Source organism: Streptomyces sp. NPDC002181 (assembly GCF_042890485.1).
In the GTDB taxonomy this organism is placed as follows: domain Bacteria; phylum Actinomycetota; class Actinomycetes; order Streptomycetales; family Streptomycetaceae; genus Streptomyces.
Genome location: NZ_JBIASC010000018.1, coordinates 1 through 114767 on the forward strand (window position 1 = coordinate 1; position 114767 = coordinate 114767).

General features: G+C 73.1%; 93 protein-coding genes, 1 pseudogene and 1 riboswitch (1 of these 95 running past the window's edge). Of the genes and pseudogenes, 56 read left to right on the forward strand and 38 right to left on the reverse strand.

Annotated elements, in window-relative coordinates; all coding sequences use genetic code 11:
- A pseudogene (locus tag ACFYXV_RS31510) lies at window positions 1–100 on the forward strand (ABC transporter permease); the annotation flags it as partial.
- Window positions 101–238: 138 nt separating this feature from the next.
- Here ACFYXV_RS31510 and ACFYXV_RS31515 read toward each other — a convergent pair.
- Together ACFYXV_RS31515 and ACFYXV_RS31520 are read right to left on the reverse strand one after the other, a co-directional pair.
- Entirely contained in the window at window positions 239–1597 is a 1359-nt protein-coding gene (locus ACFYXV_RS31515; protein ID WP_385463330.1) for a lipase family protein, read from the reverse strand.
- Between the two features lie 345 nt (window positions 1598–1942).
- Window positions 1943–2449, reverse strand: a complete 507-nt coding sequence (locus ACFYXV_RS31520) for a MarR family winged helix-turn-helix transcriptional regulator (RefSeq protein WP_389384734.1) — start codon at window positions 2447–2449, stop codon at window positions 1943–1945.
- Between the two features lie 148 nt (window positions 2450–2597).
- Here ACFYXV_RS31520 and ACFYXV_RS31525 point away from each other — a divergent pair, with 148 nt between their 5' ends.
- Window positions 2598–3872: an MFS transporter gene (locus ACFYXV_RS31525; protein WP_389384735.1), complete on the forward strand. Its 1275-nt coding sequence runs from the start codon at window positions 2598–2600 to the stop codon at window positions 3870–3872.
- A 194-nt stretch (window positions 3873–4066) separates the two neighbouring features.
- Here the strand turns inward: ACFYXV_RS31525 and ACFYXV_RS31530 are convergent, their stop codons facing one another.
- A complete protein-coding gene (locus ACFYXV_RS31530; protein ID WP_383346320.1) occupies window positions 4067–4438 on the reverse strand; it encodes a winged helix-turn-helix transcriptional regulator in 372 nt (123 codons plus the stop codon).
- Between the two features lie 91 nt (window positions 4439–4529).
- Here ACFYXV_RS31530 and ACFYXV_RS31535 point away from each other — a divergent pair, with 91 nt between their 5' ends.
- Window positions 4530–5369, forward strand: a complete 840-nt coding sequence (locus tag ACFYXV_RS31535) for an SDR family oxidoreductase (RefSeq protein ID WP_389384736.1) — start codon at window positions 4530–4532, stop codon at window positions 5367–5369.
- Between the two features lie 57 nt (window positions 5370–5426).
- Here the strand turns inward: ACFYXV_RS31535 and ACFYXV_RS31540 are convergent, their stop codons facing one another.
- The 5 genes from ACFYXV_RS31540 to ACFYXV_RS31560 all read right to left on the reverse strand — a co-directional run bounded on the left by ACFYXV_RS31540 (window position 5427) and on the right by ACFYXV_RS31560 (window position 15459).
- Window positions 5427–6662, reverse strand: a complete 1236-nt coding sequence (locus ACFYXV_RS31540; protein WP_389384737.1) for an MFS transporter — start codon at window positions 6660–6662, stop codon at window positions 5427–5429.
- A complete protein-coding gene (locus ACFYXV_RS31545) occupies window positions 6659–7933 on the reverse strand; it encodes a cytochrome P450 (RefSeq protein ID WP_385463349.1) in 1275 nt (424 codons plus the stop codon). Before ACFYXV_RS31545 ends, ACFYXV_RS31540 begins: the two co-directional genes overlap by 4 nt.
- Window positions 7930–8166, reverse strand: a complete 237-nt coding sequence (locus ACFYXV_RS31550; RefSeq protein ID WP_385463352.1) for an MbtH family protein — start codon at window positions 8164–8166, stop codon at window positions 7930–7932. The genes ACFYXV_RS31545 and ACFYXV_RS31550 overlap by 4 nt, the downstream gene beginning before the upstream one ends.
- Window positions 8167–8254: 88 nt before the next feature.
- On the reverse strand, window positions 8255–14590 hold the full coding sequence (locus tag ACFYXV_RS31555; protein ID WP_389384738.1) for an amino acid adenylation domain-containing protein: 6336 nt from the start codon (window positions 14588–14590) through the stop codon (window positions 8255–8257).
- A 122-nt stretch (window positions 14591–14712) separates the two neighbouring features.
- The gene (locus tag ACFYXV_RS31560; protein ID WP_389384739.1) at window positions 14713–15459 is read right to left on the reverse strand and encodes a thioesterase II family protein; all 747 of its coding nucleotides are present in this window, start codon (window positions 15457–15459) and stop codon (window positions 14713–14715) included.
- 477 nt (window positions 15460–15936) lie between these two features.
- On the opposite strand from ACFYXV_RS31560, the gene ACFYXV_RS31565 reads away from it, so the two are divergent.
- From ACFYXV_RS31565 to ACFYXV_RS31600, 8 genes are all read left to right on the forward strand, one after another.
- Entirely contained in the window at window positions 15937–25563 is a 9627-nt protein-coding gene (locus ACFYXV_RS31565) for an amino acid adenylation domain-containing protein (RefSeq protein ID WP_389384740.1), read from the forward strand.
- A 90-nt stretch (window positions 25564–25653) separates the two neighbouring features.
- Window positions 25654–26985: an enoyl-CoA hydratase/isomerase family protein gene (locus ACFYXV_RS31570; protein WP_385463364.1), complete on the forward strand. Its 1332-nt coding sequence runs from the start codon at window positions 25654–25656 to the stop codon at window positions 26983–26985.
- A 111-nt stretch (window positions 26986–27096) separates the two neighbouring features.
- Window positions 27097–28293 (forward strand): pyruvate dehydrogenase (acetyl-transferring) E1 component subunit alpha, encoded by a 1197-nt coding sequence (pdhA, locus tag ACFYXV_RS31575; protein ID WP_389384741.1) that lies wholly within the window; start codon window positions 27097–27099, stop codon window positions 28291–28293.
- Window position 28294: 1 nt separating this feature from the next.
- Entirely contained in the window at window positions 28295–29314 is a 1020-nt protein-coding gene (locus ACFYXV_RS31580) for an alpha-ketoacid dehydrogenase subunit beta (protein ID WP_385463370.1), read from the forward strand.
- A complete protein-coding gene (locus ACFYXV_RS31585; RefSeq protein WP_389384742.1) occupies window positions 29311–30693 on the forward strand; it encodes a dihydrolipoamide acetyltransferase family protein in 1383 nt (460 codons plus the stop codon). Before ACFYXV_RS31580 ends, ACFYXV_RS31585 begins: the two co-directional genes overlap by 4 nt.
- A gap of 103 nt (window positions 30694–30796) precedes the next feature.
- A complete protein-coding gene (locus ACFYXV_RS31590) occupies window positions 30797–31888 on the forward strand; it encodes a branched-chain amino acid aminotransferase (protein WP_389384793.1) in 1092 nt (363 codons plus the stop codon).
- 143 nt (window positions 31889–32031) lie between these two features.
- Window positions 32032–33108 (forward strand): anthranilate phosphoribosyltransferase, encoded by a 1077-nt coding sequence (trpD, locus tag ACFYXV_RS31595; protein ID WP_389384743.1) that lies wholly within the window; start codon window positions 32032–32034, stop codon window positions 33106–33108.
- A 132-nt stretch (window positions 33109–33240) separates the two neighbouring features.
- A complete protein-coding gene (locus tag ACFYXV_RS31600) occupies window positions 33241–33432 on the forward strand; it encodes a hypothetical protein (RefSeq protein ID WP_383346313.1) in 192 nt (63 codons plus the stop codon).
- 68 nt (window positions 33433–33500) lie between these two features.
- Here the strand turns inward: ACFYXV_RS31600 and ACFYXV_RS31605 are convergent, their stop codons facing one another.
- Together ACFYXV_RS31605 and ACFYXV_RS31610 are read right to left on the reverse strand one after the other, a co-directional pair.
- A complete protein-coding gene (locus tag ACFYXV_RS31605; RefSeq protein WP_389384744.1) occupies window positions 33501–34346 on the reverse strand; it encodes an SDR family oxidoreductase in 846 nt (281 codons plus the stop codon).
- Window positions 34347–34570: 224 nt separating this feature from the next.
- Window positions 34571–34786 (reverse strand): hypothetical protein, encoded by a 216-nt coding sequence (locus ACFYXV_RS31610; RefSeq protein ID WP_383346347.1) that lies wholly within the window; start codon window positions 34784–34786, stop codon window positions 34571–34573.
- A gap of 123 nt (window positions 34787–34909) precedes the next feature.
- Window positions 34910–34972, forward strand: a riboswitch (guanidine-III (ykkC-III) riboswitch).
- Between the two features lie 76 nt (window positions 34973–35048).
- Here ACFYXV_RS31610 and ACFYXV_RS31615 point away from each other — a divergent pair.
- The 4 genes from ACFYXV_RS31615 (at window position 35049) to ACFYXV_RS31630 (ending at window position 38289) form a co-directional block, all read left to right on the forward strand.
- Complete coding sequence (locus tag ACFYXV_RS31615) at window positions 35049–35501, forward strand: Ohr family peroxiredoxin (protein ID WP_383494233.1); 453 nt, start codon at window positions 35049–35051, stop codon at window positions 35499–35501.
- Window positions 35488–35991, forward strand: coding sequence for a hypothetical protein (locus tag ACFYXV_RS31620; protein ID WP_389384745.1), 504 nt, complete (start codon window positions 35488–35490; stop codon window positions 35989–35991). Before ACFYXV_RS31615 ends, ACFYXV_RS31620 begins: the two co-directional genes overlap by 14 nt.
- Before the next feature lie 375 nt (window positions 35992–36366).
- Window positions 36367–37278, forward strand: coding sequence for a DUF3626 domain-containing protein (locus ACFYXV_RS31625; protein WP_389384746.1), 912 nt, complete (start codon window positions 36367–36369; stop codon window positions 37276–37278).
- Between the two features lie 93 nt (window positions 37279–37371).
- Entirely contained in the window at window positions 37372–38289 is a 918-nt protein-coding gene (locus tag ACFYXV_RS31630; protein ID WP_389384747.1) for a DUF6891 domain-containing protein, read from the forward strand.
- Here the strand turns inward: ACFYXV_RS31630 and ACFYXV_RS31635 are convergent.
- Window positions 38286–38831 carry a hypothetical protein gene (locus tag ACFYXV_RS31635; protein WP_389384748.1) on the reverse strand — a complete coding sequence of 182 codons (546 nt, stop codon included), beginning with the start codon at window positions 38829–38831 and terminating at the stop codon, window positions 38286–38288. The genes ACFYXV_RS31630 and ACFYXV_RS31635 overlap by 4 nt on opposite strands.
- Before the next feature lie 159 nt (window positions 38832–38990).
- Here ACFYXV_RS31635 and ACFYXV_RS31640 point away from each other — a divergent pair, with 159 nt between their 5' ends.
- Window positions 38991–40499, forward strand: a complete 1509-nt coding sequence (locus ACFYXV_RS31640; protein WP_389384749.1) for a DUF4246 domain-containing protein — start codon at window positions 38991–38993, stop codon at window positions 40497–40499.
- A 73-nt stretch (window positions 40500–40572) separates the two neighbouring features.
- Here ACFYXV_RS31640 and ACFYXV_RS31645 read toward each other — a convergent pair whose 3' ends face one another.
- Window positions 40573–41274, reverse strand: a complete 702-nt coding sequence (locus ACFYXV_RS31645; protein WP_389384750.1) for a response regulator — start codon at window positions 41272–41274, stop codon at window positions 40573–40575.
- On the reverse strand, window positions 41271–42470 hold the full coding sequence (locus tag ACFYXV_RS31650) for a sensor histidine kinase (protein WP_389384751.1): 1200 nt from the start codon (window positions 42468–42470) through the stop codon (window positions 41271–41273). The genes ACFYXV_RS31645 and ACFYXV_RS31650 overlap by 4 nt, the downstream gene beginning before the upstream one ends.
- Window positions 42471–42731: 261 nt before the next feature.
- Between ACFYXV_RS31650 and ACFYXV_RS31655 the strand changes: the two genes are divergently transcribed.
- Window positions 42732–43103 (forward strand): peptidoglycan-binding protein, encoded by a 372-nt coding sequence (locus ACFYXV_RS31655; RefSeq protein ID WP_383346289.1) that lies wholly within the window; start codon window positions 42732–42734, stop codon window positions 43101–43103.
- Window positions 43104–43263: 160 nt separating this feature from the next.
- On the opposite strand, the gene ACFYXV_RS31660 is transcribed toward ACFYXV_RS31655, so the two are convergent.
- Both ACFYXV_RS31660 and ACFYXV_RS31665 read right to left on the reverse strand, forming a co-directional pair.
- A complete protein-coding gene (locus tag ACFYXV_RS31660; protein WP_389384752.1) occupies window positions 43264–44361 on the reverse strand; it encodes a hypothetical protein in 1098 nt (365 codons plus the stop codon).
- 56 nt (window positions 44362–44417) lie between these two features.
- Window positions 44418–45122, reverse strand: a complete 705-nt coding sequence (locus ACFYXV_RS31665) for an SDR family oxidoreductase (protein ID WP_389384753.1) — start codon at window positions 45120–45122, stop codon at window positions 44418–44420.
- Window positions 45123–45247: 125 nt separating this feature from the next.
- Between ACFYXV_RS31665 and ACFYXV_RS31670 the strand changes: the two genes are divergently transcribed.
- The 4 genes from ACFYXV_RS31670 to ACFYXV_RS31685 all read left to right on the forward strand — a co-directional run bounded on the left by ACFYXV_RS31670 (window position 45248) and on the right by ACFYXV_RS31685 (window position 49785).
- On the forward strand, window positions 45248–45820 hold the full coding sequence (locus ACFYXV_RS31670; protein WP_385463410.1) for a TetR/AcrR family transcriptional regulator: 573 nt from the start codon (window positions 45248–45250) through the stop codon (window positions 45818–45820).
- Window positions 45821–46035: 215 nt separating this feature from the next.
- Entirely contained in the window at window positions 46036–47349 is a 1314-nt protein-coding gene (locus ACFYXV_RS31675; protein WP_389384794.1) for a YhgE/Pip domain-containing protein, read from the forward strand.
- A gap of 58 nt (window positions 47350–47407) precedes the next feature.
- On the forward strand, window positions 47408–47782 hold the full coding sequence (locus ACFYXV_RS31680; RefSeq protein WP_383346275.1) for a VOC family protein: 375 nt from the start codon (window positions 47408–47410) through the stop codon (window positions 47780–47782).
- A gap of 368 nt (window positions 47783–48150) precedes the next feature.
- Window positions 48151–49785: a sigma-70 family RNA polymerase sigma factor gene (locus ACFYXV_RS31685; RefSeq protein WP_385463417.1), complete on the forward strand. Its 1635-nt coding sequence runs from the start codon at window positions 48151–48153 to the stop codon at window positions 49783–49785.
- A 62-nt stretch (window positions 49786–49847) separates the two neighbouring features.
- Here the strand turns inward: ACFYXV_RS31685 and ACFYXV_RS31690 are convergent, their stop codons facing one another.
- The 8 genes from ACFYXV_RS31690 to ACFYXV_RS31725 form a co-directional block, all read right to left on the reverse strand.
- Window positions 49848–50459: a TetR/AcrR family transcriptional regulator gene (locus ACFYXV_RS31690; RefSeq protein WP_385463420.1), complete on the reverse strand. Its 612-nt coding sequence runs from the start codon at window positions 50457–50459 to the stop codon at window positions 49848–49850.
- A 120-nt stretch (window positions 50460–50579) separates the two neighbouring features.
- The gene (locus ACFYXV_RS31695) at window positions 50580–51440 is read right to left on the reverse strand and encodes a 3-hydroxybutyryl-CoA dehydrogenase (RefSeq protein ID WP_389384754.1); all 861 of its coding nucleotides are present in this window, start codon (window positions 51438–51440) and stop codon (window positions 50580–50582) included.
- A gap of 95 nt (window positions 51441–51535) precedes the next feature.
- The gene (locus ACFYXV_RS31700; protein WP_385463426.1) at window positions 51536–52708 is read right to left on the reverse strand and encodes an acyl-CoA dehydrogenase family protein; all 1173 of its coding nucleotides are present in this window, start codon (window positions 52706–52708) and stop codon (window positions 51536–51538) included.
- A 106-nt stretch (window positions 52709–52814) separates the two neighbouring features.
- A complete protein-coding gene (locus ACFYXV_RS31705; RefSeq protein WP_383346261.1) occupies window positions 52815–53987 on the reverse strand; it encodes an acyl-CoA dehydrogenase family protein in 1173 nt (390 codons plus the stop codon).
- Window positions 53988–54033: 46 nt separating this feature from the next.
- Window positions 54034–56175 (reverse strand): acetate--CoA ligase family protein, encoded by a 2142-nt coding sequence (locus ACFYXV_RS31710; RefSeq protein ID WP_389384755.1) that lies wholly within the window; start codon window positions 56173–56175, stop codon window positions 54034–54036.
- A gap of 1 nt (window position 56176) precedes the next feature.
- A complete protein-coding gene (locus tag ACFYXV_RS31715; protein WP_383346255.1) occupies window positions 56177–56368 on the reverse strand; it encodes a ferredoxin in 192 nt (63 codons plus the stop codon).
- Window positions 56365–57660 carry an NADH-ubiquinone oxidoreductase-F iron-sulfur binding region domain-containing protein gene (locus ACFYXV_RS31720; protein WP_389384756.1) on the reverse strand — a complete coding sequence of 432 codons (1296 nt, stop codon included), beginning with the start codon at window positions 57658–57660 and terminating at the stop codon, window positions 56365–56367. The genes ACFYXV_RS31715 and ACFYXV_RS31720 overlap by 4 nt, the downstream gene beginning before the upstream one ends.
- Window positions 57657–58175: a hypothetical protein gene (locus tag ACFYXV_RS31725; RefSeq protein WP_389384757.1), complete on the reverse strand. Its 519-nt coding sequence runs from the start codon at window positions 58173–58175 to the stop codon at window positions 57657–57659. Before ACFYXV_RS31725 ends, ACFYXV_RS31720 begins: the two co-directional genes overlap by 4 nt.
- A 452-nt stretch (window positions 58176–58627) precedes the next feature.
- Here ACFYXV_RS31725 and ACFYXV_RS31730 point away from each other — a divergent pair, with 452 nt between their 5' ends.
- The 7 genes from ACFYXV_RS31730 to ACFYXV_RS31760 all read left to right on the forward strand — a co-directional run bounded on the left by ACFYXV_RS31730 (window position 58628) and on the right by ACFYXV_RS31760 (window position 66730).
- Window positions 58628–59791, forward strand: a complete 1164-nt coding sequence (locus ACFYXV_RS31730) for an aromatic ring-hydroxylating dioxygenase subunit alpha (RefSeq protein ID WP_385463440.1) — start codon at window positions 58628–58630, stop codon at window positions 59789–59791.
- A 173-nt stretch (window positions 59792–59964) separates the two neighbouring features.
- Window positions 59965–61095, forward strand: a complete 1131-nt coding sequence (locus tag ACFYXV_RS31735; protein WP_389384758.1) for a spermidine/putrescine ABC transporter substrate-binding protein — start codon at window positions 59965–59967, stop codon at window positions 61093–61095.
- 1 nt (window position 61096) lies between these two features.
- Entirely contained in the window at window positions 61097–61999 is a 903-nt protein-coding gene (locus tag ACFYXV_RS31740; protein WP_385463446.1) for an ABC transporter permease, read from the forward strand.
- Window positions 61996–62814, forward strand: coding sequence for an ABC transporter permease (locus ACFYXV_RS31745; protein ID WP_385463449.1), 819 nt, complete (start codon window positions 61996–61998; stop codon window positions 62812–62814). Before ACFYXV_RS31740 ends, ACFYXV_RS31745 begins: the two co-directional genes overlap by 4 nt.
- 4 nt (window positions 62815–62818) lie before the next feature.
- Window positions 62819–63925: an ABC transporter ATP-binding protein gene (locus ACFYXV_RS31750; RefSeq protein WP_385463453.1), complete on the forward strand. Its 1107-nt coding sequence runs from the start codon at window positions 62819–62821 to the stop codon at window positions 63923–63925.
- Between the two features lie 56 nt (window positions 63926–63981).
- Window positions 63982–65295 (forward strand): flavin monoamine oxidase family protein, encoded by a 1314-nt coding sequence (locus ACFYXV_RS31755; RefSeq protein ID WP_389384759.1) that lies wholly within the window; start codon window positions 63982–63984, stop codon window positions 65293–65295.
- A 79-nt stretch (window positions 65296–65374) separates the two neighbouring features.
- A complete protein-coding gene (locus ACFYXV_RS31760) occupies window positions 65375–66730 on the forward strand; it encodes an aminobutyraldehyde dehydrogenase (protein ID WP_385463615.1) in 1356 nt (451 codons plus the stop codon).
- Here ACFYXV_RS31760 and ACFYXV_RS31765 read toward each other — a convergent pair.
- Window positions 66720–67424 (reverse strand): rhomboid-like protein, encoded by a 705-nt coding sequence (locus ACFYXV_RS31765; protein ID WP_389384760.1) that lies wholly within the window; start codon window positions 67422–67424, stop codon window positions 66720–66722. The two genes, ACFYXV_RS31760 and ACFYXV_RS31765, sit on opposite strands and share 11 nt — an antisense overlap.
- Before the next feature lie 187 nt (window positions 67425–67611).
- Here ACFYXV_RS31765 and ACFYXV_RS31770 point away from each other — a divergent pair, with 187 nt between their 5' ends.
- The 4 genes from ACFYXV_RS31770 (at window position 67612) to ACFYXV_RS31785 (ending at window position 73618) form a co-directional block, all read left to right on the forward strand.
- A complete protein-coding gene (locus ACFYXV_RS31770; RefSeq protein WP_389384761.1) occupies window positions 67612–69189 on the forward strand; it encodes a purple acid phosphatase family protein in 1578 nt (525 codons plus the stop codon).
- 187 nt (window positions 69190–69376) lie between these two features.
- Window positions 69377–70114, forward strand: a complete 738-nt coding sequence (locus tag ACFYXV_RS31775; RefSeq protein ID WP_389384762.1) for an SAVMC3_10250 family protein — start codon at window positions 69377–69379, stop codon at window positions 70112–70114.
- The gene (locus ACFYXV_RS31780; protein ID WP_389384763.1) at window positions 70111–72246 is read left to right on the forward strand and encodes an AIPR family protein; all 2136 of its coding nucleotides are present in this window, start codon (window positions 70111–70113) and stop codon (window positions 72244–72246) included. Before ACFYXV_RS31775 ends, ACFYXV_RS31780 begins: the two co-directional genes overlap by 4 nt.
- Window positions 72236–73618, forward strand: coding sequence for a serine/threonine-protein kinase (locus tag ACFYXV_RS31785; protein WP_389384764.1), 1383 nt, complete (start codon window positions 72236–72238; stop codon window positions 73616–73618). Before ACFYXV_RS31780 ends, ACFYXV_RS31785 begins: the two co-directional genes overlap by 11 nt.
- Window positions 73619–73741: 123 nt before the next feature.
- Here ACFYXV_RS31785 and ACFYXV_RS31790 read toward each other — a convergent pair whose 3' ends face one another.
- Window positions 73742–74467, reverse strand: a complete 726-nt coding sequence (locus tag ACFYXV_RS31790) for a dienelactone hydrolase family protein (protein ID WP_389384765.1) — start codon at window positions 74465–74467, stop codon at window positions 73742–73744.
- Between the two features lie 304 nt (window positions 74468–74771).
- Between ACFYXV_RS31790 and ACFYXV_RS31795 the strand changes: the two genes are divergently transcribed.
- Together ACFYXV_RS31795 and ACFYXV_RS31800 are read left to right on the forward strand one after the other, a co-directional pair.
- Complete coding sequence (locus tag ACFYXV_RS31795) at window positions 74772–75977, forward strand: cytochrome P450 (RefSeq protein WP_389384766.1); 1206 nt, start codon at window positions 74772–74774, stop codon at window positions 75975–75977.
- Window positions 75978–76122: 145 nt separating this feature from the next.
- On the forward strand, window positions 76123–76794 hold the full coding sequence (locus ACFYXV_RS31800; protein WP_389384767.1) for a TetR/AcrR family transcriptional regulator: 672 nt from the start codon (window positions 76123–76125) through the stop codon (window positions 76792–76794).
- 46 nt (window positions 76795–76840) lie between these two features.
- Here ACFYXV_RS31800 and ACFYXV_RS31805 read toward each other — a convergent pair whose 3' ends face one another.
- Window positions 76841–77011, reverse strand: coding sequence for a hypothetical protein (locus ACFYXV_RS31805; RefSeq protein WP_385463484.1), 171 nt, complete (start codon window positions 77009–77011; stop codon window positions 76841–76843).
- A gap of 209 nt (window positions 77012–77220) precedes the next feature.
- On the opposite strand from ACFYXV_RS31805, the gene ACFYXV_RS31810 reads away from it, so the two are divergent.
- Both ACFYXV_RS31810 and ACFYXV_RS31815 read left to right on the forward strand, forming a co-directional pair.
- The gene (locus ACFYXV_RS31810; RefSeq protein ID WP_385463487.1) at window positions 77221–77514 is read left to right on the forward strand and encodes a trypco2 family protein; all 294 of its coding nucleotides are present in this window, start codon (window positions 77221–77223) and stop codon (window positions 77512–77514) included.
- Window positions 77504–80506 carry a tetratricopeptide repeat protein gene (locus ACFYXV_RS31815; protein WP_389384768.1) on the forward strand — a complete coding sequence of 1001 codons (3003 nt, stop codon included), beginning with the start codon at window positions 77504–77506 and terminating at the stop codon, window positions 80504–80506. The genes ACFYXV_RS31810 and ACFYXV_RS31815 overlap by 11 nt, the downstream gene beginning before the upstream one ends.
- A gap of 10 nt (window positions 80507–80516) precedes the next feature.
- On the opposite strand, the gene ACFYXV_RS31820 is transcribed toward ACFYXV_RS31815, so the two are convergent.
- Window positions 80517–80915, reverse strand: a complete 399-nt coding sequence (locus tag ACFYXV_RS31820) for a VOC family protein (RefSeq protein WP_383346188.1) — start codon at window positions 80913–80915, stop codon at window positions 80517–80519.
- A gap of 89 nt (window positions 80916–81004) precedes the next feature.
- On the opposite strand from ACFYXV_RS31820, the gene ACFYXV_RS31825 reads away from it, so the two are divergent.
- Window positions 81005–81994: a helix-turn-helix transcriptional regulator gene (locus ACFYXV_RS31825; protein WP_389384769.1), complete on the forward strand. Its 990-nt coding sequence runs from the start codon at window positions 81005–81007 to the stop codon at window positions 81992–81994.
- A 42-nt stretch (window positions 81995–82036) separates the two neighbouring features.
- Here the strand turns inward: ACFYXV_RS31825 and ACFYXV_RS31830 are convergent, their stop codons facing one another.
- Window positions 82037–83509, reverse strand: a complete 1473-nt coding sequence (locus ACFYXV_RS31830) for a neuraminidase (sialidase) (protein ID WP_389384770.1) — start codon at window positions 83507–83509, stop codon at window positions 82037–82039.
- A 462-nt stretch (window positions 83510–83971) separates the two neighbouring features.
- On the opposite strand from ACFYXV_RS31830, the gene ACFYXV_RS31835 reads away from it, so the two are divergent.
- From ACFYXV_RS31835 to ACFYXV_RS31845, 3 genes are all read left to right on the forward strand, one after another.
- A complete protein-coding gene (locus tag ACFYXV_RS31835) occupies window positions 83972–84928 on the forward strand; it encodes a heme A synthase (protein WP_385463502.1) in 957 nt (318 codons plus the stop codon).
- A gap of 340 nt (window positions 84929–85268) precedes the next feature.
- Window positions 85269–86525 (forward strand): SLC13 family permease, encoded by a 1257-nt coding sequence (locus ACFYXV_RS31840; RefSeq protein WP_389384795.1) that lies wholly within the window; start codon window positions 85269–85271, stop codon window positions 86523–86525.
- Between the two features lie 11 nt (window positions 86526–86536).
- Window positions 86537–87043, forward strand: a complete 507-nt coding sequence (locus ACFYXV_RS31845) for a universal stress protein (protein WP_389384796.1) — start codon at window positions 86537–86539, stop codon at window positions 87041–87043.
- Window positions 87044–87101: 58 nt separating this feature from the next.
- On the opposite strand, the gene ACFYXV_RS31850 is transcribed toward ACFYXV_RS31845, so the two are convergent.
- The gene (locus ACFYXV_RS31850) at window positions 87102–87449 is read right to left on the reverse strand and encodes a beta/gamma crystallin domain-containing protein (protein WP_385463505.1); all 348 of its coding nucleotides are present in this window, start codon (window positions 87447–87449) and stop codon (window positions 87102–87104) included.
- A gap of 496 nt (window positions 87450–87945) precedes the next feature.
- Here ACFYXV_RS31850 and ACFYXV_RS31855 point away from each other — a divergent pair, with 496 nt between their 5' ends.
- Entirely contained in the window at window positions 87946–88824 is an 879-nt protein-coding gene (locus ACFYXV_RS31855) for a DUF4436 family protein (RefSeq protein ID WP_385463508.1), read from the forward strand.
- Here ACFYXV_RS31855 and ACFYXV_RS31860 read toward each other — a convergent pair.
- On the reverse strand, window positions 88821–89612 hold the full coding sequence (locus ACFYXV_RS31860) for an SDR family NAD(P)-dependent oxidoreductase (RefSeq protein WP_389384771.1): 792 nt from the start codon (window positions 89610–89612) through the stop codon (window positions 88821–88823). The two genes, ACFYXV_RS31855 and ACFYXV_RS31860, sit on opposite strands and share 4 nt — an antisense overlap.
- A 141-nt stretch (window positions 89613–89753) precedes the next feature.
- On the opposite strand from ACFYXV_RS31860, the gene ACFYXV_RS31865 reads away from it, so the two are divergent.
- From ACFYXV_RS31865 to ACFYXV_RS31880, 4 genes are all read left to right on the forward strand, one after another.
- Window positions 89754–90326: a TetR/AcrR family transcriptional regulator gene (locus ACFYXV_RS31865; RefSeq protein ID WP_385463514.1), complete on the forward strand. Its 573-nt coding sequence runs from the start codon at window positions 89754–89756 to the stop codon at window positions 90324–90326.
- 209 nt (window positions 90327–90535) lie between these two features.
- Window positions 90536–91738 carry an LLM class flavin-dependent oxidoreductase gene (locus ACFYXV_RS31870; protein ID WP_389384772.1) on the forward strand — a complete coding sequence of 401 codons (1203 nt, stop codon included), beginning with the start codon at window positions 90536–90538 and terminating at the stop codon, window positions 91736–91738.
- A gap of 68 nt (window positions 91739–91806) precedes the next feature.
- The gene (locus ACFYXV_RS31875; RefSeq protein ID WP_389384773.1) at window positions 91807–93198 is read left to right on the forward strand and encodes an NtaA/DmoA family FMN-dependent monooxygenase; all 1392 of its coding nucleotides are present in this window, start codon (window positions 91807–91809) and stop codon (window positions 93196–93198) included.
- Between the two features lie 11 nt (window positions 93199–93209).
- On the forward strand, window positions 93210–94412 hold the full coding sequence (locus tag ACFYXV_RS31880; RefSeq protein ID WP_389384774.1) for an LLM class flavin-dependent oxidoreductase: 1203 nt from the start codon (window positions 93210–93212) through the stop codon (window positions 94410–94412).
- 70 nt (window positions 94413–94482) lie between these two features.
- On the opposite strand, the gene ACFYXV_RS31885 is transcribed toward ACFYXV_RS31880, so the two are convergent.
- A complete protein-coding gene (locus ACFYXV_RS31885; protein ID WP_385463527.1) occupies window positions 94483–94890 on the reverse strand; it encodes a DUF3224 domain-containing protein in 408 nt (135 codons plus the stop codon).
- Window positions 94887–95864 carry a LysR family transcriptional regulator gene (locus ACFYXV_RS31890; RefSeq protein ID WP_389384775.1) on the reverse strand — a complete coding sequence of 326 codons (978 nt, stop codon included), beginning with the start codon at window positions 95862–95864 and terminating at the stop codon, window positions 94887–94889. The genes ACFYXV_RS31885 and ACFYXV_RS31890 overlap by 4 nt, the downstream gene beginning before the upstream one ends.
- Window positions 95865–95936: 72 nt before the next feature.
- On the opposite strand from ACFYXV_RS31890, the gene ACFYXV_RS31895 reads away from it, so the two are divergent.
- Window positions 95937–97478 (forward strand): aminotransferase class I/II-fold pyridoxal phosphate-dependent enzyme, encoded by a 1542-nt coding sequence (locus ACFYXV_RS31895; RefSeq protein ID WP_389384776.1) that lies wholly within the window; start codon window positions 95937–95939, stop codon window positions 97476–97478.
- Window positions 97479–97521: 43 nt separating this feature from the next.
- Here the strand turns inward: ACFYXV_RS31895 and ACFYXV_RS31900 are convergent, their stop codons facing one another.
- Entirely contained in the window at window positions 97522–98472 is a 951-nt protein-coding gene (locus ACFYXV_RS31900) for an ion transporter (protein WP_389384777.1), read from the reverse strand.
- Between the two features lie 194 nt (window positions 98473–98666).
- Window positions 98667–99854, reverse strand: coding sequence for an MFS transporter (locus ACFYXV_RS31905; protein ID WP_385463539.1), 1188 nt, complete (start codon window positions 99852–99854; stop codon window positions 98667–98669).
- Window positions 99855–100039: 185 nt separating this feature from the next.
- On the opposite strand from ACFYXV_RS31905, the gene ACFYXV_RS31910 reads away from it, so the two are divergent.
- On the forward strand, window positions 100040–101266 hold the full coding sequence (locus ACFYXV_RS31910) for a PP2C family protein-serine/threonine phosphatase (protein ID WP_389384778.1): 1227 nt from the start codon (window positions 100040–100042) through the stop codon (window positions 101264–101266).
- A 66-nt stretch (window positions 101267–101332) separates the two neighbouring features.
- Here the strand turns inward: ACFYXV_RS31910 and ACFYXV_RS31915 are convergent, their stop codons facing one another.
- A complete protein-coding gene (locus ACFYXV_RS31915; protein WP_385463545.1) occupies window positions 101333–102667 on the reverse strand; it encodes a YhgE/Pip domain-containing protein in 1335 nt (444 codons plus the stop codon).
- Window positions 102668–102829: 162 nt separating this feature from the next.
- Between ACFYXV_RS31915 and ACFYXV_RS31920 the strand changes: the two genes are divergently transcribed.
- The 3 genes from ACFYXV_RS31920 to ACFYXV_RS31930 all read left to right on the forward strand — a co-directional run bounded on the left by ACFYXV_RS31920 (window position 102830) and on the right by ACFYXV_RS31930 (window position 105804).
- On the forward strand, window positions 102830–103564 hold the full coding sequence (locus tag ACFYXV_RS31920) for a MerR family transcriptional regulator (RefSeq protein WP_385463548.1): 735 nt from the start codon (window positions 102830–102832) through the stop codon (window positions 103562–103564).
- A gap of 9 nt (window positions 103565–103573) precedes the next feature.
- Entirely contained in the window at window positions 103574–104035 is a 462-nt protein-coding gene (locus ACFYXV_RS31925; RefSeq protein ID WP_389384779.1) for a VOC family protein, read from the forward strand.
- A gap of 236 nt (window positions 104036–104271) precedes the next feature.
- On the forward strand, window positions 104272–105804 hold the full coding sequence (locus tag ACFYXV_RS31930) for a serine/threonine-protein kinase (RefSeq protein ID WP_389384780.1): 1533 nt from the start codon (window positions 104272–104274) through the stop codon (window positions 105802–105804).
- A 60-nt stretch (window positions 105805–105864) separates the two neighbouring features.
- Here ACFYXV_RS31930 and ACFYXV_RS31935 read toward each other — a convergent pair whose 3' ends face one another.
- On the reverse strand, window positions 105865–106803 hold the full coding sequence (locus ACFYXV_RS31935; RefSeq protein ID WP_389384781.1) for a DMT family transporter: 939 nt from the start codon (window positions 106801–106803) through the stop codon (window positions 105865–105867).
- An 81-nt stretch (window positions 106804–106884) separates the two neighbouring features.
- Between ACFYXV_RS31935 and ACFYXV_RS31940 the strand changes: the two genes are divergently transcribed.
- A complete protein-coding gene (locus tag ACFYXV_RS31940) occupies window positions 106885–107796 on the forward strand; it encodes a LysR family transcriptional regulator (RefSeq protein ID WP_389384782.1) in 912 nt (303 codons plus the stop codon).
- 72 nt (window positions 107797–107868) lie between these two features.
- Entirely contained in the window at window positions 107869–108369 is a 501-nt protein-coding gene (locus ACFYXV_RS31945) for a VOC family protein (RefSeq protein ID WP_385463563.1), read from the forward strand.
- Between the two features lie 27 nt (window positions 108370–108396).
- On the opposite strand, the gene ACFYXV_RS31950 is transcribed toward ACFYXV_RS31945, so the two are convergent.
- Entirely contained in the window at window positions 108397–109473 is a 1077-nt protein-coding gene (locus ACFYXV_RS31950) for an AraC family transcriptional regulator (protein ID WP_389384783.1), read from the reverse strand.
- Between the two features lie 216 nt (window positions 109474–109689).
- Here ACFYXV_RS31950 and ACFYXV_RS31955 point away from each other — a divergent pair, with 216 nt between their 5' ends.
- The gene (locus tag ACFYXV_RS31955) at window positions 109690–110481 is read left to right on the forward strand and encodes a type 1 glutamine amidotransferase domain-containing protein (protein ID WP_385463571.1); all 792 of its coding nucleotides are present in this window, start codon (window positions 109690–109692) and stop codon (window positions 110479–110481) included.
- 236 nt (window positions 110482–110717) lie between these two features.
- Window positions 110718–111380, forward strand: coding sequence for a deoxynucleoside kinase (locus tag ACFYXV_RS31960; RefSeq protein ID WP_385463574.1), 663 nt, complete (start codon window positions 110718–110720; stop codon window positions 111378–111380).
- Between the two features lie 22 nt (window positions 111381–111402).
- On the opposite strand, the gene ACFYXV_RS31965 is transcribed toward ACFYXV_RS31960, so the two are convergent.
- Window positions 111403–112167, reverse strand: coding sequence for an SDR family oxidoreductase (locus ACFYXV_RS31965; RefSeq protein WP_383346332.1), 765 nt, complete (start codon window positions 112165–112167; stop codon window positions 111403–111405).
- A gap of 114 nt (window positions 112168–112281) precedes the next feature.
- Between ACFYXV_RS31965 and ACFYXV_RS31970 the strand changes: the two genes are divergently transcribed.
- Together ACFYXV_RS31970 and ACFYXV_RS31975 are read left to right on the forward strand one after the other, a co-directional pair.
- Window positions 112282–113094, forward strand: a complete 813-nt coding sequence (locus tag ACFYXV_RS31970) for a helix-turn-helix transcriptional regulator (RefSeq protein WP_389384784.1) — start codon at window positions 112282–112284, stop codon at window positions 113092–113094.
- Between the two features lie 166 nt (window positions 113095–113260).
- A protein-coding gene (locus tag ACFYXV_RS31975) for an MFS transporter (protein ID WP_389384785.1) crosses the window boundary here: on the forward strand, window positions 113261–114767 show its 5' portion. It continues 32 nt past the right edge of the window; only the first 1507 of its 1539 coding nucleotides appear in the window; it begins with the start codon at window positions 113261–113263; its stop codon lies beyond the right edge, outside the window.

Consider the following 114767-nt stretch of genomic DNA (forward strand, 5'->3'; position numbering starts at 1 on the left):
CATCCTCATCCTCGTCGTCGGCATCGCCATCGACCTCCTCATCTTCAGCCCGGCCGAACGATGGGTCCTGCGCACCCGCGGCCTCCTGGTCAAGAACTGACGGGCCGGCCAACGCGACGTCGGTCCGCCGACGTTGCTCCTTTCACGCGCCGCACATGAGGCACTCCGCCACTGGCTCCCACGCGGTGTTGGGCTGATCGTCACTGACGATCAGCCCAAGCACGGTCCGGCTGCCGCCTCACGGCGTGGCGGTCGGCTTCTGCGGCTCCAGTGAGTTGCCCGCGGGGATCCTGCCGCAGCTGGTGGGTGCGGTCCGGCCCGCGAAGCGGTCGTCCAGCCAGGCCATGGCGCGCGGCGTCCAGTACGGCATGGCGCCGACATGGCTCAGCAGGCCGTACTCCTCGTACTTGATGGAGCCGTTGCCGTTGGCGCAGTACTGCCGGGCCAGCGCCCGTACGTCCCCGGCGACCATGACGCCGTCGCCGGTGCCGATGCCCGGCGGGGTGTTGAACGTTCCCTCCAGCCAGCCCGCGTTGCCTTGCCCGATGAACCCCGGGATGGTCGGAGTGGCGGCCTGGCCCAGATTGATCTTGTTGACCGCCTCGACGAAGACCGGGATGGAGTTCGGGTCCTTGTACTCCGGCTTCGCCATGTCCTTCCAGGTCATCCCCGGGTGGCGCCCCAGCGCGTCGACGATCGAGCCGTGTTCGAGCTCGTTGACGATCGCCAGGCCCTTGGCGCTCAGGTACGGAGTGAGGTCGATGCCGTACGAGCGCGAGACGCCGATGACGGCCATCGGGATGACTCCGTTCCAGGCCAGCGCGCCGTCGACGTACTTGAGGTTGTGCGCGGGGGCGACGAGCAGTCCGCCCTCGGCGAAGCCGACCAGCTGCCTGTTCACCTCGGGCGCGTACGCGGGGGCCAGGGCCGACGTCCAGTTGGTGGCGATGGCTCCGCCCGAGTAGCCGAACAGGCCGATCCTCGTACCCGCGTGCAGGCCGGTCTCCTGGGTGCGGCCGGCGGCGCGGATCGAGTCCAGCGTGTTCGTTCCGTACTCCGGACCGGCGGCGAAGTCGGCGTTCTGGCCTTCCGTGTCCGGGATGATCAGGTCGTAGCCCTTGAGCAACAGCGGTGCCAGGATGACGGATTCGGCGTTGGCGATGACGCCGCCGAGGGAGACGTCACCCGCGATGGCCCGGGAGGGGCCGTCCTCCGGGCTGAGGGAGTCGTAGAACGACTGGTACGACACCGCCTTGCCGCCGTCGCCGTGGGGGCTGCGGACCACGGTGGTCACGTTCGCCGAGGGCCGGCCCTGGGCGTCGGTCGTGCGGTAGAGCAGTTGGACGGCCTTCAGCGGCGTCGGGATCCCGAACACGTGGTAGTTCAGGGTGCGCTTCTTCAGAACGTCACCCGGCCGGTACGAGGCCAGCGGCTTGCCGCCTTCGTAGCGGTAGAACGGGTCGGACGCCGCTCCGGCCCCCCGCGCACCGCCCGCGTTGGGCGCGGCCGCCGCCGTCGGTGCCGTGACGGCGCCGACGCCGGCGGCGACGGCGGTCACGATGGCGGTGGACAACAGAGCAGTGGTTCTCCGGTTCATTACTCCCCCGTACGTCGAGCCGCAGTGGCTTTACCTGGCGGTAACTTACTGGAGGTAACGCCGTTTCACATAGGCGCGTCACGCCGGTTTTCGGAGTCCGCCCCACCGTGAGCCGAACGGCCGCGCAGAAGGCGTCACGGCAGCATCGCCGGGCGTCCGCGGAAGGGGCGAAACCGGCCACATCGGGTGGAAGGGACCGAGGGGACCAGCGGCCCGCGCACGCCGGCCGCACGGAGGCCGGAACTCCAACTCCCCCACCCGTAGCGGCTCGTCACAGATCAGAGGTGGTGCGGGCGCGGCGTGGCCGAATGTGTCGGGCGGACCTGACACAGCACCCCCGGCGCCCTAGCCGGTCGAGGTGTCCCCGTGGGATTCCAGGAGGGTACGCAGCGCCGCGGCCACCGCGTCACAGGTGTCGCGGTCCAGGGGAGCGAGGAGGGAGGCGAAGTGCTGCAGATGCTCCGCCATCACCTTCTCGGCGACCTCGCGGCCCTGGCCGGTCAGGCGGACGCGGACCGAGCGGCGGTCCTGGCCGTCGCGGACCCGCTCGACCAGGCCCTTGGCCTCCATCCGGTCGATGCGGTTGGTAATGGCCCCCGAGGTGACCATCGCGGCCGGGATGAGCGCTCCGGCGGTGAGCGTGTACGGCGGCCCCGAACGCCGGAGCGTCGTCAGGATGTCCAGCTCGCCGACCTCCAGATCGCGTTCGGCGACGAAGGCCTTGAGCTGCTTCTCGATGATCCGGTTCATCCTCTGGATCCGGGCCAGGACCTCGATGGGCCACAGCTCGTCCGTCAGATCGGGCCGCTGCGCCGCCCACTGACCGACGATCACATCCACCGCGTCACTCATCGGACCTCCGCCCGTGTCGATCACTCGCTCGTGCCGGATCCAGCATAACCCGAATACCTCAACGTTAAGAGACTTGACGTTCAGGGGCTTCCGGTGATTTTATTTCAACGTTGAGATTGTTAACCTTCAGATGGATTGGAGCGGCGCCATGACCACCGCGCCCGCAGGCACAGACACCGGCATCCGTGCCGGGACCGGCACGTCCGCCACCCGCACACCGGTAGTCCCGGCGACCCCCGGCAGCCCAGCGGCCCGCGGACCCGTCCCCGCCTTCTGGCTCGCGCTGCTCGCCACCCCCATCGCCGCCGGGGCCAACGCCCCGGTCCTGATCCTGCCGGACATGGCCCGCTCGCTCGGGGTGTCCACCTCCACCGCGTCCTGGCTCGTCTCCGCCTTCGCCTGGGCCATGGCCGTCGGCACCCCCCTGCTCGCCGGACTCCTGCGCCGCACCGGCCTGCGGCCCGTGCTGCGCCTCGCCTCCGTGCTCGTCCTCGGGGGCACCCTCCTCGTCGCGGCCTCCCCCTGGCTCCCGCTCACCCTGGCCGGCCGGGCCGCCCAGGCCGCGGGCGGCGCGGGACTGGTCGCGGCGGCGATGAGCCTGGCGGGAACGGCCCGCCGGATGGGAGTCATCAGCGCCGGGTTCGGCATGCTCGGGGCGGCCGGACCGCTCCTCGGCGAACAGCTCGCACACGCCGCCTCGTGGCGGCTGTCCCTCTCCGTGTCGGTGGTCGCGGTGCTCGCCGTGCCCGCGGTACTCCGGTACGCCGGGGCCATCACGCCCTCGTCCGACCGCTTCGACGGCCGTGGCGCCGCCCTGCTGACGGTGCTGGCCACCGCCCTGGTCACCTTCCCCCACGCCCCGTTGGCCGCACTGGGGGCCGCCCTCGTCGCCGCGGTCCTGCTCGCCCTGCACATCCGCCGCCGCCCCGAGGGGTTCGTCCCGGCCGCCCTGCTGCGCACGCCGGTCTTCCTGACCTCGGGACTGCTGGCGCTCGTACTGTCGGGCTCGTACTTCACGCTGCTCTTCGCGGTACCGCGGCTGCTCGGTGACCGGGCCGGCTGGGACACCGGCGCCGCGGGCGCCGGCCAACTGGTCGCGCTGCTCGTCGGATCGGCACTGTCCTGGCTGCTCGCCGCGGCCTCGGCCCGGATGGGCCGCCCGGCCGTACTGGCCGTCCTGATCGGCGTCGGGGCGCTGGCCGCCGCCACCGCGGCCTTCTCCGACTGGGGCCCGCTCCTGCTGGCCGCCACCGTCGGCGGGGTCTTCGCCGCCACCGGCGCCAACGCCTGCCTCTCGATGCACGCCGCGTCCGGCGCCCCCGAGCACCAGCGCCCCACCGCCATCGGCCTGTTCGCCCTCTGCTACCAGCTCGGCGGCGCCTTCGGCCCGGCGGTCGCCACGGCTCTCGTGCTCGGCTCCTGACCCGGGGCCGGCCACGCCCCCCGGCCCCCGGCCCGTCCCGCCCCACGGCGGCGGCGGGCCGGCCCCCGTTCTCCCCCGGGCACCGACGGTTGCCGCGGATCATCCGCCGGGGCACGGGGTCGGTGGTGAGCCGGCGACGCCGGACCCAAGTCGCCGGCCCTGTACGTCAGGGGCGGACTCTGGCTGGACCTGCCCTAGTTCGGGCTGCGCGGCGACAGTTGCCGTGTGATCCGATCGAACAGCTCCGTCAGCGGCTCGCCGACGTCCCGGCCGAACTCGGTCAGCCCGTAGGTGACCTGAGGCGGCGTCGTCGGCTCGACCTTCCGCCAGACGAGGCCGTCCTGCACGAGCGCGCGCAGGGTCTGGGAGAGCATCTTCTCGCTGATGCCCTGGATGCTTTCGCGCAGTTCGTAGAACCGAAGGTCGTTACCCCGCAGGGAGATCAGCACCCAGATGCCCCACCTGCTGGTCACGTGGTCGACCATGTTGCGCGCGGGGCAGTCGGTGTGAAACACGTCATACCGCCCGCCCGGCTCGGTCCGTGTGAACTGCGCGCCTTCCAGCATGTGAGGAGCTTACCTTCAGGTACGTCCTTACTGAAAGTAAGCCCGGCTCCTAGCGTGATCGTCGTCGAGAACAACGAACGAGGAGCTGAACATGATCGTGGTGACCGGGGCTACCGGGAATGTGGGACGGCCGCTGACGCGGGTGCTGGCCGAGGCGGGCCGGCAGGTGACCGCAGTGTCGCGGCACGCGGCAGCGGCACCGGACGGTGTCCGCCACGTGGTGGCCGACCTGAGCGAGCCGGCCGGCGTCGAGCCCGCGCTGGCCGGGGCGAAGTCGCTGTTCCTGCTGCTGTCCGGCGAACTGCACGCCGACGGGGCCAAGCCGATCGAGGTGATCGACCGGGCCGCGGCGAGCGGAGTCCGCCGGATCGTCCTGCTCTCCTCGCAGGGCGTGGCGACAAGGCCCTTCGGTACGACACGGATCACGGTGCGGGCGGTGGAGGACGCGCTGCGGGAGTCCGGTCTGGAGTGGGCCATCCTGCGGCCGGGCGGCTTCGCCTCCAACGCCCTGTGGTGGGCCGAGTCCGTCCGCACGCGCAGGGTCGTCGCCGCGCCCTTCGGCGATGTCGGGGTGCCGGTCATCGACCCTGCGGACATCGCCGAAGTCGCGGCGGCCTGCCTGCTGGAGGACCGGCACGCCGGAGGCGTGTACGAACTGACCGGCCCCGAGGTGATCACGCCGCGCCGGCAGACGGAGGCCATCGCCGACGCCCTGGGGTCGCCGGTCCGGTTCGACGAACTCACCCGCGACGAGGCCAAGACCGCGATGACCCGGAGCCTGCCGGCGGAACTCGCCGACGACACCCTGGACATCCTCGGTTCTCCGAGCCCGGCCGAACTGCGCGTCTCCCCGGACGTGCGGCGGATCCTCGGTCGCGCTCCGCGCCCGTTCGCCGACTGGGCCGCCCGCAACGTCGCCGCGTTCCGCTGAGGGCCGCCCACCGCGGATGACGACGGCGGCCCGGCCCGGTGCCCTTCCCGGGCCGCCTCAGGACACGCTCGCCTCCGCCTCCACCCTGTTGTTCGTGATCCGCCAGACGCCTGACGGCGCCAGGCTGGCCGTGGCGCAGAGGAACAGGACCGCCGCCAGGGCGACGAGCATGGGCGAGGCGGAGTCGGCGGCGAAGAGGCCCGCGGCGGCGAGGCCGACCGGGCGCAGCACCTGGGAGCCCATCCAGTCGTACGAGCTGACGCGCGAGATCACGTCCTTGTCGAGGTTGACCTGGAGCGTGGCCAGCCAGACCGTGTCGGCGAGCGTCGAGGCGGTACCGCCGAGGGCGGCGGCCGCGACCAGGACCCAGACGGGTGGGTCGAGGACGATGAGGAGCGGAAGGGGCACGAAGAGGAGGGAGAGGACGCGCACGGCGATCATCGGGCGGGCGGGACGCCAACGCGTGGCCGCGACGTCGCCGACGACCGCTCCGGCGCCCATCGCCGCCACGATCGCGCTCCAGGCCATGACCCCGTGGTGGTCTTGGCCCAGCGTGGACGGCCCCAGCACCTGGAGGCTCGCCTGGAGGACGTTCGCGGCGCAGAACAGCACGATGGTCTGCCAGATCCAGCCGCGGCTGCGGACGCTGTCGAAGCCGTCGACGAAGTCGCGCCAGACGGAGTTCGCGGGGACCGTGCGCGTGAAGCCGGTGCGCATCCGGCCGAGCAGGACGGCCGCCGCCACGTAGCTGAAGGCGTCGAACACCAGCGCCCAGCCGCCGCCGACGGTCAGCAGCAGGCCGCCGGCGACCAGCGGGCCCAGCGAGCGCGAAAGACTGCGGGTCATCGACATGTAGGCGACGGCGGACTGGAGCTGGTGCTCTTCGACGGTCTCCTGGGTCATGCCGGTGGAGGCCGGGAAGTAGAACCCCCGCGCCATGCCGAACGCCACCTGGAGGAGGACCGCGCCGTAGAGGTCGAACTTCCCGCTGATGAGCATGTACCCGGTGCCCGCCTGAGCCGCCGCGCTCACGAGGTGGCAGGTGACCACGATGCGCCGGCGCGGCAGCCGGTCCGCCCAGACCCCTCCGAGCAGCAGCAGGGCGAGCGTCGGTACGGTCTGGGCGATGAGCAGAGCGCTCAGGGTCGAGGGCGATCCCGACTGCTCCATGATCCCGAGGGCGAGGGCGACCGGCGCGATCGCGGTGCCCGCCATGGAGATGGCCTGCCCGGCGAACAGGTACCGAAACGACGTGCTGGCGAAGGGGCCGGCGGCGGTGCGCGCGGCCGTCATGCCCGCTCCCCCGGGCCCGCGCCTTCCCGCCAGGACAGGCCGACGTCCAACCGCCGGTACCCCTGTACCAGGTTGGATCGGAGCCACCGCGGTTCCGCGGCCAGTTCGACCGAGGCGAAGGTCTCGGCCATCACGCGCAGCAGGATGGCGAGTTCCACACGGGCCAAGGCGGCGCCGAGGCAGTGGTGGGTGCCGACGCCGAAGCCGAGGTGGCGGTTGGGCCGGCGGGCGGGGTCGAAGACCCCGGGGCGGTCGAACACGCGGGGGTCGCGGTTGGCGGCGGGCAGCCAGGCGGCGACCGCGGCGCCCTTCTCGATCGTGTGGCTCCCGATCGTCACCTCTTCGGTGGCGACCCGCAGGACGTGCATCGCGGGCGAGGTCCACCGTATGACCTCCTCGACGGCCACCGCTATGAGGTCCGGGTCGGCGGCGAGCGCCGGCAGGAAGCCCGGCGCGTTCGCGGCGGCGTGGAAGGCTCCGCTGATCGCGTGCCGGGTGGTCTCGTTCCCTCCGATCAGCACGTTGTCGCAGTTCATGAGCACGTCGTCAGGGCTGAGTTCCGGGTCGGCGAGCAGGGCGCTGATGAGGTCCTCGCCCGGGTCGTCGCGGCGCTCGGTGATGAGCTCGTCGAAGTAGAGGAGGATCTCCGCGTGCGCCTCCGACGGTGTCATGTCCGCGAAGCTGTCGTCGGCCCCGCCGAAGGCGTGGTTGGTGAGCTCGACGAGGTATTCGCGGTCCTCGGGCGGGACGCCGAGGATCTCGCACACGGCGGCGGCGGGGATGCGCGGGCCGATCGCGGCCGCCACGTCGACGACCGGGTTGTCGCGTTCGAGCGCGATCAGGGCCCGGGTCTCGGTCTCGATGAACGAGGACAGCGAGGCCGAGTGCGAGCGGGACATGAACGGCGCTATGACGCGGCGCAGTTGGGTGTGGCGGGCGCCGTCGGAGACCACGATCATGCGGCCGCCGGCCCGGTCGGGGTGTGCCGCGTCGAACCCGATCATCATCCCGTACTCGGACGTGAAGGGCGCCTGCGGGCCGAGCACCTTGCCGCACGCCGCGTGCGAGAAGACGGACCAGAAGCCGCTCGGCGAGGATCCCGGGCCGGTCCACACCACGCGGTCCTCCGCCGCGAGCGTGCCCCACATGGCGTGCCGGTCCGTGGTCGCGTACAGGTCCGGATCGCCGAAGTCGGGCCCCTGGCCTCCCGTGACGGGTTCCGGCGCCGGGGCCCCGGGCGCGGCCGGGGCCCCCGTCGTGCCCGGGTTCACGGCCGGTCCGCCGCGGTCTCGGTCCCGGCACCGGTCGCGCGGACCAGGCTCAGCGGGCGCATGTCGGACCAGGACCGCTCGACGTAGGCGAGGCATTCGGCGCGCGGCGCGGCCGCGAGGGCGACCGTCCAGCCGGCCGGGACGGCGTTGCCCTCGGGCCACAGTGAGTGCTGGCCCTCGTCGTTCACGAGGACGAGGTAGGAGGCGCTGTCGTCCTCGAACGGGTTGGTCATGGAGTGCTCCTTCTGCATGACGGCGCGGGACTGACGCCGCGGAACGTGCGTGTGGCAGTGGGGGTGGCCGGGGGGGTGGGGCTCCGGATCAGGGCCGTCCGCCGGCGGCGCGCCGGGACCGCGGCCGCGGGGCGGCCGCCTTCGCGCCCTCCAGCTGCTCGGCCAGGCCGGCGACGGTGGGGTGGGCGAACAAGGTGCGCATGGACAGCTCGACCTTGAGCTCGGAGCGGATCCGGCCGACGAGCCGGGTCGCCATCAGCGAGTGACCGCCGAGGGCGAAGAAGCTCTCGTCGACGCCCACGTCGTCACGATCGAGGAACTCGCCGAAGAGCCGGCACAACACCTCTTCCCGTGGCGTGCGCGGCGCGTGGCCGACGGCCGGCCGGTCGGGGGCCGGGGCGGGCAGGGCGCGTTCGTCGAGCTTGCCGTTGGGCGAAAGCGGCCAGGCCCGCAGGCTCACGTACGCGGTGGGGACCATGTACTCGGGCAGGGCGGCGGCGGCCAGTGCGCGCAGCTCGTCCGGGTCGACGGTGCCGGTGCCGGGACCGGTCCCGGATTCCGGGACCAGGACGTAGGCGACGAGCCGGGGTTCGCCGCTGCCGTCCTCCCGGAGCTTGACGAAGGAGTCGCTGACGGCCGGGTGCTGGTTCAGCCGGTCGGCGATCTCGCCCAGCTCGATCCGGTAGCCGCGGATCTTGACCTGGTGGTCGACGCGTCCGGCGAACAGCAGGTCGCCGCTTCCGCTCCATCGGGCCAGGTCGCCGGTGCGGTACATACGGGTTCCCGGCTCGCCGAACGGGTCGGCGACGAACCGCTCCGCGGTGAGGCCGGGCCGGCCCAGATAGCCGCGGGCGACGCCCGCGCCGGCGACGTACACCTCGCCGACGACGCCGACGGGGACCGGAGCCAGGTGCGCGTCGAGCACGTACACCCGGGCGTTCTGGATGGGGCGGCCGATGGGCGGGGTACCGGTGCCGGTCAGCGGATCGCTGACGGTCGCGCAGACCGTGGTCTCGGTGGGGCCGTAGGCGTTCAGCATCCGGCGGCCGGGGGCCCAGCGGGCGGCGATGTCGGCGGGGCAGGCCTCACCGGCGACCGCCACCGTCATCTCGCCCGCGCCGCCGGACTCGGCGTCGGCGGGCAGGGAGCTGAGCAGGCTGGGCGAGAGCGTGGCGTGCGTGACGCGGTTGCGGGTGAGGAACTCCGCGAACGGCAGTCCGAGTTCGGCCCGGTCGCGGGGGCCGAGGACGAGCGCGGCGCCCGCGGTGAGGGTGGCGGCGATGTCCCAGACGGACGCGTCGAAGTTGAGCGAAGCGAACTGCAGCACGCGGCTGTCCGGGGTGATGCCGAGGTGGTGGACGGCCGCTGCCGCGGTGTTCGGGATGCCGCGGTGGCTGACCACCACGCCCTTCGGGCGGCCGGTCGAGCCGGAGGTGTAGATGACGTACGCGGCGTGGTCGGCGTGCAGCGGGGCGCGCCGTTCGGCCGGGGTGGGATCGGTCGCCGGGTGGGCGGCCGTGTCCGCTGAGCCGAGGCGCAGCACCGGCACCTCGCCTCCCTCGCCGAGCTGGGCCGTCGCTTCGTCGACGACGAGCAGGGCGGGCCGCGTATCGCCGAGCATGTACGCGGTGCGCGCTGCCGGGTAGGCCGGGTCCAGGGGGAGGTAGGCGGCGCCCGCCTTCCAGATCGCGAGCAGGGTGACGATCTGCTCGGCGGACCTGGTCAGGCACATGGCGACGACGTCCTCGGGGCCGAGGCCGCGCGCGATGAGCAGGTGGGCGAGCCTGTTCGCCCGCCGGTTCAGCTCGGCGTACGACAGTTCCGCGTCCTCGGCGACCACGGCGGTGGCCTGCGGCCGCTCGGCCGCGCGCGCCTCGAACAGGTCCACGACCGTGCCGGAGGGCAGCCCGGTGCGGGTGCCGTCGCCGGTGGCCAGCAGTGCGGCCCGCTCGTCGGCGGCGAGCACCTCGATGCGGCTGAGGGGCCGGTCCGGGGTGTCGACCGCCGCGCGGAGCAGCCGTTCCAGGCGCTCGACGAGACCGGTGACCGTGCCGGCGTCGAGCCGGGCCGCGGCGTACTCGGCGACCAGGCTCATGCCGGCGGCCGTGCCCTGCTCGTCGTGGGTCTCGCCGATGCCCAGCCAGAGGTCGCACTTGGGCCGGCCGGTGGCCACCACGTGTCCCTCGGCGTGCAGGCCGGGCAGGGACAGACCGAGGCCGGTGATGTTGTCGAAGGCGAGGGCCACCTGGAAGAGCGGGGTACGCCCGTCGGCCCGGTCGGGGTCGAGCTGGTGGACGACCCGGTCGAAGGGGACGTCCTGGTGGGCGTACGCGGCGAGGTCGGCGGTGCGGACCCGGCCGAGGAGTTCCCGGAAGGTCGGATCGCCCGAGGTGTCGGTGCGCAGCACCAGTGTGTTGACGAAGAAGCCCACGAGCGGGTCGAGGGATTCGTCGGCGCGGCCGGAGACGGGTGCGCCGAGGGGGATGTCGGTGCCGGCGCCGAGCTTGGTGAGGACGGCCGCGAGGGCGGCCTGGACCACCATGAAGAGGGTGGCGCGGTTCTCCTGTGCGAGCGTGACCAGCCGCGCGTGCAGCGGGCCGTCGAACCGGTGCTCGTGGAGCCGGGCCTCGTCCGTGGCGGGACCGGCGGTGGCCGGGGCGGGCTCGCCGGGCAGGTTGAGCTGCTGGGGTATGCCGTCGAGGGCCGTGCGCCAGAAGGCGAGCTGCCGCCCGGCGACGCTGTCCGGGTCGCTCTCGTCGCCGAGCAGTCGGCGCTGCCAGGCGGTGTAGTCGGCGTACTGCACGCGCAGTTGCTCCCAGCCGGGGCGAGCACCGGTGATGCGCGCGGCGTAGGCGGTGCCGAGGTCTTCGCAGAGCGGGATGAGGGACCAGCCGTCGCCCGCGAGGTGGTGCAGGGCGATCACGAGCAGGTGCTCCTGCGGGGCCGTCCGGAACAGGGTCGCCCGGATGGGAAGGTCCGTCACCAGGTCGAAGGGGGCTCGCGCCGCCCTCTCGGCGGCGGCCCCGGCGTCCGCGGGATCGATGTCCAGTACGTCGCCCAGGACGCAGGGGACGGCGTCGGCGCGGAGGATCCGCTGCACCGGCTCGCCTCCGGTCTCGCGCACGACGGTGCGCAGGCTCTCGTGCCGCTCGACCACGTCGTCCAGGGCTGCTCGCAGGGCCGGCACGTCCAGCGGGCCGGAGAGCCGGACCGCCAGCGGGATGTTGTACGCCGGGCTCGCGCCGTCCAGCCGGTCCAGGAACCACAGCCGGTGCTGGGCGGCCGACAGGGGCTCGTCACCGCGTCCGTCGCGGGGCGAGAGCGCCGTCCGGGCCTCGGTGGCCGGCGACCCGATGTGTTCCGCCAGGGCGGCCATCGTCGGGGCGGCGAACAGCGTCTCGATGCCGAGGTCGCGGTCGAGGGCCGTGCGGATCCGGTTGACCAGACGGGTCGCGAGCAGGGAGTGCCCGCCCAGGGCGAAGAAGTCGTCGTCCGGGCCGACCTGGGGCAGGCAGAGGATGTCCGCCGCCAGTCGGCAGAGGACCTCCTCGTGCGCGGTGCGGGCGGGCCGGCTGTCGGTCCGGGGCGTGAAGTCGGGGTCGGGCAGGGCGTTGCGGTCGACCTTGGCGTTGGGTGTGAGCGGCAGGGCGGGAACGACGACGAACGTCGGCACCATGTACGCCGGCAGCAGCCCCGCCACGTGCTCGCGCAGGGCGTCGACGCGCACGTCCTCGCCGTCGGCCGGGACCACCCAGGCCACCAGTCGCTTGTCGCCGAGCGGGTCGGGGCGGACGCCGACGGTGGCCTGCGCGAGGTGTGGATGGCGCACCAGGGCGGCCTCGACCTCTCCGGGCTCGACGCGGAAGCCGCGGATCTTGACCTGGCCGTCGGCCCGGCCGATGAAGAGGAGGTTGCCCTCCGGAGTCCAGCGCACGAGGTCGCCGGTGCGGTACATGCGCTCGCCCGCGGGCCCGAACGGGTCGGCGACGAAACGCTCGGCGGTCAGCGGCGCCCGGTCGACGTAACCGCGCGCGAGCCCGCTGCCGGCGATGTACAGCTCACCGGGAACGCCGGGCGGGACGGGGTTCAGGTGCTCGTCGAGGACGTAGGCGCGGGTGTTGTCCATGGGCGCGCCCATCACCACGGTCTCTTCGACGCGGTGCGGGTGCTTCATCCGGTACTTCGTGCAGCACAGGGTGATCTCGGTGGGCCCGTAGATGGCGGTGACGGTGGTGTCCGGGCAGGCGTCGAGGACGCGCTGCACTGCGGTCGGCGAGACGACGTCGCCGCCGGTCCACACCTCGCGCAGTCCGGCGAAGGCGTGCGGCGCCTCCTCCGCCATCAGCCGGAAGAGCCCGGCTGTGATGAGGGCGCCGGTGACCCGGCCCTCGACCAGAACCTTCTCCAGTTCACGGGTGTCGAGGTCGCCCGCGGGCGCGACGACGATCTGGTGGCCGTTCAGCAGCGGGGCCCACACCTCGAAGGTGGAGGGGTCGAACGCGTACGGGGAGTGCAGCAGCACGCGTTCGGCGCTGCACGGGCCGGCGTCGGGGTGCCAGCACTCGTCGGCGGCGAGGTCCAGTACGTCGCCGTGGGTGATCGCGACGCCCTTGGGCACACCGGTGGAGCCGGAGGTGTACATCACGTACGCGAGCTGCTCCGGCAGTCCGGGTACGGCCGGATCGGTCTCCGTTTCCGTGCCGAACGGTTCGTCGTGGTCGTCGACGACCACGACCACCGCCGGGTGGTCGAAGGCCGGCCGGCCCATCGCGCGGTCGGTGAGGATCACCGTGGAGCCGGTTTCCCGGACGGCGAGCTCCATCCACGCCGGGGAGTAGCCGGTGTGCAGGGGCACATAGGTGCCGCCCGCCTTGACGATCGCGAGAATGGAGACGACGAGGTCGACGGACCGCTGCTGGAGGATCGCGACGCAGGTCCCCGGGCCCACACCGTGGCCGATCAGGCGGTGCGCGAGGCGGTTGGCGCGGGCGTCGAGCTGCGCGTAGGTCAGGGCACGGGAGCCCGCGCTGACGGCGACGGCTTCGGGCGTCCGGCGCGCCTGGGCGGCGAAGGCCTCCTGGAGGGAGCCCGGCAGCCGCGCGGGCCGAGAGGTCTCGTTCCAGGTGTACAGGATCCGCTCGCGTTCCTCGGGATCGAGCACGTCGAGGTCGGCGATCCGCTGGTCCGGGTCGCTCACGGCGGCCCCCAGGACGCGCGCGAGACGGGCCGTCAGCGCCTCGGCGCCGGCGCGGTCGAACAGGTCCGTGGCGTAGTCGAGCCGGAGCGACAGGCCGGCCGCGGTCCCCGGTGCCTCGCGCTGCTCGCGTACGTGGAAGGCGAGGTCGGGGCGGGTGGCCACGGCGTCCACGGGCTCGGCCTCGACCGTCACCGCGCCGAAGTCGATGTCGATGTCGCCTGCGATGCCGCCTGCGATGCCGAAGTCGAGGACCGGGCCGGCGGGCACGTCCAGGAACACCTGGAACAGCGGGTGTTCGGAGCGGGTGCGGGCGGGCCCGCCGACTGCCTCGACGACCTGCCCGAACGGGGCGTCCTGGTGCGCGAAGGCGGCGAGATCGGTCTGCCGGACCCGGTCGAGCAGCCTGCGGAAGGTGGGGTTGCCGGTGGTGTCGGTGCGCAGGACGACCAGGTCGTCCCCGGAGCCGAAGCCGAAGCCGTGGGTGCGGGCGTGGGCGTGGCCGGAGCCGGACGCGTCCGTCGGCCCGGTGGTCGTGGCCGGCCGGGCCGCGGCGCCGATCGGGACGTCCGTGCCCGCGCCGAGCCGGGTCAGGAGTGCGGCCAGGGCCGCCTGGACCACCATGAACGGTGTGGTGCCGGTGTCCTCGGCCAGGGCCGGGAGCCCTTCGCGCACCTCGACCGGGAGCGGATGCTCGACGACGTCGCCGGCGTGGCTCAGCACGGCGGGCCGCTTGAGGTCCGTGGGCAGCTCCAGCTGCCCGGGCAGGCCGGCCAGCTCCTGTCGCCAGAAGTCGATGTGCCGGGAGAGGCGGATGTCCTCGTCCCGGGAAGAGGGCCCGTCCTGGGCCTGGCGACCGGGCCACTCGGGCGCGTGGCCGTCGAGCCGGGCCCGGTAGGCCGTTCCCAGGTCGGCGACCAGGCGGTCCGGCGACCACCCGTGCGCCGCGTCCCGGCGCACCACGGCGAGCAGGACGTGTTCGTCGGCATCGGTTCGGAACAGCGAGGCCCGGTGGGGTGGTTCGGACCCGTCGGCGGGTTCCCGCCGGACGGTCTCGGCCCGCAGTGCGGCCGGCAGGTCGGCCTCCGCGACCGCCGCCGACGTCCACGCCGGCCCGGTCGCGGCGGTTTCGGACGCGCCCGTGGCTCCGTGGCGCACCAGCACGTCCTCGAGGGCGGCCCGCAGCGCCGCTTCCTCCAGCGGACCGCGCAGCCGCAGAGCAACCGCCATGTCGTGTGTCATCCGTACCCCCTGTTCGCCGAACGGCGATGTGATGCGCTCCCGCGCGTCGTTCGTCGTCGTGCGCGCTCGTGCAGTGTCTGAAGTCGACCGGTTTCCGGGTCCGCCCCGGGTCACCCCTGGAACCGGGCCATGCAGTCCGTGATCGTCGTCGCGAACCGGCCGATGTCCGCGGTCGGATAGAAGTGGCCTCCGGGCAGGCTGCGCAGTGCGAAGTCCGCCGTGGTGTGGTGCGCCCAGTCGTGGGCCTGCTCCCGGTCGACGTGGGCGTCCTGCTCGCCGAGCAGCGCCACCACCGGTGTGTTCACGACCGCCGACCGCGAGGACGCGTACCGCTCGACCGCCCGCAGGTCGGCCCGGACCGCGGGCATGATCATCGAGAGGAGCTCCGGGTCCGTGACGGCGGCTGTCCCGCCCAGCTCCGAGAGTGCGGCGAAGAGCGTCTCGTCGTCCCGGTCCGCCTCGCCCCAGTCGCGCCGCACGCGGGACGGCGCCTCGCAGGCGGAGGCGATCAACAGGCAGGGGCCCGATTGGGCTTCGGCACGGCGGGCGACCTCGAAGGCGACGATGGCTCCCATGCTGTGCCCGAGGAACGCGGTGTGGCCGTCGAGCCTGGGCCGCAGGGCCTCGAAGGCGCCGTCCGCCACCGCGTGCAGGTCGTCGAGGGGCTCCTCAAGGAGCCGGTCCTCCCGCCCCGGGTACTGCACCACGAGCACGTCGAGGTCCGGGCCGGCCGCCCGGGACAGCCCGTACCAGTAGCTCGCGCCCCCTCCGGCGTGGGGAAAGCAGACGAGCCTTCGCGTGGCGCGCGGCTTCGGGTGGAAGCGCCGCAACCACGGATCTTCGCTTGCGATGGGCACGTACACCCCTTTTCTCGTGCCGGAAACAAATCGACGCCGACCCCGATCACGTAGGTGAACCGGCCGATGTCGATCGGGGCCGACTCTATCCCGAAAGAAACTCGACGGCGGCCAGGCTACCTGCTGCACGCGTGAATGCATTTAAGGGTCCACAGGTCTCCGGATCTTTGTCAAACCATTACCTCCAGCAATTACGTCACGGACATCTTGCACGAAACAGAGACATTAGCCCTGTCGCGACCCTTTCGGCCAAACCGGTCCATCATCTTGCCATTTGAGACGGCGGGAGAGTTCTAGATCACCCGCCGACTCGCGGGCCGAGATTCCGACATCCGGATATCGCCGCAGGTCAGAGCGGTGTTCAACAGCCTCCGGATGCTCCCGTCCGGAGCTTGCCGGAAACGGAATGTATTGATCCGTGATCACGGATGATGGTTATGATCTTGGGTGGCTAGAAATTTGCACGGGGGAGGCCATGTGAATACGGTCCATTGTTCCGACGACACCGTCTCGACCTTCTCTGCTTCTCGCGCTCAGCGGAGAATGTTCTTCCTGGAAGAGATGGCGGCCGGCGCGCCCACTTATCACACGCCCGTCTGCTATCGGCTGGACGGTGACGTCGACGAGGCCGCATTGCGCATTTCCGCGCAGGGTCTGGTGGACCGGCACGAGGCGCTGCGCACGCGATTCGCCGTACGCGAGGGCGCACTCGTCCAGCTGATCCCGGACACGGCGGAGCTGAGCTGGAGCGTCACGGACGTCCGGGCGGGCGGGACGGCTCAGGCCGGCCAGGCGGCCGCCGGGACGGACGGGGCGGCCGGGGCAGCCGGGACGGCCCGGGACTGGTCCGACGACGAGGTCCGGCAGTGGATCCGCCGTGAGAGCGGACGCCCCTTCGACCTCCTGAACGGGCCCCTCTTCCGGGTCGCCGTGCTGCGCAGGTCGGACACCGAGCGGGTCCTGCTGCTGACCATGCACCACATCATCGTGGACGGCTGGTCGTTGCGCGTACTGCTCACGGAGCTGGCCCGCGGCTACGAACTCGCCCTGGCCGGACGGCCCGACGACCAAGAGCCCCCGGAATTCCAGTACGCCGACTACTCCGAGTGGCAGGAGGAGTGGCTCGCGAGTCCTGCGGCTCTGGAGCAGGAGGAGTACTGGCGGGAGAGGCTGGCGGGCGACCTGCCCGTGGTCCGGCACCCGGCCACCCGCAAGCGGCCGTCCACCGGCGGGGCCCGTCCGAGCGCCGTACACCGCTTCCCCCTCGACGACCGTGCCGTGCGAGGGCTCAAGGAGCTGTGCGACGGCTCCAACGCCACCTTCTTCACCGGTCTGCTGGGAACGTTCCACGTGCTGCTGAGCCGGTACACCGGCCTGGCCGACATCGCCGTCGGAGTGCCGGTGGCGGGCCGGCAGCAGGAGGAGTTCGCCCACACCGTCGGCCTGTTCGTCAACACCACCGTGATCCGGGCGGACCTCTCGGCCGATCCGCCGTTCACCGAACTCCTGGAGACGCTGCGGGACGACGTCCTCGACGCCCAGGACAACCAGGACATCCCGTTCGAGCGGCTCGCCGACCTCAAGGGAGCGCCGCAGGACCCGGGCACGCCGCCGCTCTTCCAGGTCATGTTCAGCATGCACCACGGCCGTGACCAGGACTGGAGCCTGCCCGGAGCCGAGGTCGCGGAGCTGGCGCCCGAGATCGGTACCGCCAAGTTCGATCTGCTCTTCGACGTCGAGCAGTCCGCCGACGGCGTGCACTGCTCCGTGGAGTACCACAGCGACGTCCTGACCGAAGAAACGATTCTTCTCTTCGCCGAGCACTACCGTCGGCTGCTCGACAGCATCCTGGGCGACCCCTCCGCGCCCGTCTCCGGCCTTCGTGTCCTCACCGATGCCGAGTACGAGCGCTGGGTCCCGGCACCGGCGGCACCCGCCGCGCCGGACGAGGCCTCCGCCGCCGACGAGACGGACTGGACGGACGGCACGGACGGCACGGACGGCACGGCACTGAAGTGCCACGAGCTGTTCGCCGCGTGGGCCCGGCGGACTCCGGACGCCCCCGCGCTCACCTTCCGGGGCGAGCACCTCGACTACGCGGAGCTGGACCGCCGCTCCAACCGGATCGCGCACTTCCTGCGGAGCCTCGGTGTCGGACCGAACGTCATGGTCGGCCTCGCCGTCGAGCGCTCACCCGAGCTCGTCGTCGCCGTCCTCGGCATCCTGAAGGCCGGCGGCTGCTACGTACCGCTCGATCCGGCCTACCCGTCCGACCGCCTCGCCTACATGGCGCAGGACTCGGGCGTCGGGATCATCCTGGTCGACGACGCCGCGGCCGCCCGCTGGACGTCCTTCGAGGGGCGCCTCGTGCACCTCGCCCAGGACTCGGACGACATCGCCTCCTTCCCCGACACCCCGCCCGCCGCCTGCGGGAGCCCGGACGATCTGGCGTACGTCATCTACACCTCCGGCTCGACGGGCCGGCCCAAGGGCGTACTGATCCCGCACCGGAACATCACGCGTCTGTTCTCCGCCACCCGGCCGTGGTTCGGCTTCGGTCAGGACGACGTCTGGACGCTCTTCCACTCCTACGCCTTCGACTTCTCGGTGTGGGAGATCTGGGGCGCGCTCGTCCACGGCGGGCGTCTGGTCGTGGTCGACTACGAGACCAGCCGCACCCCCGCCGACTTCCGCCGGCTCGTGGCGGATGAGGGTGTCACCGTGCTGAACCAGACGCCGTCCGCCTTCGCCCGGTTCAGCCAGGCCGACGCCGAAGCCGACGGCTCCGGTCATCCCGCGGAACTCGCCCTGCGTCACGTCGTGTTCGGCGGTGAGGCCCTCGAACCCGCGAGTCTGCGGGACTGGTTCGCCCGGCACGGCGACACCGCTCCGCGGCTGGTCAACATGTACGGCATCACCGAGACCACGGTGCACGTCACCTACCGCCCGATCACCCTGGCGGACCTGGCGGCGGAGCGCGGCAGCGTCATCGGTGTCGCCATCCCCGACCTGCGGATGTACGTCCTCGACCGGTGGTCCCGGCCCGTGCCCACCGGGGCGACGGGTGAACTCCACGTCGGCGGGGCGGGCCTCGCCCGCGGCTATCTCAACCGCCCGGACCTCACGGCCGAGCGGTTCGTCCCGAACCCGTTCGCACCCGGTACGTCCGACCGGCTCTACCGCACCGGCGACCTGGTCGCCCTCCTGCCCGACGGCGAGCTGGAGTACCGCGGCCGCATCGACAACCAGGTCAAGCTGCGCGGATTCCGCATCGAGCTCGGGGAGATCGAGGCGGCGCTGGCCGACCACGAGCGGGTCTCCGCCGCCGTGGTGCTCCTGCGCCGGGACGCCGAGGCGCACCCGTACCTCGCCGCGTACGTCGTCCCGGGCGCCCCGCACGCGGCCACCGGCCGGGGAACCGGAGCCGGGGCCGGAGCCGGCGAGCCGCTCGCCGATGCGCTGCGCGCACACCTGGCCGGCCGGCTGCCCGACTACATGGTCCCGGCGGCCTTCGTCGAGCTCGACGCCTTCCCGCTCACCGCGAACGGCAAGACCGACAGGGCCGCGCTGCCCGACCCGCGGGCCGTGGCCGCCGCAGCCGAGCGGCCCCACACCGCGCCGCGGACGGACGTCGAACGCCGACTGGCGGAGATCTGGTGCCGGGCACTGGGCCACGACCGGGTGGGCATCGACGACACGTACTTCTCACTCGGCGGCGACTCCATCCGCAGCATCCAGGTGATGGCGGCGGCCCGCGAGGCCGGGCTCGGCTTCTCGCTCACGGACCTGCTCGGCCTCCAGACGATCCGACGGCTCGGCGAGGTCACCACCTCGCTCGACCCGGAGCGGTCCCCGTCGCCCGAGGAGCGGGAACCGTTCGCGCTGCTGTCCGCGGCGGACCGGAGCCGGCTTCCCGAGGGGCTGGAGGACGCGTATCCCATGACCCAGCTGCAGTTGGGCATGGTGTTCCACAGCGATCTGAGCGACTCCGGCACCGGCCAGTACCACAACGCCTGGCACTACCGGCTCCGCGCCCCGTTCTCCGCGGACGCGTGGCGGGCGGCGGTGGCGGCGGTCTGCGGGCGCCACGAGATCCTGCGCACCTCCTTCGCCCTCGACGGGTTCGACGAGCCGGTCCAGCTGGTACACGGGCAGACGGATCCGCCGATCACCTTCGAAGACCTGCGCTCGCTGTCCGGGCCGGAGCGGGACGCCGCCGTGGCGGCTCGGTTCGCGTCGGAGACGTCCACGCCCTTCTCGTGGTCACGACCCCCACTGGTCCGTTTCCACGTCCAGAGGCTGACGGACGGGACCTTCGAGCTGTTCGTCGTCGAACACCACGCGATCCTCGACGGCTGGAGCGAGCGGTCCCTGTTCGTGGAGCTGCTGACCCGGTACGGCCAGGCGCTGTCGTCCGGGCAGGCAGAGGCGGTGTCCTCGCCGGAAGGGCGCCTGTCGGCCCGCTTCCGGGACTTCGTGGAGCTGGAACGGGCGGCGATGGCGGATCCCGAGTCCGCCCGGTTCTGGAGCGAGTCGCTGGACGGCCTCTCCTTCACCCCGGCCCTCGGCACGGCACGCCACGGTGACACGGCGGCCCCGGAGCCGGTCATGGCCTTCAGCCACCGGGTGGTGCCCGCCGATCTCGGCCGGGCCGTCCGGCGGCTCGCCGAGCGGCTGGACGTGCCGCTGCGCGTCGTCCTGCTGGCCGCGCACCTGCGGGTGATGAGCGTGATCGGCGGCACGGACGACGTGGTGACCGGCGCCGTCTACAACGGGCGGGCCGAGACCCGGGACGCGGACAAGTGCCTCGGCCTCTTCCTCAACACCCTCCCGATCCGGATGCGGATGGCGGGCGGCACCTGGAACGAGCTGATCCGGGAGACCGCCCGCCTCGACAACGAGATCCAGCGGCACCGGCGCTACCCGATGTCGGAGATCCGGCGGAGCAGCGGTCAGCAAGAGCTGTTCGACACGTATTTCAACTACACGCATTTCCATGTGGAGCGCTCCCTGACGGAGGAGACCGCCGTCGAGGTGCTCGACTCGGCCGGGTCGGGCTCCACCAGCTTCGGCTTCGGCGCTTCCTTCAGCGTGGACAGCGCGAGCGGCGAACTGACGCTCGGCATGCGGTACGACTCCGAGCGCCTCGACGCCGATCGCGTCGAGACGCTGCGCCTGCGGTACGAGACGGCGCTCGCCGGCATGGCCGACGCACCGGACGGCCGGTACACGGATGCCGATCTGCTGACGCCGGCGGAGCGGCAGACCATCGAGGCGTGGAGCACCGCCGCCCCGCCGCCCGCCGCGCGGGCCGCCACGCTGACCGGGCTGTTCGCACTCGCCGCCCGGGAACACCGCGGCGCCGCCGCGCTGGTGCACGGCGACGAGCGGGTGAGCTACGGGCGGCTCGACGCCCTGAGCGGCCGGCTCGGCCGGGTCCTTCGGCGGGCCGGTGTGGGCCCGGACCGCCTGGTCGCGATCTGCCTGGACGATCCCATCGCCTGCGTGGTCGCGATCCTCGGGGTGCTGAAGGCGGGCGGGGCCTACATCCCGCTCAACGCCGACCAGCCGGCGGCCCGCCTGGAGTCGCTGCTCGCGGACGCCGAGCCGCTGGTGCTCCTGACCGACCGGGAGCACGGCGCCCGCCTGGCGGGCCACACCGGCGCGCGGGTGCTGATCGACGAGGCCCATGGCGTCGCGGGCACCGGTGAGGACGAGACGGCGCTCCCGGAGCTCTCGGGTGCCGGGCACCTCGCGTACGTCATCTACACCTCGGGTTCCACCGGCCGCCCCAAGGGCGTGGCCGTCCAGCACGGTGAGATCGTCACGTACCTCAGCGGCATGCTCGACCGGCTGGACGTACGGCCCGGGGCCGCCTACGGGCTGTCCCAGTCGCTCGCCTTCGACTTCAGCATGACCATGCTGTACCTCTCCCTGACCACGGGCGGCACCCTGCACCTGCTGCCCAGGCACCTGACGGGCGAGGACCTCGCCACGGCCGTGGAGCGGGCCGACCTCGACTACCTGAAGATGACGCCGTCGCACCTGTCCGCGCTGGCGGCCGGCCCGGGGGCCAAGCGGCTGCTGCCGAACCGGGCGCTGCTCCTGGGCGGTGAGGCTTCCTCCGAGGACTGGGCCGCGGACCTGGCCGGGCACGGGGTCTGCGCCGTCCTCAACCACTACGGTCCCACCGAGGCCACGGTCGGCGTGACGGTTCACGAGATCACGGCCGACCGGCGCGGCGGCGGAACGACGCCCGTCGGCCGCCCGCTGCCCTCCGTGCGGGTCCACGTCCTCGACAGCCACCTGCGGCCGGTGCCGCCGGGCACCGCGGGCGAGCTGTACGTGGGCGGGGAGCGGCTGGCCCGCGGCTACCTCGGCCGGCCGGCCCTGACCGCGGAACGTTTCGTCGCCGACCCGTTCGGTCCCGCCGGATCCCGCCTGTACCGGACCGGCGACCTGGCACGCTGGCTTCCCGACGGCAGCGTGGAGTTCCTCGGCCGCACCGACCACCAGATCAAGATCCGCGGACACCGGGTGGAACTCGGCGAGGTCGAGGCCGCGTTGCGGGAGCTGCCGGGCGTCGCGCAGGCCGTGGTCGTCGCACACCCGGCCGACCGGCCGCAGCTGCTCGTCGCCTTCCTGGAGGCGGAGCCGGGAGCGGCGCCGCAGGACTCCGCGGACCTGCGCGGCCTGCTGCGCGAGCGCCTGCCCGACCACATGGTGCCGTCCCGTTTCCTGACGCTCGACCGGCTGCCGCTGCAGAGCCACGGCAAGATCGACCGCAAGGCGCTGCCCGCCGCGGACTCCGTCGAGGCGGGACCGGCACGGCTGCGGGAGGCTCCGGCGACGGTCTGGGAACAGACCCTCGCGGACATGTGGGGCGAGCTGCTCCGCGTGGACCGGGTGGGTGTCACCGACGACTTCTTCGAACTCGGCGGTGACTCGCTCCTCGCCACCCGGCTGGTGGCGCGGCTCCGTCAGGCGCTGCCCGAAGGGGCGGCGGCGGTCCGGGTCAGGGACCTGTTCACACACCGCACCGTGCGTGCCCTGGCGACGCTCGTCGAGGAGGCCGCGGCCGGCGGCGGACCGCGCCGCGCGGCCGGCGCGACGGCGGCCGGGCCCCGCGTCTTCCGGCCGTCGGTACGACAGCAGGGCCTCTGGTTCCTGAACCGGCAACAGGGCCCGTCGTCCACGTACAACGTGCCGACGGCCGTGTGGCTGGAGGGCGTTCTGGACGCGGAGGCGCTGCGGCGTGCGCTGTCCGACGTCGTGGCGCGCCACGAGACCCTGCGCTGCGTCTTCGAGCTGCGGGACGGCGATCCGCACCTGCGGGTCCTCGACCCGGCCGAGGGCGGAGTGGACCTGCCCGTGGTGCCGGTCGCCGACGCCGAGGTGGCGGACGTGCTGGCCCGGCTCGGCCAAGTGCCGTTCGACCTCGCCGTGGACCGGCCGCTGCGGGCCCATCTGCTGCGGGTCGAGGAGCGGCGCCATCTGCTCCTGCTCGTCATCCACCACGTCGCGACCGACGGCGCCTCGCGCGGGGTGCTGTACGCGGATCTGGCCGCCGCGTACGCCGCACGGTGCGAGGGCCGGGCTCCCGACTGGGCCGCGCTGCCGGTCCGCTACGCCGACTACGCGGTCCGCCAGCAGGAGTTCCTGGGCGATCCCGCCGACCCCGGCAGCGAGGCCGCGCGCCAGCTCGCCCACTGGAAGGAGACCCTGGCCGGCCTTCCCGAGGAGGTCCTGCCACGAACGGACCGCCCGCGTCCGGCGGTCGCCTCGCACCGCGGCGTGACGCACCGGGTGACCTGCCCGGCGGAGGTGCACGCCCGGTTGCTCGACCTCGCGCGGGAGACCGGCACGACCCTGTTCACGGTCGTCCACGCCGCGACCGCGGCGCTGCTCGGGCGGCTGGGCGCCGGCTCCGACGTGTCCATCGGCGTGCCGGTGGACGGGCGGGCCGACGAGGCGCTGGAGCGGCTGATCGGCTTCTTCGTGAACTCCGTGGTCCTGCGGACCCGCACGCACGGCGATCCGTCCTTCCGCGAGCTCCTGGAGCGGGTGCGGGAGACGGACATCGCGGCCTGGGCACATCAGGACGTGCCGTTCGACTGGGTGGTCGAGGCGCTGAACCCGGAGCGTTCCGCCACCCGCAACCCCCTGTTCCAGGTGCTCTTGACCGCACAGGACGAGGGCGGCACGGCGCTGGAGCTGCCGGGGCTCGTCACCCGCGAGGAGAGGGTGGACACGGACGTCGCCAAGTTCGACCTGTCCTTCGGGTTCACCCCGCGGCGGTCCCCTGCGGGCACGCCGGGCGATCTGGTGGTGGCCGTCGGCGGCAGCGCCGACCTGTACGCGACGGAGACCGTCCGTGCGATGGCGGGGCAGCTGTCCCGGCTGCTCGGCGCGGTCGCACGGGACCCGGACGCACCGGTCACGGCGATCGAGCTGCTCGACGCCGGGGAACGCGAGCGGGTGCTCGCCTGGGGCGACGACGGCGCCACCGGCCGCAGGAGCCACGTCCTGGACGACGCGCTGCGCCTCCTTCCGGCGGGCGTCGTCGGCGAACTGCACGTCTGCGCGGCCCCGTCGGCACTCGACGACCCGGCGGATCCGGCGGACTCTGCGGACCGGGCGGACCGGGCGGCGGAGCCGTCCGTGCCGTGCCCGGTCGACCCGGGCCGGCGGATGGTCCGCACCGGCCGGCTGGCCCGCTGGACGGCGGACGGCGTGATCGAGGACGCCGGGAGGGTGGACGAACAGGTCCGGCTGCGCGGCTTCCCGGTCGATCTGGGCGCCGTACGGGCAGAGGTGGCCGGCCGTCCGGACGTCGTCGCGGCGGCCGTGGTCGTCCGCGAGGACGAGCCGGGCGACGCGTGCCTGGTGGCCTACGCGGTTCCCGCCGACGGCTCCGTCACGGCGGACGGCCTGGAGGCCCGGCTGCGCGAGCGGCTGGCCGCCCACCTGGTGCCCGCCGTCGTCCTGCTCGACGAGCTGCCCGTGACGGTGGACGGATCGCTCGACCGGCGTGCGCTCCCCGCACCGGCCGCCGCCGGACGGACGACCCGGCGGTCGCGGAACACCGCGCTGGAGAGGGAGCTGTGCGCCGTCATGGCCGAGGTCATCGGCGTCCCCGAGGTGGGAGTGCACGACAACTTCTTCCACCTGGGCGGCCATTCGCTGCTCGCCGTGCGTTTCCTCGACCGTGTCCAGGACGTCCTGAGGGCCGGGGGCGCCCGGCTCACCATCCGCGACCTCTACCACTCCCCCACGGCGGCCCGGCTCGCCGAGCACCTCGACCGCCCGGGCGCCCGGGCCGGACGGGGCAACCCGCTGGACCCCGTACTGACGATGCGCGAGGGTACCGGCGAACCCCTCTTCTGTCTGCCGGCCATCTCCGGTCTGAGCTGGGCGTTCTCCGCGCTCCTCCCGCACATCGACGCGTCCAGGCCGGTCATCGGACTGCAGTCCGGGCAGCTGGGCGACCCGGGCGCCGCGCCGCGCGACTTCGAGGCGCTGGTGACGGCGCACGTCGCCCGGATCCGGGAGGTGCGGCCCCACGGGCCCTACCACCTGCTGGGCTGGTCGTTCGGCGGTGTCCTCGCCCACGCGGTGGCCACCCGGCTCACCTCGCTGGGCGAGCGCGTCGCCACCCTCGCGCTGTTGGACGCCCGGCCGCCGGCCGAGCGGCGGCCCGCGACCGGAGACCGGCACTGGGCTCTGGGCGTGCTCCTCGGCCGCGATCCGGGCGACCTCCCGGAGCCGGCCACGGACGGGGAACTCGTCGCGCTGCTGCGGGCCAACGAGCCGGTCCTCGGCATGCTGGACCCGGAGCAGGTCGCTGCGGTCGTGGCCACGACGCTGGCCAACCGAACGGCGTACCTGGCCCACCGCGTGACGGACCGGTTCGACGGCGACGTGGTCTTCTTCGAGGCCGTACGCACCAGCCGGCTCACCGGCGGGGAAGCCTGGGCCGATCACGTACGGGGTGAGATCCGCGAACACGCCGTCGACTGCGGGCACATGGACATGACCCGGCGCGAGCCCCTCGCGGCGATCGGCCGGCTCCTCGAGGAGCACCTGCGGACCCTCGCCCCCTGACCGTACGCACGTGAGCCCGGACCCCCTGACGCCTCGGGGTCCGTACCGCCCGACCCACCCAGGAAGAGACCACCCCGCATGGAGGCCCCCATGTCCCTTTCCATCGAGCCCGCCGCCCCGGACTTCCGGGACGACCTCGTCTCGGACTCCAAGCTGCTCGGCGGCCACGTCGAGGCCTGCGAGAAGCTGACCGCCGGTCTGCCGCCCCGCCGCGAACGTTCCGCGGCCCAACAGCAGGAGGCGGCGCAGGCCGAGGCCGCCGCCCGACGGGCCCGGCACCGTTTTCTGGACCTGCACGCCCGCCACGTGTACGACGAGCTCACCGACGGCCGCAGCCGTCAGGTCCGCCTGGACGAACTGGCGTTCGCGGGGGCGGACCGCTACCCGGGACTCGTTCCCACCCGCGCCGAGATCGTCGCGGACCGGCAGCTCCCGCAGTCCGAGAAGTCGGGCGGCGAGGTCGACCAGGGCATCTTCTTCGCCCACCTGCTGGACCGGAGCGACACCGGCGAGCACCTGCTCCGCTCCATGCTCGCCCCCACCGCCCGGGCACTCGGCCTGCTCCCGGAGTTCCGCCGCACCGGTCACCTGGACCTCGGGCAGGCGGTGATCCGCAGGGACGGCTGCGTGGCCGAGGTGACCATCTGCAACCAGCACGTCCTCAACGCCGAGGACGACGGGGTGGTCGAGGCCCTGGAGACCGCCGTCGACCTGGCTCTGCTGGACGACGCGGTATCGGTCGGCGTGCTGCGCGGCAGCGTGCTGTCCCACTCCCGGTACAGCGGCCGGCGCGCGTTCGGCGCCGGCATCAACCTGACCGACCTCTACACCGGGAAGATCGGCTTCGTCGACTTCATGCTGCGCCGGGAGACGGGCTACATCCGCAAGCTCATCCACGGCCTGAACCTCGGCTCGGGGCACCGTCTGCTCGACCTGCCGGGCGGCAAGCCCTGGGTCGGCGCCGTCGAGACCTTCGCGATCGGAGGCGCCACCCAGGTCGCACTCGTGCTCGACCGGGTGATCGCCGCGTCCGACGCCTATTTCTCGCTGCCGGCGCTCACCGAGGGCATCGTGCCCGGCGTGGCCAACATGCGGCTCGGCCGCGTCGTCGGCCGGCGGATGGCCCAGCGGCTGATCTTCTTCGGCGAGCAGGTCGCGGCGGACAGCCCCGAGGCGTCGGCGCTGTGCGACGAGGTCGTCGCTCCCGAGGCCGTGGACGCGGCGGTTGCGGCGGCCGCCGACCGGCTCGCGGACCCGGCCGTGCCCAGCAACCGCCGCATGATGCACCTCGCCGAGGAGTCCGACGACCTCTTCCGTACCTACATGAGCCGGTACGCGTTGGAGCAGTCCGCCCGGATGCACAGCCCCGACGTGGTGGCGAAGCTGGAACGCACCTGGGTCCACCGCAAGCGCACGGCGTGAGCGCCGGACCGACAGCCCGGATCCGCCCCGCGGGCCCTCCGGGAGGCCCGAGAGCGGCCCCACCGTCCACCGCTTCGCCGTCCACGTTCCGCACAGAGAGCGAGCCCCCACATGTCCGCCACGACGGCAGCCCCCGCGCCCGGCCCGCGACCGGCGGCGGAGGCCCTGCTGCCCTCGCCCGTACCCGTCCGGCTCGTCACCGAGGACGGTGAGGCGAGCCCGGGTTCCCCCCGGTCCCCCCGGTCTGCCCGGTCCGCACACGCCCGGCAGTCCCCGCAGTCCCCGCAGTCCCCGGCATCTTCGGGCCACCGCGAACCCGCGGCGGACCGGCTGCGCGAGGCCTACCGGCAGATGGTGCTCGGCCGTCGCTTCGACCGGCAGGCGTCCGCGCTGACCCGGCAGGGCATGCTCGCCGTCTATCCGTCGAGCCGGGGCCAGGAGGCCTGCCAGATCGCCGGAGTGCTGGCGCTGCGCGAGGAGGACTGGCTCTTCCCCACCTACCGGGACACCGTCGCCATGGTGGCGCGCGGCGTGGACCCGGTCGAGGCGCTGACCCTGCTGCGCGGCGACTGGCACTGCGGCTTCGACCCGACGGCGGTGCGCGTGGCGCCGCCGTGCACGCCGCTCGCCACCCAGCTGCCGCACGCGGCCGGGATGGCGGACGCCCTGCGCCGCAAAGGCGAGGGCGGGGTGGTGATGGCATTCGTCGGCGACGGCGGAACGAGCGAGGGCGACTTCCACGAGGCGCTGAACTTCGCCGCCGTGTTCCGGGCCCCCGTCGTCTTCCTCGTCCAGAACAACCGGTACGCGATCTCCGTGCCGCTCGACCGGCAGACCGCCGCGCCGGCCCTGGCGTACAAGGGAGTCGGCTACGGCGTGCCGTCCGAGCAGGTGGACGGCAACGACCTCGTCGCGGTCCTGGCGGTCCTCGACGCGGCCGTCGAGCACGCCCGCTCCGGGCGGGGGCCCTACCTCGTGGAGGCGCACACCTACCGGATGGACGGGCACACCAACGCCGACGATCCGCTTCGCTACCGCGACGACGACGAGGTCCGACGGTGGGAGGCGGCGGACCCGGTACGGCGCCTGGAGACGTATCTGCGCGGCCGGGGCGTCCTGACGGAGGACGACATCGAGACCGTACGGACCGAGGCCGAGGAACGGGCCGCCGAGCTGCGCACCCGCATGGGGGACGAGACCCCGCCGGACCTGCTCGGGCTCTTCGAGCACGTCTACGCCGAACCCACGCCCCAGCTGCGGGAGCAGCGCGACCAGCTGGCGGCCGAGCTGAAGGACACCGAGAGCTGACATGAGCAAGGCCACGATGGCGGGGGCCCTCAACAGGGCCCTGCGCGACGCGCTGCGCGAGGACGAGCGCGTGCTGGTGTTCGGGGAGGACGTCGGCCGGCTGGGCGGTGTCTTCCGCGTCACCGACGGACTGACGCAGACGTTCGGAGAGGAGCGCTGCTTCGACACGCCGCTGGCGGAGTCCGGGATAGTGGGATTCGCGGTCGGCCTGGCCATGGGCGGGTTCCGGCCGGTGGTGGAGATGCAGTTCGACGCCTTCGCGTATCCGGCGTTCGAACAGATCGCCTCGCACGTGGCGAAGACGCGCAACCGCACCCGGGGCCGCGTGACGCTGCCGATGGTGCTGCGCATCCCGTACGGCGGAGGGATCGGCGGCGTCGAGCACCACAGCGACTCCAGCGAGGCGTACTACGTCCATACACCGGGCCTGAAGGTCGTCGCCCCGGCGACCGCCGAGGACGCGTACTGGCTGCTGCGGGACGCCGTACGGGACCCGGACCCGGTCGTGTTCCTGGAGCCCAAGAAGCTGTACTGGTCCAAGGAGGAGGTCGACTTGGAGCGGCGGGAAGCGCCGCCGTCGGGCAGGGCGGTGGTCCGGCGCCAGGGCCGCGATGCCACCCTGGTCGCGTACGGCCCCTCGGTCCCGGTCGCGCTCGACGCGGCGCGGGAGGCGGCCCGCGAGGGCCTCGACCTGGAGGTCGTGGACCTGCGCACGCTCGTGCCGTTCGACGACGAGACGGTGACGGCCTCGGTGCGGCGCACCGGACGCTGCGTGGTCGTCCACGAGTCGCAGGGCTTCGCGGGCGTCGGCGCCGAAATCGCCGCGCGCGTGCAGGAACGCTGCTTCCACTCGCTGGCCGCGCCGGTGCTGCGCGTCGCGGGGTTCGACATCCCCTACCCGCCGCCGAAGCTGGAGCACGCCTACCTGCCCGGGGTGGACCGCATCCTGGACGCCGTCCACCGGCTCCAGTACGACGACGAGCCGGACACCCGGCACCTCGGGACGCGGGGGGCCGCGTGAGCACGGGAGCCGAACGGCGGGTCTTCGCACTGCCCGACCTCGGAGAGGGGCTCACCGAGGCCGAGATCGTCGGCTGGCGGGTCGTCGTGGGAGCCGCCGTCGAGGTGGACGAGGTGGTGGTCGAGGTCGAGACGGTCAAAGCGCTCGTCGAGGTGCCGGTCCCGTACGCCGGCACGGTGGTGGAACTGCACGCCGAAGTGGGCGCGGTGGTCGCGGTCGGCGCACCGCTCGTCTCCGTCTCCGTTTCCGTTCCGGCCTCCGTCGCCGGGACGCGCGAGAACGACGGTGGCGCGGGGAACGAAGGCGGAGCCGGGAACGAAGGTGCGCGCGAGAACGGCGGTGCGCCGTCCGCGGCCGGGAGCGGGCACGTACTGGTCGGGTACGGTACGGCTCACGCCGCCGCGTCCGGCCGGCGCCGTCGACGCTCGGGGAACACTTCCGCGCCGTCGCAGCCGTCCGGGACGGCCGGGCAGCGCGGGCCCGGCGAACCTCAGCAGGGCGGCGCCGGCCGGTCGGGGCCACCGTTGGTGATCTCCCCGCTGGTCCGTTCCCTCGCGCGCCGTCACGGCGTCGATCTCGCCCGGGTCCGGCCCAGCGGGCCGCACGGAGTCGTCGTACGCCGCGACGTCGAACAGGCCGTGGCAGCGCCGGTGCCGGAGCCTCGTCCGGAGCCGCGTCCGGAGCCGGAGGGCGTGGAGCGCATTCCGCTGCGGGGCCGGCTGCGGGCCGCGGCCGAGAAGCTGTCCCGCGGGCTCGAAGCCCCGTGCGCCACCACCTGGGTGGACGTGGACGCGACCGGGCTGATCGAAGCCCGGGACGCCCTCCGTGCCGCCGAGCCGGGCGCGAACATCGGCCTGTTGGCGCTCCTCGCGCGGATCTGCGTCACGGGTCTGCGCAGGTTCCCCGAGCTGAACGCCTCGATGGAGAGCGAGCGGGGCGAGATCGTCCGCTTCACCGCGGTGCACCTCGGCATCGCGGCCCGGTCCCCGCACGGTCTCGTCGTACCCGTGGTCCACGACGCGCACCGCAGGTCGACGTCCGAACTGGCGGCGGCCCTGGCCGATCTGACGGGCCAAGTGCGCTCGGGCGGCCTGCGTCCCGCCTCACTGGTCGGCGGGACGTTCACGCTGAACAACTACGGCGTCTTCGGCGTGGACGGCTCCACACCCCTGCTGCATCACCCCGAGGCGGCGATGCTCGGGGTGGGCCGGATCACCGACAAGCCCTGGGTGGTGGACGGACAGCTCGCGGTCCGCAAGGTGACCCAGCTGTCCCTCACCTTCGACCACCGCGTCTGCGACGGCGGTGCCGCAGGCGGCTTCCTGCGGTACGTCGCGGACCGGGTGGAGCGCCCCGCGACACTGCTGGCCGACCTGTGACCGGGGGCCGCCCGACCGAGTACAGCGATACGAGGAACCGACGATGAACACCGCCCCGCACACCTCCGTGGATTCCGGAGTGGATCCCGCCTTGGATCCCGCCGTGAGGTCCGTCTTCCCGCTCGTGCGCACCGCGCACCCCGTGTCCGAGACCGAGCGCGCCGCCATCCTGGCCGCACCGGCCTTCGGCCGGTACTTCACCGACCACATGGCCTCGGCCACGTGGACGCCCGAGGCCGGCTGGCACGACCGGGGCGTGGGTGCCCTGAAGCCGTTCTCCCTGCACCCGGGCGCGGCCGTGCTGCACTACGCACAGGAGATCTTCGAGGGGCTCAAGGCGTACCGGCACGCGGACGGCAGCGTCTGGCTCTTCCGGCCCGAGGCCAACGCCCGCCGCTTCGCACGCTCGGCGCTGCGCATGGGTCTTCCACCGCTGCCCGAGGAGGACTTCCTCGCGAGCGTGGAGGGTTTGGTACGCGCGGACGAGGCGTGGGTGCCGGTGGCGACGGGCGAGGAGAGCCTCTACCTCAGGCCGTTCATGTTCGCCTCCGAGGTCTTCCTCGGGATGCGGCCGTCCCACAGCGTTCGGTACTGCGCCATCGCGTCGCCCGCGCAGCCGTTCTTCGGCCCGGTCGTGGGCGGCCTGACCCTGTGGGTGAGCACCTCGTACACCCGGGCGGCCAGGGGCGGGACGGGCGCCGCGAAGTGCGGCGGCAACTACGGCGCGAGTCTCGCCGCCCAGGCCGATGCCCAGCGGCACGGCTGCGATCAGGTCCTCTACCTGGACGGCGCGGGCGAGGAGGGCTGCATCGAGGAGTCCGGGGCCATGAACCTCTTCCTGGTCACCTCCGCCGGCGAGCTGATCACGCCCGCCGCGCTCGGCACCATCCTGGAGGGTGTCACCCGTGACACGGTCCTGGCCCTGGCTTCCGAGTTCGGCCTCAAGGCCGTCGAACGACCCGTCGCCTTCGCGGAGTTCAGGGAGGGCATCGCGGACGGGACCGTGACCGAGGTGTTCGCGGCGGGCACGGCGGCCGTACTGACCCCGGTCAGCGGCATCAAGGGCGAGGGGTACGAGCTGACGGTGGGCGACGGCACCCCGGGCGCGCACACGTCCGCGCTGCGCGCGAGGGTCCTCGACATCCAGTACGGCCGTGCCGAGGACCCGTACGGCTGGATGCGCCGGGTGGTGTGAGGCCGCACTGACGGACGGCGGAGGCCACGGGCCGGAGCGGGCGGCGCACGTCCGCCTCGGTACGCTGGCCCTCGCAGCCCCGTCATCCGTCGTCGAACACGATCCGGCAAGCAGTGCCTCCGCGCCACACCGAGGGGAACCCCGTGACCGCACCCGCCGTCCGCACCTGGCCACAGCTCCTCGCCGCGCTCCTGCGCCGCGAGGACCTGACCGCGGACGACACCCGATGGGCCATGGGCGAGGTCATGAACGACGCCCACGAGGCCGCCGCGTTCGCGGGCTTCCTCGTCGCGTTGCGCGCCAAGGGCGAGACGGCGGCGGAGATCTCCGGCCTGCTCGACGCGCTCATGGACCGGGTCGTTCCCCTGCCCGTCGACGGGCGGGACGTCGTCGACATCGTCGGCACCGGGGGCGACGGCGCGCACACCGTGAACATCTCCACCATGGCGGCGATCGTCACCGCCGCGGCCGGGGTGAGGGTGGTGAAGCACGGGGGACGCTCCGTCTCCAGCAAGAGCGGCTCCGCCGACGTGCTGGAAGCCCTCGGCATTCCGCTGTACCTCGGCGCCGGGCAGGTCGCCCGGTGCGTCGGCGAGCTGGGCATCGGCTTCACCTTCGCCCCCGCCTTCCACCAGGGCCTCAAGCACGCCGCGCCGGTCCGGCGCGTCCTGGGTGTGCCCACCGCGATCAACTACCTCGCTCCGCTGACCAACCCCGCCCGTCCCGGAGCCGCCCTGGTCGGCTGCTCCAACCTCCAGCTCGCCCCCGTACTGGCCTCCGTGCTGGCCGGGCGCGGCACCAGGGCCCTGGTGGTGCGCGGCCTCGACGGTCTCGACGAGATCACCACCGCGGCCCCCACCGAGGTGTGGGCGACCGGCGAGAACGGCAGCGTCGGCAGGACCACCATCGACACCCTCCGCTTCGGCCTGGCCCGCCCGATGCCGGATGCGCTGCGCGGCGGCGACGCCGCCTACAACGCGGCAGCCGTGCACACCGTGCTCGGCGGCGCGCCCGGCGCGGCCCGCGACGCGGTCCTCGCGAACGCCGCGGGCGCCCTGGCCACGCACGGCGCCGACCTCAAGGGTGGCGTCGCGGCCTCGTTCGAGGACGCCTTCGCCGACGGCCTGGACCGGGCCCGCGCCGCGGTGGACGGCGGCGCCGCCGCCGGCCTGCTCCGCCGCTGGGTGAAGCTCGCCTCTTCGCTGGGCGATCCCGCCTGACCTGCGAGGCACGGGATGCCCAGCGCGGCACGGGCGCAAACCTCAGAACTGGTAACACTCCGTGTTTAGTTACCGGAGATCCGGTAACAAGCAGTAGTGAAAGCCAGTCAATACCCGGCGAAAGGCAGGAACATGAACCTCGTTGCCGTGCTCATCCTCGTCGTGGCCCTCGTGCTCGTCGGTCTGCTGATCGCGGCCCCCAGCGCCACCGTCCGGCACAACCCCTTCCCGGGCCGCCGGGCGCGGGCCGCCCACCGCCGCTCGGGCGCTGCCCGTTCGACCCGCGTACCCGGTCAGCGCGATGTCCGGCACCACGCGCGCTGACCCCGGACGCCGTACCTGCTGCGGCCCTCGCGGCCGCCCGCGTCCGACCACACCCGCACGCCCCTCCGTCAGACCGGCGGTGGGGGCGGGGGCGGGCCCTGTGCGAGGATCCGCGCTGCGGCGAACTCCTCGCGGGAGGCCTGCTCCGCCAGGTCCAGGTAGCCGTACGCGTCCTCGCCCACGGGTATCCGCAGGGGTGTCGGGCCCTGGGCCGCGACGATGTCGAGAACCCGTTCGGCGAAGTCCTCGGGGCGTCCCGTCTCGGGATTCTCCGCGAGACCGCGGGCACCGTCGAGCATCTCGCGGTTGGTCACGTCGTAGACCGGGATCCGGCGCCGCGCCTCCGTCATGGACGTGCCGTAGCGCGTGGCGAACATGCCCGGCTCCACCACCGTGACGCGGATGTTGTGCGGGGCGGCCTCGATGGCAAGCGCCTGGCTCATGCCCTCCAGGGCGTGCTTGCCGGCGACGTAGGCACCCAGGCCCGGGAAGGCGATGCGGCCGACCACGGAGGAGATGTTGACGACGTGGCCGTGGCCCTGGGCCCGCATCAGCGGCAGGACGAGCCGCGTGAGCCGCCACGGGCCCACGACCAAGGTCTCCAGCTGGTCGCGCAGTTCGGCGTCCGACACTTCCTCGACCGCACCGAACAGTCCGATGCCCGCGTTGTTGACGAGGATGTCGATGCCGCCGAGACGGTCGGTGGCTCTGCGGACGGCCTCCTCGCAGGAAGCGGCGTCCCGCAGTTCGAGGGGGACCGGGAGGATGCGGCCGGGCCAGGCGTCGGCGAGGGCCTCCAGGTCGGCGGTCTTGCGGGCGGTGACGGCCAGTTCGTCCCCGGCCCGGGCCGCGGCCGAGGCCAGAGCGTGTCCGAGGCCGGAGGAGCATCCCGTGAGCAGCCAGCGTCGTCCCATCGTTACCCCCGTGACGAGCGAGTGTGCGGACCGTGGTGGTGACCGTCATGGTCAGGGGGCGACGCCCCGCGGTCATCCCCTCCCGCGGGGGCGTGCGGAGGCGCGCGGGCGCACGGACGGGCGCGCACGGCGCCGCCGCCGCAGGCCGCGCCGTGCCGCCGACGGATCCCGGCGGGGTCGCGGCAGGGTCGCGCCGGGACCGCGGCGGCCCGACGGTCGACCGGTCAGACGGCTTCGGTAGCGAAGAGCTCCAGGTGGGCGCAGTGCGGGCAGCGGTACGCCTCGATGCGCCGCCGGGGCCTGCCCAGCCGTTTGGCCCCGCCGAACAGGCCGCGTTCCAGCGGCCCGGCGATCCACCGCGCGTACCCCCGGGCGCCCTCCCCCGCGTCCTCGACGAAACCCGGCTCCAGGCCGCCGCCACCGCAGTACGTACATCGCATCGCGTCCACGGGGCGAGTGTACGAAGCGGCCCGGCCGTGCCGCAGCGGGCGGCCGGACCGGCAAGGGGTGAGGAAGTTCACCGCGGGGGACGCCCCGGGCGACGGACGGCATTGCTAGATTGTCCGGCGGCCGGTCCAAGGCCCCGGACGAGATGCGCCGTACCCGGTTACGCACGACGACGCGAGAGGTGCCGCACGCGCGGCGCCGCCCCGCTGTCCGCGCCCGGGCAGCGTCCTCGTCGAGCAAGATGGGCCCAACGCCATGACCGTGCCACTCACCCGCACCCTGTACCGGACCACCGCGCACGCCGCCGGGGGACGCACCGGATCCGTCTCCACGGACGACGGACGCCTGGACGTCCGCCTCGCCCCGCCGCGCAAGAAGGTCCCCGGCACGACCAATCCCGAGCAGCTGTTCGCGGCCGGATTCGCCGCCTGCTTCACCTCCGCGCTCGCCGAGGTCGCCGCCGAGTTCGGGGCGGACGCCTCCGCCGCACGCGTGGCCTGCGAGGTGCGGCTCGGCACCACGGACACGCCCGCCGGCTACGGCCTCGCGGTGGCGCTGACCGTCAGCCTGCCCGGGTGGCGGGCGGCGGACCTCCAGCCCCTGCTGCACCGGGCGGACGCGGTCTGCCCGTACGCGCAGGCCGTACGGGGCAACGTACCGCTGACCCTGGTGGCCGTGGAGGAGCACGCAGCCGATGACCACGCCTGAGCCCGGGCCGGGCCGGGCCTCCGGACGCCTGCCGGATCTGCCGGATCTGCCGGATCTGCCGGATCTGCCGGATCTGCCTAAGGGCCCCGGGGTCCCGGTGCCCGGGCACGGCGCGTGGCTGCGGCGCGGCATCAGCCGCGACGGCGGACCCCTCGTCGAGGACCGCGAGGTGGTGTGGCTGCAGGCCGGGGCGTACTACGCCGACAGCCGGGGCTTCGCCGGTACGACGTCCTTCGACGGCACCCGGGTCCACTTCCACCACCTCACCGGCGAGCCCGGCGAGGACGCGGGCACGTTCCGGTGGGACGGCGCGAACCTCGTCGAGCGGGGCACCAACCCCGACGGCGGCACCTTCCTGGAGATCTGGACCCCGCTGCCCACCGACGAGGGGCCCTGCGGTTCCTGGTCCGGTCCGGACCACCACGTGGTGCGCGTCGGCCGCCACGTGGTGCACGTCGATGCGCGTGCCGGATCGTACTGGCGGCTGTAGCCCGCCGGTCCGCGCGGCGCGGGCGGGCGCCGATCCAGGGGCCGCATGACCGGTCAGGCCCGGGGCACCCGTGCGACGCTCGATCCGGCCTGGTCGCCCGCGTCGCCGGCGTCACCCGCGGGCATCTGCGCCGCCTCGACGTGTGCCAGTGCGTAGCGCAGGGGGCCCGCGCCTCGCTCCGGCCTCGCTGTGCCGGTGGGTGGCCAGGGCCTCGTCACGCAGCGCGCCTGCGCCAGTCCGGCACCCGGCGGCCACCGGTGGCCGGCGACGAAGCCCACCTACGACGGCAAGGGCCACTACTGGATGGGCGTACGGGCGTACTGTCGGCGGAAAATCCGCGTGCGCCCCTCCCTCACGTTGCGAAACACTGTGCGAATGAGCAGCGCAGCCGCACAGACAGCACGGGAACGGGCCCTTCGTCATGTCGCGGGACTGGCGTCGGGCCCTCCCGTGGACCCGGCGCTGCGGGTGACCCTCAACTTCCACCCGGACCGTCTGCTGCACGGCAAGCCGATCCTGGAGGCCCTGGCCGAGGACGGCGTCTACCGCTCGCAGTTCGTCACGGGGACCAGCAACGGAGGGCTGACCGCGCATCCCGGTGGCGACCGGTGGCGCTGGGAGAGCCGGATCTTCGACGGGGCGTACGACGAGGGCGGCGCTCATGAGCGGCCCGTCTACGGGGCGTTGAACTTCCGCCGCAAGCCGGCCGGCGGGGCGCCGCGGTTCGGCTCCGCCCACTTCCGGCTGACTGCCGAGACACTGGCGCGGACCACCTTCTGCTATCCGGACAGCTTTCTGGAGCCCTCGGATTTCGGCGTCGCGGCCCGCATGGGGCTCCTGGAGCTCGCCCTCGCCGATGAGCAGGACGAGCTCGACGACTACATCGAGGCCCAGGTACACGGGCCGGTCCGGCCGCACGCCCACGTGGAGGCGCTGGTACTGGACCCCTGCTACCGGGGCACGGCGGTCGAGGCAGCCGCTCTGCGTCTCGGCTGCCCGGTGGAATGGCACCCCGGCTTCCGGCTCGGGGTCGAAGAGCTCCGGCGTCACCCCGGCTACCGGGGCCGGGAGTACGTCGACTTGGGCACGGAGCTGGCGGTCGACGGGGTACTCGACCCCCGGATCGTCGGAGATGCCGCACGTACCGACCGCCATGACGCCCAGGCGGTCAAGAAGGTGTGGCACTACCTGGCGCGCTTCGGCGCGTCCTGGAACGCGGCACCCGGCTCCGCGACCGGCACGCCTCCGCGCCACGGGGAGCATTCGCGCGGCCTCCGGTCTGGATGAGGGCCGCCGAGCCCGTGCCGAAGCGCCGGCCGGCGGCTGGTGCGCCACAGGGCCCCGGAGCCCGTTGTCAGTAGGGTGTGCCAGAGTCTGCGCATGCTGGAGATCGTGGTGAAGACGGAGAACGGGGAGCGGCACGTCATGCTTCCCGCCGAGGAGCTGGCCGGGCTGGTCGAGCGGATCGGTGGTGCCGGCGACCGGTTCCTGGTGGTCCAACGGATACCCGACCTGCCTGACGTCTTCGCCCAGGTCTGGCACGAGGCCGGTGGTGACTACACGCTGGAGTACCGCGACGGTTCCGCCGACCGGCACTTCCGGACGCCCGCCGAGGATCCCCGGACCGTGGTCGCGGCACTCACCGGGTGGGCTCGCCGGGAGGCCGGATGGAACGGCCGTCTGGCCTGGTCGCCTGTGGACATGGGCCCCGCCCCTCAAGTGCCGCCCCTCGACCTCGACGAAGAGGAGCGCGCGACGCTGGAGGAGCGCGTCCGCGAAGTGCTCGTCGGTGGGTTCGCCTCCCGCGCCGAACTGGCCGAGGTGGCCGAGGAGTACCTGGTCACCCGGGACCGCCGGCCCGTCTCGCACGCGCAGGCACGGGCGCTGGCCGACCGGTTGTGGCTGGAGCGGGTCGCGGAGCAGGCCGCATGGCAGGGCGAGACCGACCCGGAACGACTTGCCCGCGCGTTCACCGCCCTCCAGGCCGCCGGGATCACCGCCCGTGAGAACTTCACCTGTTGTCGTGGCTGCGGCGATTCCGAGATCGGCGGCGAAGCCGGTCCCGGCGCCCGCGGCTTCGTCTACTTCCACACCCAGTGCACGGACTCCGCAGCAGCCGGCCACGGACTGACGCTGCTCTACGGCGGCTTCGACGGTTCGTCGCAGACCACTGAGTCCATCGGCCACGAGGTCATGGCCGCCGTGGCGGCGGCGGGCCTGCAGGCTGAATGGGACGGCGACCCCGGCCGGGCCATCACCGTCACTCCCCTCACCTGGCGGCGCCGTCTGATCGGCTAGGCCGTCGGCTGACGCGCAGCGGGGGCGGATCGAGCCGTTTGGCCCTCGCCTCGCAGGTGCCGCGAGCAGGCAGCGGCCTGGTTCGCCGCCTCGTCGAGTTCAGGTGGCATCGCGGTCAGGTCCGTCAGCCATTCGACGGGAACCTCTGTGTGATCCGGACCCCACCGCCACAGGGTTCTCCCCTGTGTGCCGGGGGAGCCGACCGATGCGAAGGACGGTATCCGCCCACCTGGCTGGACCAGAACGACGGCCTCGCCGTCCTCGGGTACGGTGCCGCCCATGACCATGCCCTCCTCGTGCAGGAACAGGTAGGCAAGGCGCAGCTCGTCGCCCGGCACCCGGAACTGGCCGATGAACACGAGGGGCTCGCCCGAACGCGGATGCACCGGCCAGGCCGGTCCGTCCAGCCAGACCGGCTGCCCACCGAACTTCGACACCGGTTCCGTGACCGGTTCGCGCGCGGTCAGGAGGGACATCCGCAGCCGCGGCAGGAAGGCCGCATCGTAGGGGCCCGCGGCCCGGCCCGTCGGTTCGGAGATCACGCCGCCGACGCTACGTCACCCCACCGACGGCACCCAGGGCGGGTGGTCTCCTTTGATCACGCCTGACCTGCAAGATCCGAACGAGGCGGCCTGGTCGCGGTGTCAGTCTGCTCCCGTATTCTTCCGGCCACCGCACACCGACGCGAAGGATCCAGAGAATTGTCCGGCCTGTCTGCTTTCCCGCTGCCCTTCCACTCATCCCGGTCCATAGCGTTCGCGACACCCCGGACGTTGCGGGAGCTCCAGATGATGCAGTGCAGCTCGCACATTCGGGCGAAGCCGGGGTGGTTCGACAAGATGAACGACGCCGACGTCGTCGCCAGGTGGACGCGGGAAGCGGTCGCCCAGGGCCTCACCGAAGCGCAGGTGCGCTACGTGCTTGCCGAACTCGCGCACTACGCGGCGCTGCGGGACGAACGGACCGGTGTCGAGGTGTCCGCCGTCGACGGGGTGTGGCAGTCTGACACGCTGGTCGACGATGGGCTCAGGTCCCGGCTGCGCGAGGCGGTCCGTGTTCTGGAACAGGTCCCCGAAGCGGAGCGGGACTGGCACCCCGGTTCCGGCGGCCAGGTACTGGATCTGGTTCATCCCTCGCTGTTCTGCCTGGTGAGAGAGGTGAGCGGCGCGCCCGAGCGTGCTTGGCACAATCCGACGGACCGCTATTCGAGGTACGAGTTCTCGGAGAGGTTCCAGTGGCTGCCCACGGACGTCGACGTCAGCGACGACGGTGACGTCGCCTTCCGTTCGTACGTCAACAACGTCCACCCCGAGCTTCACCGCGAACTGGCGGCCGTCCTGCCGGACCTGTTCGCGCGCATGCGTCCGCTGCTGGAGAACGTGCTCACCGATCTGCGCCATCCGCGGCCCCCGCGCATCGAGGCCGACCCCTACGGGTGGTACGACTCGGAACCGGAGTACCCGGAGAAGTCCTCCTACGGCGATGACGAGGCCTACGCGGAAGCCCGCCGCGCGTGGGAAGCAGCCCAGGACGACTGGTGGGAGAACCGCCGCCCGGTCATCCCGGACGCCCCGGCCTTCACCCCGCCCGAGCTGCCCGACCCGTCCGGACGGGTCGACCTGCGCGGCCGCCGCCTCCAGGTCATCGCCAAGCTCGCCACCCTTCATCTCACCCCGGACAAGCCGGAGTACCCCGGCGGTTCCTGGCACGTCGAGGGGATGCTGAACGAGCGGATCGTCTCGACGGGCATCTACTACTGGGACAGCGAGAACATCACGGAAAGCCGGCTGGGTTTCCGGGCGGCACTCGACGACCCGAACTACGAACAGAACGACGACAACGGTCTGCGCGAGGTCTACGGCCTGGAGGACGAGGACGCGCTGAACCAGGTACTGGGGTCCACATCGACCCCGGCCGGCCGCTGTCTGGCGTTCCCGAACGTCCTGCAGCACCGCGTCAGCCCGTTCCGCCTCGCGGACGCCACCCGCCCGGGGCACCGCAAGATCCTGGCGTTCTTCCTCGTCGACCCGTCGGAAAGAATCGTCTCGACGTCCGACGTACCGCCGCAGCAGCCCTGGTCCGACACCTCGACCATGACGCTCGAACAGGCGAAGGAGCACCGCGAAGAACTCATGCGGGAACGCAAGTTCTTCGTCGACGAACACAACGAGCAGCTCTACGAACGGGAATTCTCCCTCTGCGAGCACTGATGTCGCGACCGGCCGACCCGTCGGCCGGATGGAGGTGGCGGACCCGGTCCGGCGTCGCCGCGGCCGGCGCTCCTCAGGTGTTCCGGCCGGGGACCACCAGCCCGCTCTCGTACGCCGTCACCACCGCCTGGGCCCGGCTCTCCAGGCCCAGCTTCGTCATCGTCCGGCTCAGGTGGCTCTTGACCGTGCCCTCGGTGATGAACAGCCGCCAGGCGATCTCGGCGTTGGCCAGGCCCTGTCCGACCAGCTCCAGCACCTCGATCTCCCGGCCCGTCAGCGCGTCCAGTCCCGCCGCCCCGGCCCTGGCGGCGTCGCAGGCGCCCTCGCCGCCCGCGCGGGTGGCGAAGGCCTCCACGAGGCGCCGGGTCACCGTCGGTGCGAAGAGGGCGTCGCCGCTGCCGACGGCGGTGATGGCGGCCAGTAACCGCTGGGGGCCCGAGTCCTTCAGCAGGAAGCCGGAGGCCCCTGCCTTCAGCGCCCCGTACACGTACTCGTCCAGGTCGAACGTGGTCAGGATCAGCACGCGGGGTGCCGGGGGCGGGGTCTGCGCGAGGATCCGCTCCGTGGCGGCGATCCCGTCCATGCGCGGCATCCGGATGTCCATCAAGATCACGTCGGGGCGGGTACGGGCGGCGAGCTCGACCGCCTCGGCGCCGTCCGTGGCCTCACCGACGACCTCGAAGCCCTCCGCCACCTCCAGCAGGCCCACGAGCCCGGCCCGGATGAGGAACTGGTCGTCGGCCACGAGCACCCTCAAGGCTCCGGTTCCCGTCATCCCGGGCGACCGTCCCCGCGCGGCGGTGCGGTCCGGGCGGAGGTCGGCAGCGTGAGGCACACGGCATAGCCCCCTTCGCTGCACGGGCCGGTGCTGATCGTTCCTCCGTAGAGCTTGGCCCGCTCCCGCATGCCGATCAACCCGTTCCCGCTCCCCTGTGCCAACTTGGCCGGAAGGGGGCGGCCGCCCGCGCCGTCGTCGGTCACGGTGACCGACAGGTGCGTGGGCCGGTAGTCGAGGGACACCGTCACGCGGGCGCCCGGGGCGTGTTTGAGTACGTTGGTCAGCGCCTCCTGCGTCACCCGGTACGCACACAGCTCCACGCCGGGTGCCAGGGCTCGCGCGTCGCCCGTGATCCGCAGGTCCACCGGAACGCCGGCGGCCCTCACCCGTTCGGCCATCTCCGCCAGCCGTGACAGGCCCGGCATCGGAGCGTCCCGGCCCGAGGCCTCCGGGCCGGCCCCGCCGTCCGGGTGCTCGCGGTCGGTGTCCCTCAACAGGTCGAGCATGCGCCGCAGTTCGTCCAGGGCCTCGGCGCTGGTTTCCTGGATGGTGGACAGGGCCGTCCGGGCCGTGCGGGGCGCCGAGTCGAAGACGTACCCGGCCAGACCCGCCTGGATCGAGATCACGGACATGTGGTGGGCCACGATGTCGTGCAGTTCCCGTGCGATGCGCGCACGTTCCTCCGCGACGTGGCGGCGGGCCCGTTCGTCCCGCTCGCGCCGTAGCTGGCGGGCCAGTTCGGCCGACCGGCGGGCCACCAGCCCGAACCGCCACAGCACGGCCGGGAAGACCACGGCCTGCGCGAGCACGGTCGCCATGGAACCGCCCGGACCGTTTCCCAGCAGTCCCGCGTAGACCCAGACCGCCCCCATGAGGGCGGCGCAGGCCGCCGAGGTGCGGACCGGGCAGAGCGCGGCCACGGTGTACACCGCGAGCATGGGACCGAAGCAGGTGACCACCGGCCAGTACCCGGCGGTGATGTACACGACCCACATCAGCTGGGTGAACAGGCAGACCGCGACCGGCGCCCTGGTCCGCACGGCCACCGGCACCGTCACCAGCCCGACGAGCAGGTACGCGGCGAGGTCCAGGGGCGGCCAGCCCTGGGCGACCGCCTCCCGGCCCAGCAGCACGGCCACACCCGTCTGCGCGAGGGCCGTCAGCACGTCCGTGGTGGAGGGGCGGATCCGCATCGCCGCAGCCTAGCCGGGACGGGCGCGGACCGGCCTCCCCCTCGCGTACTCCGCCCTCGGTTGGGGAAGTGGCCTTCCTGCACCGGAGGTTGAGAAGGAGATCCATCCAGCACGGGACGACCGGACGGGGCCGCGGACCGTAGTTTCATGCCTCGGCAGCACGGGACCGGCCGACCACCGGTCCCGCACACCAGGACAGCGGGCCACTCGGGGACGTCCACGGGGGAACGGCCCGCACCGAACGAAGGACGGAACACAGCCATGCTCGTCAGCAAGCGTCTCGCGCTCCTCGTCGCCTCCACTGCCCTGTGCACCGGTGTCGCCCTGGCCCCGCCGGCCGCGGCGGCCACGAACTCCGGTACGTCGGTGACCGGTTCGCGCGGCTGCAATCACACCGACTCCCAGCCCATCCTCAGCCGGGGATCCAAGGGCGCTGCGGTCAGGCAGGCCCAGTGTCTGCTCAAGACCTGGAACGTGAACATCGGCCCGTCCGGCGTCGACGGCGACTTCGGCCCCGACACCGACCGCGCCGTGCGCGAGTTCCAGCGCCGGGTGAAGGACATGTGCCACATGCCCGTCGACGGCATCGTCGGCGCCAAGACCTGGAGCGCCCTGAAGAACCCGGTCTGCTGACCGGGGGCGGGCGGGCCACCGGCCCGGCCCCGCCTCACGCAGTCCCCGGGCCCCGGTCCGCGCGGTCGTCGTCCGACGCGTGCGGGCCGGGCCCCGGCCGTGCCGGGCCCCGGCTGGATGAGACGGCCGGATGGGACGGCCGGATGGGACGGCCGGAACGTCAGGCAGTCGCGGGAGTACGGCGCAGGCGGGTCCGGAGGCGGGTCCGCAGCCCGACCAGCAGCGCGGCGGTCACGGCCCAGGCGGCCAGCGTCACGAGCGGGCCCGTGGCGTGCGCGCCGTGGAAGTAGCTCAGGTCGGTGATGGCGCGTACGGCCGCCCCCGGCGGCAGGAGCGCCGAGACGGCGTGTGCGGCCGGCGGCAGGAGGTCCGCGCTGATGGCGGCGCCGCTGGTGGAGTTGCCCACGGTGAGCAGCAGCAGGGTCGCCGCGGGCACCCCGACGGGGCCGAGGTACGTACCCAGCAGCTTGGTGGCGAATGCGGCCGCGGCGGCCAGCAGGGTGAGGGTGAAGGCCAGCGGGACGACGGGGGCGGGTACGGCGCCCAGGACGGGCCCGGCGAGGACGGCGGCCACGGTCCCGACGGCGGCGGAGACGGCGGCCAGCAGCCAGAACCGGTGGCGCAGGCGGAGCAGACCGGCGAGGCCCAGGGCGTTCTGGGCGAGGACGAACCCTGCCAGCGTCACGCCGAAGGCCAGGTAGAAGCCGGCCAGCCCGCGCGCGTCGTAGCGGGTCAGGGGCACGACGTCCCGGGTGGCGACCTGCCGGCCAGCGCCCTCGGCATAGGCGCCGACGAGGCTTTTGACGGCCGCGGTGGTGGACGGGCCGTAGGCTCCGGCGAGCTCCAGGTTCAGCCGGCCTCCGGGGCCCTCGCCGAGCGCGGCCGAGACCTCGTGACGCTCCAGGGCCCGGCGGGCGGACGCGGCGTCGGCGGCCGGATGCACCTCGATGCCGTCGCCGAGCGCCCCCTTCATCCGGTCGGCGAGTTGCCGTCCGGAGACGGCTATGGGGACGTGGTGGGGCCGGGGGTCGCGCTGCAGGCCGATGTAGCAGCCGATGAAGGCGACGGCCAGGACCAGCGCGATCACCGCCGGCTGGAGCCAGGCCCGTACGGGCGGTCGGCGGCGGGCGCCGCCGGCGGGCGGGGCCGGCGCTCCGGCCACTGCCGCGGGCACGGGTACGGCCCCGGGGACAGGGGCGGGCACGGACGCGGGTACGGCCCCGGGGACGGTCGCGGCGGATGTGACGGTGGTTTCCATGGAGGGTCTTTCCTGGTCCGGTCCGGCGGGGGCGGACCTCGGGCGGACGGTACGGGTCAGACGGCGGACGCGACGCGGCCGAGCCCCTGCCTGACGCTGCGGGTGAGGTCGTCGGCGAGGACTTCCCGCGCCCCTGCGGCCAGGCCGTCGAGGGCGAGGGCGGCGACGAGGGCGGGGTCGGTCTTCTGACCGGCCGGAATCGCGGCGGCCATGTCGGTGTCCATGTAGCCGACGTGCAGCGCGGTGACCGCGATGCCTCGCGGGGCCAGCTCCTCGCGGATCGCGTCGGTCATCGCCCATCCGGCGGCCTTGGCGGCGGCGTAGGCCCCGACTCCGGCCGGGTGGAACCAGGACAGGACGGACAGGACGTTCAGGACGGCGCCGCCCCCGTTGCCCTCGATGACCGGGGCGAAGGCCCGGGTGGCGGCCAGCGGACCGAAGAAGTTCGTGTCCATCTCCAGCCGCACCGCGTCCCAGTCGCCCGCGACCAGCGGGGTGCCCGTCGAGATCCCGGCGTTGTTGACGAGCAGGGTGGCGTCCGAGGCGGTGCGGGCGGCCTCCCGGACCGACCGCGGGTCGGTGAGGTCCAGACGCAGCGGTACGACGCCGGGCAGGTCCACCGACTCGGGTCGGCGGGCGGTGGCGTAGACCTTGGCCCCGCGCTCCACGAGCTGGGCCGCGAGATGGCGGCCCAGGCCCCGGTTGGCTCCGGTGACCACGGCGACCGCGCGGTCCAGTTCGACGGCCTCGTTCAGTTCCATGACATCTCCCAAGGGGTGGGGCGGCGGGCCGGGGGTGCACACCCCCGATCCTATTTAGATTACATCCATAATCTATATCCGGGAGTAGGATAGATGCCAGTCGTCATCCAAACGAGGAGGTGCCCATGGGCCGCGTATCGCAGGCGCAGGCGCAGGAGAACCGCAAGCGGGTCGTCGAGATGGCCTCGCACCTCTTTCGCGAACAGGGCACGAGCGTGAGCGTCGCCGACCTGATGAAGGCGGCCGGCCTGACCCACGGCGGCTTCTACAAGCAGTTCGACTCCAAGGAGGCCCTCATCGACGAGGCCGTCTCGCACGCTTTCGGGGAACTGGCCGAACGGCGCGCGACCACCCTGGAGAACAGCGACGGCGAGCGCTCCGCGGCCCAGCGGGCGATGATCGACGGCTACCTGTCCCCCCGGCACCGGGACTCCCCCGCCACGGGCTGCCCGGCCGCCGGGCTGGCCACCGACATGGCCCGTGACCCCGGCGACCGCGGGGCGCACCGCGCCTACGCCGACGGCGTGTCCGACTTCGCCGACTGGCTCGCCACCGACGGCCCGGACCGGAGCAGGGACGGCATCGTCCGGCTGTGCACGATGCTCGGCGCGGTCGTACTGGCCCGGGCGACCAAGGATTCCCCGCTCTCCGACGAGATCCTTGAGGCCGCCCGGGCCGCCCTGACCCCTGCGCCCTGACGCGAAGGAAGTCCGCTCGCCGGGAGGCACCGCGTACGCGCGCCGCGCCGCTTCCGCCGCCGCTTCCGGCGCCGGGCCTCCGGTGAGCCTCCGGACACCTCCGCGCGCGACGGCCCATGCTTGCCAGCACAGGTACCTTCCGGACACGGATGGTGACTGTCCGCGTACGCCGCTTCGGTGTCGCCGCGAACTCGCCGAGAACCATGGACGCCGACATGAACCACCGCGACGACACCCCTTCCGTGACCGCCGCCGGGGCCCGGGCTTCGGCGCTGCTCCGCCTCCCGAAGCTGTGGGTGGTGCCCACGGTGCTGACCGGGCTGCTCGCCCTGCTGCTGTCGCTGCTGTACATGGGCGGCATCGTCAACCCGAACCGCAGCCTGCGGGACCTTCCCATCGGCATCGTCAACGCGGACACGGGCGGGCCGCTGCCCGGACAGCAGCAGAACGTGGGGACCCGGATCACCGAGGCCGTGACCGCCGGCGACCCGTCCGGCAAGGTCCAGTGGCGCCGGCTCACCCAGGCCCAGGCGCAGGACCAGCTCGCCTCCGCCAAGATCTACGGCGCCCTGGTCATCCCCGCCGACTTCACCGATTCCGTGGCCGCACTCACCACCGGCACCGCCAAGGTCCGGCCGACGATCACGGTGCTCACCAACCCCGGCATGGGGAGCATCGGCTCGTCCCTGGCCGAGCGGACCAGCACGGCGGCGGCCCGGCAGTCCTCGAAGATCATCGGCGAACAACTCACCGCCTCCCCCGCCACCGCGCAAGCCGACCCCACGACGCGCCTGCTGCTGGCCGACCCCGTGCAGGTCGTCAGCCGGATCGGCCATCCCGTCGGCACCAACAGCGGGCTGGGCCTGAGCGCGTTCTACTACACCCTGCTGCTGGTACTCAGCGGATTCCTGGGCGGCAACCTCATCAACACGGGCGTGGACACCGCCCTCGGCTACGCCGACAGCGAGGTCGGCCCCTGGCACACCCGCCGCCCCACCGTGCCGATCAGCCGCACCCAGACGCTGCTGCTGAAAGTGGTCATGACGGCCGTGATCACGGTGCTGACCACCACGCTGGTCATGGTGGCCACGATCTTGATCCTCGGGATGGACGCCGTCCACATCCCGCTGCTGTGGATCTACTCCTACTGCGCGGGCCTCGCGGTGGGCCTGGGCGTCCAGGCGATCAACGCGGCGTTCGGCGGGATCGGCCAGCTCGTGTCCATGTTCGTGTTCATCGCGCTGGGCCTGCCGTCGTCGGGTGCCACCGTCCCGCTCCAGGCCGTCCCCGGCTTCTACCGCTTCCTGTCCCTCTTCGAACCCATGCGCCAGCTCAGCGACGGAGTGCGCGCCATCCTCTTCTTCGACGCGCGCGCCGACGCCGGTCTCACCCGCGCATGGACCATGATCGCCGTCGGTACCGTCCTCGCCCTGCTCCTCGGATTCGGGATGACCCGCTTCTACGAGCGCAGGGGCCTGGAACGCATGACACCCCAGCCCAGCGGAGGCAGCCGGCCGCCGGGCACGTGACGCCGACCGCGGAACGTCGTACCGGCGGAGCGACAAAACGGACTGCTAGCGTGAGCCAATGATCACCGGCGCTCACACGATCATCTACGCAGCCGACGCCGAAGCGGCCCGTGCGTTCTTCCGCGATGTGCTCGGGTTCCCGTACGTCGACGCCGGAGGCGGCTGGCTCGTCTTCAAGTCCCCGCCGGGCGAACTGGCCGTCCATCCCACCGACCCCCACGCCGCCGGCGTCACCGAACTCTTCCTGCTGTGCGACGACCTCGCCGCCACGGTCACACAGCTGCGGGCCAAGGGCGTCGAGTTCACCACCGGCATCACCGAACAGCGCTGGGGCTCGGTCACCACCCTGGCCGTGCCGGGCGCGGGCACGGTGGGGCTGTACCAGCCGAAACACGACACCGCGTACGACCTCGACCGGCCCGCGACGGGCTGACCCGTGACGGGCTGACCCACGAGCTGACCCACGACAGGCCGACCCGCGACGCACCCGTCGACGACGCGCTCGGGCACCGGCCGTGCCGAGCGGAACGGGCAGGGTCCCGCGGTACTGCACTCACGCCTCCCGGCCTGTCGTCGGTCTTGCTGCACGTGGGGGACGGCGTGGCCGCGGGACGGTCCCGCCACTTTGCCAATCCTTTGCTGAACTCGTGTCAGGTCGGACGGCGTCGGGGCGCCCGGTTGCCCACAGGCCTTGAGAGCGTGCACACTTGCGCGAATTCCGGCCGGGCGCAGCGTCGCACCCCACTGCCCACCTGCCTGGCATTCGCCGTGCCGGCCATCAGCAAGTCAACGGGAGCAAGGTTGAGCACATCGGGAACTGCCCGCCGGCAGGATCTCCACGACCTCAGCGACGCACAGCTCTGCGCGCTGCTTCGCGAGCGCGACTCGGCGTCAGGTGCCGATCTCAGCGACGTGATGGGCGAGGTGTTCGCCCGTCACCACGACGCCGTACTCGCCTACGCCCGCACCTGCTGCCGCGATCTGGCCACGGCCGGCGACCTGGCGGCCGAGGCCTTCGCCCGCACCTACCGGGCCGTCGCGTGGGGTACCGGCCCCGAGTACGTCTGGCGGCCGTACCTGCTGACGTGCGTGCGCCGGGTGGCGGCCGAATGGGCCCGCCGCGGCGCCCGCACGCAGCTGTCGGACGACTTCGACACGTGGGCCGCCGGCCTGACGGGCGACCAGGACGTCGAGGAGGTCACCCTGTCGGCGGAGGAGGGCTCCCTGGTGCTGCGGGCGTACCGGTCTCTGCCGGAGCGCTGGCAGGCCGTGCTGTGGCACGCGGTCGTCGAGGACGAGCCCGCGGCCGAGACCGCACGGCGCCTCGGCATATCCGCGGGTGGCGTCGGTTCGCTGGCGGCGCGCGCCCGCGAGGGCCTGCGCGAGGCGTACCTGCGCGCCCACCTGGACGAGAGCGCGAGCGACGAGTGCCGCCACTACGGCGGCCTGCTCGCCGCCGCGCTGCGCCGACCGGGCAAGCGCGTCACCCGGGACCTGGGACGTCACCTGCGGGCCTGCGACGGCTGCGGGCGGGCCGAGCGTGATCTGCGAGCGGTCAACAACCGGCTGGGCGCGCTGCTGCCCGCCGGAATCCTGCTGTGGCACCCCGCCTCCTCCGCACTGACCGCCGGCGTGCACGGCGCCCACCACCTCGCCGCGGCCAAGGTGGTGGGGCTCAAGGCGGCCGCGGCGCGCCTCGGCGCGCCGAAGTGGACCGCGGCGGCGGCCGTCGCGGGTACGACGCTCACCGCGTTCGTCCTGCTGCCGGCCGAGGACCGGACCGAACGGGCCGCCCCGATGCCCGCGGTCACGAGCCCGAACCCGGGCCCGGTCCCGGAGGCCGACCCGTACCTGCTGCCGGGGCCGGCGGACTCGGCGCCTCCCGTCGTGACCATCGGCGCCCCCATGTCGGCAGTCGCCGCCACGTCGGCCCCCGCCACTCCCGGGCCTTCCCCCGCGCGGCCCTCGCAGAGCCCCGCCCCCACCGGGGTGCCGTTGGTCAACACCGCTTCGGGGCTGTGCGTCGGCTTCGCCGGCCGGGGTTCCGAAGGACCGCTGCAGCTCCAGCCGTGCACCGGCGGAGCCTCCCAGGGCTGGGAGCGCCTGCCGGCCGGGCAGGGCGCGTACCAGTTCCGGAACACGGGCACCGGCAGCTGCCTCGACGGAACCACCGCCGGCGGGAACGTCGTCGACGTCACCCTGCGCGCCTGCCGCTCGGACACCGGCCGTGGGACGCAGCTCTGGAGGTCCGAGGCGGTCGGACGGTCCGGCGCCTTCCGGCTCTGGTTCGTGCCGCCGGTCCAGAAGAGCGACTACGCCGACCACCTGCTGGGCCCGCGCAACTGGCCCAAGTCCGATCCCCCGCACCGGGGTTCGGCTCTGGTGCAACTGCCCAATTACTACTGGTCCGCCAATTTCCTCTTCACCCTGGGATGACGACCGCACGCGCGGGGCCGCGGCACCGCGGGCGCCCGGTCCCCCGCCCGCGGGGAGGGGTGTCACACCTCCGGAAAGTCCGGGGCGGTCCCGAGGAGGGGGGCGATGGCCCGCCAGATCGTCGACCGGGCCGTGGCGAGGTCGACCCGGGGGTCATCCAGCATCAGGCGGATCCCGAGACCGTCGCAGAGGGCCAGGACCAGCGTGCTGACCGCGGCGACGTCACACTCGGCGAACTCGCCTGACCGGATGCCCCGTTCGACGGCCCCGCCGACCCAGGTGTGGAGCTGGTCGTACAGGTCCACGGCGAGGTGACGGGCCGTCTGGTCACGCAGCGCGCGCACCCACAGCTCCTGCCAGAGCTTCCAGTCCTGGCGCAGGTCCGCGTCGCTCGGCAGCATGCTGCGCAGGATGCGGGCCAGGACGACCGCGGCCGGGGTCGTGTCGCCTCCGTCCTCGGCGTCCGTGCCGGTCTGGGCGAAGGAATGCGTCATGGCCTCGGCGAAGAGCTTCTCGCGGGTGTCGAAGTGGTAGTGCAGCAACGCCTTCGAAACCCCGGCGTGTTCGGCGACCTTGCGCATGCTGACGTTCTCGAAGCCGATGTCGGCGATGACTTCGCACGCGGCCTTGAGGATGCGCTCGCGCGTCTCCAGTGCACGCTCGGCCTTGGTCACGTTGGCTACTCCCCGTGTCGGCGCCCGCAGGGCGGGTGGGTGGTCGGGTCCGGCTGCCGGCCGCCAGACCCTCATCCTCGCGCATCGCGCCCCCTGGTACCGGCCGTCGGGGCGCACCGGTCAGGGGTACGTGTGGAAGCCCCGGCCCGTCTTGCGGCCGAGCAGGCCGGCGTCCACCATCCGGGCGAGCAGCGGCGGCGGAGCGTACGACGGTTCCCGGTACTCCGCGTACATGGACCGTGCGATGGCCTGTACGGTGTCCAGCCCGATGAGGTCGGCCAGCGCGAGCGGCCCCAGCGGGTGGGCGCAGCCGAGGGTCATGCCCCGGTCGATGTCCTCGGCGGAGGCGGTCCGGGACTCCGCCATGCGCACCGCGGCCAGCAGGTACGGCACGAGGAGGGCGTTCACGATGAAGCCGGCCCGGTCCTGGGCACGGACGACGTGCTTGCCCAGGGCCTCGGAGGCGAAGGCGTGGGCGCGCCGCGCGGTCTCCTCGTCGGTGACCAGGGAGGGCACCAGCTCGACCAGGGGGAGCACGGGGACGGGATTGAAGAAGTGGAGTCCGACCACCTGGCCGGGTCGCGAGGTGGCGGCCGCGAGCCGGATGACGGGTATCGAGGAGGTGTTCGTGGCGAGCACGGCGTCCCGGCGCTCCACCACCGAGTCGAGCCGGGCGAACACCTCCAGCTTGGCCCGCTCGTCCTCCGCCACCGCCTCGACCACGAGGTCCCGGTCCGCCAACCGGGCCATGTCCGTGGTCATGGTGATCCGGCCGGCCGCGGCGTCGCGTTCGGCCGCGGTCAGTTTCCCGGTGTCGGCGGCGCGCGCCAGGGAGCGCGTGATCCGCTCCAGGCCGGCGGCCGCGGCCGTCCCGCTCGTCTCCACCACCACGATCTCGCGGCCCGCGCGGGCGCAGACCTCGGCGATGCCGGATCCCATCAGGCCGCAGCCCACGATCCCGACCCGTTCCACATCGGTCATCGGTTCTCCCTTCACACGCAGGATTGGTGCCGTACGCGGCGGCGGCGGTCCGGGCCCGGCTCCTGACCCGGTTCCGGGCCCGGACCGCCGTACGGTCACACGGAGGACGGCATGTGCAGCACGCCCGTGCCGCGCTTGACGAGTTCACCCGCGATGATCAGGCGCTGGATCTCGGAGGTGCCCTCCCAGATGCGGTCGACGCGCAGTTCGCGGTAGAGCCGCTCGACGGGGTACGAGCGGTCGTAGCCGCGGCCGCCGAAGATCTGCAGGCAGCGGTCGATGACGCGGCCGGAGGCCTCGCTCGCCGCCAGCTTGGCGATGGCCGCCTTGGCGTGCAGCGTCTTGCGGTCGGCCAGGCCCTCGTCGACCTCCCAGGCGACCTGGTGGGTGTAGGCCCGGTTGACGGCGATGTCCACCGCGCAGTCGGCGAGCATGCCCTGGATCAGCTGGAAGTCCGCGATGGGCGAGCCGAACTGGCGGCGCTCCACCGCCCAGTCCCGCGCGAGCTCCAGGGCCCGCTCGGCGGCGCCGATCGTCCGGGCGGCGATCATCAGCCGTTCCTCGGTGAACCAGGAGCGCGTGATGTCGTAGCCGTTGCCCACCTCCCCCAGGACGGCGTCCTCGGGCACGTGCACGTCGGTGAAGGTGAACTCGGGGTGCTCGTAGACGAAGGTGTGCATCCAGCGCGGCACCCGGGTCATCTCGATGCCCGGGGTCTCCTTGTCCACGAGGAACAGGGTCGGGGCGCCCTCCTCCCCGGCGGCGGCGAGCACGATCATGAAGTCCGCGTGGTCGCCCACGGTGACGAACCACTTCTCGCCGTTCAGCACCCAGCCGCCGTCGGTCCGCGTCGCCGTGGTCCGCAGGCTCTGCGGGTCCGAGCCCGCCTCGGGCTCGCTCACCGCGTAGCAGTCGCGGCGCCGGCCCCGGATGACGGGGACGAGGTAGCGCTCCCGCTGCTCGGGCGTGCAGAAGGACAGGGCGTTCGCCGGGCGCCACACCATGTCCCACAGGGCGCCGGTCAGCCGTCCGAGCTCCGCCTGGACGGTGACCTGTTCCAGGATGGTGAGCCCGGCGCCGCCCCATTCGGCCGGCATGTTGACGGCTTGCAGGCCGCTGTCGAGGACGGCGTCGCGGATCTCGGTGTGGGCGTGCGGGGGCAGGCCGTTGTTCTCCTCGCAGTCGGCCTCGTACTTCATGATGAAGTCGGTGAGCGCGCGCGCCGAGCCCTTGAGCTCTTCCTGACGGGCGGTGAGGCGAAAGTCCATGTCACTCCTCTTCGATCGCTGAACGGCGGTGCCGCGGTGCGTGGTACGTGGGGTGCGGGGTACGTGCGGTTCGGGGTACGGGGGAAACGGGATACGGGATACGGGGTCAGGCGCCGGGCAGCGCGAGGGCCCCGGTGCCGCGCTTGACGAGCTCGTTGGCGATGATCAGGCGCTGGATCTCGGAGGTGCCCTCCCAGATGCGGTCGACGCGCAGTTCGCGGTACATGCGCTCGACGGGGTACGAGCGGTCGTAGCCGCGGCCGCCGAAGATCTGTACGCAGCGGTCGATGACCCGCCCGGCGGCCTCGCTCGCCGCGAGCTTGGCCGTCGACGCCTTGGCGTGCAGGGTCTTGCGGTCGGTGTGCGGCTGGTCGGCTTCCCAGGCGACCTGGTGGGTGTAGGCCCGGTTGACGGCGATGTCCACCGCGCAGTCGGCGAGCATGCCCTGGATCAGCTGGAAATCGGCGATGGGCGAGCCGAACTGACGGCGCTCCACCGCCCAGTCCCGCGCGAGCTCCAGGGCCCGCTCGGCGGCGCCGACGGTCCGGGCGGCGATCATCAGCCGCTCGTCGGTGAACCACTCCTTGGTCAGCTCGTAGCCGTTGCCGACGCCGCCGAGCACGTCCTCGTCGGGGACGAAGACGTCGGTGAAGGTGAACTCGGGGTGCCCGTTCACGGCGGAGTGCATGAAGCGGGGTACGCGGGTCATCTCGACGCCCGCCGCCCGCTTGTCGACGAAGAAGAGGGTCGCGGCCCGCTCCGGACCGGCGTCGGCCTGCACCAGCAGGAAGTCTGCGATGTCCCCGCAGGTCACGAACCACTTCTCGCCGTTCACGAGCCAGCCGCCGTCGGTACGGGTCGCCGTACTGGTGCCCGAGCCCGGATCGGAGCCCGCGCCGGGCTCGGTCACGGCGAACGCGTCGAAGCGCTCGCCCCGGATGACGGGGAGCAGGTACTTCTCCCGCTGCGCGTCGGTGCCGTGGGCCAGCACGTTGGCGGGTCGCCAGGGGATGTCCCAGAGGCAGTTGGTGACCTTGCCGAACTCCTCCTCGACGATGACCTGGTCCAGCAGGGAGAGTCCGGCCCCGCCCCATTCGGCGGGCATGTTGATGGCGTAGACGCCCGCCTCGATGGCGGCGCGGGTCAGCTCGCGGACGGTGTCGGCGGGCAGCGGACCGCCGGCCTCCTCGGACTGGTCCTCGTACCTCATCAGGAGCCGCGTGTAGGCGGCGGCCCGGGCCTTGAGGTCGGCCTGCTCGGGTGTGTAGCGGAAGTCCATGGTGTTCTCCGGGACGCGAGGGGGTGGGGAGGGGGTACGGGGGCATTCACAGCAGGACGGCCCGCGCGTCCAGGGCGACGGCACCGTCCGGGCGCACCAGCAGCGGGTTGACCTCCAGTTCGGCGATCTCCGGATGTGCGGCGGCGACCGCGGTGACGCGTTCGATCACGGCGGCCGCCGCGGCCACGTCCACGGCCGGCCGGCCGCGTACGCCCGCCAGCAGCGCGGCGGTCCGCAGGCCGCGGAGCAGCTCCTCGGCGCGCCGGGCCGGTACGGGCGCGAGGGAGAAGGCGACGTCGCGCAGGGTCTCGGTGAGCACCCCGCCGAGTCCGACCATCGCCACGGGCCCGAACCGCGGATCTCGGTTCACGCCCACGATCAGCTCGATGCCGTCCGTCAGATCGGCCATCGCCTCGACCGAGTACGAGGGCGCGCCGAGCCGCGCGTGCATGTCCCGGTGGGCCGCGAGGAGAGCGTCCGCGTCGGCCAGCCGCAGCGCGACGCCGCCCGCGTCGGACTTGTGCAGGAGGTGCAGGGCCTTGAGGACGTAGGGGCCGTCGAACTCCGCGGCCGCGGCCAGAAGTTGGGCCTCGTCGGTGATCTCGCGGGCGGGCGGGAAGGGCACGCCGGCGGAGTCGAGCAGCGCCCGCACCCCGTGGTAGCCCGCGTCCCGCAGCGGCCCGGCGGGCGCCGGCAGCGCGGGCAGCCCGGGCGTGCCGGCGGCCCCCCGGGCGGTCATCGCCGCCAGCGCCCGGGCGGCGTCCTCGGTCGCGGCGAACACCGGCACCCCGGCCCCCGCCAGGATCCGGCAGCTCGGCGACTGCGGGTACATCGACTGCACGACGAGGGGCTTCGGCGCGGCCGCGAGGTGCGTGACGATCGCGCGGGCGGCCAGCTGCTCGCCCTGCGCGAGGGCGGAGCCGCCGTCCGGACCGCCGTCCGGACCGCTGGCCGGACCGCCGTCCGCACGGCCGTCCGCATCCCCGGTGGAGCCGCCGGCCGAGCCGCCGCCCAGGCCCCCCTCGGAGGCCGCGTATCCGCCGAAGTAGCCGGTCATCAGGACGGCGTCGACCTCGTCGGCGGCCAGCAGTTCCGCGATCGTGTCGGCGTACGAAAGGGGGTTCTGCTCGCCCATTCCGGCCAGGTCGACCGGGTTGCCGACCGCGGACTGCCCCCACAGCACGGACCGCAGCCGCTCCTGCGCCCGCGCGCCGAGTTCCGGCACGTCGAGCCCGGCGTCCTCGGCGGCGTCGGCCGCGATGGCCCCGTGGCCGCCCCCGTCGGTGAAAACCGCGGTGCGCCGGCCGTTCGTACGGGGACCCGCGCTCAGCGCGGCCAGGACGACCGTCATCTCCCTCGGCGTGTGCACGAGTTCGATCCCGGCGTCGCGGCAGGCGGCCGCCACCACGTCCGCCGAGGTGGTGAGCGCCCCGGTGTGGGACTGGGCGCTGCGCGCGGAGGCGGCGCCCCGCCCCGCGGTGAGCAGCACGACCGGTTTGCCGGCCGCCGCGGCGGCCCGGGCGAAGGCCCGGCCGTCGCCGAAGTCCTCGGCGTACACGGCGATCGCCGCGGTGGCCTCGTGGCGGGCGCAGTCCTCGACGAGGTCGACGAGGGTGACGTCGGCCTGGTTGCCGAGGGAGACGAAGCGGGAGAAGCCCAGGCCGTGCGGGGCGGCGCGGAGCTGGAGTTCGAGGGCGAGATTGCCGCTCTGGCTCAGCAGGGCGATGCCGCCGGGGGCGAAACGGTCGGAGGCGAGGTACAGCTCGGTCGTGTTGTCGGCGATGCCCAGGCAGTTGGGGCCGACGAGGACGGCTCCGGCGGCGCGGACGCGGGCGGCGACCGCCTGCTGGCGGGCCAGGCCCTCGGGTCCCGCCTCGGCGAAGCCGGCGGTGATGCCGACGATCGCCTTCGCCCCGCAGGCCAGGGCGTCGTCGACGGCCGCTTCGAAGCCCGCGCCGGGTACGGAGATCACCACCAGCTCGACGGGTTCGCCGATCGCGGCGAGGGAGGGGGCCGCGGTCCGGCCGAGGACGGTGCCGCCGCGCCGGTTCACGAGGTGGACGGGCCTGCGGGCCGGGGCCCGCAGCGCCTGGGAGGCCACGGCGTGCCCGTACTTCGCCGGATCGTCGCTGGCGCCGACCACGGCGACCGAGCCGGGGTCGAACAGTGCGGTCAGGTCGCGTCCCATGTCACTTCTCCACTCGGAGGGCCGCGTTCGGGCAGCTGGCGGCGCAGGCACGCGCGGCTTCCTCCGCCGCGGGTTCGACGGCGAGGGCGATGAGCGTGGCGTAGCCCCATTCGTCGAGCTCGACGAGTTCGGGGGCGTGTTCCTGGCACAGTCCGTAGCCCTGGCAGCGGGTGGAGTCCAGCAGGAGTTTCACGGCGTTCCTTTCAGTGCGGGCAGCGCGATACGGGCGGAGGGCGCGTCGGAGACCTCCGGTACGGCGACGGCGAGGCGTCCGGGGCCGGCCGCGGGCAGGTCGGCGGCGCAGGCGGGGCAGGCCGCCCCGAGATGGGAGGGGAGGCTGCGGGGGAAGGCGCGCAGGAGGCTGCCGGCGGTGCCGGCCGCGGCGTCGAGGAGTCCGCACGCGCCGCGCCCGGGCAGGCCCCGCGCCCAGCGGGTCAGGTTCGCGAGGGTGTCCGGCCCGGCCGTGCCCGCGACGAGCTCCCTGAGGGCGCCGTGGACCGCCGCGGTGCCCGTGACGCAGACCCCGCACTGCCGTGCGCTCTCGGCCGCGAGGTGGCCGACGGCTTCGGTGGCGGCGGTCACCGGGCAGGTTCCGGGGGCGAGGAAGCGGATCGCTCCGCAGCCCAGTGCGGTGCCCGCCGCGGCGAGCGCGCCGGGTTCGAGGGGGAGGTCCAGGGCCCGGGCGTCGACGAGTCCCCCGAACAGCCCGCCCATCAGGGCCCCGGCGGCATCCGGGGTGCCGTGGGCGGCCGCCAGGGTGCGCAGGGGGACGCCGTACGGGATTTCGGTGAGCAGCGGGGTGCCGCTCCCGCCGGACAGCGTCACCAGGGTGGAACGGGCGATCCGCTTCCGCAGTCCGGGCCGGGCGGCGGTCAGGGCGATGCGGGCGAGCGTCTCGACGTTGGAGACCAGGGTGGGCGCGCCGCCGACGCCGCGTTCGAAGGGGCGGGGAGGCTTGGCGGTGGGCAGGGCGGGGCCGCCGTCGATCCTGCGGACCACCGCGGACTCCTCGCCGGCCACGTAGGTGCGTTCGGTCTCGACGACCTCGATGGGCAGGGGCGGCGGGTGCTCGGCGAGGGCCCGGCGTACACGGGCCCCCGCCTGCGGGTCGGAGAGGTAGACGTAGCCGCGTGCCGCCCCGGTCATCTCGGCGGCGCGGGCGAGGCCGTCGAGCACGAGGTGGGGCCGGGCCCGGAGCAGCCAGCGGTCCTTGACCGAACCCGGCTCGCCCTCCTCGCCGTTGGCGACGACGACCGGGACCCCGCCGCCCTCGCGGACGGAGCGCAGTTTGACGGCGACGGGGAATCCGGCCCCGCCGCGGCCGCGCAGGCCGGAGGCGTCGAGGTGGTGCAGCAGCTCGTCGGGGCGGGCGGCGCTCTCGTACCCGCCGGTGGCGCGGTACGCCCCGGCGCTTTCCGTCACGTCCGGTCGCGCTCCGAGTACGGAGTCCGGGGGCTGCGCCGTCGGGAGTCGGATCACGGTCATCGGCCGGCTCCTGTCGGGGTGGGGGTCCGCAGGAGGCGTACGGCGCTCTCCAGCGCGGTGCGGTCCTCTGCGGTGCGGCCGTATCCGGTGCCCGGGAGGCCGATGAGCATGCGGTGGTGGTCGAGGACCACCTCCGCGGCGAGCAGCGCCGCGGCCCGGTCGCCCGGTCGTGAGCCCTCGGCCACGGAGGTCACCAGTTCGGTGACCTCGGCCAGGTAGCGGAGCCAGCCCTGCCGGCTGCCCCGCAGGACCAGGCGCTCCAGGCGCCGGCGCTCGGCGGCCGCCAGTTCCGCGGCCGTGGCCGCAGGTTCTGCGGCCGTGGCCGCAGGTTCTGCGGCCGTGGCCGTGACCGTGGCCGCCGGTTCCGCAGGGGTTTCCCCGGCGGGCGCCCGGGTCTGCGGTGGGGGCGGGGGCGGAGCCGGGGACGGGGCGCGCAGGGCGGCGACCGCCACGGGCAGTTCCCGCTCCGGTTCGGGGGTGAGGCCGAGCCAGTCCAGACGCCGACGACCGCTCATACGTGCCTCCGGGAGGGGTGGGGTGCCGGGACGGGACGGCGCGGGCGGGGCCGGGGCGGGAGGGGAGGCCCGGGGATCGCCGAGGGGACGCCGAATCGTGCGGCGGAACGGGGGAAACGAGGGAAACGGGGGGTGCGGGCCCGGGCGGAGGCCGGGGCGGGCAGGGCTGCTTCCGGCCCGGGGAGCGGGGCGGATGCGCGGCGGCGCCGGAGCAGCGACGGTGACACGTTGACTGACCGAGCGGTCAGCGACATCAATCACGCTAGCTGACCGATCGGTCAGCCCACAAGTCTTGACCCGGCGGAAATGAGCCAGCAATCTGGCTGTCCAATCGGTCAGCGAGGTCGCGGCGTCCGCCGTACCCCACCCTGCCCGCAGCCGGGTCGCCTCGGCACGATCGCTGACACCGATCGCCGACACCGATCGCCGCACGTACGGCAAGGAGTCACCCGATGCAGCACAGCGCCCCCGAAAGAACTCCCTCCGGCCCGCCCGGCCAGGACTCCCCCGGGCCCGCCCTGTCCGCCCGCTACTACACCGATCCCGAGACGGGCGCCGCCGAGATGCGGCACGTCTTCGGCAAGTCCTGGCAGATCGTCTGCCACGAGTCCGACCTACCGGGTCCGGGAGCCCGGCTCGCCGCCACGGTCGCGGACCGCGAGGTGCTGGTCGTCCGCACCGAGGACGGCGGCCTGGCCGCCCACCTCAACGTCTGCCGGCACCGCGGAACCCGCCTGGTGACCGCACCGGAACCCGCCGGCAAGGCGATCCGCTGCCCGTACCACGGCTGGACGTACCGGCTCGACGGAAGCCTGGTCGGCGCCCCGGAAGCACGGCAGATCCCCTGCCTCGACAAGCCGAGCCTCGGCCTGTTCCCGGCCCGGGTCGAGTCCTTCCTCGGCTTCGTCTTCGTCAACCTCGACCCCGACGCCGTACCGCTGGCGAAGAGCTGCGCGGGCCTCGCCGAGGCGGTCGGCCACTACGCCGGGGCCGATCTGGTACCGGTCGGCCGCGCCCGTATCCACGACCTGGCGGGCGCCGAAGTACAGGAAGCCAACTGGAAGGTGGCGGTCGACAACTACCTGGAGGGCTACCACGTCCCGGTGGCCCATCCGGGGCTGATGCGGCTCCTCGACTACCAGGGCTACACCTGCGACATCGAGGAGTCCTACGCCCTGTTCGCCTCGCCGCTGCGGGACAAACCCTCCTCCAACTGGCCCGAACGCCTCTACCAGCGCATCGCCGCCCCGATGCCGGGCCTCGCCGAGGCCGACCGCAGGGTCTGGCGGTACGCGGTGATCTACCCGAACACCCTCATCGACTTCTACCCCGACCACGTCCTCGCCTGGACGGCGATCCCGACGGCGGTGGACCGGGTGGCCGTACCCGGGGCGTTCTACACGCGGCGCGGCACCAGCCTGCGCACCCGGCTGGCCCGGCGCCTGAACATCCACATCGGCTGGATCACCAACGACGAGGACGCCGAGCTGGTGTCCCGCGTCCAGAAGGGGCTCTCCACCCCCGGGTTCGAGCCCGGACCCCTGTCGCGCCGCGAGTCGGCCGTCGGCTGGTTCGCCGGCCGCATCCGGGACGACCTCGGCGCCGCCGGACTGTGAGCCGCTCCCGCTGAAGCGCGCCGTCCGCGCGGACGCCGCGGCACCACCGCGCCCCGCACCGCCGCACCCACCGCACGGCCGCCCACCGCACGGCCGCCCCGTACGACCTCCCCCGCCGCTGTTCCCTTCCCGCCGTCCCCCCACGGCAGCGGGCCCCTACGGAGAGGACCCCGATGTCCCCCGAGGCACTTCCCCTGACCAGACGCTCCTTCCTCCGCGCCGGCACCACCGCGGCCATCGCCCTCACGGCGGCCGGCTGCGGGTTCGCATCCGACGGCGACCCGGCCGCGGCAGCGGCCGCGCACACCCCGATCGACGTCAAGGTCGACGGCGACCTCGTCTACTTCAACTGGGCCGACTTCGTCGATCCGGCCGTCTTCGAAGGCTTCCAGAAGGAGTACGGGGTCAAGGTCGTCCAGTCGAACTTCGACTCCATGGAGGGCATGGCCGCCAAGCTCAACTCCGGCAACCGCTACGACATCATCTTCCCGACGGCGAAGTGGTCGCAGCGCCTCGCCGCGGGCGGCAGGCTGCGCACGATCGACCACGGCCGGCTGAGGAACGCCGAGGCGGTGTTCGGCGGTTACGGCTACTTCGCCGACCCCTGGTACGACCCCGGCTCCGCGCACACCGTGCCCTTCACCATGTACAAGACCGGCATCGGATGGCGCCGCGACCGCCTCGGGGACCTCACCGGCTCCTGGAGCGACCTGTGGAACGAGCAGGCCAAGGGCAAGGTCTTCGTACTCGACGACCGGGACGAGGTGCTCGGCATGGGCGCGCTCCGGCTCGGACTCGGCCTCTCCACCGGCGACCCGGCCGAACTCGACCGCGTCACCGACACCCTGCACTCGCTCCGACCCCATCTGCGCGGCTTCTCCAGCGACAGCTACAACAACCTGCTCAACGGCAACGCCGACATGACGCAGGCCTGGAGCGGGGACATGGCCGCGATGCTCGCGCAGGCCGAGGACCCCTCGGTCTTCGGCTTCGAGGTCGCCCGGGAGGGCGCCCCCGTCAACTCCGACTGCTACGCGATACCCGCCAATGCCCGGCACCCCGGCACGGCGATGCTCTTCATCGACTACATGCTCCGTCCGGAGAACGTGAAGAAGAACATCGAGTACATCGGCTACCCGATGCCGGTGCGCGGCACCGAGGACACGTACGCCGCGCTCGTGGAGCCGTTCCCCCAGTGTCTGGTGACCGCCGAAGACCTGGGGGCCGACCTCTTCTACCGCAACGGCACCGCGACGGGCGAGCGGGCCCGCGACGCCGCCTGGACCGACGTGAAGGCCGGCTGACATGACACGACGCACACCATCCGGGGCGAGCCGTCCGGACCCGGGGCCGTCCGCGGCGGGAGCCCGCCTGTGGACCTGGCTCATGCTCCCCGGCACCCTGTGGATGACGGGCTTCCTGCTCGCCTCGCTCGTCCTGGTGGCCACCCTCGCGTTCGGCACCACCGACCCGCTGGGGAACCCGCGCTTCGGACTCAACTTCGACAACATCGCCACGCTGGCCGACCCGGCGTACCGGACCGTCCTGCTGCGCTCCCTCGGCTACGCACTCGTCACCTGCGCCATCTGCCTGCTGGTGGCCTATCCCGTCGCCTACACCATCGCGCTGCACGGCGGCCGCTTCAAGAACGCGCTGATCGCCGCCATCGTCGTCCCCTTCTTCGCCAACTACCTGGTACGGATGTACGGCTGGTCCGTCGTCCTCTCCGACGACGGACCGCTGCTGCGGGCCCTTCGCGCGGTGGGCGTCGCCGACGGGAACACCAAGATCCTCCAGACCGGCACGGGCGTCATCGCCGGACTCGTCTACGGCTTCATCGTGTTCATGATCATCCCGCTGTACGCGGCCCTGGAACGGATGGACACCTCGCTCATCGAGGCCGGCCGCGACCTCTACGGCGGCCCCTTGAGGACCTTCCTCTTCGTCACCGTGCCCGCCACCCGGCAGGGCGCCGCCGCCGGCTGCGTCCTCGTCTTCCTGCCCGCCATGGGCGACTTCGTCAGCGCCCAGCTCATGGGAGGACCCGACCAGATCATGATCGGCAACCTGATCCAGGACAAGTTCTTCCAGGGCCAGAACTGGCCGCTCGGCTCGGCCCTGACCATGCTGCTCATGGCGGTCCTGTTCCTCGGGATGCTCGGCTACCTGCGGCGCACCCGCAAGGACGAGGCGGAGGCGGCCCGATGACCCGGCGCGCCGAGCGACGGCCCCGCTTCGCGATCGCGGTCACCGTGCTCTTCTTCGTACTCCTCTACCTTCCGGTGGGCGTCGTCGTCCTGTTCTCCTTCAACGCGCAGAAGTCCCTGACCGTCTTCCAGGGACTGAGCCTGCGCTGGTACGAGGCCTTCTTCCACGACGACGTACTGCTCGACTCGCTCGGCATGAGCCTGCGGGTCTCCCTGGCCGCCATGGCCGGCTCGCTCGTCCTCGGCGTGGCCCTCGCCCTCGGGCTGGTCCGCGCGCGCAGCCGGCTCGGCTCCTTCGCGGGCCTGGTCATGCTCGTCCCCCTGATCACCCCGGAGATCGTCACCGGCGTCGCGGCGATGCTCCTCTTCAAGGGCACGGGCATCACGCTGTCCACCGGCACCGTGATGCTCGCCGAGATCACCTTCTCCATCTCGTACGTGACGGTCATCCTGCGCTCCCGCATCGCCGCCCTGAACCCCGAGGTGGAGGAGGCCGCGATGGACCTCGGCGCCACCCGCCGGCAGGCGTTGCGCCTGGTGACCCTGCCGGCGCTGCTCCCCAGCATCCTGGCCTCGGCCGTCCTGATCTTCGCCCTCGTCTTCGACGACTTCGTCCTCGCCTACTTCACGACGGGCGTCGATCCGCAGCCGCTGTCCGTACGCATCTACTCGGCGATCAGGTTCGGCGTGCAGCCCACCATCAACGCCGTCGGCACCCTGATGCTCCTCGGGTCCGTGGCGCTCATCGTCCTCGCCCTCGCCATCCCGCGCCTGTTCGGCCGTCGCGGCGGCCTCGATCTGCTCTCCGGGAAGTGACCCCATGCAGCACCCTCCCCGTCCCCCGCACCCGCGCCCGCACCCCGCTGTCCGGCTCGACCGGGTCGGCAAGCGGTACGCCGGCAGCGCCGACGCGTACGCCGTCCGCGACGTCAGCCTCGACATCGCCCCGGGCGAGTTCTTCTCCCTCCTGGGCCCCTCCGGCTGCGGAAAGACCACTCTGCTGCGGATGATCGGCGGCTTCGCCGATCCCACCCAGGGCAGCGTCCTGCTCGACGGCGAGGACGTCACCGGGCTGCCGCCCGACAAGCGCAACGTCAACACCGTCTTCCAGAGCTACGCCCTCTTCGACCACCTCTCCCTCGCGGACAACGTGGCCTTCGGCCTCAAGCGCAAGGGCGTGGCCCGCGCCGAGATCCGCGAGCGGGTCGCCTCCATGCTCGACCTCGTACAGCTCGGCCACCTGGCCGCCCGCAAGCCGCCCACGCTCTCCGGCGGCCAGCGCCAGCGCGTGGCCCTCGCCCGCGCCCTGGTCAACCGCCCCCAGGTGCTCCTGCTGGACGAGCCGCTGGCCGCGCTCGACCTGAAGCTGCGCCGCCGGATGCAGGTCGAACTCAAGCAGATCCAGCGGGAGGTCGGCATCACCTTCGTCTTCGTCACCCACGACCAGGACGAGGCGCTGACCATGTCGGACCGCATCGCGGTCATGAACGAGGGCCGCATCGAACAGTGCGGCACGCCGGAGGACGTGTACGAGCGCCCCGCCACCACCTTCACGGCCTCGTTCATGGGAACGTCGAACCTCGTCCCCGGGACCTACCGCTCCGGCGAGGTCCTCCTGGAGCAGGGCCCCGCGCTCCCCGTCGGCCTGCGGTCCGCGGTCCCGGACGGCACCGCCGTCAGCCTCTCGATCCGGCCGGAGAAGATCTGGCTCTCCGACTTCGAACCGGGCATGGCCCGGGTCGGCGGAGTCGTGCGGGAGACCGTCTACGGCGGTGCGACCACCACGTACCTCATCGAACTGGCGCCGGGCGTGACGGTGTCCGTGCTGGAGCAGAACACCGACCGCTCCCGCATGGAGGACCGCTGGAGCGGCGGCGAGCAGGTCGAGATCGGCTGGAGGCCCGAACACTGCCTGGTCCTCGACTGACCCCGCCGGGCAGCCGTCCCGGCCGCCTTCCCGCACCCAGCGAAGGAACAACCCCCATGAACCACGACGTCATCGTGCTCGGCGCGGGCCTCGCAGGCCTCGCCGCCGCACGCGACCTGGCCGAGGGCGGCGCCGACGTCCTCGTCGTCGAGGCCCGCGACCGGGTCGGCGGACGCGTCGAGCAGACCCGCCTCCCCGACGGCCGCCTCGTCCAACTGGGCGGAGAAGTGGTCGGGCGGTCCCACACCGCCTACACGGACCTCGTCGCCGAACTGGGCCTCACCCTGGTCCCCAGCTACGTCGCCGAGCCCGGCGACCTCGTCCGCGCCACGCCCGAAGGCGTCTCCGCCGCCGAACCGCCCCACTGGTTCGGGCCGGGGGACGAGGCCCTCCACCGGAAGGTCACCGCCGCCTTCGCCGCACTCGCCCGTACCGTCGACCCCGACGACCCGTGGTCCCACCCCGGCGCCGCCGCCCTGGACCGGCAGTCCGTCGGCAACTGGCTGCGCGCCGAGGGCGCGACCCCGGCCGTCGTGCGCCTGTGGGAGATCGGACAGCTCGCCCTCGCCGACGGCTCCTGCGAACGCACCTCCCTGCTCGCTTCCCTGCGCAAACACGCCGCCGTCCCCGGCGTCGGCCACTACGAGTACGAGGCGTGGGAGGGCCTGCGGGTGGCCGAGGGCTCGGCGACCGTGGCCCTGCGCATGGCCGAGGCCCTCGACGGGCGGATACGGACCGGATCCGCGGCCGAGGCGGTCTCGGTGTCGCCCGGCCACTGCTCCGTCCGCCTGGCCGGCGGCGAGACCCTGACCGCGGCGGCCCTCGTCAGTGCCCTCCCCGTCGGCCCTCTGCGCTCCGTCGCCGTCACCGGGGTGAGCGAGGACCGCCTCGCCTCCCTGCACCGCCAGCGGCACGCCCTCGCCGCCAAGTTCACCGCCGCGTACGACAGGCCCTTCTGGCGCGACCGCGGCCTCAGCGGCCTCTCCGAATGCGAGGGGGTCCTCGGCAGCACGTGGCCGCAGAGCGAGGGCGTCCTCTCCGCCCTCGTGCCGCCCGAACGGTTCGGCGTACTCCTGGGCACACCCGCTCACCTGCGGCAGGCGGAACTGCTCGGCGAGATCGCCCGCCTCTACGGCGACGAGGGGCACCGCCCGCTCGCCGCGTACCTGCGCATGTGGGGCACCGACCCCTGGACGCAGGGGTACGTCACCCAGTGGACCCCCGGCGACGTCATGGCCGTCGGACCCCGCCACGGCACCCACGAACCGCCCTTCTACGTCTGCGGCTCCGACCAGTGGGTGGCGGGCTACATGGAGGGAGCCGTGCGCACCGGACGCGACACCGCCGAGGAGGTGCTGCGCCGTGGCTGACGCCGTGACCGACACCCTGACGGGCGAACCGCTCAACCACATCGGCGGTGTGGACCGGCCCGCCGCGTCCGGCGAGGCGATGGAGCTGACCGACCCCGCCACCGGGCTGGTGCACGCCCGTGCCCCGCGCTCCGGCAGGGCCGACACCGACGCCGCCGTCTCGGCGGCGGCGGCCGCGTACGCGCACTGGTCCACGACCACCCCCGCCGTACGGCAGCGCGCCCTGCTCGCCCTCGCCGATGCGATGGAGGCGCACGCGGACGCCCTGACGGCCGCGGAAACGGCGGACACCGGCAAATCGGTGCGGCAGTTCAGGGACGAGGAGCTGCCCGCGATCGTCGACGCGGTGCGCTACTTCGCCGGAGCGGCCCGGAACCTCCCGGGCGCGGCAGCGGCCGAGTACGCGCAGGGCCGTACCTCCCTGCTGCGCCGCGAACCGGTCGGAGTCTGCGCCCAGATCACCCCGTGGAACTACCCGCTGATGATGGCGGCGTGGAAGATCGCCCCGGCGATCGCCGCCGGGAACACGACCGTGCTCAAGCCCGCCGACACCACCCCGTCCTCGTCCGCGCTGCTCGCGCGGATCGCCTCCGCACACCTGCCGCCGGGCGTCCTCAACGTGGTCTGCGGCGACCGCGACACCGGCCGTGCGCTCACCGCCCACCGCGACGTGGCCCTGATCGCGGTCACGGGCAGTGTGCGGGCGGGCCAGGAGATCGCGGCGGCAGCGGCGGCCGACCTCAAGCGCGTCCATCTGGAGCTGGGCGGGAACGCCCCCGTCATCGTCCACGACGACGTGGACGTCGAGGCGACGGCCGCGGCCCTCGCCGCCGTCGCCTACTACAACGCCGGCCAGGACTGCACCGCACCCACCCGGCTCCTGGTCCACCACCGGGTGCACGACGCGTTCCTCGCGGCCTTCGCGGCAGCGGCGCGCGCCCTGCGCACGGGCCCGCCGAGCGAACCGGACGCCGATTTCGGCCCGCTCAACAACGCGGCCCAGCTCGCTTCGGTACGGGCCAAGCTCGACCGGCTCCCGGCCCACGCCGAGATCGTGACGGGCGGCGCGCAGCTCGCCCGGCCGGGCTTCTTCGTCGAGCCCACCGTCGTGGCGGGCGTGCGCCAGGGCGACGAGATCGTGCAGGAGGAGACTTTCGGCCCTGTCGTGACCGTCCAGCCGTTCACCGACGAGACCGAGGCCCTGCGCCTGGCCAACGACGTCCGTTTCGGCCTCGCCGCCGGCGTCTGGACCTCGGACCACGACCGCGCCATGCGCGCGACCCGGATCCTGCACACGGGCATCGTCTGGGTGAACACCCACGGCACCACCGTCTCGGAGATGCCCCACGGCGGCGTCAAACACTCCGGGTACGGCAGCGACCTCTCCCTGTCCGGCCTCCTCGACTACACCCAGGCCAAGCACGTCATGCTGTGAGCGCGGCGCGCACCCGCTGCCGCCTGAACACCGGGACGGCCAGAAGCCCGAAGCCGAGGGCCGCCGCCGTGAGGTGGCCGACGGTCGTGAAGTCCGGCAGCGGCCCGTCCCATTCGGCTCCGCCGAGGGGCCAGGCGAGGACGAAGAGGGCCCAGGGGAGGCGGCCCCGGCGGGGCAGGGCGAGCGTGCCGATCGCCAGCACGGTCTGGGCTCCGTAGCTGACCCCGTAGTCCAGGGCCTGCCGCACCTCCGTCGGGTACCAGCCGCGCCGCAGCGCAACGGCGATGACGACGGCGGTGAGCAGGGTGGCCACGACGTGCCCGCCCAGGTACACGGCCACGGCGCGCGCCTTCCCCCATCGGTTCTCCGCCCAGGCCAGGAAGCAGCAGACGCCGAGCCCCAGGGTGATGAAGGTTCCGACGAACTCGGTCGAGGCGACGTCCGTGAGCGTTCCGTCGAAGAACAGCACGCTGCCGAGGAGCGCCGAGAGCGGATGATCTTGGAGATTGTCCAGGTTGGTGCTGAGATGACCCAACACGGTGGCCGCCCGATCGGCGGACAGGCCGTAGCCGAGCCAGGCGTGGCCGACGAGGAGCACACCGACGTAGGCGAGGGTCAGCGGCGCCCGGCGCGGGTACCCCCGCACGGCGTCGAGCGCTCTGCCCAAAGGACCCCACAGTGACGACAAGTTCATACCGCAGCATTCTCCAGGTCGGGCCGGAGGCGGGGTCCGGCGGGTCGACGAAGGCCCCGCCGCGCCCCGGTACCGGTCCGGGGTGGCAGGAAGATGGGCAATTCCGGGGATTCTCATGGGGGTTCCGCCCCCGTCCGTTCACCTTTCGGCGACCTCCGCGTCGTCTGGGACGATGAGGTTTGCAGCCATGGACCTTCCCGATTTCGGTATCCCCCGCACACTCGCCTCGCGGATGAGCATGGCCGAGCAGCACGACTACCTGCGTGCGAAGTTCACCCGGCGCGGCGCGCTGCGCGCGGGTGCGGCGACCGCAGCCGTGGCCGGTGCCGGCCTGGCCGTCGGCGCGGCCTCGCCCGCGTACGCGGCTCCTGCCGTGCTCACCTCCACCGAGCGGCGCGGTGTCGACGGCGCCCTGGCCGCGCCCTTCGCTCGGCACTTGCAGTACGGCGCCGATCCGAAGACGCAGATGCGGGTGTCCTGGCAGGTGCCGTTCGCGGTGAAGAAGCCGTACCTGCGCGTGGGCACCAGCCCCTGGGCGCTCAGCGTGAAGATCGACGCTGAGGTCCGGCACCTGAGCACCCCGGTCCTGAACGGCGGCAAGATCGCCGCGGCCGAGCAGTTCTACCTGCACGTGGGCCTGGACCGGCTGAGGCCCGGTCAGACCTACTACTACGGGGTCGGACACGACGGCTTCGACCCCGCCGACCACCGCAACCTGGGCACGCTGGGCACCTTCACCACCGCCCCCTCCCGCGCCGAGAACTTCACCTTCACCGCTTTCGGCGACCAGGGCGTGAGCTACCACGCGCTCGGCAACGACGCCGTGCTGCTGGCCCAGAACCCTGCCTTCCACCTGCACGCGGGCGACATCTGCTATGCCGACTCCTCCGGTTCGGGCACCGCCGGCGACACCTACGACGCGCGGGCCTGGGACCAGTTCCTGGCGCAGACCGAGACGGTGGCCAAGACCGTGCCGTGGATGGTGACGACCGGCAACCACGACATGGAGGCCTGGTACTCGCCCCAGGGGTACGGGGGCCAGAACGCCCGCTGGTCGCTGCCCGGCAACGGCCCGGACCCGGTCAACCAGCCCGGCGTGTACTCGTTCGTGCACGGCAACGTCGGGGTCGTGGCGCTCGACGCGAACGACGTCTCGTACGAGATCCCCGCCAACTTCGGGATCAGCGGCGGAAAGCAGACCGCGTGGCTGGACCGGCGCCTCGGCGAACTGCGCCACCACCGCGACGTGGACTTCATCGTGGTGTTCTTCCACCACTGCGCGTTCTCCACCACCAGCGCGCACGCCTCGGAGGGCGGGGTGCGGGACGTGTGGGTGCCGCTGTTCGAGAAGCACCAGGTGGACCTGGTCATCAACGGCCACAACCACGTGTACGAGCGGACCGACGCGATCAAGGGCAACAAGGTCGGCCGGAAGGTCCCCATCGGTGAGCGCACCGACCCCACGCAGGACGGCATCGTGTACGTCACGGCCGGCGCGGCGGGACGTTCGCTGTACAGCTTCCCGGTGCCGGACTCGTACGAGGGCCACGTCGCGGACCGCGACGGCGTGGACTCCTACCGGTGGGTCAAGGGCGGTGCGAAGGCGACCGAGACGGTGGAGTGGTCGCGGGTGCGGTACACCAACTACTCCTTCCTCGCGGTCGAGGTCGAGACGGGCCGCTCCCCGAAGCTGAAGGTCAGCGCGCTGGCCGAGACGGGCCAGCGGATCGACCACTTCGAGATCCAGCGGGGACGCGGCCGCTAGCCCTCCTCGCGGCGCGAGCACGGCCGGGTCGAGGGCGGCCCCGGGTCTCCGGCCCGGGGCCGCTTCGTCGTACGACCTCCCGACGAGCACGACGAGCGTCCGATCTTCCTGACCGAACCGCCCACCGCCGCCCTCGCCCGGTGGCAGGATGGGCGCACGGGGCGGGCATGCGAGGCGGGAGGCCGCGATGCGGGAGTTGATCTATCTGTCGGACGGGAAGTTACGCCAGTTCGTGGCACCGGCCGGCCGCGTTCCCCGGGCCGGGGCCCTCCGTCTGACCACACCCGTCGGCGGGATCGACGTCGACGCGCCCGCCGCCGACGACGAGCGGAACCGTCTGCGTCGGCTGGACCGCGTCGACCGGCACCTGCTGGAATCCGCCCGCTGGTTCACCGAGCCCGGTCTGCGCCCCGGCCAGTGGGTGCAGTTCGAGGCGCCGCTGCTGTGCGTCACCCTCTCCGGCCCCCATCGAAACCTCGTCCTCTTCGTCGATGCCGCCGCGGGGCAGGAGCCGGCCCCTGAGGGGGAAGCCGGCTGCCGGCTGCTCATGCACGGCTCGTCCCACCACCTCCTGGGCCACGCCCCGGTACTGGCCGACGGGCCGCCGCTGGAGGAGGTGGAGGCCGGCGGAGACAGTTACGGCAGCATCTTCCTGACCCGCGTCGGCCGCGCGGTGGAAGCACTGGCGGCAGCGAATCCGTCCGCCGGCGGCCCCGCTCCGGCCGAGGGGGCCGTCGGCCCGGTCGGACGGGAAGGCGTACTGGCTCTGCTGCGGGCGGTCGACCACAGCCCGGCCCTGGAGGGCACGGCCGTCTGGTGCCGGGGGCTCGCCCGCGTCACGGTCCTGCTGGACGCGGGCCCCGGCGGCCCGCGCTGCGTCGTGGCCAGCCCGCTGACCGTGGAAGCCGCAGCCGACCTGCCATGAGCGACCAGACGCATCCGGCGGAGCGGGACACCCGCGTCAAGTTCGTCCGCCACGCCCTCGCCAGGGAATTCGGCGAACTCCTCGACGTGGACGACCCCGCCGGCCGGACTGCCGAGGAACGCGAGGCGCTGTTCAGTTCGCGCGCGCTCGCGGCCAAGGCGGTGCGCATCTCGACCGACTGCACGGCCGAGGAGGCGGCCGGCTCGGTGATCGACGGTCCGGACGACGGCGGCATCGACGCGATCGGCTTCTCCCCGGCCACGCCGGAGATCTGGCTGGTCCAGTCCCGGTGGAGCAGCAGCGGTACGGCCTTGCTGCGGATCGAGGACGTACAGCGCATGGTCGCGGCGCTCCGCCGGCTGGCGGAGATGCAGTTCGACCGGTTCAACCCCAGGTTCCTGCGGCTGGCCGACAGGGTGGTCAAGGTCCTCGCACAGCCGGGCCTCAAGATCCACTTGGTTGCCGCGGTCCTGGGCGAGGGGCACCTCTCCCCCGGGGCCGAAACCGCGCTGCGGGAGGAGACGGCGGAGTTCAACCGGTTCGGCGAACTGGTGGACCTGCGCGTCCTCGGCCTCGCCGACTTCCACTCAGCGGCCCGCCGGGACGCCGCGCCGAGGCCCCTGACCCTCCCGGTCACCCTGACCGAGGGCTGGTTCGTGACACCCGCCCCCTACCAGGCGTACGTGGGAACGGTCGCGGCGGACGAGCTGGCGCTGTGGTACCAGCTGCACGGGGAGCGCCTGTTCGAGGGCAATCTGCGCCGCCATCTCGGGGTCACCTCGGTCAACGCCGACCTGACGAGCAGCCTCCGGGACCGTCCCGACCGGTTCTGGTACTTCAACAACGGCATCACGCTCCTGTGCGAGCGCGTCCAGGCGGAGTACTTCGGGCGTCGCGCGGTGGGCCAGCCCGTCCGGCTGGAGCTGGTGGGCGCGAGCGTGGTCAACGGGGCGCAGACGGTCGGATCGGTCGCCCGCGCGTTCGGATCGGACCCCTCGGCGGTGGCCGAGGCCCGGGTGCTGATCCGGGTGATCTGCGTCGACGGGGCTCCGAACACGCTGGCCGCGGAGATCACCTCGGCGACGAACACGCAGAACCGCATGGAGCCGAGGGACTTCGTGGCGCTGGATCCGAGGCAGCTGGAGATCCGGGACGAGTTCGCGGTGATGCTGGACAAGGAGTACGTCCTCAAGCGGGGGTCGCTGGACCCCGCACCGACGGCGGGCTGCACGGTGGCGGAGGCGGCGATCGCGCTCGCCTGTGCCCACCGCGACAGTTCGCTGACCGCGCGGCTGCTCCGTGACGACGACGTCCTGTGGCGCCGGGCCCCGAACGGGGTGTACTCCCGGCTGTTCGGTCTGCCCCGTCCCGGGGCCCTGCAGATCTGGCGCTCCGTGCTGCTCATGCGCGCCGTCCGCCAGGCGCTCGGGGAGCTGTCCCCCGCTCTGCCGCCGCGGGCCCGCGCCATCTGCGACAACGCGCACCTGCTGATCACGCACATCGTGTTCCGTACGATCGGGTTCGACGGCATCGACGAGGCGGACGGCGACTGGGAGTCCCGTCTGGAGACCGCCCTCGAACGCACCGGGCGTGCGCTGTCCCTGCTGATCTTCCTGGTGGACCGCCTCTACGGCCCGCACGCATTCATCGTGCACCTCCTCACCGACCCGTACCGCTGCCGTGAGCTGGCCGCCGCCGTCGTCAACGGTTTCGCGGAGAAGGCCGGAGCCCCTGACCTGGTTCCCGCGGGGCCCCGGCGGACCCGGAGGCCGAACGGCGTTGCACTCCTGGTGGCCCACGGCCGCATTCCGGAGGGCACACGCCTGATGTACCGGCCGGGTACGGCCACGGAGGCGAAGGGGGTGTCCGCGTGGGTCGACGCGGATCCCAGCCGGTTCCTCGCGACCTGGGTCGACGACAACCGCCGACCGCTGATCTGGGCCGTTGACGGCAAACGCTACTCACCGAGCGGCCTGGTCATGCGGATCTGGGAGGAAGCGCAGTGGACTGAGGCGCCCGCGGCGGTCCAGGGCACGCGTTGCTGGTTCGTGCCGGGCCAGGGCTCGCTGGTCGACCTCGTGGCCGAGATCCACTCCGAGACCGCTGCGGGAAACGAGCCCGATGCTCCCTGACACCCAGGTCCTGGACGACCGGTACGAACTGCGCACCCTGCTCGGTGAAGGGTCCATGGGGCAGGTCTGGCACGCCTTCGACCGGGAGCTGCGGCGGACCGTCGCGGTGAAGCTCATCCAGCCGTACCGGCTCGCGTCCGGCGCCCGCACGGACCGGGCGGAGATGTTCCGGCAGCGGTTCCGACGGGAAGCCCGGCTCCTGGCGCGCTTCGGCCACCCCGGTGTCCCGGTCCTCTACGACGCGCGGCTGGCCTCCGACGCCCCTCACGCGTACATCGTCATGGAGCTGGTACTGGGCCACGACCTCGACCGGGTCCTGCTGGAACACCACCGGTTACCCGTCGGCCGGTTGGTGTCCATCGGCATCCAGGTCTGCGACGTGCTCCACGTCCTGCACGGCGATCCCGTCATCCACCGTGATCTCAAGCCCTCGAACATCATGGTCACCACGGGCGACCAGGTGAAACTGCTCGACTTCGGCACCGCGGCGGTGTTCGGATCCGAGCATCCCCGGCTCACGGCCGCCGGGGAACTGGTGGGAACCGTGGACTACATGGCTCCCGAGCAGTTCGACTCCCCCCTCGTCGGAGACCCGCGCAGCGACCTCTACTCCCTCGGCTGCGTCCTCTACCACATGGCGGCCGGCTCCCCTCCCTTCATCGGGCCGGCGACCCAGGTGATGCGCGACCACATCTCGCGGGCGCCGGTGCCCCTGCGGGACCACTGCCCCGACATCGACCCCCGACTCGACGCCCTCATCCTGGCAACGCTCGCCAAGCACCCGGGCGACAGGCCCGCATCGGCACGCGAGCTGCTCGACGGACTGAACCGCCACACGGCACCGCGCACCGGGTCGCTCCCGCACACCGCCGCGATCCGGCCGCTGCTGCCGGAGCCGGCGGAGGTGGCGGAGCCGGCAGAACCGCCGGAGCTGCCGGACGACATCCCCACGGGCACCGGGGCCGCGGCCACCGACCCGCGGGTGTCACGTGCGGCGGCGTTCTTCGCGGACGGCCGGTTCGGCTCGGCCCTGCCCCTCTACCTCGCCCTGGCCGAAGGCACCTCCGACGAGGCCGTCGAGTACCGGGCCAGGGCCGCGACCTGCCGCCGGTACCTGGGGGGCACGGCCGCAGCGCTCAAAGAGTTCCAGGACCTCGCTGCCGGCCTGGAGGCGTCCCACCCCCGGGACGCGCGCCTGTTCCTCGACGTCCGGAGGCAGATCGGGCTTCTCCTGACGACGTCCCGGCAGTGGGGCCCGGCCCTGGAGGCCCTGGCGGAGGTCTACCCCGCCCTGGAGCCGGTCTTCGGACCCGACTCGGTCGAGATGGCCGAGGTACGCGCCGCCCTCAGCACCATCCGCAGACTGGGCTGACGCCGTCCCGGATCCGGGCCCTGCCGGCCGTCCGGCGCCGCTCCGGGCGGCCGGTACCCGGCCGTCCGGAGCGGTGGTGCAGCAGCACCGCCTACCGCCTGCCGCCCGTCGGACGGCCCCGTCTCACTTCAGGTGTCGGTCCAGGAACCGGCACCCGTCCTCCAGCTCGAACCACGGGGTGCCGGTGTGCCCGCCCGGATTGGCGTGCAGGGTCTTCTCCTTGCTGCCGAAGGCGTCGAACAGGTCCAGGGCCCGCTGCCGGGGGTTCCCCTCGTCGTCCCACTGCAGCAGGAACAGCAGCGGAATGGTGACCTGCCGGGCCTCCTCCCGCTGGGCGCGGGGCACGTACCCGCCGGCGAAGAAGCCCGCGGCCGCGATCCGAGGCTCGGCCACCGCCAGCCGGATGCCGAGGGCCGTCCACCCCCCGGAGTACCCGACCGGGCCGCCGATCTCCGGCAGCGCGAGAAGGGCGTCGAGAGTGGTCCGCCATTCCGGGACCGCGTTCTCGACCAGGGGGCCGATGAACGACTCGAAGATCTCGTCGACCGGTTCACCGGCCCGCATCGCCCGCCGCAGGTCGGCACGGGCCTGCTCGTCGGCGGCGGAACGGGGACGGTCACCGCACCCGGCGGCGTCGATGGTGGCCACCGCGTAGCCACGCGCCGCGGTGTACCGGGCGCGGGCCACCAGCCGGGGGTCCGCCTTGGGCAGGCCGTTGTTGTGGGACATCAGGACCAGCGGGGCCGGGGCGGACGACTCAGGCGTCCACAGGGTTCCGGGGATCTCGCCGAGGGTGAACTCGCGCTCGACGACACCGTCGTCCAGGTGCTGTTCGGAAGTGAATTGCACGGTCGGGCCTTTCGGGAGGGCTCTTGAACGGCGCTCCCGGACGACCTATCGCCCGACCGTGACCCCGGAGGAGAGCACCCATGTCGAAACTGCGTTCACGGGTACCACCTCCTCGTTCTGTCGCACGGTCTTCGGGAGGTTAACAGGGGCCTCCGCCGTCCGCCAAAGGGTTTTCGCAGGCTCCCCGGCCGGACGCAGCGGACTCCCCAGCAAACGGGGACTACTCCCCGGTTCATGCGGTAGCGTTCCCGAGTGACGAAACGGGGAGTGCTCCCCGTTTGCTTCGAGGAGGAAGGGAACCGCCATGCCCGCCGCACCGACGCTCGACGAACTCGCCCCCGAGGGAGTCGACTTCACCGTCGACCCGTACCCCGTCTACGCCGCCCTGCGCGAGAGGGGACTCGTCCACCGCGTCCACGTGCCCGGCAGCGGGGACGTCTGGCTCGTCCTCGGACGCGACGAGGTGCGCGCCGCCCTGACGGACCCCCGGCTGCGCAACGACATACGGCACTCGGCGACGTGGGAGAGCGACGGCGGCAACGCCATCGGGCTCAACATGCTCCAGACCGACGCGCCCCGGCACACCCGCCTGCGCGCCCTGGTCGCACGCGAGTTCACCGCCGGACGGGTCGAGGCGATGCGGCCGCGCGTCCAGCGGATCGCCGACGGGCTCCTCGACGCCCTCCCGCCGGCCGGTACCGCCGATCTCGTCGCCGGCTACGCCCTTCCGCTCCCGCTCACCGTCATCTGCGAACTCCTCGGTGTCCCCCTCGCCGACCAGCACCACTTCCACTCCTGGTCGACCGAGCTCGTGGCCCCCTCCTCACCCGCCGCGGCGGGCGCCGCCGCCGGCGAGATGAGCGCGTACTTCGCCGCACTCATCGCCGCCAAGGCCGGTGACCCCGGCACGGACCTCATGAGCGCCCTGGTCCGGGCCTCCGGCGAACAGGACGGGCTCTCCCCCGAGGAGCTGCTCGGCATGGCCTTCCTCCTGCTCGTCGCGGGACACGAGACCACCGTCAACCTCATCTCCAGCGCCGCCCTGGCCCTGCTGCTCCACCCCGATCAGCTCGCCGCGCTGCGCGCCGACCCGCTCCTGATCGACGGAGCCGTCGAGGAGGCGCTCCGCTACGACGGCCCCGTCACCGCCGCGGCCTTCCGGCACGCCGCCGAGCCCGTGGAGATCGCCGGGGTCCGCATCCCGGCGGGCGACAGCGTGATGCTCTCCCTGGCCGCCGCCTCCCGCGACCCCGGACACTTCGCCGACCCCGACCGCTTCGACATCCGGCGCCCCGCCCAGGGACACCTCGCGTTCGGCCACGGCATCCACCACTGCCTGGGCGCCCCGCTCGCCCGCCTCGAAGGACGGACCGCCCTGCGGACGCTCCTGCGGCGGCTGCCGGACCTCGCCCTGGACACCGCGCCCGAGTCCCTGGTGCGCCGCCCGGGCGCCATGCTCCGGGGGGTGGCCGCCCTGCCCGTGCGATGGTCCCGGCAGCTGCCCGCGTGACACCTGCCCGCGTGCCCGGACGACACCTGCCCGCGTGACGCCGGCCCCGGTGGCGCTAGCATCCGTACCGGACGAGGATCCCCGGTACGGATGCGCGTACGCGCACCTCCCGTACGCATGTCACCGGCGACGCGAGGAGCGGACATTGACCCCGGCCACGGAACGGCCCGCACCGGTACGGCGCGACGCGCGGCGCAACCGCGAGCTGCTGCTGGCCGCCGCGCGCAAGGCCTTCGCCGCCCAGGGGCTGGAAGCCCGGCTCGACGAGATCGCCCGCCGGGCCGGCGTCGGGAACGCCACCCTGTACCGGCACTTCCCGACCCGGGCCGCCCTGATCGACGCCGTGTTCCGCGACTCCCTCCAGGGGACCGTCGACGCCGGGGAGGAAGCCCGCGGAGCGCCGGACGCCTGGACGGGACTGGCCGGCTACCTGGAGTCGGTCTTCACCGTACTCGCCACCGACCGCGGCGCGAACGACCTGATGACGACCGCCATCGAGGGCGTGACCTCCCTGGACGCCGTCCATGCCCACAACCACGAGACGATCGCCCTGCTGATGGACCGCGCCCAGCGGGACGGCACGATGCGCTCCGACGTCACCGTCGAGGACCTGCTCCTGAGCCTGGCCACGCTGGGCCGCGCCGTGCCCTCCCTGGCGGCCGCCGGGCCCCCGCACGCCTGGCGCCGGCAACTGTTCCTGTTCCTGGACGGCCTGCGGGCCGGGACCCGCCCCGCCACCCGGCTGCCCGCCCCGGCCCTGACCGCGCAGGACCTGACGGCCGTCCTCCACGACCTCGGACCGCACCGCGAGAGCTGACCCACCCGGACGGCGCCGGCACGGGCGGACGGCGCCACGCCGTCCTTCACGAGCCGTCGGCTTCGAGCGCGACGACGAGAAAGGCGTCCCCGTCGAGGTCCATCACGACCGTCGCCCCCTGGCCCCGCTCCCGGCACCGGGCCGCGTACTCCTCGGCGGGCCAACTGCCATAGGGGTCACCGGCGGGAAAGGAGTCCAACACCTTCGTACGGTGCACCGCTTCCACCTCCTGAACCTCGGACCGTGCTCACCGTCCTCGTGCCCCCGTCGCCGAACCCCATGCGCCCGCCCTGCCCACCGGCGCGGCCGCGTGCCACGGGACGCGGGGCCGCCGGTGCGGTGATGCACGATGATGTTGCCTACCATCGCGGGTAGTTGACGTGTGGATACGGCCTGGGGGGACCTCCTGTGAATGATGCGGTCGAGTTGGCGGACATGATTGCGCAGCTGCGCAGCGAGTTGAGCCGGGCGATGTCCGCCGGCGAGGACTCCGATCTGAAGTTCAAAGCGGAGCGGGTGGAGTTGGAACTGACCGTGGGAGTGGAGCGGACCAGCGAACCGGGCGTGAAGGTGCGGTTCTGGGTGTTCGACGCCGGCGCCTCGGCGAAGCGCTCGGCCACCGTCACCCAGAAGCTGACCCTCACGCTCCAGCCCGTACACGCGGACGCGCCCGAACAGATGGCCCTGATCTCCGGCGACGAGCTCCTCGGTGAACGCTGACGCGACCGCCGCCCCGACCGCTGCCGCAGCCGCTGCCGCCACCGCTGCCTGGCGTGGCGGACTCGACCCGCACCGCATCGCCGAGGTCATCGTCACCACCGGCGCCGGAGGCGGGCGGCGGGGCTCGGGCTACCGGGTCGGCGAGACGGCGGTCCTGACCGCCTTCCACGTGGTGGCGGGGGCGGCAGCGGTGCAGGTGCGCTTCGATGCCGACCGGCCGGGCCAGTGGGCCGCGACGGCGGAGCTCGCCTGGTCGGATCCGGGGACGGACGTCGCGGTGGTGACCTTCACGGCCCCGCCGGGCGGTGCGCCCGTCCCTCCCGCGCGGTTCGGGCGCATCGGCGACGACCGCCACGCCGTCGTGGACGTCCACGCCGCGGGCTTCCCCTTGTGGAAGCGCCGGCGCGGCGCCGACGGCAGGCAGTTCCGTGAACTGCACCAGGCCGACGGGACCGTCGCCGCCCTGTCCAACCTGCGCACCGGAACCCTGGAGATCACGGTCCCGGCGGCGGCCGCCGACCCCGACCCCGCGGTATCGCCCTGGTCGGGGATGTCCGGGGCCGCCGTGTGGGCCGGGCCGTTCCTCGTCGGAGTCGTCGCCGAGCACCACCGCGGAGAAGGCCTGGGCCGGCTCACGGCGGTCCGCATCGACCACACCCTCCAGCGGGTCGCCGACGGCCCCCGGGGGGAGCTGGCCGCGCTGCTGGCCGTCCCCGATGACGGGGCGCTGCCGGACGCCGGCGCCGAGCCGGATGCCGCGGTCCCGCCGGCCGCCTCCCGGGTCATCGGGTTGCCGGTCGCGCACGGGCTCGAACTGTTCAAGGACCGGGTCGAGGCCCGCGACCTGATCGGCCGTCATCTCGCGGACCCGGCCGTCCGCATGGTGACCGTCACCGGGCGCCGGGGCATCGGCAAGAGCGCGGTCGCCGCCAAGGTCATGGAGCTGCTGGAACGCGGCGAGTGGCCGGGCCACGCCCGGGCGCCGCTCCCCGCGGGCCTGATCAACCTGAGCACCCGCACCTCCGGGGTCTCCCTCGAACGCCTCTACTTCGACTGCGCCCGAGCCCTCGGCCCCGCGCACGAAGCACGCCTGCTGGGGGTCTGGGCGGCCGACCGCCCCGTGCCGGACAAGATCGACGAGCTGTTCACCGCCATGGGGGACCGGCTCTTCGTCATCCTGGTCGACAACCTGGAGGACCGGCTCCTGGACGACGGCCGCCTCGACGACGAGGAACTCGACACGTTCTTCGACTGCCTCTTCCGGGCGCGGGGCACGCCGAGGCTGCTGGCCACCTCGCAGCTGCCGCTGCGCCTGCCGCCCGAGCTGCGCCGGTTCGCCGCCGAGGTCGAGCTGTCCGAAGGTCTGCCGCCCGCCGAATCCGTCGCGCTGCTGCGCGAACTCGATCACGACGGCGCCCTCGGTGTGGCGCGGCTGTCGGACGAGGAGCTGCTCCATGCGGCGGTCCGCGTCCACGGGCTGCCGCGCGCACTGGAGCTGCTGGTGGGCGCCATGGCCGACGACACCCTGCTGCTGCCGACGCTGGAGGACGTCCTCAGGGACTTCACCCTGCGCGGTGACGTGGTCGCCGAGCTGGCACAGGAGCGCCATCAGCGCCTGGGTGCCGACGGCCGCTGCGCGCTGAGCGTGCTGGCCGTGCTGCGGACCCCCGCCCCGCGTGAAGCGGTCGAGTGGATCGTCGCGGGAATCGATCCCTCCGTCGACGTCGGCGCCGCCCTGTCCGGGCTGCTGCGGATGCGGATGCTGGCGGTGGACCGGCGGACCCGTACGTACGTCCTGCACCCGATGGACGCCGACCTCGCGTACGGCGCCCTGCCCGCCGAAGGCCCGCTGGGGCGGCGCGCGTTGGAGAGACGGGCGGCCGAGTGGTACGCGCGGATCGCCCCGCCGCGCCGGGACTGGCGCACGCTGGACGACATACAGGCCTACCGGCGCGCGTTCGACCACCGGGTGCGGGCCGGGGACATGGACGAGGCGGCGTTGGTGATGGGCACCATCGGGCAATGGATGGTGTGGCAAGGCTCCGTGGTCGCCGCGATCTCGATGCACCTGACACTGGAGGAACACGTGAATGACGACCGGGCACGACTCGCCCACCTCATCGGCTTCGGCCACGCCCGGCTGACCGGCGGCCCGCTGCCGCACGCCCTCGAACTCTTCACCGAGGCCGCGGAGGTGGCGGAGCGCATCGAAGACCGCCGCGCGCTCCAGGAGGCCATGTTCGGCCTCGGCGACGCGCACCGGCAGCTGGGCCGCCTGGCGGACGCGACGGGCCCGCTGGCCCGGGCCGGCGCCCTGGCCCGGGAGAACGGCGATGCCGAGGCGGAGGCCCACGCCGTCCTCAGCCTCAGCCTCGCCCACAGCACCCTGGGCGACGGGGAGGCGGCCCTGGCGGGCGCCGACCGGCTGGGCGAACTCGCCGCGGCCTCCGGGGACGAGCTCACCGGGGCCCGCTCCCTGAACGCACGCTTCACGGCCCTTCTGACCCTGGGCCGCTGGGAGGAGACCATCGTGGCGGGCGAGCGGGCCGTACGCGCGTACGCGGCCGCGGGCGTACAGGAGGCGACGGACTACGCGCTGAACGCCCAGGGCGTGGCCCTGCTCGCCCTGGGCCGCCCCGAGGAGGCACTGCCCTGCCTGGAGGAGGCGCTGCGCGCGGCGTCGGCCATGGAGAGTCCGCGGACCGAGGGCGTGTGCCTCTACAACATCGCCTGGGCGCAGTGGACGCTGGGCCGGTACGGGCAGGCGGCCGAGGCGGCCGAGCGCTCGGCCACCTCCCTGGAACGCGCCGGGGCCGCCGAGGCCGAGGCGGCGCGGGCACTCGGCGAGGCGGCGCGCGCCAGGCTGGTGCCCGCCGCGCGTCAGGCGGCCGATGCCCTGGACCGGGCGGCGCAGGGCGCCGGCGGCAACGTGGAGATGGTCCGCCCGGCCTGGCTGACCGCGCAGGCCGAGGACTTGCGCGACCAGGCCTGACGGCGCGCCGTCAGCGGGCGAACTTGGCCAGGGCGGCCGGGGTGACGGGGGTGAAGAAGTTGACGAGGTTGCCGTCGGGGTCGCGCAGGAGCAGCGAGCGGTTGCCCCAGGGCATCGTGGTGGGCGCTTGGACGAAGTCTTCGACGGAGCCGGCCAGGTCCCGGTGCACGCGGTCCACGTCGTCGACGAGGAACTCGACGATGACGCTGTGGTTCTCGGCCGGCCGGGCGGCGCCGGGCGCGAAGAGGGGGACGGTGCGGGTTCCGGCGATCGCGAGGGTGGCCGAGGGGGTCCTGAGTTCGGCGAAGTCCTCGGTGGACCAGTGCGCAGCCACTCCGGTGGCGCGCTCGTAGAAGTCGACGAGGCGGGCAACGTCGCCCGTGATCACGCGGATCGAGACGAAGTCCATGGGGTTCTCCAGACGTGTCGTGGTGATGACCCCACGCTAGAGCGGATACCGGACGGAATCCGCCCGGTATCTGCGGCAGACTTCCGGGTATGTCCCGACCCATCTCGCGCGTGCTCATGCTCCTGGAGCTCCTGCAATCCGGCGGCCTGCGGACCGTCGGCGAACTCGCGGCCCGGCTCGAAGTCGACGAGCGCACGGTGCGGCGGTACGCCGATCACCTCCTCGACCTCGACGTGCCCGTCGAGTCGGTACGCGGCCGCCACGGCGGTTACCGGATCGCCTCCGGCCACCGCATGCCTCCGCTCATGCTGAGTGACGACGAAGCGCTCGCCGTACTGCTCGGCCTGCTCGCCGGTCGGCGGGCCGGCCTGACGACGGCCACGGGCTCGGCGAGCGAGACGGCGGCCGCCAAGATCCGGCGGGTCCTGCCGGAACGGCTCGGCCGACGGCTCGACGCCGTGCTCGGTTCCCTCGCCTTCACCGCCCCGCCCGGTACGTCGGCGGCACCGGAGAGCGCGGTCCTGCTCTCGATCGCCGACGCGGTGCGCCATCACCGACCGGTCTCGATCCGCTATACCGCCGCCGACGGCCGAGCCGGCGAACGCACGGTGCACCCGTACGGGCTCGTCGCCCACGCGGGCAGGTGGTACGTGACGGGCGGGGACCCGGCGGCCGGCGAGGGCCGCACCTTCCGGCTCGACCGCATCTCCGACGTACGGGCGCTGCCCGGGAGCTTCGATCCGCCCGCCGGGTCCGATCCGGCGGAACGGGTGCTGTCCGCGATCGCCTCGGCTCCGCACCGGTACGAGGTGACCGCGCGGGTGCGGGGGACGGCCGAGTACGTCCGGGCCCGGCTTCCCGCCGGCATCGCGATCGTCGAGGAGTTGCCGTCCGAGGGCGGCCGGGGTTCGGACACCGAGCCCTGGTCCCGCGTCGACATGCGTGTGGAGCGGCTCGACTGGCTGCCCGCCGTACTCGCCTCGCTCGACCGTCCGTTCGTGATCGAGCGACCCGGTGAACTCCGCGCACTGGTCGCCCGGTTCGCCGCGCGGCTGGCGGAATCGGCCCGAAGCCGTTGACCGCCCCGCCTCCCGGCAGCGGCGCCCGCGAGGCGCCCCGCGTCACCGGGTGGGGAGGCTGACGCTGTACACGTCCGTACGGTTCTGCGGCGCGCCGGAGTTGCTCTCGGTCAGCACCGCCCGTACCCCCTTGCCGTCCGCCACCAGACCTTGGTAGTCACCGAGGAAGTAACCCCCGGCGTACGGCGCTTGCAGCCAGTCGAAGATCCGCGAGATCCGCCGCTCGGTGCGCAGCTTCGGGTTTCCGTGCGGCAGCGTGGCCAGCTGGTAGGCGGTGGGGAGGGTGGTGGTGTCGCCCGGCTTGAGGAAGCGCAGGTCGTAGTAGGTGAGCGCGAGCGTGCCCCGCTCGTCGACCGCGACCGACGGGGAGAAGGCCGGTACGCCCTTCGGGCTGATCAGCTCGGGGGCGCCCCAGGTCCGTCCGCTGTCGGTGGAGCGCACCAGCTGGACGGAGTCGAACGCGCCGCCGGAGAAGTCCGCGCCCTCGTAGGCCATGTACAGCGTGCCCGTCCTGGGGTCGACGGCCGGGCTGGGCAGGGTGGACGCGGCGCGCAGCAGCTTGGCGGGGTCGTTGGGGTCGACCTCCGGTACGGAGCTGTCCCGGGCCACGGTGACCGGGGCGCTCCAGGTCCGTCCGGCGTCGGTGGAGGTGACCATCGCGTAGTGGGCTTCGAGGACGGCGCTCAGGTCGTCGGTGAGGGTGATCGTGTCGAAGAAGTCGTACAGGGTGCCGGTGCGCCGGTCGACGACGATCTGGTGGCCGATGGTCTGCGTGTTGGGCACGGCGCCGGTGTCGACGAACTGCCGGGCCTCGCTCCAGGTGCGGCCGCCGTCGCGGGTGACGGAGATGTAGCCGGGACCGTTGAAGGCGCTGGGGCCGGGCGGATCGTTGTCGAGGCGGTTCCAGACCTGGTAGGCGGTTCCCTTGCGGATCGGGTCGGCGGTGATCGACGGCTTGTCGTTGAAGAACGGCTGCTCGTCGACGTGCGTGGTGGTGAGGTTCCGCCAGGTGCGGCCGCCGTCTCGGGAGGTGGCGGCCAGGAGGGCGCTCCGCGTGCTCTTGACGAAGTCGACGCCCTCGCCGCTCGCGTAGACGATGCCGTCCGGTCCGGTGCTCACCCAGGGGTCGGTGGCCCGTTCGAAGTCGGCGCCGCCCGGGGCGCACAGGCTGAACGGCAGTGTGCTCTCGTGGAAGGTGTGGCCGTCCGTGGTCCAGGCGGCCGCCAGGCCGCGGGCGCCGCCGTCGTTCCAGCGGTCCTGCTGGAACACGGTGACCACGCGCTTCGGGTCGCGCGGGTCGACGGAGAGGTACGGCTCGACCTCGGTGCCCGGATACACGACGCTGTCGGGGGACATCGCACCGATGGTGCAATCCGCGTACGGGTCGCCGTGGGACACCTTGGTCAGCGGTGCGCCGTCGGAGCCCCGGTCCGCCGCGGCGGGCGGCGCACCGGTGACGGTGGCGAGCAGGAGCGCGGCGGTGGCGACGGCGGTCGAGGGCGCGAAGACGCGCATACGGGATCTCCTCCGGGCGTCGGCGGCCTGGTCCGGTGGGGGCCGCCGTCATGAGGGCGGCGTGGGGTGCGGGGCCGGACCGGGACTCGGGGTGGGACGACTCCGCTTGATCCTTTTCGGCGTCACGGCCGGTGCCCTTGATGGGCCGGACGGCGGAGTCCTCCCCGGCGTCGCCGGGGAGGACGGCCGTACCGGACGGCAGGAGGAGGGAGCCGCCCGCTGCCGGCCTCCGGGCCCGCCCTATGCTCCCTCGTGTGGCCGGCACGCGATCCGGCACGCACCGCGATGACGATGACGATAACGAGGACGAGGACGCTGCCGCCCGCCGAGCCACCACCGGCGCAGCCCGCCTGAGCACCCCGCGACAGAACAAGGACGCCGATCGTGCGAACTCCCCTCTCATGGCTTGCCGGCAGGTACTCACTCGGAGCGAGAAGCGTCAGACTGGCCGCACTGGGATCGGTGGTGGCAAGTATCGCGATCATCGTGACCGGGGGAATCGTTCGCGTCACCGGATCCGGTCTCGGCTGCACCGACTGGCCCATGTGTACGGGAGAAACGCTGGCTCCCACTGCCGAAATGGGGGTGCACGGCGCCATCGAGTTCGGGAACCGGCTCCTGACCGGGGCGCTGTGCGCCGTGGTGGGCTGGGTCGTCATCACCGCCCGCCTCCAGGAAAGGCCGATGCCCGCAGTACTGCGCGGAGGCTGGGCGCAGTTCTGGATCGTCGTGCTGAACGCGATCGTCGGCGGAGTGACGGTGTGGATGCGGCTGAGCCCGTACATCGTCGCCGCCCACTTCCTCGCTGCCACGCTGCTGCTCACCGCCGCGGTGTACACCTGGCACGCGGCCGGTGCCGGTGGCCCGGGCGCTGTGGCCGGCGCGGGCAGCGGGGGCGACCGACCTGCCGTGCCGGCCCCGCAGGCGCCGCGAACCGTGGCGCGCATCCGGCCGCTGTCGGCCGCCCTGGTCTCGGTGACGGCCGCGCTGATCGTCGTCGGTACGCTCGCCACCGGTTCCGGACCGCACGCGGGTGACTCCTCCGACGTGGCGCGCATGCCCTTCGACTGGACGGCCGTGACCGTGGTTCACGGCGTGCTGGCCGCTGCGGTCCTGGTGCTGGCCGTAGCGCTGCTGTCCTCGCTGTCGGCGCTGCCCCGCGACGGCTTCGGCGCCGCGCGCCGCAAGACCGCCGCTTTCCTCGCCGTGCTCCTGGGTCAGGGCCTCGTGGGGCTCGTGCAGTCGCTGGCGGCTCTGCCCCCGCTCTTCGTCATGCTCCACCTGCTGGGCGCGGCTCTCGTGTGGACGGGAGTGCTGCAGGTGCACTTCACGGTCAGGAGGGCCTCTTCCGGCGATGCGGAACCACTGGGCGGCAGCGCACCGCTGCCCCGCGCGCGGGGCGCCGCGACGCGTGCCTGAGCCACGCCCGAGCCTCTCTGACGGGCGAACCGGCGGACGGCGTAGGTGAATGGGTGCCGGATCAGGCCGCAGGCCTGTCGTGCCCCGCGCCCGTCCGGGGACGCCTTGGTGGCAGCCGCGGGCAAGGGTGGTCGCGAGCGGTCAACGTCGTGAGACGCCGCGTCGGGCGGTTGCTGCGTCGCGTGGGAGCGCGGCCGCGGCGTCGGCGAAGATGGGCTGCTGAAGCTGCGTCCGGAGACCCGGGGCCGGGGCCGGGCCAGGTACGCGCCCCGGGTGTCACGGTCCGCGGCCCCGGCCGGTTCCGCCGCGCCGGGCTCCCCTCCACCGAAAGGCCCAGACCCTGAACGCCTCCCTCGCAGAAGGACTTTCCGTCACCCTGCTCCTGGCCGTGCTGGCCTGCGCGGTGATCCGGCCGTGGGGCTGGCCGGAGGCGGTGGTGGCCGTCCCCGCGGCCGGGGTGGTCATCGCCACCGGCGCGATCTCCCTCGATCACGCGGCGGCCGAGGCCGCCCGGCTGGGCCCCGTCATCGGGTTTCTCGCGGCCGTCCTGGTCCTGGCCCAGCTGTGCGACGACGAGGGGCTGTTCCATGCCTGCGGTGCCTGGATGGCCCGGCGCGCGGCCGGCCTCCCCCGGCGCCTGCTCGTCCTCGTGTTCGTCACGGCCTCGCTGATCACCGCGGTGCTCAGTCTGGACGCCACGGTGGTGCTGCTGACCCCGGTGGTGTTCGCCACCGCCGCCCGGCTGGGCGCCCGGGCCAAGCCCCATGTCTACGCCTGCACCCACCTGTCGAACACCGCCTCGCTGCTGCTGCCGGTCTCCAACCTCACCAACCTCCTGGCCTTCGCCGCGAGCGGCCTGACCTTCACCCGCTTCGCCGCCCTCATGGCGCTGCCCTGGCTGGTCGCGATCGGCGCCGAGTACGTGGTGATCCGCCGCTTCTTCGCCACCGACCTGGACGCGGGCGCCGAGGCGCCGCCCGCCGACGAGCCCCGCGAACTGCCGCTGTTCGCCCTGCTCACCGTGGCGGGCACGCTGGCGGGCTTCGTGGTGACCTCGGCGGTCGGCGTCGACCCGGCCTGGGCGGCGGCCGCCGGCGCGGCCGTCCTCGCGGTCCGCGCGCTGGCCCGGCGCAGCACCACGCCCACGGCCATCGTCCGGGCCGCCTCCCTGCCGTTCTGCGCCTTCGTACTGGCCCTGGGCATCGTGGTCCGCGCGGTGGTCGACAACGGCCTGGCCGACGCCCTGGGCCATCTGGTTCCCGGAGGCAGCGATCTCCCGGCCCTGCTCGCCATCGCGGCACTGGCGGCCGTACTGGCCAACGTCATCAACAACCTGCCCGCCGTCCTGGTGCTGCTCCCGCTGACCGCCCCCACCGGCCCGGGCGCCGTGCTGGCCGTGCTCCTCGGCGTCAACATCGGCCCGAACCTCACCTATGCCGGTTCCCTGGCCACCCTGCTCTGGCGGCGTATCGTGCACGAACACGACACCGATGTGGAGCTGGGCGAGTTCACCCGGCTCGGCGTGCTCTCCGTGCCCGCCGCCCTGCTGCTCTCGGTGGTGGCACTGTGGGTCTCGCTCCAAGCGATCGGAGGCTGAACACCGTGACCGTGACCGTCATCGTCTGGATCGTGGAGGGCACCTGGCCCGCCTGCGTCGACGCCGCGCGCGCCCACGCGCCGGCGGACGCCGAACTGGTGCTGCTCCACGTCACCGGCCACGAGGTGCCGGGCGCCGCACACGGCGCGTACGCCGGGCTGCTGGGCCGCGCGCGTCCCGACCGCGACCCCGGTACCGCCGTGGAGCACCTGGCCGCCGCCTCCGCCGAACGGCTCCTGGCCGGTGCCGCCGAGCGGCTGGGGCGCCCCTGTACCCGGCAGGAACGCTCGGGCCGCGTCGAGCGGGAGGTCGTGGCCGCCGTGGAAGGCGCCGATCTGCTCGTCCTCGCCCGCGATGGTGACCGTACGCACCTGGGACCCCGCAGCCTCGGGCCCGCCAGCCGGTTCATCGTCGACCACGCGCCCTGCCCCGTCCTGCTGGTCTGGCCGGAGGCGCCGCCCGGCACGGCCACCATCCCGCCATCGCCACCACCACCGCACCCGCCGCACCACCGTTGAAGGGCGATGGTGCGGCGGGCGGGCGTCAGGGATTCAAGGCGTCAGGGGCCACAGGGGGTCACAGGATCTCGATGGAGTCGACCTTCGGCGGGCGGTTGGGGAACGTGATGTCGGTCCACCGGTTGATCCGCACCGAGTCGCCGTTGGCGTCGTAGTAGATCAAGTCGTTGTTCCCGGTGGAAATCCTGTCGACCCACCAGCCCCCGAACCCGATCCGGCCCTTGTTGGCGTAGCAGTCCACGCTGTCCCGGCCGTCGCTGTGGGACCAGATCTTCAGGAAGTTCTCACCGCCGCGGCACTCGACGTGATCGATGGCGAAGGCGTTGCCGGGAAGGGTCAAAGTGAGCGCTGCCGCCGCGGCGAACGCCACGGCAGCCGATCGGACGATCCTGGTCGACTTGAGCACGATCTCTCCTTCAAGGGAATCGAGCGGAAAAGGCGGGCGCCGCGCCCACGGGCACGTTGACCACCACACCGCGACGGGCCGCTCTACGCCCTTCGCGGTTGCACACCGAGAGTCGCGTGCGGTCGATGCCCTCTGCAATCACTTTGCCCGTGCGCGGCTGAAACCCGCGCCACGATGTCCCGATTTGAACCTCTGCTGCGCAGTTGAAACGTTTGAGCAACTTGGCTGCCCCGTATGGTGATTGATACCGCCCGAAATGGGGAAGGCTCGGCATCTTTCGCCACCGACGGCTGCGGTGGCGGCGTCCGTCCGCGCGGCGCGGCGGGGAGTCCGTCCGGTACAACGCGACCGACCTCCGTCTTCGCCTTCGCGATGATCACCCGCAGGAGTGTTCGCGGGCCCCGACACGCCTGCCCGGATGCGGTGCTTCGCCACTCCGGTCGACGAGGATCGCGCTACGAAGAGCCGCCGCCCTTCTCACCCCGTCGGAGTCACCATGGCCGCGCCCCCACTCCCACCTCGCCAGGGCCGCTCCGGTGCCTCGCTCCTGCCGGTCCTGCTTCCCATCGCGATTCTGATCGTGGTGGCGGTGGCCGTGGGGTCGTGGCTGCAGTTCACCGAACGGCAGGCGATCGACACGGTCGACACGGCCGGTTCCACGGCCGCCGACCGGCTGGACGTCGAGGCCACCGTCCAGCGCGTCGACGCGACGGCCAGAGAGCTGCTGCTGCGGGTCCGGGTCACCCCGCTCGGGACCCTCGGTGAAGAGGAGGAGAGCGCCCCGGTGGGCGACCTCAGCCTCCAGACCTCGGCGGCGACCCTCGGCGACCTGGAGTTCAAGGCGCACGAGCGGCTCGCCACCAAGGACGTACAGGTCGCGATGACGGGTGGGTCGGTCAGCGACTACCCGTTCGACAGCTACGAGACCGGCATCGGGTTCCGGGCGCTGCTCAACGGCAAGCCGGTGCCGGTACGGCTGCTGTTCTCCAACAACGACACGCTCTTCTCGGTCACCGCGACACCCGCACCCGACCCGCAGGAGGCCGCCGTGGCACTGGAGCTGACCCGGTCGGGCAGCCTGGTCGTCTTCGCGGTCTTCATGATGGGCGTGATGTGGGCGCTGGCGGCGGCCGTGCTCATCGGAGCCTGGTACCTGACGACCCGCGGCGAAGGCCTGGTCTGGCCGGCCCTCGCCTGGATGGCCGCCACCCTGTTCGCCCTGGCGGCGTTCCGCAACACGGCCCCCGGCACACCTCCGATCGGCTGCGTGCTGGACTGGTTCGCCTTCCTGTGGGCCGAGACGATCATCGCCCTCTGCCTGATCGCCGTGGTCATCACCGGCGTCCGTACCGCACTCCGGTCGCAAGACACCTAGCGGTGTGAGCGCTGGGCTTCGACGATCTGCCGCACGGAGCCGTCGATGCCCGCGCGGGCCTGGATCCGCTCGGCGAATCCGGGGAACTGGCCGGCGACGGCGCTCAGCAGCCTCAGTTCCAGTGGCGCCACGTTGACCTCGCACCGGTCGTGTCGGACGGCCCGTACGACGCCGCCGGCGACCTGTGCGGGTGTCACGGTCCTGATGCCGCTCGGCGGGGTGGCACCCGTGGCCGCGAACATCCCCGCGTCACGGACGAAGCCGGGCTGGACGAGGGACACCCCCACCCCCGTGCCCCGGAGTTCCTGGCGCAGCGCCAGGGCGAACCCGCGCAGCCCGAACTTCGTCGCGTTGTACAGGGAGGTCGACTTGGTCGCCGCCTTGCCGGAGATGGAGCCGACCAGCACGATGTGGCCGCGGCCGCGCGCCACCATGTGCGCCGCGAGCAGCCGGGACAGCAGGACGGGCGCGCGCAGGTTGACGTCGAGGGCGCGGTCGAGCTGTTCCCCGCTGTAGTCCAGGAGGTCACCGCTCGCGGGCAGGGCCGCGTTCGCGACGAGGATGTCCGCCTCGGCGCAGGTCTCGGCGAGCCGGACGACGTCGGACCGGACGGCCAGATCGGCGACCACGGTGCGGGCGCCGCAGGCCTCCGCGGCGGCGGTGAGCGCCTCCGGCCGGCGCCCGGTGACGGTGAGGCGGGCGCCCTGGGCCCTCAGGCTCGCCGCCAGGGCGGCGCCGATGCCGCCGGTGGCCCCGGTGAGGAGAACGTTCGATCCGGATATTTCCACGCTGACTCCCGTACGGTGACGCCGAGTTGTTCGTTCGAACGAACAATAGGGAGCCCTCCGCGCCCTGTCCACACCCCGGCCATTCCCCGCTCCCCCGCCCTCCCTGCCCGGTCACGGCGGCCGATGGGGCAGAATGCCGACATGCCGCCTGCCTCCGACACCCGCCAGAGCATCATCGACGCCGTGCTGCGGATCATCGGGCAGGACGGGGTCGCCGCCGTCACCAATCGGCGGATCGCCAAGGAGGCCGGTGTCTCGCTCGGCTCCGTCACCTACCACTTCGCCACCCAGCACGAGTTGCTGCGCGAGAGCCTCCTGCATTTCGTGGCCGAGGAGACGCGGCACTTCACCGCCCTCGCCGACGCCTGCACCGACGAGCGGTTCGACATCGGCCAGGCGGCCGAGGTGGTGGCGCAGGTCGCGGGCGGCAACGCCTTCGACAGCCGCCACATCGCGCCCTTCGAGCTGTACGTCCAGGCCGGCCGCGACGAACGGCTGCGCGCCGCCGCAGCCGAATGCTTCGCCGCCTACGACCTGCTGGCCGCCCGGATCCTGACCCGCCTGGGCGTCCCGGACCCCGAACGGCTGGCGGGTGTGGCCGTCGCCCTGGTCTTCGGGCAGCAACTGCGCCGCCTCGCCACCGGCGCCCCCGCCGAGGAGCTCGTCGACGCCCTGCTCGTCCTCACGCAGCTCGCCCCGTCACAGGCCGGCTGAGCCCTCCTTGCCCGGCCACGGACAGGGATACGGCTGCGGCTGCGGCTGCGGCCGGGCAATGCGACTGCCAAGTTCCCTTAACATTCCGGGCATTGAAGGGCACCGCCGTCCCGCGTAGCGTTTTTCGGGAGAATTCGCTGACGGGATGAATTCGCCCACCCCTCATCGGCTTCCACTTTCCGCACGCCGATCAGGAAGGCGTCATCACCATGCCCGTTTCCGGTCCCGGTTCCGGTTCCGCACCGCTGCACCTCGCCGTCTCGCTGGACGGCGCGGGCCGCCACCCCGCCGCCTGGCGCGAGCCGGGGGCGCGGCCCGACGAGCTCTTCACCGCCCGCTACTGGGCCGGCCTCGTCTCGGAGGCCGAGGACGGGCTGCTCGACTTCGTCGCCTTCGAGGACGGACTCACCCTCCAGTCCTCCTCCCCCGCCGGTCACGACGAGCGCACCGACCGGGTCCGCGGCCGGCTCGACGCGGTCCTCACGGCCGCCCGGGTGGCGCCGCTGACCCGCCGCATCGGGCTCGTGGCCGCCGTGACCGCCACCCACACCGAGCCCTTCCACGTCTCCAAGGCCGTGGCCACCCTCGACCACGTCAGCCGCGGCCGCGCCGGCCTGCACGTACAGGTGTCCGGACTCCCGTACGAGGAGCGGCACTTCGGCCGCCGCCCGGCACCACTCGCGGAAGACGAGCTGTACGAGGAGGCGGTCGACCACGTCGAGGCCGTGCGGCGCCTGTGGGACAGCTGGGAGGACGGCGCGGAGATCCGGGACGTGGCCACGGGCCGGTTCGTGGACCGCGGCAAACTCCACCACGTCGACTTCGAGGGCCGCCACTTCAGTGTGCGGGGCCCTTCGATCACCCCGCGCCCGCCCCAGGGCCAGCCCGTCGTGACCGCACGGGCCGCCGACAGCTCGGCGTACGGGCTCATCGCGCGGTCCGCCGACATCGGCCACCTCGTGGCCCGTGACACCGCGCAGACGCGCGCCGCGGTCACCGCCGTCCGCGGGCTCCGTGCCTCCGCGGGGTCCGCCGAGCGGCCGCTGCACCTCTTCGGCGAGCTGACCGTGTTCCTCGACGAGAGCGCCGGAGCGGCGGCCGAGCGCCGCGGCCGCCTCGACGAGATGGCGCGCGATCCGTACGACGGGGTCGGGGAGGCCCCCGTGTTCGCCGGTACCGCGGGGCAGCTGGCCGAGCTGCTCCAGGAGCGGCGGGAGGCGGGCTTGTCCGGATTCCTGCTGCGGCCGGCGGTCATCGCCCACGATCTGCCGGCCATCACCCGCGCCCTGGTACCCGAGCTCCAGCGGCGGGGCCTGTTCCGCCGGGAATACGAGGCGGACACCCTGCGCGGTCTGCTGGGGCTCGACCGTCCCGCCAACCGCTACGCGGCGGCCCCGCTCCCGGCGGCCTGACCACGCCCGGCTCCGCCCCCTCCGCCCCGCACCGCCTTGCCCCGCCCCGCCCTCCGGAAGGACGCGCCATGACCACCAAGCCGCTCAAGCAGATCCACCTCGCGGCCCACTTCCCGGGCGTCAACAACACCACCGTCTGGAGCGACCCGGCGGCCGGCAGCCACATCGACTTCGACTCCTTCGTCCACTTCGCCCGGACCGCGGAGCGCGCCAAGTTCGACTTCCTCTTCCTCGCCGAGGGGCTGCGGCTGCGCGAACAGGGCGGGCGGATCTACGATCTGGACGTCGTCGGCCGGCCCGACACCTTCACCGTGCTGGCCGCCCTCGCGGCCGTCACCGACCGCCTCGGGCTGACCGGCACCATCAACTCCACCTTCAACGAGCCCTACGAGGTGGCCCGCCAGTTCGCCTCCCTGGACCATCTGTCGCAGGGCCGGGCCGCCTGGAACGTGGTCACCTCCTGGGACGCGTTCACCGGCGAGAACTTCCGGCGCGGGGGCTTCCTGCCCCGCGAGGAGCGCTACGGCCGGGCCAGGGAGTTCCTGGCCACCGCGCACGAGCTCTTCGACTCCTGGGACGGCGGCGAGATCGCCGCCGACGCCGGATCCGGCACCTTCCTGCGCGACGCCCGGGCCGGGGCCTTCGCCCACAAGGGCCCGCAGTTCGACATCGAGGGCCGGTTCAACGTGCCCCGCAGCCCGCAAGGCCGCCCGGTGATCTTCCAGGCGGGAGACTCCGACGAGGGACGCGAGTTCGCCGCCTCCGACGCCGACGCGATCTTCAGCCGGTACGGGACCCTCGACGAGGGCCGGGAGTTCTACGCCGACGTCAAGCGCCGGCTGGCGAAGTACGGGCGTGCGCACGAGGAGCTGAAGATCCTGCCCGCGGCCACCTTCGTCCTCGGGGACACGGACGCCGAAGCCCGCGAGGCCGCGCACGAGGTGCGCCGCCTCCAGGTCAGCGGGCAGACCGCGATCAAGTACCTCGAACACGTCTGGAACCGGGACCTGTCCGGCTACGACCCCGACGGCCCCCTGCCCGACGTCGACCCGGAGGCCGGCGAGAACACCATCGCCCTCGGCCGGGCGAGCGTGCGCGGATTCCGCGATCCGCTGGAGACCGCCCGGCAGTGGCGCGCCCTCGCCGAGGCCAAGAACCTCTCGATCCGGGAACTGGTCATCGCCACCACCGCCGGCCAGACCTTCGTCGGCTCGGCCGCGACCGTCGCCGAGCAGATCGACACGCTGGTGCAGGCGGACGCGGCCGACGGCTTCATCCTGGTCCCGCACATCACCCCGGGCGGCCTCGACGTCTTCGCCGACACCGTCGTCCCGCTGCTCCAGGAACGGGGGGTGTTCCGCGGCGAGTACGAGGGCGCCACCTTGCGCGACCACCTCGGCCTCGCCGTGCCCCAGGCGGCCTCCGGCCGGCCCCGCCGCCCGTCCTTCCCCGAACTGTAAGGAGCCAGGCCATGTCCGCCACCCCCCTCGGGGTCCTCGACCTCGTCCCGGTCGTGTCCGGCTCGACCGCCGCCGAGGCCCTCGCCAACAGCATCGATCTGGCCCGCTCCACCGAGGAGTTCGGGTACGCGCGCTACTGGTTCGCCGAGCACCACCTCAATCCCGGCGTCGCCGGTACCTCTCCGGCGATCGTCCTGGCCCTGACCGCTTCGGCCACCAGCACCATCCGGCTCGGTTCCGGCGCCGTCCAGCTCGGGCACCGCACCGCGCTGTCGACGGTGGAGGAGTTCGGGCTCATCGACGCGCTGCACCCGGGTCGCCTGGACCTGGGACTGGGGCGCTCGGCGGGACCGCCGCAGCGCCGCGGGCCGGTGGACGGCGTGGACGCGGGCGCGGGAGTCGGCGTGGGCGTGGGCGAGGGCGTGGCCGGCGGCGACCCCGGGCCGGGGCCCGTGCCGGTCACGCCCGTCATCGGCGGCCGCACACCGAACGGGCTGCGCATCCCGGACCGGTTCTCCTTCGCCCATCTGCTGGGTCATCCGCGGGTGGCGCTCCAGCAGAAGCTGCTCAACCTGCCCGGCGCGCACCCGCAGGACTACTCCGAGCAGGTCGACGACGTCCTCGCGCTGCTGCGCGGCGAGTACCGCACGCCCGAGGGCGTGGAGGCGCACGCCGTGCCCGGCGAGGGGGCCGACGTACAGGTGTGGATCCTGGGCAGCAGTGGTGGGGTGAGCGCGGAGGCGGCGGGCCGCAACGGGCTGCGTTTCGCGGCGAACTACCACGTCAGCCCGGCCACCGTGCTGGAGGCCGCCGAAGGGTACCGGGCCGCCTTCAAGCCTTCCGCGGAGCTGGACCGGCCGTACCTGACGGTCTCCGCCGACGTGGTGGTCGCGCAGGACGAGGAGACGGCACGGGAGCTGGCCACCGGGTACGCGCCCTGGGTGCGCGGCATCCGTACGGCCGAGGGTGCGATCCCTTACCCCACGCCGGCCGAGGCGCGCGCCCTTCCCTGGTCGGCGGAGGACCGCGCGCTGGTGGCGGACCGGGTGGAGACACGGTTCGTGGGCTCGCCCGGCACCGTCGCCGACCACCTGGAACGGCTGCGGGACGCGACGGGCGCCGACGAACTGCTGATCACGACGATCACCCACGGGCACGCGGACCGGGTCCGCTCCTACCGCCTGCTGGCGGAGGAATGGCAGCGCCGCGGCTGACCGCCGGCCGGACGGCGGCCGGGCAGCAGCCGAACGGCGGCCGCCCGGTCGGCACGGAGCGGTGCCGGACTCAGCCGAGCCGGTAGTCGAACCAGATCCGGTGCGTGCCGTCGGCGTCGACCGCCATCCCGCCCGCGCCCGAGATCCCGGCCAGGTCGGCGGTGCCGCTCGACGGAACGATGGTGAAGAACTCCGCCGTCCGGTCACTGCCGGACGTCGTCGCCGAATGGACGAAGTTGAAGGCGCCCTCGCGGCCCTTCAGCGATCCTTCGAAGGACTCCATCGCCACGTAGGTGCCGACGCCGGTGCTCTGGTCGAACGCGGCGGTGAACAAGGTCGCCGAGCGGCCGGTGATCTCGCCCTCGAAGTGTTTGAGCATCGTCGCCACACCCACCGGCAGCCCTGTGGCCACGGCCGGTTCGGGCTTCAACCCGGTGGGGACGAACGCTGTCACGGTGAACGTACCGGTTGCTCTCATGGACCGACCGTACCGACCCCCTCTGACAGCGTCCCGCTCGGCGCGGGGGCGTTCCGGTCCTCGAGCGCCCAGCGCTCCGTGATCAGCGCGGCCTGCTCCTGGAGCGCCGAGACCAGCTCCCCGGCGCTGCGGGCGGCGGTGGAGCGCAGGACGACGACGCTGATCTCCCGGGTGAGGTCCGGCCCGTCGAGGCGCCGCAGGGCCAGGTCCGGGTGGGGGGTGCCGAGGGCCAGCCGCGGCACCAGGGCGATGCCCGCGCCGGCGGCCACCAGGCCCTGGACCACCGCGTAGTCGTCGGTGCGCATGGCGTGGACGGGCTCGAACCCGTGCTGCGCGCAGGCCCAGGACAGGACGCGGTCGCACGGGTCGTGGGGGTCGGCGGCGCCCACCCATTCGGTGTCCCGCAGCGCGGTGAGCGGCACCCGGTCCAGGACCGCGCACGGGTGGTCCCGCGGCAGGACCAGGAGCAGCGGGTCGGCCAGGAGGGGATGGAGCGCGAACTCCTCGTCCAGGTCGAGCCGGTCGCCGGGCTGCGAGAAGACGAGCGCTGCCTGGAGTTCACGGGCTCTCAACCCGCGCAGGAGTACGGGCAGTTCTCCCTCCGTCAGCGAGATGTGGACGCCCTGCCGGTGGAGGCGCTTGACGGCGGGGGCGAGGAGGAGCGCGCCGGCGGTCGGGAAGGTGCCGATGTGGAGGGTGCGCATGCCCCGCTCCGCGAGCCCGCGCACCTCCAGCTCCGCGTGGCGGACCCGTTCGAGGACCGCCTCGGCGTGCGGCAGCAGGGCCTCGCCGAGCTCGGTGAGCGTCGCTCCGCGCGGTCCGCGCTGCACGAGGCGGGCGTCGAAGTGGGCCTCCAGAGCAGCCAGATGGTGGGTGATCGTCGGCTGCGTGTAGTGCAGGGCCCGCGCGGCTCCGGCGAGGGAGCCCTCCCGGGCGATGGACCGGAGCACCTGGAGGTGCCGCATCTCAAGCATATAGACAGTCTATGGAGCCCTCAATGTAAGTCCAGTCTTCCTCTATGAGTGTGGCGCTGGCACCCTCGCGGTGTGAAGACGCGAACCGCCCCTCCCTCCGGCCGTCGGCCCTCCCCGGATCAGCTGCGCGCCCCGTACGCCGACGCCCTCCTCGCCCACGCGGGACGGGACTGGCTGCGGCTGAACGTCCCCGGTCACGCGGCCGCCCCCGGCTCGGACCTCTCCGCCGCCTTCGGCACCAGGATCCCGGCGCTGGATTTCCCGCCGCTGCTGGACGGCCTCGATCTCGGCGCGCACACCCCGCTGGACGAGGCGCGGGAACTCGCCGCCCGCGCCTGGGGGGCCCGGCGCACCTGGTTCCTGACCAACGGCGCCTCCCAGGGCAACCAGATCGCCTCGATGGTCACCCCCGCCCTGGGCCGCACCCTGGTCGTGCAGCGCAGTGTGCATTCGAGCGTCGTCGACGGGCTGGTGCTCTCCGGCCTGCGCGCCGTCTTCGTGCATCCCTCCGTCGACCCCGGCCAGGGCATCGCGCACGGGGTCACCGCCGAGGAGGTACGCGGCGCCCTGGAGCGGACCCCCGACGCGGCGGCCGTGTACGTGGTCTCGCCGAGCTACTTCGGAGCCGTGGCCGACGTACGGGCCCTGGCGGACGCCGCGCACGCCGCGGGAGCACCGCTGATCGTCGACGAGGCCTGGGGGTCGCACTTCGGCTTCCACCCCGCGCTGCCGGAGGGCGCGCTGGCCCTCGGCGCGGACCTCGTCACCTCCAGCACCCACAAGCTGGGCGGCAGCCTGACCCAGTCGGCCATGCTGCACCTCGCCGAGGGCCCCTTCGCGGACCGGCTCGAACCCCTCGTGGACCGGGCCTTCCGGCTGGTGCAGTCGACGAGCGCGAGCGCCCTTCTGACCGCCTCGCTGGACCTCACCCGACGGGCCCTGGTCACGGGCGCCGACCGCATCGCCGGTTCGGTCGGGGCCGCGGACAGGATACGGGGGGCGGTACGGGCGCTGGGCCGGTTCGGGGTCGTCAGCGACGGCTTCCACCGGTTTCCCGACATCACGGCCGCCGACCCGCTGCGCATCGCCCTCGACACCCGCGCCGGCGGGATCACCGGGCACGAGGCGCGGCGGCTGCTCTTCCGGGACCACCGGGTCATGGTCGAAGTCGCCACGGACGCCGCGATCGTCGCCGTCGTGGGCGCCGGGTCCTCGCCGGATGCCGACCGGTTCGTCGAGGCCCTGCACTGTCTGCCCGCGCCGCTGGGCGGCTCGGACGCGGGCTGGGGCCCGGGTTCGGGCTCGGGCTCGGGCTCGGGCTCCGGCGTACCCGGCCGGGCTCCGCTGCGCCTGCCGCGCCCGGGGCCCGCACGGATGACGGCCCGCGAGGCCTTCCTCAGCCCGGCGCGGGTGGTTCCGGCCGAGGAGGCCGTCGGCATGGTGTCCGCCGACAGCCTGGCCGCGTACCCGCCGGGAATCCCCAACGTACTGCCCGGGGAGGTCATCACCCCCGAGGCCGTCGAGTTCCTCAGGCGCACCGCGGCCGCCCCCGGCGGGCACGTACGCGGAGCCCTCGACCCGGACGTCTCCCGCCTGCGGGTCGTCGCACCCTGACGTCCGGCGCCGGGGGCGACGGGCCCCGCCTTCCGGCGTACGGCTACCGTGCTCCCGCCGACGCCCCGGCCAGCGCGGGGGATCCGGTCGTGAGCGGCGCCGCCGGCGAGGGTTCGAGCTGCGCCTCCATGTCGTCGAGGGCACGGCGGACCGCCGCGATCCGCAGGCGGAGTTCGTCCGCCCCTTCCTGCGCCGCCCACGCCGCGTCCGCGTGCCCCTCGGCCCGCCGGGCGGCGGCCTCCTCGGCCCGCTTCGCGTCCTCTTCCATCTCGCGCGCCTCTTCCAGGGCGTTGAGTACGACGCCGATCAGCACGTTGACCAGGACGAAGGAGGCGAGGAGCACGTAGGAGGCGTAGTAGAGGATGCTGAACGGGGAGACCGCCAGTCCGGCGTGGACGGCGTCGCCCAGGCCTTCCAGCGTCATCAGCAGGAAGAGGGTCAGGCCGGCCCGGCCGAGGGATCCGTAGTGCGCCGGGTCGTGGCCGGCGAAGCAGATCCAGCCGATCATCGCGTACACGTAGAGGATCAGGGCGCCCACGAACAGGAAGCTGACCGTTCCGGGGAGGCTGCGGCCGACGGCGACCAGCAGGACCCGCAGCTGCGGCATGAACTTCGCGGTGCGCAGCACCCGCGCCAGGCGCAGCAGCCGCAGGAGTGTCGTGTTCTCCCGCAGGAACGGCACGAAGGCCGAGGAGACCACCAGCAGGTCGAACACGTTCCACGGATCGCGGAAGAAAGCTTTCGGCCGGTCGGCATGCGCCCCGAGGCGGATCAGCATCTCCACGGTGAACGCCACGACGCAGAAGCGTTCGGCGGAGTGGAGGAGCACCCCGTACTCCACGGACAGTCCGCTGTACGTCTCGACGCCCAGCAGCACGGCGTTGAGCAGGATCACCGACATGACGCCCAAGGCGAACACGGGCGCCTCGCTCACGTCGCGGCAGCGCGCGGCCAGCCTCTCGCGACCGGTGGACGTCTGGATGAGGTCTGACATCATGCTCCCTCGCCCGTGTCCGGAATCCGGTCACGGGCCGCGTCGCGCCCCGGCGGCTGCCGGGGCTTTGATCAAGCTCCAGATCTTGTAACGCAGCACGGCCGGATTCGGGTCGCCCCGGCCCGACACATCCCCCGATCGGGGAATCGCGGCGGCCGGTCGGGCCCGGGAGGGACGGGCGCGGCGGCGATGCGCTACCCCTCGCGCACGGGGTGGCGGAGCAGATAGACGGCCGCGGTCGACACCAGCGCGGTCATACAGGCGAGGAACACCAGTCCGGCGCCCTCCAGGCCGAGGGGGCCCGTCAGTACGCCCACTCCGATCACCGGTACCGAGATGCCCGCGTACGCCACCACGAACAGCATCGAGATGACCGCCGCGCGCCGGTCGGCCGGAGAGGCCCCCGCCACCGCGGAGAGCGCCCCTCGGAAGGTCAGCCCCTGCCCGCCGCCGCCGACGAGCGCGCTGAGGACCACCAGGGCCAGCACGTCCCAGTACAGGGCGCCCGCGAGCAGCAGCAGCCCGGCGAGCAGTACCGCGCAGCCCAGCGGCAGGGAGCGGCCGACCCCGATGCGGCCGACGGCCAGTTGCCCGGCCGTCGACGCGAAGAAGGCGAGTGCGACGACCAGCCCGCTCACGGCCCGGTTGTGCACGCCCAGGGATTCGACGAGGAAGGCCGGGCTGACCGATGTGAACACCCCGAACAGGGCGAAACCCACGAAGGAGGCGGTGGCGGCGGGCACGAACACCTGTCGCACCGACGCGGGCAGCGCGGGCCGCTGCGGCCGTACCGCCGCGAGCGACTGCCGCTCCCGTACCGTCTCGGGCAGTCGCAGCAGGACGGCGGCCGAGCAGGCCACGAGGGCGAGGTGCACGACGAACGGCAGGTACAGCGGCCAGGGAGCGTACTGGGAGAGGACTCCGGCGAGCAGGGGGCCGCAGCCGAGACCGCCCATGTTGGCGGCCGTCGCCACGAACGTGGCGCGGGAGGAGCCGTCCTTCGGCGCGAGCTCGATGACGTAGGCCGTGGCGGCTCCGGTGAACAGGCCCGCGGACAGACCCGACAGCATCCGGCCCGCGTACAGCCAGCCCAGCCCGGTGGCGCACAGGAAACAGCCGGCGCTCACCGCCGCGAGTCCGAGGCCCGTCAGGAGCACGGGCCGCCTGCCCACGACGTCGGAGGCGTTGCCCGCCAGCAGCAGGACCCCCATGACGCCGAACGCGTAGACGGCGTACACGACCGTCACCTGCAGCTCGGAGAAACCGAACTTCTCCTGGTAGAGGCCGTAGAGGGGGGTGGGCAGCGTGGTGCCGGCCATGCACACGGCGAACACCATCCCGCCGAGCAGGCACTGCCGCCACCGTCCGTGATCACCGTCCATGCCGCCGACGGTAATGGCGTCCGCCGCGCCGGACGGCGCGGCGCGGCGACGGCGCACCCCGCCCGGGCGGAAGGCACCGTCGCCGTGAACGCCGTCGACGCCGTCGTGGCGAGATTCCCGCCGGGGCCCACGCGGGTTTATATGGTGATGTCCTACGACATACTGGGCAAAGAGGTGGGTGGTACATGCCGGATGTGGTGATCGACTACGCGACGGTGTTCCGGCTGCTGCCCGGGATGGTGGCCCTCCTGACCCCGGAACTGGTCTACGTGGACGCGAACGAGGAGTTCATGCACTCCTCGGGCCGCACACGGGACCAGCTGATCGGCCGGTACCTGTTCGACGTCTTCCCCGACAATCCGAACGACCCGTCCGCGAACGGGATGCGGAACCTGGCGGCGTCACTGCAACGCGTCGTGGAAACGGGCGAGCGCGACGCCATGGCCCTGCAGCGCTACGACGTGGAGTCGGCGGAGCGGCCCGGAGAGTGGGAGGAACGGTACTGGAGCCCGGTGAACGCGCCGGTCTTCGACGCCGACGGACGGGTCGTGCTCCTGCTGCACCGGGTGGAGGAGGTCACCGAACTGATCCGCGCCCGCAGCCGGCGGACCGGCGGCCGGGCCCAGGTCCTGGAGGCGGAGCTCTACACGCGGGCCCGCGAACTCCAGGAGCTCAACGAGCGCCTGCGCGAGGCCCACGCCCGCGAGCGCGAGGTCGCGCTCGCGCTGCAGAACGCGATGCTCCCCGTCACCCGGCCGACCGGGGACACCAGGATCGCGGTGCGCTACCGCCCCGCCGCCGGTTCCCTGAACGTGTGCGGAGACTGGTACGACCTCGTCGACCTGCCCGGCGACCGGATCGCGGTGGCCGTCGGCGACGTGGTGGGCCACGGGCTCGCCGCCGCGGGCGTGATGGGCCAGCTGCGCAGCGCCCTGAGCGCGACCTCGCGTGTCGCCGGGGGCCCGGCCGAGGCCCTGGAGGTGCTCGGCCTCTATGCGCGTTCCGTCGAGGGCGCGGAGAACACCACGGTCGTCGAGACGTGCATCGACTGGGACGGCCGTACGATCACCTACAGCAGCGCCGGCCACCTGCCGCCCGCGCTCCTGCGCCGCGACGGCACGGTGGAGCTCCTCGACCAGGCCACCGATCCGCCGCTGGGGGCCCGGCCGGAGCACCTCCCGAGGCCCCAGGCCACGACCGGGTTCGTCGAGGGCGACACGCTGGTGCTCTATACGGACGGCCTGGTGGAACGCCGGCGCGAGGACATCGACACCAGCCTCGAACGGCTGGCCGCGGCCCTCGTCCGCCATCGAGGGGACGATCCCGAGAGGATCGCGGACGCCCTGCTGGTCGACCTGCTCCCCGTCGGCGGCGCCACCGACGACACGGCCCTGATCGTCGTCCGGCTCTGACCGCGCGGGGTCCGGGCCGTGCGCCGGGGGGTCCGGGCCGTGCGCCCGGACCCCGCTTCGGCCCGCTCAGGCCGTGGCGCTCGCCTCGGCCCCGGTGGTCCCGGGGGCTTCCGGGGCTTCGGGGGTTTCGGCCCGGGCCTCGGAGCCGGCGGCCGGCCGGGGGATGCGGTGCAGCCCGCGGCGGTCGTAGAGGCGGGTGACGGCGAAGCCGAAGACCAGCGCGGCGACGAGGGCGATGCCCATCGAGGCCCACGCCCGGCTCAGGCCCGCGTCGGCCTGGGCGCCGTAGTAGAGGATGGCGCGCATGCCCTCGGTGATCTGGCGCAGCGGTTCGAACCCGGCGAGGGCCCGGAAGAACCCGGGCAGCGCCTGGAGCGGCACGGTCGCGCCGGAGGAGGGGACGGCCATCGCGACGAAGACGATGGTCGCCAGCAGCATGCCGGGGGTGCCGAAGGCGGCGAACAGGGCCAGGCTGCCGATGCCGACGACGGCGATGGTCGCGACGGAGTAGAGCCACAGCAGGCCGAGGTGGGAGGCGTCCATGTCGAGGATCGTGACGGTGGCGACCTCGACCAGGGTGCCCATCACGAGCGAGATGCCCAGCATGAGGGCCATGCCGATGGCCAGCGTGCGGACGCGGCTGGTGTGCCGGACGGGCTCGCGCTTGCGGACGGGGCCGTAGTCGGTGTGCAGGTAGCCGAGGGCCGTGTCGACCTGGGAGTTGACCAGGTTGGCGCCGAGCATGCCGCAGACGACGAGGACCAGCGCGTAGTAGAAGGCGCTCAGGCCCAGGGCGCTGCGGGAGCCGACGGGGTGGCCGTCGGCCACGGTGACGTTCACGGGGTCGGCCAGCCCCAGCTGGGCGGCCGCGGGGAGCGGCGTCTTCTGTGCCGCGGCCTGCTTGAGGAGCTCCTGGCCGATCTGCGCGGAGGCGGCGTGGGCGGCCTTCTGGGCGGCCTGGGAGGACATCGAGGAGCCGATGCTGCCGGCCGACTGGTTGGTCAGCACGGTCAGGGTGGGACGGGCGGCCTTGCCCTGCGGCGCGGGCTGCGGGGATCCGAGCGCGGTCACCGTGGCGCTGAAGTCCCGGGGTATGACGAGGGCGCCGAAGACCTTGCCGCGGCCCAGCAGTTTGTCGGCCTCCTCGCGGGTGACGATCTGCCAGTCGATGCTCTTGTCACCCTTGGCGGTCTTCTGGATGCCCGCGACGATCTGCTCGCCCATGTTGACGTGGCGGCCTCCTGCGTCGGCGCCGCTGTCGGCGTTGACCAGGGCCACGGGCAGGTCGCGGAGATTGCCCTTGGGGTTGACGTTGCCGCCGACGTAGAGCAGGGCGAACAACATCGAGACGACTGCGGCGATGAGTCCCGTTCCGAGCCACAGCCGGGGCTGTCGGAGCACGGAGGGGTGTGTGGACTGGGGCATCGATTCTCCGGTGCGGCGGCGATTCCTGGCTGGCTGGATACTCAAGGTATCCAGCTACTGGATAGTGGCAGTATCTTGTTGTGGTGTCCAATCGCCGATGACGGGTACCGGACCCCGTGACCAGCAGGGAAGCCGTACATGAAAATCTCGGAGCTCAGCCGGCGGACCGGCGTGCCGGTCGCCAGCATCAAATACTTCCGGCGGCAGGGCCTGCTGCCCGCGGGGAGGGCGACCGCCGCGACGCTGGCCGAGTACGGGGAGGAGCACGCGGAGCGGCTGCGGCTCATCAAGGCGCTGACCACGCTCGGAGGTCTGTCGATCGCGGCCACCCGCGAGGTGCTCGGGGCCGTCGACCAGGCCCACACCTCCGAAGGCGCCCTCGGAGCGATCAGCTACGCCCTGCCCGTGCCGGTGGCGGGCCAGAGCCCGGCCGACCCCGAGGAGGAGGCCGAGGCCGTAACGGCAGCCGGAGCCGAGGTCGCGGAGCTGCTGGCGGACCTGGACTGGCGGACGCCCGACACCTCGCCGCACGTACAGGGGCTGACGTCGGCGCTGAAGGAACTGCGCAGGCTCGACGCCCAGTACGCCCCGGGCGAGCTCGCCGCGTACGCGAAGCTGGCCGAGGCGGTGGCCCGGCTGGACCTGGAGCGGGCGGTGGGGCTCGACGACCCGGTGGCGCTGGCCGAGCGGGCGGTCATCGTCCTCGCCATCTGCGCACCGGTCTTCGAACTGCTGCGCCGCCTCGCCCAGGAGAACCAGGTCCGGCGCCGCGTCGCGGACGGCGGCGGCACCGGGACCGCGGCGCCCCGCCAGGAGGGCCGAACGGCTGCGGATTCGGCGGCGGACACGGGCAGGGCCGGGGACACCCCCTAGCGTGGCCGCATGGAACAGCGCATCTCCCTGGTCACCCTCGGCGTCCGCGACCTCGCCCGCGCCCGGCGCTTCTACGAGGCACTGGGCTGGCGGGGACAGGAGGTGGAGCGGACCGTCTTCTTCCAGGCCGGCGGCCTCGCCCTGGTCCTCTGGGACCGCGACCTCCTGGCCGCGGACTGCGGCCTGCCGCCGGGACGGGCGGGCGGCCTGCCGGACGGGGGCGGATTCGGCGGCATCGCCCTGGCCCACAACGTCCGTGCGCGGGCCGAGGTGGACGAGCTGCTCGCCACCGTCGAAGCGGCAGGCGGAACCGTCACCAAGCCGGCCGCCGTCAATGCCATCGGGTTCTACTCCGGCGCCTTCACCGATCCCGACGGGCACGCCTGGGAGGTCGCCCACAACCCGGGCTTCACCCTCGCCGCGGACGGCTCGCTCATCCTGCCCGATTTCGGCGCCGACTCGGGCCGGTGACCCGTCACGCCGCGGCGAGGTACGCGGGGGCGTCCCGTGCGACGGGGTCGACCGCCGGCCACGCCGCACCCCCGATGGCGGAACCTGCTGCTCCGGGTGGCGCGCCTGCTCGAACAGGCACTCCCCCGGACCGGCCGCCGCCCGCTGGTGAGCGGACCCGCGCGACGGCGGTTGGGCTGACAGCGGGTGCGGGCCGGCTCTAGGTTCTCCTGTAGGCGAGTGCACTCGGGGGGATTGTGGAGCGGTTGAAGGCCGGTGACCCGGCGGCGGTCGGCCCGTACCGGATCACGGCGCGGCTCGGCGCCGGCGGCATGGGGCAGGTCTACCTCGGGGAGTCGCGCAGCGGTCGGCGGGTGGCGGTGAAGGTCGTACGGCCCGAGATCGCCTCGGACCCCGGCTTCCGGGCCCGGTTCCGGCGCGAGGTGGAGGCGGCGAAGGCGGTCGGCGGATTCTGGACGGCGACCGTGGTCGACGCGGATCCGGAGGCGGAGACGCCCTGGGTGGCCAGCGACTACATCCCGGCCCCGAATCTCGCCGAACGGGTCAGGGAGGGCGGGCCGTTGGCCGAGGACGCGGTGTGGCGGCTGGGCGCGGGCATGGCCGAGGCGCTGCACTCCGTACACCGGGCCGGACTCGTGCACCGGGACCTCAAGCCCGCGAACGTCCTGCTGACGGAGAACGGGCCGCGGCTCATCGACTTCGGGATCGCCAAGGCGCTGAACGGTGCGACCATGCTCACCCGGACCGGCGTGGCGATCGGCACCGCCGGGTTCATGTCGCCCGAACAGGCCCAGGGCGGCAGGGTGGGAACGGCCAGCGACATCTTCTCCCTCGGTACGGTGCTGTGCTTCGCCGTGTCCGGGAGCATGCCGTTCGGGGAGGGCAGTGCGGCGCAGCTGCTGTACCGGGTCGTGCACGAGACGCCGAGCCTGGAACTCGTACCGGAGGGGCTCCGGGAGGTGCTGGACGGGTGCCTGGAGAAGCGGGCGGAGCTGCGGCCGTCGGCGGAGGAGGTGCTGTTTGCGCTGAGCGCGGGTGGTGCGGTGACCGTGGCGCCGCCGGCTCCGCCGGACGCGCCCTTCGCTTCCCCCGCTCCTCCGGTTCCGCCTCCACCGCCCGCACCGGCGCCCGCGCCGGAACCCGTGGCGGAACCCGTGGCGGTCGTACCGCCGGTCGTACCGCCGGTCGCGGACGCGGTTCCCGGCCGGCCGGCCGTCAAGCCGGCACCGGCGGGGCCCGTCGAAGTGCGGTACACCATGGGGCACATGCGGGTCGCGTTCGCGGCCGTGCTCGCGGCGGCCGTTCCGCTCTGGGTGGCCGTGGACAACTTCGTGGACCAACCCGTCATCGCCGTGGTGGCGGGCATCGTCGCGGTGGCGCTGTTCAGTCTGGGCGGACTGGCCATGGCGCGCGGCGACGCGGCCTGCGTACGGGTGGCGGGCGACGGGCTCCACTTCCTGCGTGAGGGCCATGAATGGAACGCGACCTGGGAGGAGTTGAGCCGGGTCACCCTGAGGGCGACGCGCTGGGGCCTGCTCCAGGAGTTCGTCGTGGTGGGCGAACTTGCTCCGACCGCGACGAAGAACGTCATCTGGGAACGCTTCCGTCCGCTCGGCCCCGGGTCGCGGGCGGCGGTCACCACCATCCGCTTCCGCAACGAAGGGCTGGCGCGGGCGGAGATCGGACGGCTGCACGAGGCGTTGCTGCGCCACGCCGGTGAGCGCTACGCGTACGACGCCGGCCTGACCTCGGCCCTCCGCGCCCGCTGACGAACCGCTCCGGCCCGCGATCGCGTGATGTTCCCGGAGGGCGGCCGGCCACCGGGACGATCAGGCGCTGGTGGGTGTCATCGGCCGGTGGGCCGGTTCCTCCTTCGCGCGCTGCTCCGCGGCGCGGTGGGCACGTTCGACCGCCTGGCCCCAGTAGGTTCCGACGATCATGAGAACGGCGCCCAGGAAGGCCCACACCGTCAGGCGTTCGCCTCCGAGCCAGATCCCGATCGCGACCGCCCAGATCGGTTCGGTGCCCAGGAGGAGGCTGGCCCGGCTGGCGGAGGTGCGCTGTACGGCCCAGGTCTGGGCGACGAACGCGAACACGCTGCAGAACAGGGCGAGATAGACCAGCTGGGTCCACGTGGCGGCGCCACCGCGGGCCAGGTCCGGCAGGTGGGCGATGGCGGGCGGCAGGAACAGCGCCGTGCCGACGACGGTCTGGACGGTCGTCAGGTGCATCGGGTCCACGGGGCGGCTGGCGGTGAGCCGTCCGACGAGTGCGACGTGCCCGGCCCGGACGACCGCTGCGGCGAGCATGAGCGCGTCCCCCGGGCGAGGCGCGTGCAGTCCGGTGCCGGATATGAGCAGCCCGACGGCCAGGACGCAGAGGCCGGCGGCGAGGAAGAACGCCGGGGGCAGCCCGGACCGCCCCCGGGCCCGGTCCATGAGCGGCGTGAGCACGATGGTCAGGCTGATGATCAGTCCGGCGTTGGCGGCGCTGGTATGCGCCACTCCGTAGGTCTCCAGCACGAGAACGGCCGCCTGGGTGACTCCCAGCAGCGAGCCGGCGCGAACCTCCGCCCTCGTCCACCGGCGGCGCGTCCGGCGGCGCGCGGCGACCAGGGCGCCGCAGGCGAGCGCGGAGATCGCGTACCGGGCGAACAGGACCGCAAGGACCGGAAGGGCGACGGTGGCCGTCTTGGCCGCCAGATAACTGGAACCCCAGACGAGCGCGACAAGCAGGAGTACCGCATCGGTACGGCGTGCAACAGGCATGCCCCCACGTTGCACGACCAGGGATCTTGAAGGCTACGACCAACTTCTTAACCCAACCTGTAGCAGCCCTACACTATGGCCATGGACGAACGGCAGCTGCGGATCCTGCGGGAGCTGGGAGAGCTGGGAAGCGTCACCGCGGTGGCCGAGGCACTCCACGTGACGCCTTCCGCGATCTCGCAGCAGCTGAGGCTGCTCCAGCGCTCGATCCCCGTGCCGCTCACCGAGCGCGCCGGCCGCCGGGTGGTGCTGACCGACGCCGGACAGGCCCTGGCCGGGGCGGCCATCGAGGTGGAGACCGCTCTGGCCCGGGCGCGCCACACCCTCACCGATTTCGCGGAGCAACCGGACGGCAGCGTCTCCGTGGCGGCGTTCCACAGCGCGGGCTCCGCGTTCTTCCCGCTCATGCTGCGCGGACTCGCCGGACCGGGCGGCCCCCGTCTGGCCTTCGCCGACGAGGACGTCGCCCAGGACCGCTTCCCCGCCCTCACCCGGGACTACGACCTCGTGCTCGCCCACCGCCTCGACCACGGCCCGCCGTGGCCGCGCGCCGTCGCCGCCACCACCCTGCTGCGCGAGCCCCTCGACGTGGCCCTGCCCGTCGGGCACCCGCTCGCCTCCCGTCCACGGCTCTCGCCCCAGGACGTGGCCGACCAGCCCTGGATCACGGTCCACGACGGATTCCCGCTGATGGCCACCATCGAGGCCATCGCCAGCGTCGCCAACCGCCGGCTCGACATCGTCCACCGCATCAACGAGTTCTCGGTGGTCGCCGAGGTCGTGGCCGCCGGCGGCGGCCTGGCGCTGATGCCGCGCTGGACCGCGCGTACGCACCCCGACGTCGTACTGAGGCCGCTCAGCGGGGTGCACGCCCGGCGCCGCATCGACGTGCTGCACCGCCCCGAGCGCACGGCGCGACGGGCCGTGCGGACGGTCCTCGCCGAACTGCACCGGGCCGCCGTCTCGATTCAGGGCCGGGATCCGCACCAGTAGTTCGAATTTGAACGTTATGCTGGAGGCACCCACATCGAGCCAGACCATTCGAGCCACCGGGAGCGCTGCCGCATGTCCGTCCGCCGCCTGAACCACGCCGTGCTCTGGATCCGCGACGTCGAGCGCTCCGTGGCGTTCTACACCGACGTCTTCGGATTCCAGGTCGACCACCTGGTCGCCGGTCGCGCCGCCTTCCTGAGCGCCCCCGGCAGCCTCAACGACCACGACCTCGGGCTGTTCTCGGTCGGCGCCGACGCGCCCGGCCCCGAGCAGGGCCGGGTCGGCCTCTACCACCTGGCCTGGGAGGTGGGCACGCTCGGCGAGCTCGCGGAGCTCGGACAGAAGCTGACCGAGCGCGGTGCGCTGGTCGGCGCGAGCGACCACGTGGTCTCGAAGTCCTTCTACGCCAAGGACCCCGACGGCAACGAGTTCGAGGTGATGTGGCGCGTCCCCCGCGAGGACTGGCCCGCCGGGGACTCCGACACGCGTCCGGGCCCGCTCGACCTGCCCGCCGCGATAGCGCGCTGGGGCGCGGATCTCGCGACGGGCTCGGCGGCGGGCTCGGCCACCTGAGGGGTGCGGAAACCCGTCCGGCGCCGACTACCCGCGCGAAGCGTGGTTCACCCGGCGGTACGTGCCCGGAGTGACGCCCTCCCAGCGGGTGAACGCGCGGACGAGGGCCGTGGCTCCGCTCAGGCCGACGAGCGGCGCCATCCGGTCGAGCGGCAGGTCCGTGGTCTCCAGCAGTCGGCGGGCCCGGCGGTGGCGGGCCTCGTCGAGGAGGGCGCGCCAGGAGGTTCCCTCCTGCTGGAGGGCCCGGCGCAGGCTGCGGGGGCTGAGGTGGACTCCCCTGCCCGCGTCGGCGGGGCCGGCGCCTTCGAGCGGGGCGCGGTCCAGCCACTGCCGCACCCGCTCCGCCAGGGGCGCCGACGTGGCCAGTTCGCGCAGGAGCCGGTCCGCGTAGTCCCGGTGCAGGGCTCCGAGTTCGGGATCGTGCGGGGCTCGGCGCCGGTCGAGGTCGCGGTTCCCGACGGTGAGCGCGTTCTCGGGGGCGTCGAAGGCGACGGGGCAGCCCAGGATCCGGGCGTACGGCTCGGCGGAGCCGGTACGGGCGTGGGTGAAGGAGGCCGACAGCGGAGCCCAGCCGTCCCCCGCGATCCAGCGGGCGGCCCGCACCATGCCGGTGACGACCGCCTCCACCTGCTGCGGGTGCATCGTGGCCGGGTCGACGGTCGGCCGGTAGCGGATACGGGTCGTCCCGGCTCCGCGGTGCACGGTGACCGTGCCGGCCTGGCTGACCAGGGGGTGGTAGCGGACCGCCGCTTCGGCGGCCTCCGCGAGGCTCGCGCAGGTGAGGACCACGTGGCCGAGCACGTGCAGGCTGCCCGGCTTGATCGCGTCCCCGACGCGGAGGCCGGCGTGCGGGTCGCCTCCGCCGGGGCCCGGAGCGCCGCCGGCGAGGTCGGTGGCAGCGTCGGAGCCGCCGCCGATCACCGAGTCCCAGAGGGCGCGTACCTCGGTGTACGGGAGCCGGTCCAGGGGCGAGGCCCAGGCTCCGGGCCCGGCCGTGCCCTCGCTCCCGGCGGCCGCGCCGGGGGCGCCGGCGGCGTCCGGCGCGCCGCTCAGGACGGCGCGCGCGTAGGACGCGGCGACGGTGGACGGCTCGATGCTGGGCATGGCGGCCAGTCAATGCCGGGCCGCGGCCCGCAGTCAACCGGCCGCGGGGCCCGGGCAGTCAACGAGGTGGCCGCCGGGGTCAATGACCGGGCCCAGCCGGGCGCCTAGGGTGTGTCCTCCAAGTCCCCCGGCCGGGCTGCCCGTTGCGGAGAGCCGGTACGCCTCCGCGCCGGCGCGCCGGCAGTCCGCCCCGTGCGCACCCGAAGGAGCACCCTTTTGATCGTCTTCCTGCTGCCCTCGTCCGGCTACGACCCGACCGAGGCGGCCGTGCCCTGGGCCGCCTTGCGGGACGCCGGGTACGACGTACGGTTCGCCACGCCCGACGGGCGGGTCGCCCTGGCCGACCGCCGGCTGACCGACACCGGCTTCTCCTGGCTCTCCCCGTGGCTGATGACCCGCCGCTCCGGGCTGGCGGCCTACGGGCGGCTGACCGAGGACCCCCGCTTCCGCGCCCCGCTGTCCTACGCCGAGGTCGATCCGGCGCGCCTGACGGGCCTGTTCGTGCCCGGGGGGCACGCACAGGGCATGCGTACGCTGCTGGAGGACCCGGTCGCGCAGCGGTTGTTCGCGCGGGTCTTCCTGGTGGGGCTGCCGGTGGGAGCGGTGTGCCACGGCGTACTGCTGGCCGCGCGGGCCAAGGACCCCGCGACCGGGCGCTCGGTGCTGTACGGGCGGCGGACCACGGCCCTGACCGCGCTGCTGGAACTCACCGCCTGGAACCTGACCCGGCTGTGGCTGGGCCGCTACTACCGGACCTACGCGGCGACCGTCCAGGCGGAGGTCACCGCGGCGCTCGCCGAGCCGGGCCACTTCCTGGCCGGCCCCGTGCTGCCGGTCAGGGACACCGCGGCGCGCCCCGGCCGCGGGTTCACCGTACGGGACGGCAACTACGTCTCCGCGCGCTGGCCGGGCGACTGCCACCGCCTGGCGGCGGACTACCTCGCGCTGGTCCGCTCCCACCGTCCCGCCCCCGCGCCGTCCGCCACGGAGGGAGGCGAGTCGGTCTGATCGCCGCCGGGCCGCGGCGTGAGTGGAGCGGGTGAATCTTCATTTAAGATTCAGGGCGGCCTCGGGGCTGCGGCTCGTCACGGTGCGCGGCGACCGCGGAACCGTCCTGACGGGGCCACACGACGCTGATCATGAAGATCCCGGGGAATCGCGCGAGCGCCGGCGTGCGTCTCCGCGGCGTGGGTCGCCCAGCCCACCCGCCCGTGAACAGAAGATCCCCAGGGGAGAAGTGAGGTATGCCAGTGATCTGCGTCGGAGGCATGATCGGAATCGGCAAGACGAGCGTTGCCGAACTGCTCGCCAAGGAGCTGGGCAGCGAGGTCTTCTACGAGAGCGTGGACGACAACCCGATCCTGCCGCTCTTCTACACGGCGAGCCCCGAGGAGATCCAGGCGAAGCGCTACCCCTTCCTGCTCCAGCTCTACTTCCTGCAGACCCGGTTCGCGTCGATCAAGGACGCGTACAAGCAGGGCGACAACGTCCTCGACCGGTCCATCTACGAGGACTGGTACTTCGCCAAGGTCAACCACGACCTGGGCCGGATCAGCTCCCTTGAGATGCGGGTGTACGAGGGGCTGCTCGAAGAGATGATGCGCGAGATCGACGGCCTGCCGTACCGCAAGGCCCCCGACCTCATGGTCTACCTCAAGGCGGACTTCGAGACGGTGCTGCACCGCATCGGGCTGCGGGGCCGCAACTTCGAGCAGGACGAGGGCCTCGTCGAGTACTACCGGACGCTGTGGTCCGGCTACGACGACTGGGTGCACAAGCACTACTCGGCCAGCGAGGTCCTCGTCATCGACATGAACCACACGGACGTGGTGCACAACCCCGAGGACGCGGCCCGGGTGGCCCAGGAGGTCAAGGACGCCCTGGCGGCGGTCGGGCACCGGAACTGAGCCCGCCCGGACGCGGTGCCGGTCAGGTCTGTGCGGTCGGCCGGACCACGATCTCGTTCACGTCCACGTCCGCCGGCTGCCCGATGGCGTAGGCGACGGCCCGCGCCACCGCCGCCGGCTCGATGCCGACCTCGTCCCGCATGCGCGTGATGTCGCCCCGGACCCGGTCGTTGCTCGAAGCCTCGGCGAAGTCGGTGGAGATCAGGCCGGGCGAGACGGTCGTGACCCGCAGCGTCGGCCCCGCCTCCTGCCGCAGGCCCTCGCAGATGGCCCGTACGGCGACCTTCGTGCCGGCGTAGACGGCCATCGCGGGCACGACCCGGTACGCGGCCGTGGACGCCGTGGTGACGAAGTGGCCGCCGCCCTGGGCGCGGAACACGGGGAGGGCCGCGCCGATTCCGTGCAGCACGCCCTTGATGTTGACGTCGACCATGTGGTCCCACTCGTCGGTGCGCAGATCGTCCAGCGGCGAGATCGTGCCCACCCCGGCATTGCCGACGAGGACGTCCAGCCGCCCGAACCGCTCGCGCGCCAGGGCGACCAGCGCGTGGAGGTCCTCGATCCGGGTGACGTCCGTACGGAGGTGGACCGCCTCACCGCCGGCCTTCTCGATCCGCGCGGTCAGTTCCGCCAGGCGCTCGGTGCGGCGTGCGCCCAGTACCAGCCGGGCGCCGCGCTCGGCGAGCAGCAGTGCGGTCGCCTCGCCGATCCCGCTGCTCGCCCCGGTGACGGCCACGACCTTGCCCGTGATGCCTGACGTGACGGGTGCTTCGGTGCTGCTGCTCATGTCGTTCTTCCGCTCTTCGTCCGCGCCGCCGCTGTCGACGGCCATGGCCAGTGTGCGCGGGGTTTAGCCTGGTATCCAGAGCCGGTTTATTCTGGAATCAAAGGTGGTAGTGCCATGTCGGAGAGCGGCCCGTCCGAGGCCGGGGAGCGGCGCCGCGAGCTCGCGTCCTTCCTGCGCAGCCGCCGCGAGCGCATCACCCCGCGCGAGGCCGGTCTGCCGTCGACCGGCCGTCGCCGGACGCCGGGGCTGCGGCGCGAGGAGCTGGCACTGCTCGCCGGCATGAGCGCCACCTGGTACACGTACCTGGAGCAGGGCCGGGACATCCGCGCCTCGGACCAGGTCCTGGACGCCCTCGCCGACGCCCTGCGTCTCGACGCCCACGAGCGCGACCACCTCTTCCGGCTCGCCGGACGCGCACCGGCCGCCGAGGAGGCGGGGCCCGGGCCCGTCGCCCCGGAGGTGGCGGCCGTACCCCTGCTGCTCCAGCCGCATCCCGCGTTCCTGATCGACGGCACGTACGACGTGCTGAGCCACAACCCGGCCACCGAAAGGGTGTTCCCCGGGCTCGTCACCGGAGACGGCCGCCGGCCCAACTTCGCGCGCTGGACCTTCCTTGAGCCGCGGGCACGGGAGGTCCTGGTGGACTGGGAGCCCGAGGCGCGGGGGCTGCTCGCACGGGTGCGCTCCCTGGCCGGCGCCCACCCCGGGGATCCGCGCTTCGGGCGGCTGGTCGGCGAACTGCACGAAGGCAGCGCCGAAGTGCGGGACTGGTGGCCGCGGTTCGAGGTGGAGGCACGCGGGGGCGGGCACAAGCGGCTGCGGTCGCCGGACGGCGGCGTGGTCACGTACGCCTACGCGGCGTTCCACGCGGCGGGGCGGCCGGAGCAGACCCTCGTGATCTACGCGGCGCCGAACGACCCGGCATGACGGCTCCGCGCTGCGGGCACGGGCGGCCGGAGGCGCGGCGCGCACCCGCACCACGTTGCGGGGTGTCCTGCACGGCTGCGGAAGAGCGGCGGCGGGACCGTGTAAGAAGGGAAGGGGCGGAATCGAACCTGCCGGAAGGGAATCCGTGACGCGGCGAAAGCGGTTCATGGGCGAGCGTCACCGTTGGTGGGTCCTCTCCGTGATGACCTGCGCTTCGTCGATGGTCGCCATCGACGCCCTGGTGGTACTGGTCGCCCTTCCCACCATTCAGCGGAGTCTGGACGCCTCGACCGCCGGACTGCAGTGGGTCATCAACGCGTATCTGCTCAGCTTCGCCTGCATGAGCCCGGTCGGCGGACGCATCGGCGACGCCTTCGGGCACGAACGCGCCTTCCGGTTCGGCACCGCGCTGTTCGTCGTGGCCTCGGTCGCGGCCGGTCTGGCCCAGACCGAGGCCTGGCTCATCGCCGCGCGCGCGGCCCAGGGAGCCGGTGCGGCGATCCTGCGGCCCGCCTCCCAGGTGCTCATCATCAAGGAGTTCGGGCGCAGGGAGCGGGGTCAGGCCATGGGCATCTCGTCCAGCGTCGCCACCCTCCTGTACGGCGCGGCTCCGGTGATCGGCGGGGCGCTGACGACGGCGTTCTCCTGGCGTGCGATCTTCTTCGTCAACCCGCCCCTGGGCATCGGCGCACTGGTCCTGGCGCGTTTCCTCCTCGCGCGCGAGCCACGGCGGCGCGAGCGGGTGGACTGGACGAGCACCCCCCTGCTGATCGGCGCTCTGGTCTGTCTGGTCCTCCCCCTCATGCAGGCGCGGTACTGGGGATGGGGCTCGCCCGCCGTCGTCTCGCTCCTCGCCACCGGAGCCTTGCTGATGACGCTCCTGGTGGTCCGCGAACGGCGACGGCCGGATCCGCTCATGCACTTCGAGCTGTTCGGGAACAGGGAGTTCGCGGTGGCGGCCGGTGTCATCTCGACGGTGCGTTTCGCGTTCGTCGGGTTCGCGGTGTTCGGGGTCGTGTGGCTTCAGGACGTCGTGGGAATGTCGCCCTTCGAGGCCGGTCTCGCCGTACTACCGCTCACTCTCCCCACGGTGGTCTTCGCGCCTCTCGGCGGAAGGCTCTACGACCGCCTGGGACCGCGCGTTCCCCTGGGAGGCGGAATGGTCCTGTGCGTGGGAGCCCTGCTGTGTTCGGCGGTGGAACTGCACCGGCAGCACTACGGCTGGCTGGTGCCCTTCTACTGCGCGATGGGCATCGGCATGGGGCTCTGCGTCAGCCCGGCCTGGGTCACCGCGCTCAACAACACCTCCGTGCGGATGCGCGGCAACGCGGCGGGAATGCTGCAGACCGTCCGCGAAATGAGCGCGTCCCTCGGTCTCGCGGTCATGGGCGCGATCGTGGCGCACGTCCAGAGCGGGCGGCTGGGCCGGATCCTCCACGGGGACGGCCGTATCGCCGCCGGTGGCCTCGACCGGGTCGAGCGGTCCATCGGGAAGGCGGTGGCGGCGACGCAGCAGGGGTCGCCCCTGCCCGCCGGGATCCCGGCGGACCTGGTCCCGGCCCTCAAGTCCGCGGTCACCACCGGCGTCTCGGCCGCGTTCTACGTCGGCGGGGCCGTGATGCTCGTGGCGGCCGCGGCGGTCGCCCTGCTCCCCGGGAAGGCGGAGCTCTCCG

Excerpts from the sequence above, each read along its gene's own strand:
- ACFYXV_RS31515 (WP_385463330.1), bottom strand. The coding sequence starts at position 1,597 with ATGAACCGGAGAACCACTGCTCTGTTGTCCACCGCCATCGTGACCGCC.
- ACFYXV_RS31520 (WP_389384734.1), bottom strand. The coding sequence starts at position 2,449 with ATGAGTGACGCGGTGGATGTGATCGTCGGTCAGTGGGCGGCGCAGCGG.
- ACFYXV_RS31525 (WP_389384735.1), top strand. The coding sequence starts at position 2,598 with ATGACCACCGCGCCCGCAGGCACAGACACCGGCATCCGTGCCGGGACC.
- ACFYXV_RS31530 (WP_383346320.1), bottom strand. The coding sequence starts at position 4,438 with ATGCTGGAAGGCGCGCAGTTCACACGGACCGAGCCGGGCGGGCGGTAT.
- ACFYXV_RS31535 (WP_389384736.1), top strand. The coding sequence starts at position 4,530 with ATGATCGTGGTGACCGGGGCTACCGGGAATGTGGGACGGCCGCTGACG.
- ACFYXV_RS31540 (WP_389384737.1), bottom strand. The coding sequence starts at position 6,662 with ATGACGGCCGCGCGCACCGCCGCCGGCCCCTTCGCCAGCACGTCGTTT.
- ACFYXV_RS31550 (WP_385463352.1), bottom strand. The coding sequence starts at position 8,166 with ATGACCAACCCGTTCGAGGACGACAGCGCCTCCTACCTCGTCCTCGTG.
- ACFYXV_RS31555 (WP_389384738.1), bottom strand. The coding sequence starts at position 14,590 with ATGGCGGTTGCTCTGCGGCTGCGCGGTCCGCTGGAGGAAGCGGCGCTG.
- ACFYXV_RS31570 (WP_385463364.1), top strand. The coding sequence starts at position 25,654 with ATGTCCCTTTCCATCGAGCCCGCCGCCCCGGACTTCCGGGACGACCTC.
- pdhA (WP_389384741.1), top strand. The coding sequence starts at position 27,097 with ATGTCCGCCACGACGGCAGCCCCCGCGCCCGGCCCGCGACCGGCGGCG.
- ACFYXV_RS31580 (WP_385463370.1), top strand. The coding sequence starts at position 28,295 with ATGAGCAAGGCCACGATGGCGGGGGCCCTCAACAGGGCCCTGCGCGAC.
- ACFYXV_RS31600 (WP_383346313.1), top strand. The coding sequence starts at position 33,241 with ATGAACCTCGTTGCCGTGCTCATCCTCGTCGTGGCCCTCGTGCTCGTC.
- ACFYXV_RS31605 (WP_389384744.1), bottom strand. The coding sequence starts at position 34,346 with ATGGGACGACGCTGGCTGCTCACGGGATGCTCCTCCGGCCTCGGACAC.
- ACFYXV_RS31610 (WP_383346347.1), bottom strand. The coding sequence starts at position 34,786 with ATGCGATGTACGTACTGCGGTGGCGGCGGCCTGGAGCCGGGTTTCGTC.
- ACFYXV_RS31615 (WP_383494233.1), top strand. The coding sequence starts at position 35,049 with ATGACCGTGCCACTCACCCGCACCCTGTACCGGACCACCGCGCACGCC.
- ACFYXV_RS31620 (WP_389384745.1), top strand. The coding sequence starts at position 35,488 with ATGACCACGCCTGAGCCCGGGCCGGGCCGGGCCTCCGGACGCCTGCCG.
- ACFYXV_RS31625 (WP_389384746.1), top strand. The coding sequence starts at position 36,367 with ATGAGCAGCGCAGCCGCACAGACAGCACGGGAACGGGCCCTTCGTCAT.
- ACFYXV_RS31630 (WP_389384747.1), top strand. The coding sequence starts at position 37,372 with ATGCTGGAGATCGTGGTGAAGACGGAGAACGGGGAGCGGCACGTCATG.
- ACFYXV_RS31645 (WP_389384750.1), bottom strand. The coding sequence starts at position 41,274 with ATGACGGGAACCGGAGCCTTGAGGGTGCTCGTGGCCGACGACCAGTTC.
- ACFYXV_RS31650 (WP_389384751.1), bottom strand. The coding sequence starts at position 42,470 with ATGCGGATCCGCCCCTCCACCACGGACGTGCTGACGGCCCTCGCGCAG.
- ACFYXV_RS31655 (WP_383346289.1), top strand. The coding sequence starts at position 42,732 with ATGCTCGTCAGCAAGCGTCTCGCGCTCCTCGTCGCCTCCACTGCCCTG.
- ACFYXV_RS31660 (WP_389384752.1), bottom strand. The coding sequence starts at position 44,361 with ATGGAAACCACCGTCACATCCGCCGCGACCGTCCCCGGGGCCGTACCC.
- ACFYXV_RS31665 (WP_389384753.1), bottom strand. The coding sequence starts at position 45,122 with ATGGAACTGAACGAGGCCGTCGAACTGGACCGCGCGGTCGCCGTGGTC.
- ACFYXV_RS31670 (WP_385463410.1), top strand. The coding sequence starts at position 45,248 with ATGGGCCGCGTATCGCAGGCGCAGGCGCAGGAGAACCGCAAGCGGGTC.
- ACFYXV_RS31675 (WP_389384794.1), top strand. The coding sequence starts at position 46,036 with ATGAACCACCGCGACGACACCCCTTCCGTGACCGCCGCCGGGGCCCGG.
- ACFYXV_RS31680 (WP_383346275.1), top strand. The coding sequence starts at position 47,408 with ATGATCACCGGCGCTCACACGATCATCTACGCAGCCGACGCCGAAGCG.
- ACFYXV_RS31695 (WP_389384754.1), bottom strand. The coding sequence starts at position 51,440 with ATGACCGATGTGGAACGGGTCGGGATCGTGGGCTGCGGCCTGATGGGA.
- ACFYXV_RS31700 (WP_385463426.1), bottom strand. The coding sequence starts at position 52,708 with ATGGACTTTCGCCTCACCGCCCGTCAGGAAGAGCTCAAGGGCTCGGCG.
- ACFYXV_RS31705 (WP_383346261.1), bottom strand. The coding sequence starts at position 53,987 with ATGGACTTCCGCTACACACCCGAGCAGGCCGACCTCAAGGCCCGGGCC.
- ACFYXV_RS31710 (WP_389384755.1), bottom strand. The coding sequence starts at position 56,175 with ATGGGACGCGACCTGACCGCACTGTTCGACCCCGGCTCGGTCGCCGTG.
- ACFYXV_RS31720 (WP_389384756.1), bottom strand. The coding sequence starts at position 57,660 with ATGACCGTGATCCGACTCCCGACGGCGCAGCCCCCGGACTCCGTACTC.
- ACFYXV_RS31725 (WP_389384757.1), bottom strand. The coding sequence starts at position 58,175 with ATGAGCGGTCGTCGGCGTCTGGACTGGCTCGGCCTCACCCCCGAACCG.
- ACFYXV_RS31730 (WP_385463440.1), top strand. The coding sequence starts at position 58,628 with ATGCAGCACAGCGCCCCCGAAAGAACTCCCTCCGGCCCGCCCGGCCAG.
- ACFYXV_RS31735 (WP_389384758.1), top strand. The coding sequence starts at position 59,965 with ATGTCCCCCGAGGCACTTCCCCTGACCAGACGCTCCTTCCTCCGCGCC.
- ACFYXV_RS31740 (WP_385463446.1), top strand. The coding sequence starts at position 61,097 with ATGACACGACGCACACCATCCGGGGCGAGCCGTCCGGACCCGGGGCCG.
- ACFYXV_RS31745 (WP_385463449.1), top strand. The coding sequence starts at position 61,996 with ATGACCCGGCGCGCCGAGCGACGGCCCCGCTTCGCGATCGCGGTCACC.
- ACFYXV_RS31750 (WP_385463453.1), top strand. The coding sequence starts at position 62,819 with ATGCAGCACCCTCCCCGTCCCCCGCACCCGCGCCCGCACCCCGCTGTC.
- ACFYXV_RS31755 (WP_389384759.1), top strand. The coding sequence starts at position 63,982 with ATGAACCACGACGTCATCGTGCTCGGCGCGGGCCTCGCAGGCCTCGCC.
- ACFYXV_RS31760 (WP_385463615.1), top strand. The coding sequence starts at position 65,375 with ATGGAGCTGACCGACCCCGCCACCGGGCTGGTGCACGCCCGTGCCCCG.
- ACFYXV_RS31765 (WP_389384760.1), bottom strand. The coding sequence starts at position 67,424 with ATGAACTTGTCGTCACTGTGGGGTCCTTTGGGCAGAGCGCTCGACGCC.
- ACFYXV_RS31770 (WP_389384761.1), top strand. The coding sequence starts at position 67,612 with ATGGACCTTCCCGATTTCGGTATCCCCCGCACACTCGCCTCGCGGATG.
- ACFYXV_RS31775 (WP_389384762.1), top strand. The coding sequence starts at position 69,377 with ATGCGGGAGTTGATCTATCTGTCGGACGGGAAGTTACGCCAGTTCGTG.
- ACFYXV_RS31780 (WP_389384763.1), top strand. The coding sequence starts at position 70,111 with ATGAGCGACCAGACGCATCCGGCGGAGCGGGACACCCGCGTCAAGTTC.
- ACFYXV_RS31785 (WP_389384764.1), top strand. The coding sequence starts at position 72,236 with ATGCTCCCTGACACCCAGGTCCTGGACGACCGGTACGAACTGCGCACC.
- ACFYXV_RS31795 (WP_389384766.1), top strand. The coding sequence starts at position 74,772 with ATGCCCGCCGCACCGACGCTCGACGAACTCGCCCCCGAGGGAGTCGAC.
- ACFYXV_RS31820 (WP_383346188.1), bottom strand. The coding sequence starts at position 80,915 with ATGGACTTCGTCTCGATCCGCGTGATCACGGGCGACGTTGCCCGCCTC.
- ACFYXV_RS31825 (WP_389384769.1), top strand. The coding sequence starts at position 81,005 with ATGTCCCGACCCATCTCGCGCGTGCTCATGCTCCTGGAGCTCCTGCAA.
- ACFYXV_RS31830 (WP_389384770.1), bottom strand. The coding sequence starts at position 83,509 with ATGCGCGTCTTCGCGCCCTCGACCGCCGTCGCCACCGCCGCGCTCCTG.
- ACFYXV_RS31855 (WP_385463508.1), top strand. The coding sequence starts at position 87,946 with ATGGCCGCGCCCCCACTCCCACCTCGCCAGGGCCGCTCCGGTGCCTCG.
- ACFYXV_RS31865 (WP_385463514.1), top strand. The coding sequence starts at position 89,754 with ATGCCGCCTGCCTCCGACACCCGCCAGAGCATCATCGACGCCGTGCTG.
- ACFYXV_RS31870 (WP_389384772.1), top strand. The coding sequence starts at position 90,536 with ATGCCCGTTTCCGGTCCCGGTTCCGGTTCCGCACCGCTGCACCTCGCC.
- ACFYXV_RS31875 (WP_389384773.1), top strand. The coding sequence starts at position 91,807 with ATGACCACCAAGCCGCTCAAGCAGATCCACCTCGCGGCCCACTTCCCG.
- ACFYXV_RS31880 (WP_389384774.1), top strand. The coding sequence starts at position 93,210 with ATGTCCGCCACCCCCCTCGGGGTCCTCGACCTCGTCCCGGTCGTGTCC.
- ACFYXV_RS31885 (WP_385463527.1), bottom strand. The coding sequence starts at position 94,890 with ATGAGAGCAACCGGTACGTTCACCGTGACAGCGTTCGTCCCCACCGGG.
- ACFYXV_RS31890 (WP_389384775.1), bottom strand. The coding sequence starts at position 95,864 with ATGCTTGAGATGCGGCACCTCCAGGTGCTCCGGTCCATCGCCCGGGAG.
- ACFYXV_RS31900 (WP_389384777.1), bottom strand. The coding sequence starts at position 98,472 with ATGTCAGACCTCATCCAGACGTCCACCGGTCGCGAGAGGCTGGCCGCG.
- ACFYXV_RS31905 (WP_385463539.1), bottom strand. The coding sequence starts at position 99,854 with ATGGACGGTGATCACGGACGGTGGCGGCAGTGCCTGCTCGGCGGGATG.
- ACFYXV_RS31910 (WP_389384778.1), top strand. The coding sequence starts at position 100,040 with ATGCCGGATGTGGTGATCGACTACGCGACGGTGTTCCGGCTGCTGCCC.
- ACFYXV_RS31920 (WP_385463548.1), top strand. The coding sequence starts at position 102,830 with ATGAAAATCTCGGAGCTCAGCCGGCGGACCGGCGTGCCGGTCGCCAGC.
- ACFYXV_RS31925 (WP_389384779.1), top strand. The coding sequence starts at position 103,574 with ATGGAACAGCGCATCTCCCTGGTCACCCTCGGCGTCCGCGACCTCGCC.
- ACFYXV_RS31935 (WP_389384781.1), bottom strand. The coding sequence starts at position 106,803 with ATGCCTGTTGCACGCCGTACCGATGCGGTACTCCTGCTTGTCGCGCTC.
- ACFYXV_RS31940 (WP_389384782.1), top strand. The coding sequence starts at position 106,885 with ATGGACGAACGGCAGCTGCGGATCCTGCGGGAGCTGGGAGAGCTGGGA.
- ACFYXV_RS31945 (WP_385463563.1), top strand. The coding sequence starts at position 107,869 with ATGTCCGTCCGCCGCCTGAACCACGCCGTGCTCTGGATCCGCGACGTC.
- ACFYXV_RS31950 (WP_389384783.1), bottom strand. The coding sequence starts at position 109,473 with ATGCCCAGCATCGAGCCGTCCACCGTCGCCGCGTCCTACGCGCGCGCC.
- ACFYXV_RS31960 (WP_385463574.1), top strand. The coding sequence starts at position 110,718 with ATGCCAGTGATCTGCGTCGGAGGCATGATCGGAATCGGCAAGACGAGC.
- ACFYXV_RS31965 (WP_383346332.1), bottom strand. The coding sequence starts at position 112,167 with ATGAGCAGCAGCACCGAAGCACCCGTCACGTCAGGCATCACGGGCAAG.
- ACFYXV_RS31970 (WP_389384784.1), top strand. The coding sequence starts at position 112,282 with ATGTCGGAGAGCGGCCCGTCCGAGGCCGGGGAGCGGCGCCGCGAGCTC.